The sequence below is a fragment of the Streptomyces sp. NPDC093984 genome, assembly GCF_044764595.1.
Taxonomy (GTDB): domain Bacteria; phylum Actinomycetota; class Actinomycetes; order Streptomycetales; family Streptomycetaceae; genus Streptomyces; species Streptomyces cynarae.
On the sequence record NZ_JBIWIM010000001.1, the window covers coordinates 1,419,600 to 1,531,515 of the forward strand.

The following is a 111,916-nucleotide window of genomic DNA, read 5'->3' on the forward strand; positions in this document are numbered from 1 at the left end:
CTGGGCCGGTGTCGCGATGAGCAAGGCGGTCGCGGCGAGCAGGGCGCCGCGCAGGGCCAGGATCGTCTTGTTCATTCCCTGTGCATCGGCACCGCGGGCGCCGAACCCCAGTCCTTCTCACCCGAACGGGAGCGTGGGGCCGTGTGCTGCCCGGCGAGTTCGAAGGCGGCGAGCACCACGCGCGCCTGGTACTCGGCCTGGCGCGCCACGGGGATCCAGCGTGCGCCGTAGCCGTCGTGGTAGTCGGCGCACCAGGCGTCGATCAGCCGGTCCAGTTCGGGCAGCACGTCGGCCGCCGCGCGCCCGGCGGCTCTGGCGAGCTGGTGCAGCAGTCCCGCGGTGCGCAGCGCGACCCGGCGGCCCGAGATGCCGAGGGCGGTCAGCCGTGCGGTGTCCAGCGGCGGCAGCGGCCGCTGACCGGCGCCGTACAGGTCGGGGTCCCAGGAGTCGGCGAGTCCGGGTCCGACCAGTAAATAGTCGTCCACCGGGGCGAGCAGCCGGGCCGCGTCCGGCACGGCGTCCAGGTGGGGGCGGACGCGGGCCAGCAGGCCCTCCAGGAGGCGCGTGTCGCGGCGCAGCGTGGCGCTGACGGCCCGCAGGACCGCGTCGGGGTCGGCGAGCGGTGAGGGGTCCTCCACGGCCGCCACGCCCCACATGGGCGCCTCCACCACCGCGGTGACGGTGCCGTAGCGGTGCGGGTGGAACCAGGTCGACTCGACCGCGGCCTCCGTGATCGCGGCGGCGAGGTCGCCTCGGCGCGGGGGCGGGATGCGGTACACGGCGGGCCCGAGGAGCGGCCAGTACAGGGTGTCGTACGGGCCGAGCTCGCGCGGGATGCCGAGCCGGGCCGCGGCGTGGGCGAGCCGCTGGGCCATGCCGGGCAGGTCGCGGGTCAGTTCGACGAAGCCGCCGCCGACGTCGACGCCGTGCAGGGAGCACTGGAAGAAGGGCCGCAGTTCGTCCTGGAGGTCGAGCAGGGCGCGGGTCTCGGGCAGGGCGGCGCGATCGGCGCCGTCGGGCAGCCACTCGGGCTGTTCGAGGAAGCCGGGGCGGAAGAAGTAACGGAAGTACCGGCCGAGGGTGTACGGGCCGGACAGCCAGCCCTCGTTGCGCCGGGCGCCGTCGGGGTCGAGGCACAGCAGCAGGTTCCAGGTGGCGTCGGCGTCCCGGCCGAGCCGGGGGTCGGCCAGCACCCGTTCGGCCAGGCGCAGGGCGGTGGCGCCGCCGACGGGCTCGTTGGCGTGCGGTCCGGCGACGACGAGGGCGTGGCGGCTGCCGTGGCCGACGGAGAGCAGCCAAAGGGGCGTGCCGCCGCGGGACGTGCCCACGCGGCGGAGCCGGGCGTCGCGCGGGTGGCCGGCGGCCAGCGCGGCGGCACGGGCGCCGAGTTCGTCCACGGTCGGGTAGCGGAGGAGGGGCGGCAGGGCACACCTCCCCTATGTGGTGCCGTCGATTCACCTGCTGTACATGGCGTACGCACAGTCAGTCACGGCTGAGCAGGTACGTCAACACCGTCGGAGGTACCGAAGGTTGGGTGGCCGCAGGACGGCACTCCGACGGCGTAACGCGCTCGGCGCGGCAGACCGCGCCCTCGCCCCGCTCCGTGCGTCAGACCGCGCGCCGTGGCCCCGCTCCGGCCCGGCACGCCGGTCCTCGCGAGGAGGGCGCCCCTACTCCGACGCCAGGCGGAACGTCATCCTCCCGAAGCCGACCTCGTCGCCCTCGCGGACGACCGCGGCGCCGATCACCCGGAGGCCGTTGACGGTCGTGCCGTTCGTGGAGCCGAGGTCGCGCAGTATCCACAGGCCGCCCTGGCGGCTCAGTTCGGCGTGCACACGGGAGACCGTCTCGTGGCTGAGCCTGAGGCCGCTCGCGGGGTCGCGGCCGATCCGCAGCGGATAGGGCCGGTCCGTGTGGGGCAGCAGCAGCTTGGGCAGCCGCTCGGCCTGCCAGGCCCGCCGCAGCCGTACGGTGAACCCGGAGACCGCCTCCACGGTCCCGAACACGATCCGCGACCAGCGCTTCTCGGTGGGCAGATCGGCGGTGAGCGCGGCCAGTTCGTGCGGCTGCCGGGCGACCAGGGCCAACTCCATGCGCCGGAGGAACGTGTCGTGCGACAGACGCCCCAGGGCGACGCCGTCGCGGAGCACCTTCAGCGCCCTGTCGCGTTCGGCGTCCGAGAGCCGCGCGGGGTACGTGTGGAACTCGAAAGACGACGTCACGGACGTGATTGTCGGTCAGTCGGACCGGACGTGTCCAGAAAACGCAAAGAGTGGCCCAAGCCGCCGTCAGGGTCGTTCCGTGTGACGAAAGGGTCGATCGGACGGCGAAGTGATCGTGTTTGACGCACCATGGACGGGCTACATCACGGTGGGCAGACGAGGGGGAACGTCAGTGCGGTTCGAGGTATGGGCGCCACAGGCCGGCCGGGTCACGCTCCACTGCGGCGGTGCCACGCGCGCGTTGGAGCGCGATCCGGAGCGCGCCGGGTGGTGGGCGGGCGAGGCGGAGGCCGAGGACGGCACGCGTTACGGCTTCGCGCTGGACGACGGCCCCGTGCTGCCCGATCCGCGCTCGCGCCGCCAGCCGGACGGGCCCGACGGGCAGAGCGCGGTGGTCGACCACGGACGGTACGCGTGGCGTGCCGCGTGGCCGGGACGCGGGCTGCCGGGCGCGGTGCTGTACGAGCTGCACGTGGGCACGTACACCCGTGAGGGCACGCTGGACGCGGCGGCCGAGCGGCTCGAGCACCTGGTGGAACTGGGCGTCTCACACGTCGAGTTGATGCCGCTGTGCCCGTTCCCGGGGCGGCACGGCTGGGGTTACGAGGGTGTCTCGCTGTGGGCGGTGCACGAGCCGTACGGCGGCCCCGCGGCGCTGAAACGGTTCGTCGACCGGGCGCACGAACTCGGCCTCGGCGTCGTGCTGGACGTGGTCCACAACCACCTCGGCCCCTCCGGCAACCATCTGCCCGCCTTCGGCCCGTACTTCACCGACACCCACCACACGCCCTGGGGTTCCGCCGTGAACCTGGACGCGCCCGGCTCGGACGAGGTGCGCGCGTATCTGATCGGCAGCGCGCTGGCCTGGCTGCGCGACTACCGGATCGACGGCCTGCGCCTGGACGCGGTGCACGCGCTGCACGACACGCGCGCGATCCACTTCCTGGAGGAGCTGTCGCAGGCGGTGGACGCGCTGGCCGCCGAGGTGGACCGGCCGCTGTTCCTGATCGCCGAGTCGGACCTGGCCGACCCACGGCTCATCACCCCCCGCGCGGAGAACGGCCTCGGCGTCCACGCGCAGTGGAACGACGACTTCCACCACGCGCTGCACACCGCGCTGACCGGCGAGTCGCAGGGCTACTACGAGGACTTCGCCCGCGCGCCCCTCGCGGCCCTCGCCAAGACACTGACGGCCGGTTTCTTCCACGACGGCACGTACTCGACGTTCCGGGGCCGGCGGCACGGCCGCCCGCTGGACCGCAGCCGGGTGTCCGCGCACCGCCTGCTCGGCTACTCCCAGACCCACGACCAGGTCGGCAACCGCGCCCAGGGCGACCGGCTCTCGGCGTCCCTCTCCCCCGGCCTCCTGGCGTGCGCGGCGACGCTGGTGCTCACGGCCCCGTTCACACCGATGCTGTTCATGGGCGAGGAGTGGGCCGCGGGCACGCCCTGGCAGTTCTTCACCGATCACACCGATCCCGAGCTCGCCGACGCCGTACGACGCGGCAGGCGCCGGGAGTTCGCGGCGCACGGCTGGGCGGAGGAGGACGTGCCGGACCCCCAGGACCCGGCGACCCGGGACCGCTCGTGCCTGGACTGGTCCGAGCCGGAACGCGAGCCCCACGCGCGCGTGCTGGCCTGGTACCGGGAGCTGGTCGCCCTGCGCCGCGCACAGCCCGACCTCTCGGACCCCGACCTCGGCGATGTGAAGGTCACCTACGACGAGGACGCGCGCTGGCTCGCCTTCCGCCGCGGGGACGTCCGGGTCGCCGTCAACCTCGCCAAGGAGCCGGCGCGCATCTCCCTGGGCCTCCGCGACGCGCGCGTACTGGCCGCCTGGGAGCCGGTTCAGCCGCCGGACGAGGACGGGGTGGTGACCGTGCCGGGCGAGTCGTGCGTGGTGCTGACGCAGGAGTGAGGTGCCGGCGCAAACGCTCGCGGCAGACGTGCGCGCAAGCGTTCACGCCCGCGTCGCCGTGACGGCGCACGCGCCCGGCCGCCGCAGGCGCTGGGCGCGGTGAGGCCACTGGGGGCGGTGACAGCCCACTCGACGCGGTGACGGCTACTGCCACGTAGTGACGGGCCATTGGGTGCGGTGGCGGCCATTGGACGCGGTGGCGGCCACTGGACGCGGTGGCGGCACGGGCCTCCGCGCCCGCGCGGCCGGACGCCACCGCGACGCCTAGGGCGTCTCGTCCCCCGGCAGTTCCGTGACGCGTTCCAGCAGGATCGGCTCCCAGGCGCGGCGCAGGCGGGCCCGTAGGTCCGGCAGGGGCGTGTCATCTCGGCCCTGGAGTCCGCCGGCCAGGGCGACGAGGGCGTTGCAACGGGCCAGCCACAGGCCGCGCAGGCAGGGGCGGGCGCCGTAGCCGGCGAGGGTGGCGGCGCGCACCGCGGCGGGGGCGCCGACGGCCTCGGCGAGTCCTGCGATGTCCTCGGCCGGGTCGCCGATCACCGCGTCGTTCCAGCCGAGGACGCCGCGCACCCGCCCGTCGTCGCTGACGACGAGGTGGTCGTCCCGCAGGTTGCGGTGCACCAGGACGGCCGCGCCGGGCTGGGGGGCGAGCTGGCGGGCGGCCGGGGCGGCGAACTGGGCGAGCCGGGCGGGGTCGAACTCGTCGCGCTCGGCGAGGCGCTCCGCGGCGTGCGCGGCGGCGGTGCGCACGGCCTCCAGCGAGCGGGGCGGGACGCGCGGGACGCCGAGCGACTCGGCCTGCCGTACGGGTACCTCGCGCAGCCCCGAGAGCAGCGCCGCGAGGTCCGCCTCGCCGACCGCCGAGACGCCCCGTTCCCTTCCGGTCGAGCCGGGCAGCCGGGCGTCGAGGGTGTAGCCGAGTCCGGCGGCCCACTCCCCGTGCGCCACGCTCATCGGCACCGCCGTCCCGATGTGCGGCCGCACCAGGGCCCGCAGCCGCAGTTCACGGCGCTGGCGGGCGGTGGCGTCCCGGTCGGCGGCCAGCCGCAGCACATGGCGCGTGCCGACCCACCAGGTGGCGTGCCCGCCCTCGGCGACGGGCGTCACGTCCGGTCCGTCGCCGTCGTGGAGCAGGGTGCGGACCAGTCGGCGTACGGTCTCCGCCGTCGGTGTCGGTGCCTGGGTCATGATCGCGCCGTTGTCGTCTCGGTGGGCCTGCTGCGGGTTCTGCCGCCGGGTCGGGCGGCCGTCGCGGCCTCGCAGTCGCGTCGGCCGGCGGCCACTGCCTCCTTCACTCCTTCAGTCGACCATCGCCATCTCACGGGGCGTGTTGTTCAGGCGGCGTCCGCCGTCCTCGGTCACCGTCACGATGTCCTCGATGCGGACCCCGAAGCGGCCGGGCAGATACACACCGGGCTCCACGGAGAAGCACATGCCGGGGACGAGGGGCTGCTCCTCCCCCTCGATCATGTACGGCGGCTCGTGCGTGGTGACGCCGATGCCGTGCCCGGTGCGGTGGATGAAGTACTCCCCGTACCCGGCGTCGGCGATGACCGCGCGGGCCGCCCGGTCGACGTCCTGGCAGGCCGCGCCGGGCCTGACCGCGCCGAACCCCGCCTCCTGGGCGGCGCGCACCAGGTCGTGCACCCGGCGCTCCTCCTCGGTGGGTTCGCCGACGTGGACCGTGCGGGTGGTGTCGGAGCCGTAGCCGTGCTTGAGGCCGCCGAAGTCGAGGACGACCATGTCGCCGCGCTCGATGACGCGCTCGCCGGCCTCGTGGTGCGGGTTGGCGCCGTTGGGGCCCGAGGCGACGATGGTGAAGTCGACCTGGGAGTGGCCGAAGTGCCGCAGCAGATCGGCGAGGTCGGCGGCGACCTCCCGCTCCCGGCGACCGGCGAAGGGGACCTTCCGGATCTCCTCGTACGTCGCGTCCGCGGCGGCGCCCGCGGCGGCCAGCCGGTCGAGTTCCGCGGCGTCCTTGACGGCCCGCAGCATCGGCAGGGCGCGGGTGAGCGCGACGTGGCCGGCGTCGGGCAGCCGTTCGCGCAGGCCGAGCAGGTGCAGGGCCCAGGCGTTGTCGCTGATGCCGTAGCGGCCGTCGGCGGTCAGCAGGGAGGCCGCCGCCTCGTAGGGGTCCTTGCCGTCGGTCCAGTCGCGCAGCGTCAGGGCGCTCCCGCCGGGCGCCCGGGCGGCGTCGGGCGCCTCCAGGGTGGGCACGACGAGGACGGGGGCGTGCCCGGCGCGCAGGACCAGCAGGGTGAGGCGTTCGGTCTCCACCGGGCGGTATCCCGTCAGCCACACCAGGTCGGGTCCGGGCGCGACGAGGACCCCGTCGAGCCCGGCCTCGGCGGCGGCGTCCGCGGCGCGCCGCATCCGGGCCGCGTAGTCCTCGGCGGTGAAGGGCGCGGGACCGTCCGTGTCGGGCGGTACGGGCGTGCCGGTCATCCATAACCTCCGCTGGTACGGGTCCTCCCAGGTCCTACGGGCAGCATCCTGCCCCTCCGCAGGGGCGGACGCGAGCCCATTGCGACCATGACGGCCCGGGGACGGGGGCGCCCGCCCGCGCGCCGGGTCACCCGGTGGCCTGCGGAGCGCGCAGCAGCCGCTCGGCCAGTGTCGCCGCGGCTCCGCGCAGGCCCCGGCCGTGTACGAGTTCCGTGCGGTGGACCACGCGGGGAGCCGCGAGCGGCACGGCGACCGTGCCCGGTACTCCGGTGGCCGCCGAGCGCGGCAGGAGTGCGAGGCCGTGGCCTGCGGCGGCAAGCGCCAGGAGCGTGCGCAGATCGGTGCCCTCCTGGCGCAGGGCCGGCCGGAAGCCCGTGCCACCGGCCACGGCCCGCAGTCGAGCCAGCGGCAGGCCCGCGTCGGGGGCGTCCAGCCAGCGGGCGTCCGCCAGGTCGCCGAGCCGGAGCCCGGCGCGGCCGGCGAGCGGATGGCTGCGTGGCAGCAGCACGCAGACGGGCTCCTCGCCGGCGCTCTCGGTCACGAGCGGCGCCACGTCGGGCAGCCGCAGCGGATCGCTGGGCGCGGCCAGGCCGTCCACGAGGCCGAGGTCCGCGCCGCCGGTGGCGACCGCGGCGGGTATCTCGTCCCGGGTGAGCACCCGCAGGGTGACGCCCGCGGCGGGCAGTGCGGCGAGGACGCGCGGCCCGAGCGCGGTCGACGTGGCCGCGAGCGTCACCCCGAGCGTGGGCGCGGCCGCCATCCGCGTGACATCGGCCCTGGCCGCATCGAGGCGCAGCAGCAGCGGACCGGCGTGTTCGAGGAGCCGTTCGCCGGCCGTGGTGGGTGCGACCGGACGCCGGGTCAGTAGCGGCGCGCCGAGGTCCTGTTCGAGCGCGGCGATGTGCTGCGACACGGCGGACTGGGTGTAGCCGAGTTCGCGGGCCGCCTCTGAGAAGGACGCGAGCCGGGCCACGGTGACATAGGTGCGCAGGAGGTGCGGGTCCATGCGCTCCAGCATGCCGCACGACATCAGCATCGCTTATGGAGAGTGCACCAATCATCGTTGGACGTGAACCATGGGGCGGGTCGAGCATGGTCGGCATGACATCCGACGCGACACACACCGCCCGTCTCGCCCTGGTCGGCGACCGCTCCCCCACCGTGGTCTCGCACACCCGCGTTCCCCTGCTGCTGGAGGCGCTCGCCGAGCGCGACCGGCTCGTCCTCGACGCCTACTGGATCCCGTCCGAGGAGGCCGCGGACGAGGGCGCGGTGCGCGGCTTCGACGCGGTGTGGGTGCTGCCGGGCAGCCCGTATCGGAGCGAGGCCGGGGTGCTCGCGGCGATCCGCACCGCACGGGAGGAGGGGATCCCCTTCCTCGGCACGTGCGGCGGCTTCCAGCACGCGCTGCTGGAGTACGCCCGCACCGTGTGCGGTCTGACCCGGGTCGCACACGCGGAGAACGACCCGGATGCCGACGACCTCCTCATCGAGCCGCTGGCCTGCTCCCTGGTGGGCCACGAGGCGGCGGTCCGTGTCGTCCCCGACACGCTGGCCCACCGTGTGATCGGCTCGCAGCGGACCGTCGAACGGTACTTCTGCTCCTACGGCCCCTCCCGGCACCTGGACACGCTGCGCGCGCACGGGCTGCGGTTCAGCGGACACGACGAGGACGGACAGGTGAGGATCGCGGAACTGCCCGGCCATCCCTTCTTCCTGGCCACCCTCTTCCAGCCGGAACTCGCGGGTGACGGCTCGCGCCCGCACCCCGTCGTGCGGGCGCTGGCGCGAGCCGCGGTGGAGCACGCCGGCCGTCGCGAGAAGGCCCGGCTCGCCTGACCACCGGTGAGGGAGCGGCGGGCCCGTCAGCCCAGGTGGCCGTCGTGTCCGCCGTGCCCGGCGCCGTGGCCGGGGCGGTCAGCGTGCCACCGGCGCCGCGTGCAGGGTGACGGCCGAAGCCAGGTCCGGGACGAAGCCGTGGACGCGGCGGGCCAGGTCGTCGGCGCCGTAGCGGTGGCAGTTGCGGTGCCAGTTCAGGATGGCCGCCATGTAGTTCCGCAGGTCGGCCACATAGCCGTCCATGACCTCGCGCGCCTCCCGGGAGAGTGCGAAGTCGTCGAACAGCACGGGCAGTTCGCGGGCGGCCACGTGCTGGAACTGCTCCATGCGCTGGTTCATCAGGTCGCCCACGATGCGCACCGCCGTCGGGTAGTCGCAGCCGAAGAAGTTCTGCACCACGAGGAGCGCGTTGTGGATCTCGCCCTCGTACTGGATCTCCTTCTGGTACGAGAAGACGTCGTTGACGAGCATCGCGTAGTCGATGGCCGCGTTCTCCAGTGCGCGGACCGTACCGCTGCGGTAGACCTCGGGCGGGACCGCGGGGCCGTGGCCCATGCGGCAGAGGTTCTTGGTGAGGTCGGCGCCGAAGGTGGCACGGCGCATCTCCAGGTAGTCGACGGGGTCCGGAATGCGGTTCTGGAGCTGGTTGGACAGCTCCCACAGCCAGCTCCCGGTCATGTCGTCCACGGCGGCGCGCAACGATCGCCGCTGCTCCGGGGTCATCCCGGCCGTGGTGCGTGCCCACAGGTCGATCAGGCCGCGCTCCATCCCGTTCGCGGGGACGGGGAACTCCTCGCCGTCGAGGGGCATGCAGGACGACAGCCGCTCGGTGCACAGCCTGGCCGCGGCGAGGTCGCGGCGGTGGCCGAAGACGAGAGGGTAGTAGTCGTCGCCGTAGGTGCCCCAGGACAGCCACTGGGAGCTGAGGTCCAGCGCCTCGGGGGTCGCGTCCGGGTCCAGTCCTGACGCGCACAGGGGCAGGTCGTACGCGGCCAGCTTGTCCTCGTCCCAGACGCCCTCCTGGAGCATGCCCATCCGGTGCATCCAGGGGGTGAGGCGGCTGCGGGCGCCGTCCAGGTGCGGGCTGAGCTCCACCTCGTAGGGCATGTGGAGGTCGGGGATCAGCGATGGCCCCACCTGCTGGAAGGGAAGATGGGTGTACGCACGCAGCCTCCCCCACTGCCCGACGGGCGTGGGAGGTGCCCCCATGGCCCCCGCGTCGGCGAGCAGCCCGCGCACGTCGGCGGCGGACGTGCCGAGGCCGGAGAGCCCGAAGGTGCGCTGCCGGGAGCGGGCGTTCTCGTTCATGTAGCGACTGGAGCGCATGTGCCATTCGTGGCCGCCTGACTGCCAGTCCTGCAGCCCCTTCGCGTACGCGGCGACGGCCGCGAGCTCGTCCGGGGTGAGACCCCTGGCCAGGGCCAGGGCGGGGACTTCCGTGAACGCGGTGTGCTCGAACTGGTGCAGACGTGAGGTGAGGATGTCGTTGACGGCGTCGGCCGCCTCCTGTGTGCCGCAGCCGAAGAAGGTCTCCAGGACGAGGACGCCGTTGCTGTTCTCGCCCTCCTCCTCGACCTCTCGCTGGTAGGAGAAGAGGTCGTTGCGCAGGTGGACCGCGTCGGCGAACGTCTCCATGAGCACGCGCAGCGGGCGGGACGTGGCGACACGGTCGGGTACCTCGGCGGTGGCGTACTCGACGAGTCCCGCGGACCAGGGGGCGCCGCCCACCTTGCGGCGCATCTCGATGTACTCGACGGGGTTGGCGATCCGCCCTTCGTTGATGTTGGACAGCTCCCACAGGGATTCGTTGAGCAGATGCTCGGTCGCGACGGCGAACCGCCTGCGCCAGCCGGGGGACATGGACGGCACCGTGCGTGCCCACAGATCGGCGAGGCCCGCCTCCACCGGGTTCTCCGGCGCCGGTACCGCGGTGTCGAGGTCCAGGGGCATGAACAGCGGGAGGCGGTCCAGGTAGGCCTTGCCGCCTTCGCGGTCCTGGGTGCGCTTGAAGATCTCCAGGAAGTGGTCGTCGAAGAAGAACACCCACACGTACCAGTCGGTGATCAGGGAGAGGGCCGGGGCGTCGCAGTCGGGGTGGGTGTACGCGCACAGCAGCCCGTAGTCGTGCGCGTCGAGGTCGGACTGCTCCCAGATGCCGGAGCCCTCCAGCATGCCCATGGCGCGGGCCCACTCCGTGGAGTGGGCGCGGGCCTCGTCGACATGCGGGTTCAGCCGCGCGGGGTACGGCATGTAGAAGTGCGGGAGGTCGAACGGCTGCGTCATGGCCGGGTCCTGCCCGGGGGCCGGGCGGGGCATCCGCCTGGCGTCGCGTGATCACACCATCGCGTGAATCGGGAGCGAACCACCGTTGGTTCGGCCCGGGCTGCGTCCCGCCGCCCCACGCGGCTGCCACCCACACAGTGGAATACTCGACCTGCTACTTGCCGACCCCCCTCTCCCGCGCCACCGTGGTCGCATGACCTCCTTCGTGCTGCCTCATGACGTGCAAGGTGACGGCGCCCACAAGGTGTTCGCGGTGCACGGCTGGTTCGGTGATCGGGGTGCGTACTCGGCGGTGGTGCCGGATCTCGATCGCGCCGCCTTCACCTATGCCCTGGTCGACCTGCGCGGATACGGTGCCGCCAAGGACGCCCCCGGCGCGTTCGACACCGGTCAGGCGGCCGCAGACCTCCTCGAACTCGCCGACCGGCTGGGCTGGGAGCGGTTCTCGGTGGTCGGGCACTCCATGGGCGGAGCGGTCGCCCAGCGGCTGCTGGCCCTCGCGCCCGAACGCCTGCGCAGGATCGTCGGGGTCTCCCCCGTGCCTGCCTCCGGGCTGACGATGCCCGCCGAGCAGTGGGAGCTGTTCACGGCCGCGGCGCACAAGCCGGAGAACCGGCGAGCCATCATCGACTTCACCACCGGCGGCCGGCGCCCGGCCGCCTGGCTGGACCGGATGGTCGCGCGTTCGCTGGCGCACAGCGATCCCAAGGCGTTCCGGGCATGGCTGGACTCGTGGGCCGGGGAGGACTTCCACGAGGAGATCAAGGGTTCGGCGGTGCCTGCTCTGGCCATCGCGGGAGCACTCGACCCGGCGCTGACGGCCGACCTGCTGCGCGACACCTGGCTGCGCTGGTATCCCCACGGTTCGCTCCTCGAACTGCCCTGCGCGGGCCACTACGCGATGGACGAGACACCGCTCGACCTCATCCGGGCCGTGGAGGACTTCCTGCGCGCGGACGGCGCGGAAGCGTGAGCATCGGCGGGAGCGCTCCGCCCGTCCCCGACGTCTTCGACCCCCGCCGTTACGCCGAGGGAATCCCCTACTCCGCCTACCGCACCCTCCGTGACCACCACCCGGTCGCCTGGCAGGACGAACCGGAGGTGCTCGGCTGGCCGGCGGGACCCGGTTTCTGGGCGGTGACCCGGCACGCGGACGTGGTGCGCGTGCTGAAGGACTCCGCGACGTTCTCCTCCTGGCTGGGCGCCACCCAGATCCGCGACCCGGGCCCCGCCGACCTGCCGTTCATCCGCCGCATGATGCTCAACCAGGACGGGTCGGCGCACGGGCGGTTGCGGCGGCTGGTCAGCCGTGCCTTCACGCCGCGTCGTATCGACCGTTTCACCGCCGTCGTCCGCCGACGCGCCCAGGCGCTGTGCGCGGGCGCCCTCGACCGGGCACGCAGGGGTGACGGCACCTGTGACGTCGTCTCCGCCATCACCGACGACTACGCCCTGCTCAACCTCGCCGACCTGCTCGGCGTGCCCGAGTCCGACCGGGCCCTGCTGCTGCACTGGACCCGTCGCGTGATCGGCTACCAGGATCCGGACGAGGCGGGCGAGCCGCTCCGCGACGCCGAGGGCCGGCCCGTCAACCCTCGCTCGCCGACCGCGCTGCGGGACATGTTCGCGTACGCCCGGCAGTTGGCCGCGCAGAAGCGAATCCACCCCGGCGACGACATCATGACCACCCTCGCCACCGACCGCGAACTGGGCGACCCCGAGCTGGAGATGTTCTTCTTCCTGCTGACCATCGCCGGCAACGACACGGTGCGCAGCGCGGCACCCGGCGGCCTGCTGGCGCTCGCCGAGCACCCTGGGGCGTATCAGCGGCTGCGTGCACAGCCAGGACAACTCAGCCTTGCTGTCGATGAGTTGCTTCGCTGGCACCCGCCCGTGCTCAGCTTCCGGCGCACAGCCTCCCGTGACACCGAGCTGGCCGGGCAGCACATACGGGCCGGCGACAAGGTGGTCGTCTTCCACGCGTCCGCCAACCGGGACGAGCGGGCCTTCGCCGCACCCGACCGGCTCGACCTGACACGGACGCCGAACCCGCACGTCTCCTTCGGGGACGGTCCGCACGTCTGTCTGGGCGCGCACTTCGCCCGGCTGCAATTTCGCGTGCTCTACCAGGAGGTGCTGGAGGCCCTGCCCGGTCTTCGCCTGGCCGCCCCGCCCAGAAGGCTCGTCTCGAACTTCATCAACGGCATCAAGGAGCTCACCGTCCAGCTCACTTGAAAGATCACGGCCTGACCTGGATCAGCGCGTGCCTGCCGCTGGTACGCCAGCGCTGTTCCTCCGCCGCGACCAGTGCCGCCTCGGTCGCCGCGGTGAGGCCCACGACCACGTCGGACTTCAGGGTGCGCAGCGCCGCGACCGGGCCGGGGAAGTACGCCGTGGTGTCCGCGAACGGCGTCGTCGGCGGGTGGAGGCGGTCGCCCACCAGGCGGCGGTAGTTGAGGTCGCCCTTGAGGATCGTCAGGTCCGCCTCGGCGAACTGGGCGCGCAGGTCGTCGGGCATGTCGGCGTACGGCAGCGGGGCGCAGGAGAACGGGTGCGCCCGGACCTCCAGGCGCCCCTCGGCCAGAGCGGTCCACAGGCGCTCCCCGGCGGCCGCCGCCTCGCCCTGTGCGGCGGTGAGGCGGCGTACGGCGTCCACGACGTCGGCCGTGGTGGCGTCGGAGATGTAGTAGGGATACGCCTTCACGTGCAGCAGGGCCCGCCGTACCCGGCCCCGGGTCAGCAGATGGTCCAGCAGGAGCAGGTCCGGGATCAGTTCCCGGCCCGCGTTGTCGGCGACCAGGCAGACCGTGTCGCAGGGCAGCAGGGACCACAACACGTCGCTGTCGTCGGCCACGAGCCCGGAAGCCGCCGTCGAGGCGTCGGGTGCGGACAGGCGGAAGCCGAGGTCCGCGCGGTTGCCCCACAGCGAGCCGTGCAGCAGTGCCCGTGCCCGCGCGTCGGCCGGCTCCCCGGCCAGCCGGTCCAGGGCCGCCAGTTCCTCGTCGGCCTCCGGGGAGTCGAGTTCGGCGAGTTTGAAGGGGCGGAACGGGTCGATGCCCTGCCAGGGACCCGGGCCGAAGTAGCCGACCGCCTGGAGGAGGTGGCGGTAGAAGTAGCTCTCGGACCACAGGAAGGGCACCTCGAACCAGGACCGGCCCAGGTACTCCCGGGCGCCCCACTCCGCCCACCGCACGTCGTCGTCCGTGCCGAGGGGCTCGATGACGCCCTCGGTGGCGCTGGTCAGCAGCGCCTCCAGGGCGTGCCGCCGGTCGGGTCCGTACGGGAAGGCGTCCCGCACCGCGCGGATCAGCGCGGGATGCCGTGCGGAGAGCACACCGTGCGGGAAGGAGCCCGGCTCGTCGGCGAGGATCACGGGGGCGTCAGGCATGGTCTCGGGCTCCTCAGGGGCCGGCGGGGATCCCGGGCGGCAGGTCCACGTCCGCGAACCGCTCCTCGAGCTGCTTGTCGTAGCCGGCCTCGGTCCACACGAACTTCTTGAACTGCTCCGGCGTCAGCAGACCCTGCCACGGAGTGCCGCCGGGGCAGAACACCGACGCGCACCCGGCGCAGTGGTACGCCGGTCGCCACAGCGCCTCGGCGCGGGGCTCGCCGGCGGTGACGAAGGCGCGTTCGCGGGCCTCGCGGCGGACCACGACGACCGTCCCGACCAGCAGCAGGACGGCGAGGAGCGATCCGCCGGCGGTGTAGAGCGGCTGGTGGTGGGCGACACCGCTGTAGGCCAGGGCGGCACCGACGCCGACCATCAGCATGCCCTCCAGGAAGTGCACACAGCTGTCGAACCGTGACGGCGCGCCCGGCGACCGCGCCAGCCGGTCGGCGAGTCCGTCGCGCATGGACGCCTGATCGGCGCAGACCTCGGGGACCGCCCGCACGGCGGCCGAGCCGCAGCCCGGACATTTCACGTCAACCGCCCCTGGGGCGCTCTCCGTTGCCATGCGCCTACGCTAACCGGCGCGTCCGCCCTCCCTCGCGGCGCCGGTCGGGCCGTCACGAGGCGCCGTACGTCTGAACGGGCGCCGTCGCATCCCCGTACTCCTCGATGCGCACCCCGCGCCCGCCGGACCCGACGCGCATGGAGACACCGGATGCCCGCTCACCGCACCGTCGCCGCGGCCGCCGTCGCCGTGGCGGCCACGCTGCTGCCCGCGACCCCGGCCCTCGCCCACGGCGCGCCCACGGATCCGGTCAGCCGGGTGGTGGCGTGCTCACCGGAGGGCGGCGAGCGGTCGCGGACCTCCGCGTGCCGGGCGGCGATCGCGGCGAACGGCGCTCCGTTCACGGCCTGGGACAACCTGCGGGTGGCGGACGTGAACGGCAGGGACCGGCGGCTGATCCCCGACGGCCGGCTGTGCAGCGGAGGGCTGCCCGCGTACCAGGGCCTGGACCTGGCCCGCTCCGACTGGCCGTCGACCCGGCTCACGCCCGGGGCCACGCTGACGATGACGTACAGCTCGACGATCCCGCACACGGGCACGTTCAGACTGTTCCTGACCAAACGCGGTTACGACCCCACGAAGCCGCTGACCTGGTCGGACCTTCCGGAGAAGCCGTTCGCGGAGGTCACGGACCCGCCGCTGCGGAACGGCGCCTACCGGATCAGGGCGACGCTTCCGGCGGACCGCTCGGGGCACCACGTCCTGTACACGATCTGGCAGAACTCCAGCACGACGGACACCTACTACTCGTGCTCCGACGTGGTGTTCGCCGCGTCCGGCGCTTCGGGCGCCGGCGCGGGCAAGGGCGGGTCGAGCGGCACGCCGACACCATCGCCCAGCGCCCCGGCGGCCACCGTGACCAGTGCTCCGCCGGACACCGCGTCCAGCGTCCCGGTGACGACCGTGCCCGGTACCCCGGCTGCGGCCGACGCGCCCCGTGCGGACCGTGGCCCCTCGGTGCCGCTGCTGGCGGGCGCCGCCGCGGCGGTCGCGCTGCTCCTGGGGGGCGCCGCGCTCGCCGTGCTGCGCCGCCGGCGCGGCTGAGACGGCCGCCCCGGGTCCCGCCGGAGACCGGAGGCGGCCGTGGCCGTCAGTTGACGGAGACGACCGGGCTGCCGGCCTGGCTGGTGTCGGTGACCGGGGCGTACTTCGCCGTGAAGTAGCCGTTGGCGAAGCACAGCGACGAGCCGGAGGTCTTGGTGAAGTGCTGGCTGGTGAAGGCGATGCTGTTGTCGGCGTTGCTCGCCGCGCCGGTCAGGCTCGGCGCCTGGTAGACGCAGGTGATCGTGCCGAGCAGGGTGCGCAGCTTGACCGTGGTCTGGATGGTGGAGCCGGCGGCCGGGGTGACGGTGACGGTGCCGTCGGAGGCGACCGTGGTGGTGTAGGGCAGGTTGTCGACGGTGATGCTGCTGACGCCGAGTACGCCGGTGACGTTGCTGGTGCAGCTGCTGCTGTCGAAGCTGTGGCCGGTGAGCGACTCGGTGGCGGTGCCGGGGGCGGCCGGGTTGTCGGTGACGGTGGCGGTGAACGTCGACGAGGTGCAGGAGACACCGCTGGTGCCGGTGGCGCTGGAGTAGAGCGTGGCCGTGGTACCGCTCGCGAGCGACGCGTTCAGGACGTCGCCGACGGCGACGGCGGTGCCGCCCGCGCCGCCGGTGGTGAGCACCGCGCCGTCCGCGGAGGCGGGGGACGACGTGGCCACGGCGAGGGCCGCGGCGGCGCCGGCGACGGCGAGCAGGGATCGGGTGGTACGCATGGGGTGCCTCTTTCCGAAGTGGGGGGTTGTGCGGGTGGTGGGTGCCGCTGCCGTCCCGTCACGCCTTCTCCGTACGTGACGGGACGGCAGGGGCGGCGGGCCACCGGAGGTTGGTCCGTGGACAGGGGGAAAGCGGACGTGCCGGCGACGCGGAGGGGTGACCGGATCGCTGGTGGATGTGAAGGATCCGTGCAGCGCACCGCGTGTGCGGAGGTGTCACCACACGCCCCTGAAGGCAGGGGCCGGGAGGGCGACGTGCGCCGTGCGACGGATCCGGCGCCACGGATCCGCGGAAAACACGGGATGTTGTAGACCTGATCAACCGTCAACGTCAATACGTCGCACACAAGTTGGAGTACCGGCACCCGGGTGCGCAGGTCGCGGCCACCGCACCGGAGGTGCCGGCGACGGCGCCGGTCACCGGGCTGATCACCGGCGCCACACAATCAACACGCTTCTGCCACAACTCCCTTGACCCCTGGGTGTAACCCACGGTAACTTCGGGGGTGGCCACTGCCGTACCACGGGTAAGCCCTTGCACAAGCCGGGAGGTGTGAGGAGGCGTGCGCGGCAGCCGCTGTCCGCGCCAGGACACCGTGCCAGTGAAGCCCTACCCGCATTGACCATGCCCAGGAGCAGACATGGCCTCGTCCTCGGACGCCACGGCGTCCCCCGGTTCCACCCCCGAGCCCCCGGAAAGCGGTTCCGCCGCCGAGGGGTCCCCCGCAAGACGCGGGCGAGTCCGCCTGCGCCGCGCCGCGGTGATGGCGGTGCCTGCCACCGCGATCGCCGCGGGGCTCGCGATCATGACCGCCCAGGGAGCACTGGGCGTGCAGTTCGCGATCTCCGGTATGGCCTTCACGGTCACCGCCACCGACCTGAACGGCACCGGCTTCGAGCAGTTCGGCGGCCTCGACACACTCGACAAGGACAACCCGCTGAGAGAAACCGTCGGTGACGAGGTGGCGGTCGTCACCTCCGTGATCAAGAACGCGACGCTCACCAAGCTGTGCCAGAGCGTCGACCTCGGCGGCTCATATCTGAAGATCACCGCGGGCGGCGGCAAGGACAAGGTCGTCGCCAGCGATCTGACCACCGACTCGACCCAGCTGACCGGTGACGCCGACTTCACCAACATCGAGATCGGCAACGACGCCGGCACGCTGAACAAAGCAGGGGTGAAGGGCCCCCATGGTGTCTTCAGCCAGCAGTCCGACACCGTGCACATCGCCAACCTGCGGCAGACCAACTACGCCACCACGGCGGGCACCTTCAAGCTGCCGGGGCTCAAGCTCAGCTTCAGCGACTCGGACTGCCCCTCATGACGAGCGGGCCGAGGGCAGCCTTCCGGCGGTGGCGGGCGAACCGGCCCTTCTGGGGCGGGCTGCTGCTCGCCCTGGGCGGGGCGGAGATCCTCCTCACCGAGAAGGCGTCGCTGAAGGTGGTCATGCACATCGGCATGCAGGGCGTCGCGGGGTATCTGCTGCCGACCGTGATGGTGCTGTGCGGTCTGCTGATCCTCTTCAACCCCACCCAGCGCCTGTTCTACTCGCTCATCGGCATCCTGACGTCGCTGGGCACCTGGCTCACATCCAACCTGGGCGGCTTCCTGATCGGCCTGCTGCTGGGCGCGGTGGGCAGCTGTCTGGCCTTCGGCTGGCTGCCGGACCAGGAGCCGCGCCGGGGCGTGCTGCGCCGCCGTCGCGACCGGGCCTCCACCGCCGGCCCGGCCGTGTCCTGACCCCTCGCGCCCCTCGGCGGGCGGGCGGCCGCCCCGACCCCACAAAGCGGGGCTCCCCTCCGGATCCCGCCCGCCGAGGCCGTACCACGAGCCGGCGTCCCCCGCGCGGCCGCCCGGTCAGCGTTCCCGCTGCCTCGCGGTCACCGTGAAGCGCGCGCCGTCCGGGTCGGCCAGCACCGCCTCGCCGGCGCCCTCCTCCCACTGCAGCACGGAGCCGCCGTGCGCGCGGGCCGCCAGGACGCAGGCGGTGACGTCGTCGACCGTGAAGTGGATCTGCCAGTGCGGGCGGATCGTGGGATCGGGCGCCGCCTCCACCGCCCCCGAGTGGATCCGCGCGACCACCACTCCGCTGCTGCGCAGCACGACCTCGTCGCCGTCGTAGTGCACCTCGCAGCAGCCGGGGCGCGCCGCGGCCCACTCCAGGACCTCGCCGTAGAAGATGGCGGCGTCGAAGGCGTCACGCGTGTGGAGCCTTATGAAGGTGGGCGCGGCGGCGCGCCACTCCTCCCAGTCCGTGATGAGCGGACCCTCCCAGATGCCGAACACGGCCCCGTCGCGGTCCGCGAGCAGAGCCGCCCGGCCCGGCGGGAGGGCGAGCGGCCCCACGGCCGTCGTCCCGCCGCGCTCCCGGCAGCGGGCCGCGGCGTCGTCGGCGCTGTCGACCGCGAAGTACACGGTCCAGGCCACGGCCATCTGCCACATCGAGGCCACGGCGGCGATCCCGGCGACGGGCACCCCGTCCGCGAGCGCCACCCGGAACCGGTCGCCGAGGCTGTTCGGCCGCCACTTCCAGCCGAAGACGGCCTGGTAGAACTCCTCCGCGCCCTCCAGGTCGCGGGTGGCCAGACTCACCCAGCACGGTGCGCCGACCACCGAGTGACTGGTTACTTCCCCCTTGCCACGTGTCTCGTTCTTCTCCATGACCACACCGCCCGGTACGTTTTCCACGACTCCGCCTTGGGGCGCCTGAGCCGGCGCCGGGCGGCCGACCGTGCTCAGCCCTTGGGCCTGCGCACGCTCGACCGCTCGCCTCCGGCGCGCCCCTGCGGCTCGTCCGAGGGGAGGCGCCGGGCACCTCCTGCGTCGTTCGCTGAGGGCCTCCGGGTACCCCGATCGCACCCTTGCAAGGATGCGCCACCGAACCCCGGGTTTCATCCCGAGACACGGCAGCCGGGGCGCCTGAGGCCCGGAACCACCTCAGGCGCCCACACCCAGCGACCAGTGCGGGGTGCTGCCGGCCAGACGGCAGGCGAGGAAGTACAGCGGTATCGGGGGCGTGTACGGAGAGTCACCGCCCGGTCGGTGGATCAGTCGTGGCCGGCCGGGGCGGGGGCCGCTCCAGGAGGGGTCGCGGCGGCGTGCGTCCGCCGCGCCCGGTCCCACGCGCGCGTCGACGGCGTAGCTCGTCGTCGGCGGCCAGGTGACTCCTATGTCGGAGCCCGCGGGAACGATCCACCACCAGCGCAGGTCGTCGGCGAAGACGCAGCCGACGCGGGGCAGGCATTTCATGATCCGTTCGCCGTGGCATCCGGGGATGCCCACGGCGTCGTACCCGAGGGGGGCGGTCAGCTCCCCGGGGAGGGGCAGGCGGTCGGGCGGGAGGGACGTGTGCGGGGACGGGGAGGGAGCCGGAGGGGACAGCGGGTCGAAGACGTGCGGTCGTTCCATGCGATGCGGATCCTTGTTGATCATTTGCCTCCGGGGCGCCTGAGCCGGTGCCGGGAGGCCGACCGTGCTCAGCCCTCCTTCGTCGGGCCTCCGCGCGATCGACCTCTCAGCACCGGTGCGCCCCTTCGGCTTGGGCGGCCGGGTGGGGGTCGGGCCTGAGGGTGTGCGGGAGCTGGGGCGGGTCGGTGGCGACGGTCTCGCCGGGTTCCGGTGCAAGGTCGGCCCAGACGATGCGGCCGGAGCCGTCCGGGGCCTCCCGCACGCCCCAGTCGCCGCTGAGCATGCCGACCAGCGTCAGCCCGCGGCCGTTCTGGTCGTCCGGCCCGGGCCGGCGCCGGGTCGGGAGCGTGCCGCCGCGGTTCTCGTCCTGGACCTCGATGCGCAGCCGGTGGCCGTCGGTACGGATCCGGCAGACGATCCGGTCGCTGGCCGTGTGCTTGACCGCGTTGGTGACCAGCTCCGAGGTCACCAGCACGGCGTTGTCGGTCGTGCAGTCCCCGGTGCCCCAGCGGCCGAGCAGCCGCCGGACGCTTGTGCGGGCCAGGCCGACGGCGGCGGGGACCGCCGGGAGGTCGAAGACACCGGTTCTCGGGTGTGCCGCGCCCGCGGGCAGGCGGCCCACGGACTGGGGGAGGGAGGGCGGAGCCATCGCCGTTCGCCTTTCGTCTGCCTGGGGACCTGGCCGGTACCCACCGCCTTCCGGCGGCGGCGCGATCCGCGCATCTCGCGCCGCAGACGCCGAAGCAGCCCGGTCTCCCCCAACTGAGCTGTTCAGCACCATGGTTCACCGTCTTCGGGCGGTATGAACACTGTGGCATCCGGCAACAACGCATCGCAACCAGCAAGTTGAAAATTGCAATTCGCGAGGTGCATCCTGCTCCGGTCAGCGGAAGATCGTGACAGACTGCGACCGTGCATCCCGTGTGAGGGGGTAGGCGTGACCGCGGAAACCGACTGGGGCGGCGCCCCCACCGTTCTGCGTATGATCCTCGGCCGGCAGTTGGAAGAGCTGCGCACACGGGCCGGTCTGACGTACGAGCAGGCCGCCGAGGCGATCGGCGTCAGCCACTCCACGATCCGCCGTATGGAGGCCGCCAAGGTGGCCCGGCTGCGGATCGCGGACGTCGAGAAGCTGCTGCAGACGTACGGAGTCACGGACCAGCCGGAGATCGACACGTTCCTGAAGTCGGTCCGCGAGGCCAACAAGCGCGGCTGGTGGCACACCTACCGCGATGTGCTGCCGGACTGGTTCGCCGCGTACCTCAGCCTGGAGCAGGCCGCCCTGCAGATCCGCGCGTACGAGGCCGAGTTCGTTCCCGGCCTGCTGCAGACGGAGGACTACGCGCGCGCCCTGCTGAGCGCCGGCAACCCGCACGCCCCCGCCGAGGCGACCGAGCGCCGGGTGGCGCTGCGTATGCGGCGCCAGGAGCTGCTGTCGCGGCCCTCGCCGCCGCGCGTGTGGGTGGTGATGGACGAGACGGTGCTGCGCTGGCCGGTCGGCGGCCCGAAGGTGATGCGCGCCCAGATCGACCATCTGATCGCGATGAACGCCCTCCCCCATGTCACCTTGCAGGTCATGCCGTTCAGCAACGGCCCGCACCCGGCCATGCGCGCCGGTGCGTTCCACCTCTTCCGGTTCCGGGCGCCCGAGCTGCCGGACATCGTCTACCTGAGCGGTCTCGTGGGCGCCGTCTACCTGGACAAGGCGGACGACGTCGTGGTCTATCGCGAGGCCCTGGACCGGTTGGGCGCACAGTCCGCGCCCGCGAAGAAGACCGAGGCCGTCCTCGGCGCGATCCGCAAGGAGTTGTGAGAAGTGCAGGACCCGATACGCACCTGTATGCCGTCCCACGCCCTCGGCGCCCGCGGCTGGTCCAAGCCCTGGAGCGACGACGCGGGCGGCGCCTGCGTGGAGGCGAAGAAACTGGCCGACGGAAGCGTGGCCCTGAGGCAGTCCACGGACCCCGACGGCCCGGCGCTGGTGCTCAGCCGCACCGAGATGGCGGGCTTCCTGGCGAGCGTGAAGGCGGGCGAGGCCGACTTCCTGCTCTGACGCGCGGCCGCTCGCCGCTGCCGATCCTCTTTTATCTCTGCGTCCTGTGTGTTTGTCTCTGCGTCCTCAGCAGAGCCTTCCCCTCCCACCCCCACGACCGAGACCCCACAACCGAGACCCGGAACAGGAGACGGCGTTGCCCGACAACGGATGGCCGGCCGACCGCATCGACACCGAGAGCGCGCACTCGGCGCGCATCTACGACTACATCCTGGGCGGCAAGGACTACTACCCCGCCGACAAGGAGGCGGGCGACGCCATGGCACGGGAGTGGCCCGCCCTGCCCATCCACATGCGTGCCAACCGGGACTGGATGAACCGGGCGGTGCGCTGGCTCGCCGAGGAGGCGGGCATACGCCAGTTCCTGGACATCGGCACCGGCATCCCCACCTCCCCCAACCTGCACGAGATCGCCCAGTCGGTGGCCCCCGAGTCGCGGGTGGTGTACGTCGACAACGACCCCATCGTGCTCACCCTCTCCCAGGGGCTGCTGGCCAGCGCGCCCGAGGGGAAGACGTCGTACATCGAGGCCGACTTCCGCGACCCCGAGGCCATCCTGGGTGCCCCCGAGTTCCGGGAGACCCTGGATCTCGGCAGGCCGGTCGCCCTCACGGTCATCGCGATCGTCCACTTCATCCTGGACGAGGACGACGCGGTGGGGATCGTACGGCGGTTGCTCGAACCGCTGCCGTCCGGAAGCTACCTGGCGATGACCATCGGGACCGCCGAGTTCGCGCCCGAGGAGGTGGGTCGGGTGGCACGGGAGTACGCGGCCCGCAACATGCCGATGCGGCTGCGGACGATCGACGAGGCCCATGAGTTCTTCGCGGGGCTCCAGTTGGTGGAACCGGGGATCGTCCAGGTGCACAAGTGGCACCCGGACGGCACGGGGGAACAGGGTATTCGGGACGAGGACATCGCGATGTACGGGGCGATCGCCCGTAAGCCGTAGCCTCACGGCCCCGCGCCCCCTGTCGAGGCCGTTCGGCTACGACTTCGCGAGCAAGGGCAGGAGTTCGGGCCGCCGTCACGTCCGCCGTCAGGGGGCGGTCCTCCGTGCCGTCCCGGCAGCACGGCGTCGGCCGCCGTGAAGGCCGGTACGGCGGGCGGGGCGGGGCGCAGGCACAACGCCCGTACGCCGGTGCCCAGTTCCGCGGCCAGGACCGTGCGACGACGCGGGCGCCAGCGGCCCCGAAGGGCGCGGGCACCCGCGTCGGCCGTCCGCCGTCGTGTCCAGGGCGTCGACGTCAGCCCAGGCCGGCCGACTTCAGCCAGGCCTTGGCGACGTCGAGCGGGTCCTTGTTCTGGAGCTGCACCTGGGTGTCCATATCGAGCAGCGCCGCCGTGTCGAGCTTGGCCGAGACCGCGTTGAGCGCGTCGACGCCCTTCTGGTCGAGCCCGCTCTTGTAGACGAGCGGCTGCACGTTCTCGAACCCGAAGAGGTTCTTCGGGTCCTGCAGGACGACGAACTTCTCCTTGGTGATGGTCGGGTCCGTGGTGAAGATGTCGGCCGCCTGCACGGTGTTCTTCTTCAGCGCCGCCTGGGTGAGCGGGCCGCCCGCGTCGAGCGCCTTGAAGGACTTGAACTGCAGGCCGTAGACGCTCTTCAGGCCGAGCAGGCCCTGCTGCCGGGTCTGGAACTCCGGCGAGGCGCCGATCACCAGGTCCTTGGCGATGTCCTTGAGGTCGGCGATGGAGGACTTCTCGGTGAGGTTGTACTTCTTCGCCGTGTCCTGGTTGACGGTGACGGAGTCCTTGTCCTGCGCGGGCGCCGGTTCCAGGAGCGTCAGCTTGGAGTCCAGCTTGGCGTTGATGGCGGCCGTGGTGGCGGCGACCGTCTTCGGGGCGGCGTTCTTGTCGAGGTAGGCCAGCAGCGCGCCGTTGTACTCGGGCAGGACGGTGATGGAGCCGTTCTTCAGCAGGCCGTACGTCGTCTCGCGGCTGCCGATGTTGGGCTTGTAGGTGACCTTGATGCCCTTGGCCTTCAGGGCCTCGCCGTAGACATCGGCGAGCAGGATGCTCTCGGAGAAGTTGTTGGAGCCGACGACGACCGTGTCGCCGCTCGCCTTGCCGCCCTGGAGCGGGTCGTCGGACTTGGTGTCGGAGGACGAGGAACACCCCGCGAGCAGTGCCGCCGTGGCGGCGAGGGCGACGGTGGCCGCGCCGGGGAGTCTCCTGCTGGACGTGCTGGCGTTCGCTGTAGAAGTCACGGTTCCCGTTCCGGGCCGATGGGTTGGGGCTGGACGTGCTGTGCTGTGCTGTGCTGGTGCGGCTTACCGCACTCCACTGATCCAATCCAGCTCGTTCTCGGTCAGTCAAGAGCAGCCGGGTCACCGATCGGCCTCGATGAGTGGGCAGTTGCCGCGTGCCGTTCAGGCGCTCCTGCGCACTCCCGGCGACACCGCTGCCCGCGACACCGCCCAGAACACCGTGAGCGTGGCGAGCGCCAGCACGGCCACCAGGGTGGCCCCGCCCACGACCTTCTCGTAGTCGCGCTGGTAGAGCCCGTCCACGATGTAGCGGCCGAGGCCGCCGAGGCTGACGTACGCGGCGATGGTGGCCGTCGAGACGATCTGGATGGCCGCCGAGCGCAGACCGCTGAGGATCAACGGCAGCGCCACGGGCACCTCGACCTGGAACAGGATCCTGGCCTCGCTCATGCCCATGCCCCGCGCGGCGTCCACCGGTGAGGGGTCGACGGAGCGCACGGCCTCATACGTGGTCACCAGGATCGGTGGCACGGCCAGCACCACCAGCGGGATCATGACCGGCAGCAGCCCGAGGCCGAGCAGCACGAACATCAGGACCAGCAGACCGAAGCTGGGCAGTGCGCGGGCGGCGGTGGCGACGAACGCGAGGACGTTGCCGCCGCGCCCGGTGTGGCCGGTGAGCAGACCCACCGGCAGCCCGATGGCCGCGGCGACGGCCAGGGCCATCAGGGAGTACTGGACGTGTTCGAGCAGCCGTTGCGGGATGCCGTCGTAGCCGTGCCAGTGGGCGCTGTCGCTGAAGAACGCGTTGACGAAGTTGAGGACGTTCACCGGGCAGCGTCCTTGAGGGCGAGTGCGGACGGTTCGGGCCGTGCGGCGGCCTTCCGCCTCCTGCCGGTGCCGCGTGGCATCCACGGCGTCAGCAGGACGCGTACCAGGACGAGGAGGGCGTCGACGAGGATCGCGAGGACGGCCGTGGTGACCACGGAGTTCACCGCGAGGACGGGCCGGTGGTAGAACATCGCGTCGGCGAGGAGGTTGCCGAGCGCACCCTGGTTGCCGATGAGGGCGCCGACGCTGACCAGGCTGATGCTGGAGACGGTCGCGACCCTGAGGCCGGCCAGGATGGCGGGCGCGGCGATCGGCAACTGCACCTGCAGATAGCGCCGTACGGGCCCGATGCCCATGGCGGTGGCCGCCGCCAGCGTCTCCTGCGGCACCGAGCGGACACCGTCCACGATCGCCGGGACCAGCACCACCAGGCTGTACACGGCCAGCGGGATCATCACGGTGAGCTCGCTCTGGCCGGTGTAGTCGATGAGGACGACGAAGAACGCCAGCGACGGGATGGCGTACAGGACCGTCGTCACACCGAGGACGGGCGGGTACAGCCAGCGGAACCGCACGCACAGCTGGGCGATCGGCAGGGCGGCGACCAGGCCGGCGAGGACCGGCAGCAGGGCCTCCCGCAGGTGCAGTCCGATCAGCCCCAGCCAGCTGTGCTGGAGGTCGCTCGGGATGTCGAAGAACCCGTTCATCCGGCGACCTTCGCGTCGCTGACGTCCTCGGCGTGGGCGCTGCGGATCGCCTCGGCGATGGTCGCCTGCGAGACCACGCCGGCCACCCGGCCGCTGTCGTCCACCGCGACGGCCCACCCGGTGGGCGAGAGCACGGCACCGTCGAGCGCGGCGCGCAGCGAGTCCTTGCCGTGGGCGAACGGCCGCCCGTACGGCAGCAGTCGCTCCGGCGCGATGTCACCGGCGGTCAGTTCGCCCGGCTCGCTCCAGCCGAGCGGTCTGCCGTCGAGGTCGGTGACCAGCAGGTACGGCACCTCGGGCGTGGCGCGGGAGGCGATCTGCTCGGCGGTGGAGTCGAGGGCGACGATCGGGGTCTTCTGCAGCTGAAGGGCCTCGGAGGTGAAGAACGACAGCCGCCGGATGCCGCGGTCCGTGCCGAGGAAGTCCTCCACGAAGGCGTCGGCGGGTGACGACAGCAGTTCGGCGGGCGGTGCGAACTGGGCGAGCCGGCCGCCGGTGCGCAGGACGGCGACCATGGTGCCGAGCCGGATCGCCTCGTCGATGTCATGGGTGACGAAGACGATGGTCTTGCCCAGCTCGTCCTGGATCCTGAGCAGTTCCTCCTGCAGGCCCTTGCGGACGATCGGGTCGACGGCGGAGAACGGCTCGTCCATCAGCAGCACCGGCGGGTCGGCGGCGAGCGCCCGGGCCACGCCGACGCGCTGCTGCTGTCCGCCGGAGAGCTGGTAGGGGTACCGCTTGGCGAGGGAGGCGTCGAGCCCGACCCGCTCCATCAGCTCCCGGGCCCGGTCGCGGGCGCGGTCCTTGCTCCAGCCGAGCAGCCGGGGCACGGTGGCGATGTTGTCGATGATGGTGCGGTGCGGGAAGAGCCCGGCGTTCTGGATCACGTACCCCATGGAGCGGCGCAGGACGTTGACCGGCTGCTTGCCGATATCGACGCCGTCGAGGGTGATCGTGCCCTCACTCGGCTCGACCATCCGGTTGATCATGCGCAGGGTCGTGGTCTTGCCGCAGCCCGAGGGGCCGACGAGGACGGTGATCGAGTGGTCCGGTATCTCAAGAGACAGCCTGTCGACCGCCACCGTGCCGTCCGGATACCGCTTCGTGACTGAATCTATCCGTATCAAAACGCCGAATGCCCTTCGGGTGTGGCGGAGATCGGCCTCAACTCGGCCGAGGTCGCACGGGCCGTTGCGGGGAGAGTGTAGACGGCGTGTGTTGCGGCACCGTGGCGCGTGCGACGGGACCTCGAGCAGGCCGCCGGGGCCGGGCCGAGGTGAACCCTTGACTTGCTGGTTTGCGCAAATCCGCAGGCGAGGGAGAGCATGACCGGCATGCCGCTGAACGAGATGGCCGTGACGACGGCAAGCCTGCCGGAGCTCACCACGGGACGGCTGCTGTCCTCGTGGCACCTCGACGTCCCGGCGCTCCTCCTGGTCCTCCTCCTCGGCACGCTCTACGGGTGGGGCGTCCTGAGGGTGAGGCGCCGGGGCGAGCCCTGGCCCGTTGCCCGCACCGCCACTTTCGCGCTGCTGGGCCTCGGCACGCTCGTCGTGGCGACCATGTCCGCGCTCGCGGTGTACGACCACGCGCTGTTCTGGCCCGCCGCGGTGCAGAACGTCCTGCTCGACCTGATCGCTCCCCTCGGCCTGGCGCTCGGCGACCCGCTGCATCTGGCGGTCCGCGCCCTGCCCGAGCGTGCCTCGGGGCGGGTGCGGCGGGCGATGACCGGGCGGGTGGTGCGGCTGCTCACCTTCCCCCTGGTGAGTACGGCCCTGGTGCTCGCCACCGAGCTGACGGTGTACTTCACGCCGTACTTCGCGACCGCCCTGCGCCTCGGCTGGCTGCACGAGCTGATGTATCTGCACCTGCTGCTGGCCGGGACCCTGTTCGTCGTCCCGGTCCTCACCCACGAGGGGGCGCTGCCCGCCTGGTGCACCCACCCGGTGCGCGCGGCGCTGGTGTTCGTGGACGGGATCATCGACGCGGTACCGGGGATCGTGGTGATGACCCACGGCACGCTGATCGCCGGTGCCTGGTACCTGCACCACGCCCCGCCGTGGGATCCGGACGTGCACCACGACCAGCAGCTCGGCGGCGGCGCGATGATCAGCATCGCGGAGCTGGTGGCGCTGCCCTTCCTGCTCGCGATCCTGGTGCAGTGGGCGCGCACCGACCGCGCCCAGACCGTCGCGCTGGACCGCCGCCTGGAGACGGAGCTGGTCCCAGCGGCCCCCGCCCCCGGGCAGACGGCCGACGAGGACCGCGTACGGCCCTGGTGGGAGACCGAGGACAACGAGGTGGCCCAGCGCATCCGCCGGCAGCGGAACTGACGCGCTCACCGGGAGGCTCAGGCGAGGCCGAACCAGCCGAGGACGGTCTGCACGAGCAGGATGGTGGACATGGTGGCCACGCCGACGACCACGGCGGTGGCGGCGATGCGGTAGCGGGGCCCGTTGGCGGCCGGTCCGAGCACGGTGCGGCGGTTGGTCAGCACCAGCAGGTAGACCAGGACGACCGGGCTGATCAGGCCCTGCAGGACCTGGGTGCCGATCAGCAGCCGGATGACGTCGATCGGGGTCATGGCCAGGGTGGCGCCCAGGACGATCTGGGCGGTGAACAGGCCGAGGAAGAGCGGGGCGTCGCGGAAGCTGCGCGAGACGGAGCGTTCCACACCGACGGCCTCACCGATGGCGTAGCTGGCCGACAGCGGGACGACGGCTCCGGCGAGCGCGGAGGCTCCGATCAGGCCCAGCGCGAACAGCAGTTCGGCGTTCTGTCCCGCGACGGGCTTCAGCGCCTCGGCGGCCTGGGCGGCGGAGTTCAGCGGGCCGGTGCCGCCGATCGCGGCGGCGGTGGCGATGATGATGGTCAGGCTGATGACGCAGGCGAACACCGCGCCGAGGACGGCGTCGGCGCGGATCAGCGGGTAGTCGGCCGGTTTGGCGCCGCGGTCGACGACACCGGCGGCGGCGTAGAACTGCATGTAGGGGCTGACCGTGGTGCCGATCAGGGCGACCGCGAGCAGGATGAAGTCCTTACTCGGCTCGACGTGCGGGACGACGAGGTGGCGGCCGACCGCCGCCCAGTCGGGGTGGCCGAGGACCATCGCGACCGGATAGGCGAAGAACGCCAGCGACATGATCAGGAAGATGCGTTCGGCCCAGTGGTAGGAGCCGAACAGCACCAGCGCCCACAGCAGGATCGCGGCCGGCGGGACGACCGCCCACTTGGGCACCCCCAGCAGTTCGAAGGCGGCGCCGATGCCCGCGAACTCGCTGACGACCAGACCGGTGTTGGCCAGCAGCAGGCAGAACACGGCGAGCGCGGTCAGGCGCAGGCTGAACTGTTCGCGGATCAGGGCGCCGAGGCCCTTGCCGGTGTACGCGCCGAGGCGGACGGCCATCTCCTGGACCATCACCAGGGCGACGGTCACCAAAACCATGAAGAACAGGGTGCCGTAGGCGAACTGGGAGCCGGCCGAGGCATAGGTGGCGATCCCGGCCGCGTCGTTGCCGGCGTTGGCCGCGACCAGCCCGGGGCCCGCGATCGCGGCGACCATGGTCAGGCGGCGCCATCCCGTGCGGCGGGCGGCGGGTGCGCCGGCGGTGCCCGGTGCCGTGGTCGTCGGGGTCGTCGGGGTCGTGTGAAGGTCGCGGGTCACTGGAGGAACCTCCTGAAGTGCACGCGCCCGCGTTCGGGCAGCAGGGCGTCGAGCAGGTCGTCGGCCAGGATCCGGCCGAGGGGACGGTCGGTGTCGTCGACCACCAGCAGCGAGGAGGCGCGGGCGGCGACCAGTTGGTCGGCGGCCTCGGACAGCAGTGTGTCCGCGCGCACGGTGACCGGAGGGCCGAACTGGGCCCGCCAGGCCACCAGATCGGCCACCGGGGCCGCGTCCTCGGCCACCGCCAGGTCGAACAGCGCCATGTCGCACAGCAGCCGGCCCTCGTCGTCCACGACGGCGACGGCGTCGATCTCGGTGCGGTGCTCGGCCTGCTCGGCGAGCAGGGCCCGCACCTCGGCCACGGTCGCGTCCCGGTGGACGGTGACCAGCAGGGTGGTCATGGCGCCGCCCGCGGTGCCCTCCCGGTGCGCCAGCAGCCGGCGCAGCTCCGCCGACTGGTCGTCCGGCATACGGGTGAGCAGCGACTCGCGCTCCTCCGGGGTGAGGTCGCGCAGCGCTTCGGCCGCCTCGTCCGGCTCCATCTCGTCCACCAGCCGGGCGGCGTGCTCGGGCTGCGCCTCCCGCAGCAGGTTCTCCAGCTCGGCCGGTTCCATCTCCTCCAGTGCGTCGGCGGCCTGTTCGGGCTCCAGCCAGCCCAGCAGCTGCTGCCGTTCGGCGCGGCCGAGGTCCTCGAGGATGTCGGCGAGGTCGGCCGGGCGCAGCCGGTGCAGCGCGGTCCGGGAGGCGCGCAACCGCACCTCGGGCGGCCCCTCCGTGGCCTCCTCGGCGAACGGGGCCACCGCCTGCCAGTCAAGGACCCGCTCGGGAGTCGGCCGGGCCTGCCAGCGGCGCGGGCCCAGCCGGCGCAGCAGGGTGGGCAGCGAGACGTCCACCCCGACCAGGACGACGCGGTCGACGAGCGGCGCCAGGTACAGGTCGGCGGCGCGCGTGACCTGGACCCCGTCCACGTCGACCAGTTGGTGGTCCAGGACGTCCCTGGCCAGCAGCGCCTCGCCGGGGCGGCGGGAGAAGTCCCGCAGGTCCACCCGGGCGGCGCGCAGCCGTACGTGCCCGGCGTGCACCTTGCCGATGGCGTCGGCGGCCAGGAAGGTGCGCCGCCGCCCGATGCGCAGGATCAGCCCGGTGACCGGCGGGTACGACTCCGCCCCGTAGAGCCGGGCGACCACGTCCACGAGGCGGCCGACCTCCTCGCCGGCCTGGTTGGTGACGGGTCCGCCGACCAGTCCGGCCAGGGAGACCAGGGAACCGCGGACCGCCTTGGAGGCGGTGGCGCGGCGCTCCAGACGGACCCGGCGGTCACGCAGCCGGGCGCCGGTGGACATGAGCAGAGTGTGGGCAGCCATGAGGAACACCCCCTCGCCCCGTCGGGGCGGGGCACCGGGCGGCTCGCGGCAGCGGCCTTCCCGCTCGTTGCGCACACGACAACACGCGGCCCGGCTGGGCCGCGTGCGGCACCGGCTCGAGTGCCGGGCGGTCAGCGGTGAAGGACGTGCTGCCCCGGGCCGCGGAAGGACGACCAGGACAACGCGGAACGGGGCCGACTATGGCCCGGACTACTGTCCATCTCGCCTCCTCCCGGTCCCGGCGCCGGAGCTCGGCGCTCCCGAAGCGCAACGTCTGCGCGGCCGGTCAAGGGTACGACGCCGCCATCGTGCCACCGGGCGACATGACCGGATTGTTGAGGAACCCTTACCGGTGCCTTCCCGGTCGTGGATCTTCGGCCCCGTACGGTTGCGGTGGTGCGGCGGCTTCCCGTCGCCGACCTTTCGACCAGGTGGGAGTGTGGATGAGGACCGGTCGCCGGGCCGTGCTGGCCGCCATGGCGTCCAGCGTGCTCGCCGGATGCGCGGGCCGGAAGAGCGCGACGAGCGGCGGGACGCCCACGTCCGGCCCGCCCGGGGCGCCCGCGCCGAACGCCACGGCCACCCCGACGCCCACCCCCTCGGCGACGGCACCGGCGGTGACCCGTGCCGAGATCGTGGCCCGCTACGGGCATGCCGTGCCGCACACCTGGGGCTTCCTGGCGCCCGGGGTGGTGCACGCGCTGCCGAAGGGCAAGCGTCAGATCGCGCTGACCTTCGACGCCTGCGGCGGCCCGGGCGGCAGCGGCTACGACAAGGCGCTGATCGACTTCCTGCGCAGCCGGGAGGTACCGGCGACCCTGTTCATCAACTCCCGCTGGATCGACGCCAATCCGGCCCTCTTCCGCCGGCTGGCCGCCGAGCCGCTGTTCGAGATCGCCAACCACGGCACCCGGCACCGCCCGCTGTCGGTCACCGGGCGCTCCGCCTACGGCATCCCCGGTACCCGGGACGCCGGCGAGGTGTACGACGAGATCGCCGGCAACCGGGCCGAGCTCACCCGGCTGCTGGGCGCCCCGCCGCGCTTCTTCCGGTCCGGCACCGCGTACTGCGACGACGTCGCGGCACGGATCGTCGGCGACCTGGGGGAACGCTTCGCGAGTTTCTCGGTCAACGGCGACGGCGGCGCCACCTTCACCCCCGAGCAGGTGCGCACCACCGTCGGGTCCGCGCCGGACGGCTCCATCGTCATCTGCCACATGAACCACCCCGACGGCGGCACCGCCCCGGGCATCGCCGCCGCCGTACCGCGGCTGCTGGCGAGCGGTCACACCTTCGTCCGCCTGTCGGACGCGCTGGACTGACGGAGCGTCGGGGCCCTGCCTCAGGGCCTGTGTCACACCACCGAGGCGATCAACTGGTCGATCAGGGCGATGAGGACGTCGCGGCACGACTCGCGCTCCCGGGCGTCGCACAGCAGCACCTGGACGTGCTCGGGCAGAGCCAGCGCCTCCCGGATCTCCTCGGGCGGGTACGGGTGCTGCCCGTAGAAGCCGTTGACGGCGACGACGAAGGGGATGCCGCGGCGTTCGAAGAAGTCGATGGCGGCGAAGCTGGACTCCGGGCGGCGGACGTCGATCAGGACCACGGCGCCGAGCGCGCCGATCGCCAGGTCGTTCCACATGAACCAGAACCGCTGCTGACCGGGCGTGCCGAAGAGGTACAGCACGAGGTCCCGGCCGATCGTGATGCGGCCGAAGTCCAGGGCCACGGTGGTCGCCCGCTTCTCCTCGATGCCGACGAGGTCGTCGACGTCCAGCCCGGCGGTGGTCAGCGGTTCCTCGGTGCGCAGCGGGACGATCTCGCTGACCGACCCGACCATGGTGGTCTTGCCGACGCCGAAGCCCCCGGCGATGAGGATCTTCACCGTGTCGGGGGCCGGCGCCGGAGGGGTGGCGGTGTCAGAGCCGGCCAAGGCCGTCCCTCACTTTCTGCAGCAGTTGAAGGTCCGGTGTGCGGGAGACGGGGTGCGGCGGGCGGATGGTGATCCGGCCCGCCTCCAGCAGATCGCACAGCATGATCACGACCACGCTCACCGGCAGATCGAGGTGGGCCGCGAGCTCCGCCACGGCGATCGGCTCCGCGCACCGCTTCAGGATCCGCGCGTGCTCGGGCTGGAGCCGGGGCGCCCACGCGGGCGGCGGGTCCACCGCCGTCACCGTCGTGATGAGGGTGAAGTCGGCGCGGCTGGGCCGGGTCCGCCCGCCGGTCAGCGTGAACGGCCTGACCAGCCGGCCCGCCGCGTCGCCTCCGCTCACCTCACTCGCCGCTGTCGGACGCGCCGACGCCCGCACGTGGTGCCGCACTCAGGTGCTCGCCGATCTTCTTCACCAGCATGTTCATCTGGTACGCCACCACTCCGACGTCGGCGCCCGGGCCGGTGAGGACGGCGAGATGGGCGCCGGGTCCGGCCTGGGTGAGGATCAGGTAGCTGTGGGCCATCTCGATGAGCGCCTGGCGCACCGGGCCGCCACGGAAGTCCATGCTCACGCCCTTGCTGAGGCTCATCAGGCCGGACGCGGTCGCCGCGAGCCGTTCGGCGTCGTCGCGGACGAATCCGGTGGAGTGGCTGACGACCAGTCCGTCCTCGGAGAGGACCACCGCGTGGGCGACCCCGGCGACCCGGTCCACGAGTGAGGTGAGCAACTGGTCGAGCTGGCTGTGCGTGGCAGGGGAGCGTGTCATGTCGGTGTCCTTCACGAGCGGTCGGCGAGCGGTGTGGACGTCGGTGCGGCCTCGGGTGCGTCGGCCACGGCGGGCTCCTCCTGGTCGTACTGCTCCAGGGTGCCCTCGTCACGCGCCCGGAGCGTGCCGCGCTGGAAGCCGGCGAGGGAGGAGGCGGCGCGTTCGGCGGTGAACTCGTCGAGCACGCCGTCCCCGTCGGCGGGCGCGGCCTCCTCGAGCAGCTCGGCGGCCAGACTGGTCTGCGGCACCCGGCGCGGCAGCGGGGGAAGCCCTCCCGCGCGCCCGGCTTCGTCGCTGTGCACGGCGCCTTCCCTCAGGGTGGGCTCCCGGCGCCGGGCGTCGGCCGGAGGAGCGGTCCCGGTCGGGCGGGCCGCCGGGCGGGCGGGCCGGGGTTCCCGTACGGGCTCGGCGTCGGGCGCCTGTGAGGACCCGGGGGCCTCGCGCACCACGATGTCGTGCGGGACTAGCACGATCGCCGTGGTCCCGCCGTACGGCGACGGGCGCAGCGTCACCGCGATGCCGTGCCGGGTGGCGAGGCGGGCGATGACGAACATGCCGAGCCTGAGGTCGTCGGCGAGGGCCACCACGTCGAACTGCGGGGCCACCGCCAACTGGGCGTTGAGCTGGGCGTAGTCGTCCTCGGACATGCCGAGGCCGCGGTCCTCGATCTCGATGGCGAGGCCCTTGGCGACCAGCGCGGCCCGCACCTCGACGGGGCTCGGGGCGGGCGAGTACACGGTCGCGTTGTCGATGAGTTCGGCCAGCAAATGGATCAGGTCGGCCACCGCGGGCGGGGACAGGTACACGTCCTCGTCGGTGTGCACCTCCACCCGCTGATATTCGGCGACCTCGCCGACGGCGCTGCGCACGATGTCGATCAGCGCGACCGGTTCGGTCCAGCTGCGCCGGGGCTGCTCGCCGCTGATGATGACGAGGTTCTCCTCGTAGCGGCGCAACTGGCTCGCGGTGGAGTCCAGTTCGTACAGCCCCTTGAGGACGTCCGGGTCCTGGTGCTGTCTCTCCAGCGCGTCCAGCTTGCTGAGCTGGAGGTTGACCAGGTTCTGGCTCTGCCGGGCGATGCCGAGGATCACCTTCTGGAAACCGCGCCGGGTCTCGGCGAGTTCGACGGCGGTGTGCACGGCGGTGCGCTGGGCGGTGTTGAACGCCTGCGCCACCTGGCCGAGTTCGTCCCGCCCGTAGTCGAGCGGTGGCGTCGCGGACTCCACGTCGACCTTCTCGCCCCGCTCGAGGCGGGCCACCACGTCGGGCAGCCGCTCCTCGGCCAGGGAGAGCGTGGCGAGCCTGAGCCCGCGCAGTCGCCGGGACAGGGAGCGGGTGATCCGCCAGGACATGCCGACGCACAGAAGAAGGGCGGCGAGCCCTCCCGCGCTCAGCGAGCCGGCCTTGAGGAGCAGGCCGTGCGCCGTGGCGGCGCTGCGGTCGAGCAGCTGCGCCGTCTGCTGCCGGATCAGCGCCGCGTACCGGTCGGCGAGCGTGTTCATCGCGGTGCTCCACCGCTGCCGGACGTCCGGCAGTGCGATCCCGCGCGCGCCGGACGCCGTCCGGGCCGCGAGCACCTGGTCCTCGACGCTCTGCAGGGTCGCCCACTCGGGCGACTGCAGGATCCGCTCGGCCTGTGTCTTCATGCTCCCCTGGAGCGAGGGCACGATCTGGTCCTGGACCAGCCAGCGGCGGGCGTGGACCAGCTGCATGAACCGGTCCCACGACGCCTCGTCCATGTGCCGCGACGGCCAGGCCAGGGTGAGCTCCGCGTCCTCCTGGGAGGCCAGCTCCGCGGCGTGCTCCAGCGCGACCAGCGGGCCGGCCTGCGAGGTGAGGTCGCCGTCGTCGACCTGGGAGAGCTCCTGGAAGGCCTGGATCTGCCGGCCGATGATCGCGGTGTACTGGTCCAGCGCCTGCTGGGCGGTGATGTCCGTGGGACGGTCCACCTGGTCGCGGTAGTACTCCAGGCTGCCCACCGATGCGACGACGGAGTACATCGGGTCCTTGATGCGAAAGGCAGCCCGTTTGATCGCGTCGGCCTGCCCGGTGAGCTGCGCCACCGCCGCGTCCGTCGCCCTGCGCTGCGCGTCCAGGGCGGCCCGGGAGCCGTGCGGGGAGGCCAGCCACGCCGCGGACAGCTGCCGCTCCTGCTGCAGGGCGAGCGCCGCCTCGGTGCCCATGGCGCCGGTGGACCGGCTCAGTTCCGTCTGCGCGCGCAGCCGCAGCCCCTCCGAGAACATCTGGGTGGTGGTCACACCCCAGACGGCGGCGAGCGTGACGCTGGGGACCAGGGCCAGGAGGATCAGGGAGAGGCGTATGGAGCCGAGACGGCGCCGGATGGGTGTCGGTGTCCGTCGAGACATCGTGGTCCTAGAGCGGTCCGTGGGGAACGGGGAAGGGGGACGGACGCGAGGGGTGAGCGCGTGTCCGGTGCGACACAGGGGTGCGCAGGATGTTATCCGTCCGTGTGACCTGGCGCACCGACAGGGACCGTATCGTTTCGGCGTTTCTCGGAACCGGCGCCTGCTGGGGCACCGGGTGCCCGCTCAGCGGGTGCCGCCCGCCGCGAACTTCGCCACCGAGGTGATGTTCGCCTTGGTCACGAAGGCCGGGCCGGTCAGCACCGGGGCGGTGCCGCCGCCGCTGACGTTGCCGTTGCTCTTGTAGAGCCACAGCGAGTCCACCGCGAGGTAGCCCTGGAGGTAGGGCTGTTGGTCGACGGCGAACTGCACGTCCCCGTTCTGCACGGCCTTGACCAGGTCGGTGTTGAGGTCGAAGGTGGCGACGCGCGCGTTGCTGCCCGCCTGCTGCACCGACTTGACCGCGGCGAGCGCGAACTGAGCGCCCAGCGTGACCACCTGATCGATGGTCGGGTCCTGCCGCAGCTGGGCGGCGACGGCGCCGGTCACGGCGTTCAGGTCGGTGCCGTCCACGTAGAGCAGGTCGGTCTGGCCGCCGAAGGCCTTCTTCACCCCGGCGCAGCGCGCTTCCAGGGCGACGTTGCCGCGCTCGTGGATGACGCACAGGGCGTGCTTGGCGTGGAGGTCGTCCAGCTTGTCGCCGACGGCGCGGCCCGCGACGCTCTCGTCCTGGCCGAAGTACTCGAGCACGCCCTCGGAACGCCAGGCGTCGATCCCGGAGTTGAGCCCCACGACCGGGATGCCCGCCGCCCTGGCGTCGGCGATCGCTCCCTTCATCGCGTCCGGCTTGGCCAGTGTCAGCGCGATGCCGTCGACCCGGTCCTTGACCGCGTCCCGCACCAACTCCGCCTGTCCCGCCGGGTCCGGGTCGCCCGCGTACGTCAACTCGGCGCCGTCCTTGGCCGCGGCCGCCTCGGCGCCCTTGCGCACCAGCTCCCAGAAGGCGTCGTCCTCGGCTCCGTGGGTGACCAGGGCGACCTTGAGCCGGCCGGGGCCGGAGGCCTTCGCGTCGGCGTCGGATCCGGCGCCGTCGAAGCCGGAGCAGCCGGCCAGCAGCAGGCAGGCGGCGAAGGCTGCGGTCAGGGCGGTGCCGAGCGGGATTCTGCGGGACCTGCGCGGAGGGGGAGGGGTTTTCATGGGGGTGCGGCACCTCGCTGTGCAGCCGAGCCAGAGGACGGCGGTCGTACGGGAAGAGCGGAGTGAGCCGGGGAGTATCGGCTCGGTGGCTCGCGCTGTGCCGGAGCCAATCGCGGGTGACCGCCCGTGGTCAAGTGAGCGACCCCCGGTAGTCGGCTGTTGCTGCCGCATTGTGATGATCTCCGCGACGCCGGACCCGCCCCCGGGCCCCTGAACCCGCCCCCGGGCTCCTGACCTCGAACCCCGGACGCCGGCGCCGGGCGGCCCGCGCCCGGCGGCACCCTCCGGGGCGGGCCTTTCGGGCGAGGACGACGACATGCGGCTTTTGCCGTGATATGGGTGATTCGCACCGCCGGGTCGCGCCATGTCGCCGTCCCGTTTGGTCACGGGTGCCAGGAGGCCGGTGTGTACCGTCCGCGTGAGTGGCCGCAAGGGCGTCCGTCATGACCGGACCGAGGCGGCAACCACGGCAGTCGGCCCCCCCACGACCTGCGTTTGCGGCTGCGTGACGAGCGAGAATCGCGCCGGAGGAGGCCGGGAAGACGACGAGGCCCGACCGCGAGGAGGACGGCGCCGGGGGATGACGAGCGCTCCCGGAAGCACTGCGGCACCTCGGCAGCCGACCGCGGCCCCTCCGCTACCGACCGCGGCCCCTCCGCAACCGATACGGCGGGGCGGGACCGCTGAGGCCACCGCCCCGCTTGACCACCGGCCCGGTCAGCCGGCGTCGGGGATCAGGCGCAAGGAGATCGAGTTGATGCAGTACCGCTGATCCGTCGGCGTCGGGTACCCCTCGCCCTCGAAGACGTGCCCGAGGTGCGAGCCGCAGCGGGCGCACCGCACCTCCGTGCGGATCATCCCGTGGGAGCGGTCCTCCAGGAGCTCCACCGCGTCGGTGTCCTTCGGGTCGTAGAAGGACGGCCAGCCGCAGTGGGACTCGAACTTCGTGTCCGAGGTGAAGAGTTCGGCGCCGCAGGCGCGGCAGGAGTACACACCCTTGGTCTTGGTGTCCGTGTACTCACCGGTGAAGGCGGGCTCGGTGCCGGCCTGGCGCAGGACCGCGTACTCCGCCGGGGTCAGCTCCGCGCGCCACTGCTCGTCCGGCTTGTCGACGTCGTACGACATGAAGGCCAACCCCTTAACTCTGTGCGAGACGGTCCAGGATCCGCGGGCCGAGGTCCGTGACGTCGCCCGCGCCCATGGTGAGAACGAGATCACCCGGCTTCGCCATTCCCGCGACGACCGCGGGGACCTCCGCCTTGTCGTGGACGGCCTGCACGTCCGCGCCCGCCGCCCGCGCCGCCTCGATGATCAGCTCGCTGGTCACGCCCGGGATCGGGTCCTCGCGGGCCGGGTAGATGTCGAGCACCACGGAAGCGTCCGCGAGCGCCAGCGCCTGGCCCATCTCCTTGCCCAGTTCCTGGGTGCGGGAGAACAGATGGGGCTGGAAGACCACCAGGATGCGGGACCCGCCGGCCGCCGCCCGCATCGCCTCCAGGTCCGCCGTCATCTCGGTGGGGTGGTGGGCGTAGGAGTCGACGACCTGGACGCCGGCCTGCTCGCCCTTGAGCTGCAGGCGGCGCTTCACACCCGTGTAAGCGGCGAGGGCCGGGGCCAGCTCCGCCGCCGGGATGCCGAGCGCCACGCCCGCCGCCAGGGCCGCGACCGCGTTGTGCGCGTAGTGGCGGCCGGGGACGGAGACCGTGAAGGTGAGCTCCTGGCCGTCGAGGAGGACCGTGACCTCGCTCTTCAGGCCCTGGGGGACGACCGACAGGACCCGTACGTCGGCGTCCTCGGCCTCTCCGTACGTCACCACCGTCACGTCGCACGCCGTGACGCGCCGCGTCAGCTCGCGCGCACCTTCGTGGTCCGCCGAGATCACCAGGGTGCCGCCCTCGGCGATGCGGTCCACGAACGTCTGGAAGGACTCGTAGATCTCCTCCATCGACGCGTAGTTCGCGTGGTGGTCGAGTTCGACGTTGAGGACGATGGCGACCTCGGGGGCGTATTTGTGGAAGCTGCGGTCCGATTCGTCCGCCTCCGCCACGAAGATGTCGCCCTCGCCGTGCAGGGCGTTCGAGCCGGGGGCGTCCAGGTCGCCCCCGATCGCGTACGACGGCTTCAGGCCCAGCTCGGTGAGGGACACCGCGAGCATCGACGTGGTGGTCGTCTTGCCGTGGGTGCCGGCGACCGCGATCGGGCGCAGGCCCTCCATCAGGGCCGCGAGGGCGTCGGAGCGGTGGACCACAGGGATGCCCAGCTCGGCCGCGCGGGCCAGCTCCGGGTTGTCCTCCCGGATCGCCGAGGAGACGACGACACAGCTCGCGTCGTCGGCGAGGTGCCCGGCCGCGTGCCCGATGTGCACCGTCGCGCCCAGCGCGCGCAGGGCCTCGGCGGTCGGCGAGTCCTTGGCGTCGCTGCCCGCCACCCTGGCCCCGCGCTGCGTGAGGATCTTCGCGATGCCCGACATTCCGGCGCCGCCGATGCCGATGAAGTGCGGTCGGTCCATGGCGGTGGGGAGGCCGGGTGCCATGCGTGTCTCCTGAGTGCTGGTACGGCGGACGTTCAGCGACACACCCTAGTGCGTCACGAGAAGGTCCCGGTGACGCTCACGCCTTGCTGTGCGAGAACAGCTTCAGCACCGGCACGCCCACCTTGTGCCGTGCCCTGGACGCCCAGTCGCGGTGGAAGAACTCCTCCACGTAGTGCGGGTCGGTCAGCACGATCACCTCGTCCGCGCCGACCTCGCCGACCAGATCCTTGAGCGCGTCCAGCGGGTGGTCCTCGATGAGGCGCCCCTCCGCCTCGCTGCCCGCCGCGCGCAGCGCGGCCAGGGACACGTCCAGGGCCTGCCGCCCCAGCTCGGCGGCGTCCTTGCCCTCCGGCGTCTCCCGTTCGTGCGCCGCCTCGTCGAGCTCGCCCAGGGCGATGTCGTCGATGGCCCGCAGCAGGCGGTCCGCCTGGTCGCCGCGGGGCTGCAGCAGGACGTGGAAGGAGACCGGCTCGTCACCGTGCAAAGTGGTGACGAATTCCACGTCGGCGGACGTGAGGGCCTTCTCGATCATCAGTACGCTCGTGAACACGACAGGCGCCCTTCTCCTCCATGGACCGCGGGCCTTTCCCGGTGGGCCGTCACGGCCCTTGCGGAAACCATCCTGCCCCGGCACCGGCACGGGATCCGCGAGAACTAGTGTGCCCACCGAACACTGAACGGAACGGGTGATTCCGCGCCGTCGCCGCAAATCGGTACCTTCGGCCACGAAACGCCCTGTGCGTTCCCGCCCCTCAGGTCCGGCGGTACCGGCTGAACAGGAACCCCTCCTCCTCCAGCAACGACGCCAGCGCGAAGCGCTTGGGCACCGTGAGCGAGGGACCTCCGGCGATCCGCTGCGCGTCGCCCGCCGTGAGCATCGGGGAGACGGTCAGGCACAGCTCGTCCAGCACCCCGGAGACGACCAGCTGGCCCAGCAGGCGTGGCCCGCCCTCGGTGAGCAGCCGGGTCATGCCGAGCTCCGCGAGGGCGCGTACGGCGCGCACCGGGTCCACGCCCATGCCGTCGCCGGCGATCACCACCCGGGCGCCCGCCTTCTCGGCCGCCGCCACCCGGTCCGGCGCCGCCGCGGCCCCGGTGAGCACCATCGTGGGCACCAGGGGCGAGGTGAACAGCGGCCAGGAGAAGTCCAGCTCCAGGCTGGAGCTGACCACGGCGATGGCGGGCACCGGGCCCTGTCCGGCCGCCTCCCGCATCGCCGCGAAGGCCTCACGCTCGCGTGCCGGACGGTACCCCTCCTGCCGTACCGTTTCGGCACCCACGATCACCACGTCCGCGAGCCCCCGCAGCGTGCCGAAGATCCGCATGTCGGCAGCGCTGGAGATCGGGTGGGACCGCCCTTCGTGCTGGGCGGCACCGTCCAGCGTGGAGACCATGTTGGCGCGCAGCCAGGGCTCCCGGCCGCCGGGCGGTGGCTCCGGGTAGGCGTAGGCCGCGGCGAGCTCCTCCAGCGACCACTCGCGGTCGACGGAGCCGCCCACCACCGCGCCGGCGCCCGGCACCTCCCCGGTGCCCGGGGCCGGAGCGCCCGGCCGGGCCGCTGTTTCGTCTGTTTCGTCGGTCACAGGGAACAGGCGTCGCATGTCGTGCAGTGTGGCACGACACGTACAGTGGGGAAGCGTGTCGTCCTCCACCGCCGCCTCCCGGACCGAACCGATAGCCGACGCGGCCCCGCTGTCCCTGTGCGCACGCGAGCCGCACGTCCCCGCCGACCGGCTCGTCGCCGAGATGGTGCCGCCGCCGCGCTTCGACTCGGTCCGCTTCTCGACGTACATCCCGGACCCGAACCAGCCCAGCCAGAGCGAGGCCGTCCGTGTCCTCGAGGGCTTCGCGACCGGGCTCGGCGGGACGCAGCCCACCGGCAGGCGGGGGTTCCTCGGGTTCGGCAGGAGCAAGGCCCCCAAGACGCCCGCGGGCCCCCGCGGCGTCTACCTCGACGGCGGCTACGGCGTCGGCAAGACCCACCTGCTCGCCTCCCTGTGGCACGCCACCCCGGCCGAGCCCTCGCTCAAGGCCTTCGGCACCTTCGTGGAGCTGACGAACCTGGTCGGCGCGCTCGGCTTCCAGCAGACCGTGCAGACGCTCTCCGGCCACCGCCTGCTGTGCATCGACGAGTTCGAGCTGGACGACCCCGGCGACACCGTCCTCGTCTCCACACTGCTCGGCAAGCTCGTCGAGGCGGGCGTGGCGCTCGCCGCCACCTCCAACACCCTGCCGGGCAAGCTCGGCGAGGGCCGCTTCGCCGCGGCCGACTTCCTGCGTGAGATCCAGGGCCTGTCCGCCCACTTCCGCACGTTGCGCATCGACGGCGAGGACTACCGCCACCGCGGGCTGCCCGAGGCGCCGGCGCCGTACACCGACGCGCAGGTGACGAAGGCGGCGTACGCCACCGCGGGCGCCTCGCTCGACGCCTTCCCGGAGCTGCTCGACCACCTCGCGCGCGTGCACCCCAGCCGGTACGGCGCGCTGACCGACGGGCTGAAGGCGGTGTGCCTGACGGACGTCCGTCCGGTGCCCGACCAGTCGACGGCGCTGCGGCTCGTCGTGCTCGCGGACCGGCTCTACGACCGCGAGGTGCCGGTGCTCGCCTCCGGGCTGCCGTTCGACCGGCTGTTCAGCGAGGAGATGCTGAAGGGCGGCTACCGCAAGAAGTACTTCCGTGCCATCTCCCGCCTCACCGCGCTCGCACGCGATGCCGCGAGCCTCGTTCAGGACCAGTAGCACCACAGGCCCGTTCACGCGTAGCAGACTCAAACTGGCGTGCGTCAGCGACGACTTCAGGCCACCCCCACCTCGATTTTTGGGCTTTCCTTTACCTGAAACGTAAAGTTAACCCTGCAAAGGCGGTTGCCGGGTTAACGTGTTGGCCAGACACCTTCGGCGGACGCTGGCAAGGGGAGGGAGGCGCATGGTACGCGGTGCGACGGTCCGGTTCGTGCTCACGATCCTCTCCGCCGTCCTGCTCGCCCTGCAGCTCTTCGCACCCACCGCGTCCTTCGCCGCCTCCGCGCACCAGGCCCATGTGAGGGCCGTCGAAGCCCCGGAGGCGGTCACCGTCAAGCGCGCCGACGAGACGGACGAGGTCGTCACCTGCGGCGACCACGGACACCCGGCCGGTCCCACCGGTCCGCTGCGCACCCGTGACCGGCACCGCGCGGCGGCGGACTCCGCTCCGGAGGCCCCCGCTCTCGTGGCGCTGGCACGCGACGTCACGGCCGTGCGGCCACCGGCCGCCTCTCCCGCCGCGCTGCGCATATCCAGATCCTCGACCGCTCACACCGCCGCGGCACTCCAGGTGTTCCGCTGCTGAGCCCTTCACCCGGTACGGGCTGACACGACCTCCCCTCACCACGCCACGTTGGCCGAGCGCGTCGACGTGGGTCGTGTCGCCGTACCCGCATCTGCCATGTTTCGTACACCGACGCGCCATCCAGGGCGCGCCAGGAGGAACTGACAATGCAGCCCCTCATCGACAACGCCCGTGCGCACGGTCAGCGCCCGGAGCAGTTCGCGCGGCTGGCCGAGGGCCAGTCCCCGCAGGTGTTGTTCATCACCTGCTCCGACTCCCGGGTCGTGCCCGCGCTGATCACCGGAGCCCGGCCCGGTGAACTGTTCGAACTGCGCACCGCGGGCAACATCGTGCCTCCGTACGCCTCCGAGCACCCCACCAGCGAGGCGGCCACCATCGAGTACGCCGTGGAGGTCCTCGGCGTCCAGGACGTCGTGGTCTGCGGCCACTCCCACTGCGGAGCCGTCGGCGCGCTGGTGCGCGGTGACGACCTGACCGCCGTACCGGCCGTGCGCGACTGGCTCGCGCACGCCGCGCCCGAGCCTCGGTCGTCCGCCGCGGACGATCCGACGGTCGCGGAAGCCGTGCAGAACCACGTGCTCGCGCAGCTGCTGCGCCTGCGCTCCTACCCATGCATCGAGCAGCGCCTGAAGTCGGGTCAGCTGCGCCTGCACGGCTGGTACTACGAGGTCCACACCGGATCGGTGCACGAACACCGCACCGAGACCGACACGTTCGAGGCTCTGTGAGCGGCCCGATGACCAAGTTTCCTTACCTGAGGCAGGACTTCGCCGCCTCCATAGTCGTCTTCCTGGTCGCCGTGCCGCTGTGCGTCGGTGTGGCGGTCGCCTCCGGCGTCCCGGCAGAGCTCGGACTTGTCACCGGCATCGTGGGCGGGCTCGTCACGGGGTTCATGCCCGGCAGCAGCCTGCAGGTGTCAGGGCCGGCCGCCGGCCTGACCGTGCTGGTCTTCGAGGCCGTCAGCGAGTTCGGTGTGCCGGCGCTCGGCGTGATCGTGCTGGTGACCGGACTGCTCCAGCTCGCCATGGGCTTTCTCAAGGTGGGCCGCTGGTTCCGGGCGATATCCGTCTCCGTCGTCGAGGGCATGCTCTGCGGCATCGGGCTCGTGATCATCGCCGGCCAGATATACGCGGCGGCGGGCCTGAAGGCCCCCAAGACCGGCGTCGGCAAGATCGCGGGCCTGCCGGGGGCTTTCGTCGACGCCCTGAGCAGCACGCAGGCCCTGACCTCGCTCGCGATCGGCGCGGGCACCATCGCCGTCATCCTGCTGTGGAAGAGGATGCCCAAGGCCGCGCAGGCCGTGCCCGGTGCCCTCGCGGCGGTCGTGCTGGCCACGGTTGCCACGCTCGCCTTCAGCCTGCCGGTCGCCACGGTGAAGGTGGAGGGGCTGCTCGGCGTCATCCAGCCGCCCGGGGCCGAGGCCCTGGGTGAGCTGGCCTCCCCGGCCATCTGGGGCACGATCCTCGCGTTCACGCTGATCGCCTCGGCGGAGAGTCTGTTCAGCGCGGCGGCAGTGGACCGGCTGCACGACGGTCCGCGCACCGAGTACAACAAGGAGATGATCGCCCAGGGTGCGGGCAACACGGTGTGCGGTCTGCTCGGCGCCCTGCCGATGACCGCGGTGATCGTGCGCAGCTCCGCCAATGTCAACGCGGGCGCGAAGACGAAGGCCTCCCGCGTCCTGCACGGCGTGTGGCTACTGCTGTTCGCCGCCGCGATGCCGTGGGCCCTGGCACTGATCCCCATTCCCGCCCTCGCCGGCATTCTGGTCCACGCCGGCTGGAAGCTGATCCCGTTCCGGCAGGTCGCGTCGCTGTGGCGGTCGCACCGGGGCGAGGCGCTGATCCTCGTGGTCACGGCCGTCTCCATCGTCGCGGTGAACATGTTCGAGGGCGTGCTGATCGGTCTGGCCCTGTCGGTCGTCAAGACCGCCTGGGAGGCGTCGAAGGTCAAGCTGGAGGTCATCGACAAGGGCGCCGGCCCCATTCAGGCGTACCTTTCGGGCAACGCGACGTTCCTGCGGCTGCCGAAGATCCTCGACAGTCTGGAGGCCCTCCCGCAGGACCGGCCCGTGGAGCTGGACCTCTCCGGGTTGCACCACCTGGACCACGCCTGCCGTACGGCCCTGGACAACTGGGCGGAGCGGCACAGCATGGCCGGGACCGAGCCGGTGCGGCTGACGTCCGGCACGGAGCCGCTGCAGGTGGCGTCCGGCACCTGACGACCCGGGGCCGCTCGGCCCCCGACCCCTGGGGCCCGCCGGTGGTGCATCGGCGGGCCCTCGGTTGTGCCTCGCCTGGCGGGCTTCGGCGGAACTATCGTGGCAAGTGCACACATACCGGGCCTCTCGACGAGGGGGTCGTCATGCTCCAGGAGCTGGTGGGTGCCCTTGTGGGGGCCGGCGTCGCGGGACTCGTGGGCCTCGCCTCGGCGGCACGGATCGTCAAGCAGTACGAGCGCGGGGTGGTCTTCCGCTTCGGGCGGCTCCTGGGCGCCCCCCGGCCGCCGGGCTTCACCCTGATCGTTCCGGTGATGGACCGGCTGCAGAAGGTCAACATGCAGATCGTGACGCTGCCGATCCCCGCACAGGAGGGCATCACCCGGGACAACGTGACCGTGCGCGTGGACGCCGTCGTCTACTTCAAGGTGGTCGACCCGGCGAACGCGCTGATCCAGGTCGAGGACTACCGTTTCGCGGTGTCGCAGATGGCGCAGACCTCGCTCCGCTCGATCATCGGCAAGAGCGATCTGGACGACCTGCTGTCCAACCGCGAGAAGCTCAACCAGGGCCTGGAGCTGATGATCGACAGTCCGGCCGTGGGGTGGGGCGTCCAGATCGACCGGGTCGAGATCAAGGACGTGTCGCTGCCGGACGCGATGAAGCGGTCGATGGCCCGGCAGGCCGAGGCCGACCGCGAACGCCGGGCGCGCATCATCAACGCGGACGCCGAGCTCCAGGCCTCCAAGAAGCTGGCGGAGGCCGCGGGAGTGATGTCCGACCAGCCCGCCGCGCTCCAGCTGCGGCTGCTGCAGACGGTGGTGGCGGTCGCGGCCGAGAAGAACTCGACGCTGGTACTGCCGTTCCCGGTGGAGCTGCTCAGGTTCCTGGAGCGGGCGGCACAGCAGCACGAGCCGCAGCCGGCGGCGGACGGTGCCCGCACCCCCTCGCCTACGGCCACACAGGCACCACCGGCGGTCACGGCCGGGCAGGCGCCGCCGGACGACGCCGCGCCCGCCCGGACACCGGAGGCCGAGGACGCTCCCGCTTCCCCGCCGGCGAGCGAGCTCGCGCCGGGCCTTCCGGAGGGGGCGACCCGCGACCTTCCGAAGGAGGCGACCCGCGACCTCCCCGAGGAGGCGACCCGCGCCCTGTCGTCCTCCGAGAACGCGGTGACGCCTCCGTTCTAGGGCCCGGATGCGTGTCCAGGCCCTGGATGGGTGCGGCCGTCCACCGAGGGTGCGCCATGGCGAAGAAGCGCGACGAGGCCCCGCTGCGTGACCTGCTCCGCCTCCCCGTCGGCGAGCCCGTCGACCTGGGCGCCCACGACGCCGGCGCGACGCCCGGCGGCCCCGGCGACAAGGCCGCCGGGCTCGCGGCCACCGCCCGTCTGGGCAAGGACCTGGCCGACCTGCAGGAACGCCTCTGGGCCGCGGCGACCGCCGGGGACCGCCGCCGGATCCTGCTGGTGCTCCAGGGCATGGACACCAGCGGCAAGGGCGGCACGGTCAAGCACGTCATCGGCCTGTTCGACCCGGCGGGCTGCCGCATCCACGCGTTCAAGGCGCCGACGCCCGAGGAGCGGCGGCACGACTTCCTCTGGCGTGTGGTGCAGGCGCTCCCGCGCCCCGGCGAGATCGGCATCTTCGACCGCTCGCACTACGAGGACGTGCTGATCGCCAAGGTCCGCTCGCTGGCCCCGTACGACGAGATCGAGAGCCGCTACGACCGGATCAACGGGTTCGAGACGTCCCTCACGGACGACGGGGTGACGATCATCAAGTGCTTCCTGCACATCTCCTACGAGGAACAGCGGCGCCGCCTGCTCAAACGTCTCGACAATCCGCACAAGCGGTGGAAGTTCTCCCCCGGCGACCTCGACGAACGGGCCTTGTGGCCGGCCTACCAGCGGGCGTACGAGACGGCCCTGACCCGCTGCGCCACCCTGGCCGCGCCCTGGTACCTGGTCCCGGCCGACCACAAGTGGTACCGCAACTGGGCCGTCAGCAGGCTCCTGCTGGAACACCTGCGCGAGCTCGATCCTCGGTACCCGGCGGCGGACTTCGACGTGGACGAGTACCGCGAACTGCTGGCGCGGGGCGCGGTCAGGCCGCGGTCCCGGCCGGGCGGGTGACACGACGGACCACTACGCCGCAGATCACCAGATACATCCGCTTTTCATCGCAATCGCCACCTTACGTTCGTACGGTGACCCCTCTTGTGCGACATATCGCCTGCCTTGCCGCCCTCTGTGCCCTCGGCGCCGCGCTCGCCGCCTGCGGAGCCGACGACTCCCCCCGGCGCCCCGCCGGGAGCGCCACCGACCACCCCGGCTCCCCCTCGGCGGCCCGTGGCACGCCGCCCATGCCCGCGCCGGGGCCCGGTGGACTCGCACCCGTCTTCCAGAAGGGTGCGACGCCCGAGAAGACCGTCGCCCTCACCTTCGACGCGGACATGGCCGCCGATCAGGGAGAGCGGGCGGAGAACGGCGAGGCGTTCGACAACCCCGATCTGATCGACACGCTGCGGGACCTGGAGGTTCCGGCGACCGTTTTCATGACGGGGCGCTGGGCGGACCAGTACCCCGACGAGGCGCGGGACATCGGTGAGGACCCGCTCTTCGAGGTCGGCAACCACTCCTACAGCCACTACTCCTTCACCCGGAGCTGTTACGGCCTGCCGGTCCTGCCGGAGAAGCAGCTGCGCCCGGACGTTGAGCGCGCCTTCACGGCGATCCGCAAGGCGGGCGTGCCCCATGTGATGCCGTACTTCCGCTTCCCCGGCGGCTGCTACGACGACCGGGCCCTGCGCGCGATCGGTCCCCTCGGGGTCACGGTCGTCCAGTGGGACGTGGTGAGCGGGGACGTGTTCGCCACGGACGCGAGCCGGGTCGCGCGGCAGGTGCTGGAGGGGGTGCGGCCCGGCTCCGTGGCGGTCATGCACTGCACCCGCAGCGCGGCACCGGTGACGGAGGAGGCGGTGCGGGCGGTGGTGCCCGAGCTGCGCAAGCAGGGGTACCGGTTCGTCAAGGTCTCCGAGCTGATCGAGGCCGCGGGCCGGCGCCGGTAGGGACGGCGCCGGGTGTGCCTACGCTGGGGGCATGAGCGATGACCGCGACACGACCGCCTACTGCGACACGGGCACCCCGCACCCGGACCCGGCGCCCGAGGCGGGCGGCCCGCCGTTCGCGGAGTGCGTGCTGTGCCGCCGGCCGACGGAGTACCCGGAGTCGTACAGGGGGATCACGCTGTGCCCCGTCTGCGAATGGCAGGAGGCCCAGCGCACGGCCTGCTCCGGCTGAGCCGGCAGGCCCCCGCCCGCCACCGGAATCCCCCGATCTTCCGCCTGGCAGACTGGACGCCGTGAGCAGTGACCAGACCCGCCAGGACAGCCCGTTCCGTTCCGAGCGCACCGCGCGCGACGAGGCGCCGCAGTTCGTGCTGCCGCTCGTCGTGCGCATCGAGCGCGCCGCTCCCCCGGCCCGCACGGACGCCCTTCAGACGGCGGCGCGTGCCGTGCTCGCGATCCTGAGCGACGAGCGTTCGCTGGGCGAGGGCCAGTGGGCGCGGGCGATGCGGGACTGGCAGGACGCGCGGATCCGCAAGGTGGTGCGGCGGGCGCGCGGCGCGGAGTGGCGGCGGGCCGAGGCGCTGCCGGGTATCACGGTCACCGGCAAGTCGGCGGAGGTCCGGGTCTTCCCTCCGGTCCCGCTGGACGGCTGGCCGAAGGACCTGGCCCGGCTGCAGGTCTCCGGCACGGACCTCGAGGACCCGGAGCCGCCGATGGAGGCCGACCCGACGGCGCCCGTGCTGTGGCTGAATCCGGAGCTGGAGATGTCGGCGGGCAAGGCGATGGCCCAGGCGGGCCACGGCGCCCAACTGGCCTGGTGGGCCCTGCCGGAGGAGGAGCGAGCGGCCTGGCGCGACGCCGGCTTCCCCCTCGCCGTCCGCACGGCTCCCGGGTCGCGCTGGCAGGAACTGACCACGTCGGGCCTGCCGTTGGTACGTGACGCGGGCTTCACGGAGATCGCCCCGGGCAGCTGCACGGTGGTGGCGGACCATCCGGCGCTGCGGGGCGACTGACCGGGGGGCGCCGCCGCGAGCCACCGCGCCGTGGACCGCACGGCTCCTGCCCACGAGCCGTCCCGCGCCGAGCAGCCTGGCGAACCTCCCGGTCGCCGTGCCGACCCCGCCCGCGGCGGCCGACACGCACAGGGTCCGAGATCACCGATCTCGGACCCGACCGCCCGACACGCCTCGTCGGCCATGTCACCACCTCCGAACCGGCCGGCTCCGCAGTCGTGCGCGCCTTGGTGAGGGAACTGCGGGCAACGGCCCTCCAGGGTGTGAGCGGACTCGGCCGCGAGGCTTGATCAGGTCCGGTGAGTCACTCCTGCACCTGGGCTTTCCCGTACGTGGGAGCGTCCCGGCTACCCTCTTCCGCACACCCCCACGCACGCACCCCAGGAGGTCGCCATGTCCGGCACCCGGCTCGACGGCAGGGTCGAACGCGGGTCGCGGCCGCCGCGCGGGGTGCCGGGAGCGAGAGGGCGCACTGGCGGGAGCCCGAGGACATGCGCGACCCGTCGACCACCTACCGCGGCGCCGCCATGAGCGTGCTGGCCGCCTTCGCCGAACCGGGCGTCCTCGGGCGGGAGTTCGCGCTGCCCGAGCTGGGACGCGTGGTGCCCGGACGGATGGCCCTCGGCTTCCACCTGGTCGACTACGTGGTGCACGCGTGGGACGTGGCCGCCGCGCTGGGTGTGACACCGGCGCTGCCCGCCGCCGTGCTCGAGGCCGCCCTCGGTGTCGCCCTGCTCGTGCCGACGGACCCGGTGGGACGCGGACCGGGCTTCGCCTTCGCGCCGCCGCTCGCCGTACCGCCCGGCGCGGATCCGCTCGCCGCGACCCTGCGCCTGCTCGGCCGGGACCCGGGCATGTGGGCGGCCGCGCGGCAGCCGTGGCGAGTCCGGTGGAACCTCAAATGTTGCTCTGAACGTCCCCGGTCAGGGGTTCGGAGCCGACAGCCGGGGCCATGACTCCGTCACCGCGACAGCGGGCGGTCCACGGGTACGGGCGGGCCGGGCGAGGGAGGGGACGATGGAGCGACTGGGAACGGGCATCGGATGGCGGCCGGAGATCGCCGACGTGGTGGAGCGCATGCCGGGCCTCGACTGGGTCGAGGTCGTGGCCGAGAACGTGTGCCCCGGGCACCTCCCCGAGTCACTGCTGCGGCTGCGCGAGCGCGGCGTCACCGTCGTCCCGCACGGTGTGTCCCTCGGCCTCGGCGGCGCGGACGCGCCCGACGAGGTCCGGCTGGCCGCACTGGCCGAGCGGGCCGAGGCCCTGGGCGCGCCGCTCGTCACCGAGCACATCGCGTTCGTACGGGCGGGCGGGCCGCGGACGGCGTCGCCGCTGCTGGAGGCCGGGCACCTGCTGCCGGTGCCGCGCACCCGGGACGCGCTGAAGGTCCTGAGCGAGAACGTGCGGATCGCGCAGGACGCGCTGCCCGTGCCGCTCGCCGTGGAGAACATCGCGGCGTTGATCGCGTGGCCGGACGAGGAGATGACCGAGGGGCAGTTCCTGTACGAACTGGTGGAGCGCACCGGCGTACGGCTGCTGATCGACGTCGCCAACCTCCACACCAACCACGTCAACCGGGGCGAGGACCCGGCGAAGGCGCTCGACGAACTGCCCGTCGAGGCGATCGCGTACGTCCATGTCGCGGGCGGTTACGAACGCGACGGCGTCTGGCACGACAGCCATGCCCACCCGGTCCCGCCACCGGTCCTGGACGTCCTGGCGGACCTGGCGTCCCGTACCCCGCCACCGGGCGTCCTGCTGGAACGCGACGAGAACTTCCCCGAACCAGCGGATCTGGAGCGGGAGTTGGCCGTCATCCGGGAGACGGTCGAGAAGGCCGCGCCCGGCCCGGGGACGCGTACGCCCCTGGCAACGGCAGCGAGCGGGCGTCCGGGTGCCGGCACCGAAGCGGCCCGGCAGCGGCTCGGGCTCGCCCAGGCCGCGCTGCTGTCCTGTCTCGTCGCCGGCACTCCCGTGCCCGAGGGGTTCGACCGGGTGCGGCTCGGGGTGCAGGCGCGGGCCCTCGCCGCCAAGCGGGCCGGTGTCGTGGCCAAGGTCGCGCCCGAGTTGCCCGGCGTCCTCGGGGAGGGGTACCGGTCCGCCTTCCTCGGCTACGCCCAGCGGCACCCGATGACCGGTGGCTACCGGCGCGACGCCCTCGACTTCGCCGAGCACCTACTGCTCACCGGGCGGCCGGAGGACAACGAGGCGCGGCGCCGGCTGCGCGCGTGGTGGCTGGAGCGTTCAGGCCCCACGCCGCCGTCCCGGCATCCCGCCGCCCGTGCGCTCCGCGCCACGCGCCGGGTCCTGCTGCGGAATTGACGCGCACTTCCCGCAGGGCGCTGCCCGCCTCCGCCCGCCGCGTATCACTCCGGCGGGCGTTCCGGAGGTCGTCCGCGGGGAATGTGCCGTGGTTAACACAACAGTCGCGCCCTTCGGGGAGAGCGGTTGCTTGCCGCAATTTTTCCTGCAATGCCCGGTCTTGCGACTGCGGCATTCGGTGAGCGATGCCCAATTCCCAGCCGCTTTGTCCGGTACGGCAGTTGGCGTATACGGCGCAGTAATATGCCAACTCGCACCCGAAGCGCACTAGCGTGCGGTGCCGCAAGCAGGAGGCACCATGAGATCCAGACCCGTCCGAGGCCGCGGCATCCTCAGCGGCACCGGGATCCTCATCATCTTGCTCGCGGGGACCCTCGCCGCGCTGGTCTTCCCGATCTGGTCCTACGCGGACCGCGCCGGCACCGGCGTGGACACTCTGAACGCCGAGTCCGTGTCCACCCAGTACGGTCCGCTGTCCGCGCTGGACCGCGACTTCGTCACCAAGGTCCGGCTGGCCGGGCTGTGGGAACTGCCCGCGGGACAGCAGGCCGAGCAGAAGGGCACCACCGAGGCCGTCCGCACCGCGGGCGAGCACCTGGTGCGGGGCCACACCTTCCTTGACACCCGGGTCCGCGACGTCGCCGCGCGGCTCGGCCTCGCCCTGCCCAACCAGCCGAACGCCCAGCAGCGCCAGTGGCTCGACACCCTGGACGCCGCCCAGGGCGAGGAATACGACCGCGACTTCGCCAACCTGCTCCGCCGGGCCCACGGCAAGGTCTTCACCGTCGTCGCCCAGGTCCGCGCCACGACCCGGAACTCGCTCGTGCGCGCCCTCGCCGACGACGCGAACGCGACGGTCCTGGACCACATCAAGGTCCTGGAGGCCACCGGCTACGTCGACTTCGACGCGCTGGCGCAGGACGCGGCCACCTCGAGCCCGCCCCCGCTCACCCACTCCCCCGCGCCGCCGGGGCCCACGGACGACCCCGGCGCACCGGTCCCGGTGACCCCGTCGCCGACGTACACACTGCCTCCGGCCGCGTCGAGCCCACCGCCGTGACCCACCGACGGGGGCGCGGCCGTCCGCGCCCCCGTCGGAGCGGTCTCAGGCGAGCCCGGCCACCAGCTCCGCAACCGACTTCCGGCGGCCCGTGCCGCATCATCTGGGGGACAACCCCCAGCCCCCCGGCCGGTCGGCGCGGCGCCGCCTCCTGTCAGGCGAGCCCGGCCACCAGCTCCGCAACCGACTTCCGGCGGCCTGTGAAGAAGGGCACCTCCTCGCGGACGTGCATACGTGCCTCCGAGCCGCGCAGGTGGCGCATGAGGTCGACGATCCGGTAGAGCTCGTCGGCCTCGAAGGCCAGGATCCACTCGTAGTCGCCGAGGGAGAACGACGCGACCGTGTTGGCCCGCACGTCGGGGTAGCCGCGGGCCATCTTGCCGTGGTCCGCGAGCATGCGGCGGCGGTCCTCGTCCGGCAGCAGATACCAGTCGTAGGAACGCACGAACGGGTAGACGCTGACGTAGTTGCGCGGCGTCTCGTCGGCGAGGAACGCCGGGATGTGCGAGCGGTTGAACTCGGCCGGGCGGTGCAGCGCCATGTTCGACCACACCGGGGTGAGCGCGCGGCCCAGCTTCGTGCGACGGAAGAGGTTGTACGCGTCCTGGAGCTGGTCGCTCGTCTCGGCGTGCCACCAGATCATGAGGTCGGCGTCGGCGCGCAGGCCGGACACGTCGTACGTGCCGCGGATGGTCACGTCCTTGGCGGCGAGCTGGTCGAACAGCTCCTGGACCTCGTCGGCGTACCCGGCGCGGTCCTCGGGCAGCACGTCCTTCAGCTTGAAGACGGACCACAGCGTGTAGCGGATGACCTCGTTGAGGTCCTTGGCCAGCTTGCCCTTGTTCGGGATCCTGCCGGACTCGGTGGTGGGGGCGTCGTCACTCATGCACCTATTCTCCCGCTCCGCCGTGCAGGCTCTGCACCGGGTTGGCGGTGAGCTCCTCGACACCGCGCAGGTCACCGCCCAGCTGATCAACGGCCGCGTACGCGCTCGCGATGCACGCCGGGATGCCGACCCCGTCGTAGACCGCGCCGCACACCGCGAGCGCCGGCAGCTTCGCGACGTGCGCGCGGATGCGGGCCACGCGCGCGTGGTGACCGACCGGGTACTGGGGCAGGCCGTCGGTCCAGCGGGTGACCCGCGTCTCGATCGGGGCGGCGTCCAGGCCGGTCGCCTCGCGCAGGTCGTGCCGTGAGACGGCCACGAGGTCGGCGTCCTCCCGGCGCAGGATCTCCGTCTCGCCGTACCGCCCCACGGACGTCCTCAGCACCAGCACGTCCGGGTCCTCCCCGGCGATCCAGCCCCACTTCTGGGAGGCGAACGTCGACGCCTTGATCGTGCGTCCGTCGACCGGCGGCACGAGGAAGCCGCTGCCCTCGGGGAGGGTGACGTCGGCGCGGCGGTAGGCGAGGGTGACCAGGGCCATGGAGGCGTACTCGACGGTGCGCAGTTCGGCCGCCGCGCCCGGGGACTCGGCGGCCAGCAGCCGGGCGGCCACGGCGGCGGGCGCCGCGATCACCACCGCGTCCGCCCTCTCCGCACGGTCCCCGACGACGACCTCCCACCCCTCGGACGTGCGGCGCAGTCCGTCCGCCGCGGTCCTCAGCCGGATCTCCCCGCCCCGCGAGCGCACCGACTCGGCGACCGCGAGCGGCAGTCGGCCGACGCCCCCCTCGATCCCCATGAAGACCGGTCCGGTCTGCTGCGCCGTGGCGGCCTTCGCCTGGATCTCGCGGACCGCTTCCGTCAGCGAGTCGTGCGCCTTCGCGGCCTCGAAGAGCTGCGGGACCGCGGAGCGCAGGGAGATGCGGTACGCGTCGCCCGCGTACACCCCGCCGAGGAGCGGCTCCACCAGGCGGTCGACGACCTCGCGGCCGAGTCGGGCCGCCACGTACTCCCCCACCGCCACGTCGTCGCCGATCTCCGTGCGCGGCAGCTCCGCGTCCCGCTCGATCCGGGCGAGGCCCTCGTCGGACAGGACGCCGGACAGTGCGGAGGCCGTGCCGGGGACGCCCATGACGTGCCCCTTCGGCATGGGCCGCAGGGCGCCGCGGGTCCAGATCGAGGCGGTCGCCGTGGCGGGCGGCTGGAGGCGGTCCGTGAGTCCCGCCTCCCGGGCGAGCGCCACCGCCTCGGGCCGCCGGGCCAGCATCGACTCGGCCCCGAGGTCGACCCGCACGCCCGCGATGTCTCCGGGCAGCAGTTTGCCGCCGACCCGGTCGGACGCCTCCAGGACGGTGACCCGTGCGCCCCGGTCCAGCAGCCGGTGGGCGGCGGCCAGGCCCGCGATCCCGCCCCCGATGACGACGACATGCCCCGCGCCCCCGCGGGCCTCCACTGCGCTCATGTCCCCAGCCTCTCAGACCCCGCTGACAGCCCGGCGGGCGCCCGGTGTCCCCGCCGAGTCCCGACCGTGACCGCATCGGGACCGGATCCGGCCAACGTTCTGCGGGGGCCCGGAGTCGAAGAAGCGTCCGTAACGACGACTTCCGGGGGTTCGACCGCATGCACACTCCACGCTCCCCACGCCCGGTGCGGGTACTGGCCGCGACGCTGCTCGCCGCCGTGCTCGCGCTCGCGGGCTGCAGCAGCGCCGACGACACCGGCGCGTCGAGCGACGGCAAGGCCGGGGCCGCCTCGGGCGCGCAGCGGCAGGGCGCCGCCGACAGCGGCACGGGCGGCGGCTCGACGGCGCGCGGCGGCACGCCGAAGCTCACCACGAACGCCGTCATCCGTACGGCATCGCTGACCGTGCAGGTCAAGGAGGTGCCCAAGGCCCTCGACGAGGCGCGCGCGACCGCCGAGAACGCGGGCGGGTTCGTCGGCGACGAGAGCACCACGCGCGACACCGAGGGCAACGAACGCACCCGGCTCGTGCTGCGGGTCCCCACCGAGAAGTACGACCAGGTCCTCACCGCGCTCCAGGGCGCGGGAAAGCTCATCGAGCGCACCGCCAAGGCCGAGGACGTCACCGACCAGGTCGTCGACGTCGAGAGCCGCATCAGGTCGCAGCGCGCCAGCGTGGCACGGGTGCGGGAGCTGATGGACCGGGCGACGAAGCTCAGTGACGTGGTCGCCCTGGAAGGGGAGTTGAGCTCCCGCGAGGCCGACCTGGAGGCCCTGCTCGCCCGGCAGGCGTCCCTGAAGGACCGCACCAGCCTGGCCACCATCACGCTCTCGCTATCCCAGACCCCGGTCCAGAAGGCGGCGAAGGACGACCGGCCCGGTTTCCTGGACGCCCTGGCGGGCGGCTGGCACGTCTTCGTCGCGCTCCTGCGGTGGATCGCCCTGGCGATCGGCGCCGCCCTCCCCTTCCTGGTGCTCGCGGCCGTCGCGGTGCTGCTCTGGACCCGGGTGGTACGCCCCCGGCTGCCGCGCCGTCCGGACCCGGTGCCGGCGGCGACCGCCCTCGGCCCGCTCCCCGTGGCCCGCACGGCACCCGAGCACGAAAACCGGGGCGAGCAGGACTGAGATGCCCCCTGCCCGTAGCGTGTTCGCATGAACATGAGCGGTACCAGCCGTACGAGCCGTCCGCGGGAGCGCCTGGTCGTCATCGGCGGCGATGCGGCGGGCATGTCCGCCGCATCGCAGGCGCGCCGCCTCAAGGGCCCCGACGAACTGGAGATCGTGGCGTTCGAACGCGGCCACTTCTCCTCGTTCTCGGCGTGCGGCATCCCGTACTGGGTGGGTGGAGACGTCGCCACCCGGGACGAGCTGATCGCCCGTACGCCCGAGGAGCACCGGGCGCGCGACATCGACCTGCGCATGCGGACGGAGGTCACGGAGATCGACGTGGCGGGCGGCCGGGTCCGCGCCCGGAACGTGGACTCCGGGGCCGAGGCGTGGACGTCCTACGACAAGCTGGTGATCGCGACCGGGGCCCGCCCGATCCGCCCCGACCTGCCCGGCGCCGACTCGCCCGGGGTGCACGGGGTGCAGACCCTGGACGACGGCCAGGCGCTCCTGGACGCCCTTGCCGCCACGAAGGGGCGCCGGGCGGTGGTCGTCGGCGCGGGCTACATCGGCGTGGAGATGGCCGAGGCGATGATCAACCGCGGCTACGAGGTCACCGTCGTCAACCGCGGCAGCGAACCCATGAGCACGCTCGATGCGGACATGGGCCGGCTGGTTCACCGGGCCATGGAAGGCCTCGGCATCACCATGGTGGACGACGCCGAGGTCACCAAGATCCTCACCGATGACGACGGCGGGGTCCGCGCGGTCGGCACGCAGGACGCCGAGTACCCGGCGGACGTGGTGGTCCTCGGCATCGGCGTGCGGCCCGAGACGGCCCTGGCGCGGGACGCGGGGCTGCCGCTCGGCGACCACGGCGGGCTGCTCACCGACCTCGCGATGCGGGTGCGCGGTCACGAGAACATCTGGGCCGGCGGCGACTGCGTCGAGGTCCTCGATCTGGTCTCCGGCCGCGAGCGGCACATTCCGCTGGGCACCCACGCCAACAAGCACGGGCAGGTCATCGGCACCAACGTGGGCGGCGGCTACGCCACGTTCCCGGGCGTCGTCGGCACGGCCGTGAGCAAGGTGTGCGACCTGGAGATCGCCCGCACCGGTCTGCGGGAGAAGGACGCGCGGCGGGCGGGGCTGCGGTACGAGACGGTCACGATCGAGTCGACGAGCCGCGCGGGCTACTACCCGAACGCGGCCCCCATGACGGTCAAGATGCTCGCCGAACGCCGCACGGGCCGCCTGCTGGGCGTCCAGATCGTCGGCCGGGAGGGCGCGGCCAAACGCGTGGACATCGCGGCGGTGGCGCTGACCGCGCGGATGACGGTGGAGGAGATGACGGCCCTGGACCTGGGCTACGCCCCGCCGTTCTCACCGGTGTGGGACCCGATCCTGGTGGCGGCCCGCAAGGCGACAGCGGCGGTACGGAAGAACATGGGGTGAGGGAGAGCCCCCCGTAGGGGCGCAGGTTGCGGCCCCTACGCGATGGGGGTCCCCTCAAGCCGTCTCGTGCTGACCCATCCCGTTGATCCGCTCGATCGCCTGCCGGGCCTGCTCGGTCGGCGGCCGTGACGGCAACGAGGACACGGACGCACTGGAGGCCACCGCGGGCGGCTGTGGCTGAGCCATCGGCTTCGCATGCGCGGCAGCGCCCCGCGAGGACCGCAGCCGGTGGCTGACCGCCTCGTCGAGGGTCACGGGCCGCTGCATCTGGGTCGCGAGCCGGGCGGCCTCCTGGCCGAGCCGCGCGACGTCCTCCCAGGGCAGCTGGATCACCAGCGCGAGCTCGGCCTCGCCTTCGGGCAGGGCGTGTATCGGAGGAGTAACTCGGTCGTTCATCGCCTGTTCCTCACGTCGTCCCCGCGACACGCCTTCCCCGCACCGCGGGCGGTTGAGGAGACATACGCAGCCGCGGACCGCCGCGTTCACCGATTCACCCGGCCGATCCAGGGCAGTACTTCCTTGTGGTCATCCCCGTCCATGATGTGAACCCGGTGCGCCGTACGCCCTATGTGACGTACGCGCTGATCGCGGCCAATGTCGCCGTCTTCCTGTTCACCCCCGGCCTGGCGGGCTCCGTGGCGGGGCAGAGCGACCTGTCCCAGTTCTGCCACCTCCAGGCGTTCCTGGACCACTACGCCGCGGTGCCGCGCGAGTTGATCCACGACCAGTTGCCGCGGCTCGTGCCCACGGGCGCGGTCGGGGTCGGCCCGCACGGGCCCGGCTGTGTGGTGGCCCCGCCGGACTACGACAAGTCGCCGCCGGCGTCGGTGTTCACCGCGATGTTCCTGCACGGCAGCTGGCTGCATCTGCTGGGCAACATGCTCTTCCTGCTGATCTTCGGCAACAACATCGAGGACCGCCTGGGCCACATCCGCTTCGCGCTGTTCTACGTCGCGTGCGGGTACGCGGCGGGCTACGGCTACGCGTACCTCAACGCGAGTTCGAGCGACCCGCTGATCGGCGCCTCGGGCGCCATCGCGGGCGTACTGGGCGCGTACCTGGTGCTCTTTCCCAGGGTGCGGGTGTGGATCCTCGTGCCGTTCCTGCTGTTCCTGCCGCTGCGGCTGCCCGCGTGGATCGTGCTCGGCTTCTGGTTCGTGCTGCAGGCGGTCTACTCGTCCGGGAACGGTGTCTCCTCGGCCGGGACCGTGGCCTACGCGGCCCATGTGGTCGGCTTCATCGCGGGCATGATCCTGGCCCTCCCCCTGCGCCAGGGCACCCCGCCGCCACCCGAACCGCGCGGACTGCTGTGGGGCAGGCAGGCCCGCCACACCTGGTGAGGTCGGCGGGGGCCGCCGCCAGGCGTTTCGCCCGCACACTCCACGGAACCCGATACGTCCGACAGGCACGTCATCGGGAGTCATCATGGGCGACCCACGCGAACGTGAACGCGAGCCGCAGTCGCCGCTCGAGCGGGAGACCGGCGAGCCGGACGTCCACCCCGAGGAACAGGGGCGGTCGAAGCCCGACACCTCCGGTGGTCCCCCGGCCAAGGGCACCGACGCACGGAAGGAAACCGATGAGGGTTCCGTTTGAGCCGCGGTCGTCACGGCCGCCCGCGCGACTGGAGGAGGTCTGATGTCCGACCGGCGGACGGAGCGCGCAGCCCCGGCCCCGGGCATGCGCAGCGATGCCGGAGACACGGGCGACACGGGAGCACCCGGCTGGCCCGAGCGCACGGAGACCACCGAGTCCGAAGAGGACCGGGCCCCTGGTGCGACCTCGTTCGAAGAGACAGCGGACGCCCGTCACGCCGCCGACGAGGACACCTCCGCGGAGGCGTTCACCACGCGGCACGAGGACGACCGCGGCCCTCTCGCACCGGAGTTCCAGGAGCCCGATGGGACCGGGGACGAGTCCTTGGGCGACTGAGGGAGCCCGCGCCGGTGCCGCCGTGGGCGGCGCCCTCGGCGCGGGTCACCGTTCGTTCGCCGGCCCCGGTCAGCGGGCCGTCTGCGTGTGGACGTACTCCACGAGCCGGGTGAGGCTGTCCGGGTCGGTGGACGGCAGGACACCGTGGCCGAGGTTGAAGACATGGCCCTCGAGGCCGGCGGCGGCGTCCAGGACCTCGCGGGTCTTGGCCTCGACGGCCTCGCGCGGGGCGAAGAGCACCGCCGGGTCCAGGTTGCCCTGGAGTGCCTTGCCGGGGCCGACGCGACGGGCCGCCTCGTCCAGCGGCACGCGCCAGTCGACGCCGACGACGTCCGCGCCGGCCTCGCCCATCAGCCCCAGCAGCTCACCGGTGCCGACACCGAAGTGGATGCGGGGGACGCCGTAGCCCTCGACGGCCCGGAAGACCTTGGCCGAGGCGGGCAGGACCGAGCGGCGGTAGTCGGCGGGGGCCAGGGCACCGGCCCAGGAGTCGAAGAGCTGGACGGCCGAGGCGCCGGCCTCGATCTGGACCTTCAGGAAGGCGGCCGTGATGTCCGCGAGCCGGTCCACCAGGTCGGACCACAGCTGCGGGTCGCCGTGCATGAGCGCCTTGGTGTGCTCGTACGTACGGGACGGACCGCCCTCGATGAGGTAGCTCGCGAGGGTGAAGGGCGCGCCCGCGAAACCGATCAGGGGGGTCTCGCCCAGCTCCGCGGTGAGCAGCTTGATCGCCTCGGTGACGTAGGAGACGTCCTCGGAGGTCAGGTCGCGCAGCCGGGCGAGGTCGGCGCGGGTGCGGATCGGGTGCTCGACGACCGGGCCGACACCTGGCTTGATGTCGAGGTCGACGCCGATCGCCTTCAGGGGCACGACGATGTCGCTGAAGTAGATCGCCGCGTCCACGCCGTGCCGGCGGACCGGCTGCAGGGTGATCTCGGTGACCAGCTCGGGCCGCATGCAGGACTCGAGCATGGGGATGCCCTCACGCACCTTGCGGTACTCGGGCAGCGAGCGCCCGGCCTGCCGCATGAACCACACCGGCGTGTGCGGCACGGGCTCGCGCCGGCACGCCCTGAGAAAGGCGGAGTCGTACGTCGCTGTCGGCTGGCCCGGGGCGGGGCGGTCATTGACACTCACGCAAAAAGTCTCGCACGCCACCGGAGCGATTCGGCCTCGGGGCGGCAGCGCCCCCGGAGGGGCGCGGGGCTGTGTCCGCGCGCGGCTGAGCCGCCTCGGCGCACCACACTCCGAAGGACCCGCCCGCCCTACGACAGGAACCAGCCACGACGAACCCGCGCACGGCAGCCGAACCCCCGGCGGCAAGGGGTGTCTCTCCAAGCGGACGCGCTTTCTTCCCCTTAATCTTCCCCGCATGGCTGCGGCTCAGGAACGACTGACGGACGGCGACGGCGGAATGGACGACGCGGAGGGGGAGGGCGATGCGATGGACACGGCTCCCCTGCCCTTCCGCGCCGCGGTCGACGCCCTGAAGGCCGCACGCCTGCGGCCGGAGATCGAGATCGAGCCGTCGCGCCCGCCGCAGCGGCTCGCCCCGCACACGTACGCGCTGGAGGCCGCCGTGGTCGCCGACGAGGAGGACCTTGCCGACGGGCGCCTCGTCCTGCTGCACGACCCGGCCGGACACGAGGCCTGGCAGGGCACCTTCCGCCTGGTGACGCTGGTGCGCGCGGAACTGGAGCCGGAGATGGCGGCGGACCCGCTGCTGCCCGACGTGTGCTGGTCCTGGCTGACCGGCGCGCTCCAGGCCCGCGGGCTGGCGTACGGCGAGCCGAGCGGGACCGTCACGCGCGCGAGCTCGCACTACTTCGGCGGTCTCGCCACCCGTCCGGCCGCCTCCCAGATCGAGATCCGGGCCTCGTGGACGCCCCGGGAGGGGATCGGAGGCGTCCCGGACACCGCGGCGCACCTGGCCTCCTGGTGCGACCTGCTGTGCCAGGTGGCGGGCCTGCCCCCGGCGGGGCCGGGCGACGCCTCGGTGGTGACGCTGCCGCAGCGTCGCGGGCCACAGCCCCGCTGACCCCGGCGCGCCCACCGGCGCTGTCAATGTCGCCTTTACCTTCCTTGCCATCTCTTTGTCGATACGGCCACTTTCGGCCTCGTATTGACCATGGACCGAACCGACTCGATCCTCAGATGATCGCTCGTGCGTCCGAATTGCACGGATTGTTACTCACCAAATCGTGATCATTCTCTAAAGGAGCACGAGTTTGGTGCCGAAGACGACTGTGACCTTGAAACACGGTTCGTCCCGGCCGCTTCCCCGAGCCGGCCCCGTCCCCGCACCCATCCAGGAGGCCTGGTGTCCGTTCTCCTCGAGCAGCCCGCAAGCCTGGTCGCCTACCGCCCGAACAAGCCGACCGCCATGGTCGTCGTGGCCGACCCGCGCGTTCGTTCCACCGTCACCCGCCATCTCTGGGCACTCGGAGTGCGCGACGTCATCGAGGCGTCGTCCATCGCAGAGGCCCGTCCTCGTATCGGCAACCCGCGCGACATCTGCGTCGCCGACGTCCACCTCCCCGACGGCTCCGGTCTCACCCTCCTGTCGGAGACCCGGGCGGCGGGCTGGCCCAACGGTCTGGCCCTGTCCGCCGCCGACGACATCGGAGCGGTCCGCAACGCCCTCGCGGGCGGAGTCAAGGGCTATGTCGTCACCGGCACCCGCACCAACATCGGGCTCCCCACCCGACCCGGTGCCGCCCCCATCGGCGCCGCCGCCGCGCGCCTGCACCGCCGCCCCCCGGGTGCCCCGAGCCACCCGGGCGGCTACCGCGAGCTGTCCGGCCGCGAGGTGGAGGTGCTGCGACTGGTCGCCGAAGGGCAGTCGAACAAGGCGATCGGCGTCTCGATGGGCCTGTCCGCACTGACCGTGAAGAGCCACCTGGCCCGCATCGCCCGCAAGCTCGGCACCGGCGACCGTGCCGGGATGGTGGCGGTGGCCCTGCGGACCGGCATCATCCACTGACCTTCTCCCCTTGACCACCAGCCCCTGACTCCCCGACCCCCTGACCACCAGCCCCCCGGCTCCCCGGCCCCCTGACTCCCTGACTTCCGCGACCCCTCCTGCGCCCGCCCCGGTCCGCGTCCGCACCGAGCCGCCGCCGAGCCGCGTCCGGGGAGCTGGAGGCACACCCTGGACGCCCGCCGTCCCGCGCCGCACAACCGGCGGCGCGCCCTTGTGCGGACACGAACGACCCATGTGACACATGACTGATTTACGACCCCCCATCGCCCGTCGACGGAACGTTCCGTCGGCGGGCGTAGTCGACACACAGATACCCTTGACAGGTGACCGACGCCCAAGAGACCGCAGCAGACAGCCCACTGCGAACCACCGGAGGCGCCCCTCCGGACGACGTCGAAACGGCGCCGATCCCGTTGCTCGAGCCGCGAGACGGCATTCCGCCCGTGATCGTCGACGAGGCCTCCCTCGCCGAGGTGATCGCCGCCTTCGCCGCCGGCACCGGCCCCGTCGCGGTCGATGCCGAGCGCGCGTCCGGGTACCGGTACGGCCAGCGCGCCTACCTCGTGCAGCTGCGCCGCGAGGGCGCGGGCACCGCGCTGATCGACCCGGTGGCCTGCCCCGACCTGTCGGCCCTGGGGGAGGCGATCTCCGACGCTGAGTGGGTGCTGCACGCCGCCACCCAGGACCTGCCCTGCCTGCGCGAGATAGGCATGGTGCCCACCCGTCTGTTCGACACCGAGCTGGCCGGACGCCTCGCCGGGTTCCCGCGGGTGGGACTCGGCGCCATGGTGGAGAGCGTCCTCAGCTTCATCCTGGAGAAGGGCCACTCCGCAGTCGACTGGTCGACGCGGCCCCTGCCCGAGCCCTGGCTTCGCTATGCCGCCCTCGACGTCGAACTGCTCGTGGACCTGCGGGACGCCCTGGAGAAGGAACTCGAGCGGCAGGGGAAGCTGGAGTGGGCCCGTCAGGAGTTCGACGCCATCGCCTCCGCGCCGCCGCCCGAGCCGCGCAAGGACCCCTGGCGCCGTACGTCCGGGATGCACAAGGTGCGCCGCCGCCGGCAGATGGCGGCCGTCCGGGAGCTGTGGCAGACCCGGGACCGGATCGCGCAGCGCCGGGACGTCTCGCCGGGCAAGGTGCTCGGGGACGCCGCGATCGTCGAGGCGGCCCTCGCCCTGCCGCCGAACGTGCACGCCCTGGCCGCGCTGAACGGCTTCGGGCACCGCATGGGGCGGCGCCAGCTGGAGCAGTGGCAGGCCGCGATCGATCGCGCCAAGGCGCTGCCGGAGGCGGAGCTGCCGCAGCCGGGGCAGCCGGTGACGGGTCCGCCGCCGCCGCGGGCCTGGGCCGACAAGGATCCGGCGGCGGCCGCCCGGCTGTCCGCCGCGCGCGCCGCGGTGTCGGCCTTGGCCGAGCAGCTCACCATGCCCCAGGAGAATCTGATCTCCCCGGACATCGTGCGGCGCCTGTGCTGGGAGCCGCCGAAGCCGGTGGACGCGGAGTCCGTGGCCGCCGCGCTGGCCGGGTACGGCGCGAGGGCATGGCAGATCGAACAGGTCACCCCGGTCCTGGTGAAGGCGCTGTCGGTAAAGGGCGCCTAGTCGCCGTAGCGGCTTTGTCGTACGGCGGGTGCGGGGGCCTTCGGTGGCTGACGCCTGCGGGGCGGGGCCGCATGCCGACATGGCGGGGTCGCATGGCGACCCCCGCAGCCCGTGCCGACGCGGCGCAGCCGCATGGCAACCGGCGGGGTCCCATGTCGACGCGGCGAAGCCGCATGCGGAGTCCCATGCCGAGCCAGGCAGCCATCGACGCGGCGAAGCCGCATGGCGACCCCCCGCAGCCCGCGCCGACACGGCGCCAGCGGCGCCAGCCGCATGCCGACACGGCAGGGGCGCATGCCGACGCGGCTCCCCGCCCCCTTGCGGGGACAGCCCCTCGCAAGGATGCGGACTGCCGCACCGATGCTGACGCCGCGCAGCCGCATCCCGACACGGCGGAGACCCATGCCGAGCTGGGCAGCCGCATGGCGACAAGGCGCAGCCGCATGCCGACACGGCAGGGCCGCATGCCGAGGCGGCCCCCGTCCCCTTGCCGGGATGGCCCCTTACAGGGATGCGGCCTGCCGCCTCCCGTTCCGAGCCCTTGCCGGCCCCGCGGGGGCTCCGCGGCTCCGCCGAAGGTGTGACCTTCGCCGCTTGGGCGTGCGGGACTGGGCAGCTTGGTTACCCACAAGTAGCATGGTGCTGAGCGCGCGCTCAGCGTGTCGCAGCAGTGCCATCCCGCACCCTGGAGGAGAGCCATCGTGCCTCGTACCGTCAGGGACGTCGTCTTCGTCGACGGCGTCCGCACCCCGTTCGGCAAGGCGGGCCCGAAGGGCATCTACCACGAGACCCGCGCCGACGACCTCGTCGTGAAGGCGATCCGGGAGCTGCTGCGCCGCAACCCGGGTCTCGACCCGAAGAAGATCGACGAGGTCGCCATCGCCGCGACCACGCAGATCGGTGACCAGGGCCTGACCCTCGGCCGCACCGCGGGCATCCTCGCCGGACTCCCGCAGTCGGTCCCCGGCTACTCCATCGACCGTATGTGCGCGGGTGCGATGACGGCCGTGACGACCACGGCCGGCTCGATCGCGTTCGGCGCTTACGACGCCGTCATCGCGGGCGGTGTGGAGCACATGGGCCGCCACCCGATGGGCGAGGGCGTCGACCCGAACCCGCGGTTCGTGAGCGAGAAGCTGGTCGACGAGTCCGCGCTGTTCATGGGCATGACCGCGGAGAACCTCCACGACCGCTACCCGCACATCACCAAGCTGCGCGCCGACGAATACGCCGTGCGCTCCCAGGAGAAGGCCGCGAAGGCGTACGCCAACGGCAAGATCCAGCAGGACCTGGTGCCGATCTCCGTACGCCGCACGAACCCCGAGAGCGGCGAGACCGGCTGGGGCCTGGTCACCGCCGACGAGCCGATGCGCCCGGGCACCACGCTGGAGAACCTGGCGGGCCTGAAGACGCCGTTCCGCGTCCACGGCCGGGTCACCGCGGGCAACGCGGCCGGTCTGAACGACGGCGCCACCGCCTCGATCATCGCGAGCGAGGACTTCGCGCGCGAGAACGGCCTGCCGGTCAAGATGCGTCTCGTCTCCTACGCCTTCGCGGGCGTCGAGCCGGAGGTCATGGGCTACGGCCCGATCCCGGCCACGGAGAAGGCCCTCGCCAAGGCGGGCCTGTCCATCTCCGACATCGGCCTGTTCGAGATCAACGAGGCCTTCGCCGTCCAGGTCCTGGCCTTCCTCGACCACTACGGCATCGCGGACGACGACGAGCGCGTCAACCAGTACGGCGGCGCGATCGCCTTCGGCCACCCGCTGGCCTCCTCCGGCGTCCGGCTGATGACGCAGCTCGCCCGCCAGTTCGAGGAGCAGCCGGAGGTCCGCTACGGCCTCACCACCATGTGCGTCGGCTTCGGCATGGGCGCGACGGTCATCTGGGAGAACCCGCACTTCGACGGAGGCGACAAGTGAGCACCACCGCTGAGCTGTTGAAGGGCGCGGCCGAGCTGTTCCCGGACGAGGTCGTCACGCAGGCGCACGTACGCCACTTCGACCTGCCGTTCGGTGTGGGCCGGTTCGCCCTGATCACCCTCGACAACGGCCACGACCACACCAAGCCGACCACCTTCGGCCCGGCCTCGCTCGCGAACCTCAACACCGCGATCGACCAGGTCGAGAAGGAGGCCGCGGACGGCGAGATCGTCGGCGTCGGCATCACCGGCAAGCCGTTCATCTTCGCGGTCGGCGCCGACCTCAAGGGTGTCGAGCTGCTGAAGCGGCACGAGGACGCGCTGGCCATCGGCAAGGGCGGCCACGAGGTCTTCAAGCGCCTGTCCAAGCTGGCCGTGCCCACCTTCGCGTACTACAACGGCGCGGCGATGGGCGGCGGCGTCGAGGTCGGCCTGCACTGCACCTACCGCACGGTGTCCGCGGCCCTCCCCGCCTTCTCCCTCCCCGAGGTCTTCCTGGGCCTCGTCCCCGGCTGGGGCGGCTGCACGCTGCTGCCGAACCTGATCGGCGCCGACAAGGCCGTCTCGGTCATCATCGAGAACAGCCTCAACCAGAACAAGCAGCTCAAGGGCCGGCAGGTCTACGAGCTCGGGATCGCCGACGCCCTCTTCGAGGGCGCCGACTTCCTGGAGCAGTCGCTGACCTGGACGGCGGCCGTCCTCAAGGGCGAGATCGTCATCGAGCGCCCGGTCATCGATCGCGGCGAGGCCTGGGACCAGGCCGTCGCCAAGGGCCGCTTCATCGCGGACAGCAAGGTGCACGGCGCGGCCCCGGCCGCCTACCGCGCCCTCGACATCATCGCCGCCGCGAAGAACGGCGACCTGCAGCAGGGCTACGACGCCGAGGACCAGGCCCTCGCGGACCTGATCATGGGCGGTGAACTGCGCGCCGGCATCTACGCGTTCAACCTCGTCCAGAAGCGCGGCAAGCGCCCGGCGGGCGCCCCCGACAAGAGCCTGGCGCGCCCGGTCACCAAGGTCGGTGTCGTCGGCGCCGGTCTGATGGCGTCGCAGCTCGCCCTGCTCTTCCTGCGCCGCCTCGAGGTCCCGGTCGTCCTGACGGACATCGACCAGGAGCGCATCGACAAGGGCGTGGGCTACGTCCACGCCGAGATCGACAAGCTGCTCGGCAAGGGCCGGATCAACCAGGACAAGGCCAACCGCCTCAAGGCGCTGGTCTCCGGTGTCCTGGACAAGGCGGAGGGCTTCTCGGACGCGGACTTCGTCATCGAGGCCGTGTTCGAGGAGATGGGCGTCAAGCAGCAGGTGTTCGCGGAGGTCGAGGCGGTCGCGCCCGAGCACGCGATCCTGGCGACCAACACCTCCTCCCTCTCCGTGTCGGAGATGGCGTCGAAGCTGAAGCACCCGGAGCGGGTCGTCGGCTTCCACTTCTTCAACCCGGTCGCGGTCCTGCCGCTGCTCGAGATCGTCCGCGGCGAGAAGACGGACGACGCCTCGCTGGCGACCGCCTTCGCGGTGGCCAAGAAGCTGAAGAAGACGGCGGTTCTGGTCAAGGACGCCCCGGCGTTCGTCGTGAACCGCATCCTGACCCGCTTCATGGGCGAGATCCAGAACGTCATCGACGAGGGCACCCCGGTCGAGGTGGCGGAGAAGGCGGTGGAGCCGCTGGGTCTGCCGATGTCCCCGCTGGTCCTGCTGGAGCTGGTCGGCCCGGCGATCGGCCTGCACGTCTCGGAGACCCTCAACAAGGTGTTCCCGGACCGCTTCACGGTCTCCCCGAACCTCAAGGCGGTCGTCGAGGCGGGCAAGCGCGGCTTCTACGTCTACGACAGCGGCAAGCCCGAGTTGGACCCGGAGGTCGCCGCGCTGCTGAAGCAGGGCGACACGGTCCTGACGGAGGAGCAGGTCCGCGCCCGCGTCCTGGACGCGGTGGCGCAGGAGATCGGCCTGATGCTGGACGAGGGCGTCGTCGCCGAGGCCCAGGACATCGACCTGTGCCTGATCACGGGCGCCGGCTGGCCCTTCCACCTGGGCGGCATCACGCCGTACCTGGACCGCGAGGGTGTCTCGGAGCGCGTGAACGGCAGGACGTTCATCGAGCCGGGCGTGGCGTCGGTTCCGGCGTAACGGCCGCAGCACGGTGAAAGGGCCTCCGCGCAAGGCGGAGGCCCTTTCTCGTCGTGTGCGCAAGGCCGGTCGCGTCGGGACCGGTCAAAGCCGCCGTCCCGGCACCCGCAGCCAGGAGCCGTTCAGCGGGGGCCGTTGGCACTCCCCCGATTTCAATGAGGCTTCCCCAGCGCGGGCCGGACAGGCTCGTGGGACGCTGGGTGGCATGAGTGTCCCGCTCCTGGTGATCGTCGATGGCGCGAACGTCGTCGGGTCGGTGCCCGACGGCTGGTGGCGGGACCGGCGGGGCGCCGCCGACCGGCTGCGGGACCGTCTCGTGCCGTTGGCCGCCGACGGGCTGCCCGGCTTTCCCGGGCCGCTGGAGCTGGTGCTGGTCGTGGAGGGTGCGGCGCGCGGCGTGGAGGCCGTGCCCGGCATCCGGGTGGACGCGGCCCCCGGCAGCGGGGACGACCGTATCGTCGAACTGGTCGCCGAGGCCGGGGACCGCCAGGTCCTGGTCGTCACGGCGGACCGGGAGCTACGGCGCCGGGTGACGGATCTCGGCGCGGAGGTGACGGGCCCGCGTACGGTGCGCTGAATCCCCACGCGGAACGCCGCGGTCACCGCGTGCCGCCTCCGGACGGCCCGCTCCCCCCGCCCGCCGCGGACTCCCCGGCACGTCCCACACGGCTGTGCGAACGGCCGTAGAGGAAGTACACGACGAACCCGACCACCAGCCAGATCGCGAACCGCAGCCAGGTCTCGGCGGGCAGGTTCAGCATCAGCCACAGCGAGGCGCACACCGACAGGATCGGCACCACCGGGACGAGCGGGGTGCGGAAGGCGCGTGGCAGGTCGGGGCGGGTGCGGCGGAGAATGACCACGCCGATCGCGACGACGATGAACGCGAACAGCGTGCCGATGTTCACCAGTTCGGCCAGTTCGCTGAGGCTGGTGAAGCCCGCGACGACGGCGATGACCACGCCGAGCAGGATGGTCGGCCGGTGCGGGGTCTTGAAACGCGGGTGGACGCGGGAGAAGAAGCGGGGCAGCAGCCCGTCGCGGCTCATCGCGAAGAAGACCCGGGTCTGGCCGAGCAGCAGGATCAGACAGACGGTGGTCAGGCCGACGGCGGCACCGAAGCTGATCACACCCGCGAACCACGGGTGCCCGATGGCCTTGAACGCGTCGGCGAGCGGGGCGTCCACGGACAGCCTGCTGTAGTGCTCCATGCCGGTCACGACGATCGACACCGCCACGTACAGCGCCGTGCAGATGAACAGGGAGCCGAGGATGCCGCGCGGCATGTCGCGCTGCGGGTTGCGGGTCTCCTCGGCGGTGGTCGCCACGATGTCGAAGCCGATGAAGGCGAAGAAGACGACGGACGCGGCGGTGAAGATGCCCATCACACCGAAGTTGGACGGTGCCCAGCCGGCCATCAGCTGGATGAGCGGCGCCTTGAGGCTGCCGCCCGCCGGCACCGCCTGCGGCTCGGGGACGAACGGCTTGTAGTTGGCGCTGTTGACGAAGAAGGCGCCCCCGATGATCACGATCAGCACCACGGTCACCTTGATGGCGACGACGAGCTGGGTGACCCGGGCCGACAGCTTCATCCCGAGGACGAGGATCGCGGTGAGGAGGAGGACGAGCGCGGCGGCGAGGATGTCGAAGCCGAATCCGTGCGCGCCCTCCCGTCCGCCGAGATAGGCGGGCAGGTGCCAGCCCGCGTTGTCCATCAGGGAGCGGATGTACCCGGACCAGCCGACGGCGACCACCGCCGTGCCCAGCGCGAACTCCAGGACCAGGTCCCAGCCGATGATCCAGGCGGGCAGCTCGCCCAGCGTGGCGTAGGAGAACGTGTACGCGGACCCCGCGACCGGCACCGTGGAGGCGAACTCCGCGTAGCAGAGCGCGGCGAGCGCGCAGACGACGCCGGCCACGACGAAGGACAGGGAGACGGCGGGACCCGCGTTCTGCTTGGCGACCTTGCCGGTGAGCACGAAGATGCCGGTGCCGATGATGACCCCGACGCCGAACACGGTCAGGTCCAGGGCCGACAGGGTCTTTCTGAGCGCGTGCTCCGGCTCCTCGGTGTCCTGGATCGACTGCTCGACGTTCTTCGTCCGGAAGAGGGTGCTCCTCATGGCGTACCTCCCGCGCTCACCGTCCCCGACATGATCGAGAGGGGGCGTGCTCCGTGTGCCCCGGCACGGGCAGATTCACGCAAACGGGCCGGTTTCGCCACCGTAAAGGATGGAGAAACCGGCCCGGGCGCGTGCGGCGGGTCGTATCAGTCGCGGGCGGGTTCCACGGAGTCCACGGTCTGGGCGGAGCCCGTACGGTCGTAGCGGCTGCCGTCGAGCTTGGAGACCAGCCCGGTGACCTGGCGGGCGATGTCCGGCGCGGTCAGGCCGATCTCCGCGAGGACCTCCTTGCGGGAGGCGTGGTCGAGGAAGCGCGGCGGGACGCCGAAGTCGCGCAGCGGCACGTCCACACCCGCGTCGCGCAGCGCCTGCGCGATCGCCGAACCCACACCACCGACGCGGGAGTTGTCCTCGACGGTGACGACCACTCGGTGCCGCTCGGCGAGCGGGGCCAGCGCCTCGTCGACGGGCTTGACCCAGCGGGGGTCGACGACGGTGGTGGAGATGCCCTGCTTGTCGAGGAGGTCGGCGATCTCCAGGCACATGGGGGCGAGCGCGCCGACGGAGACCAGCAGGACGTCCGGCACGGGGGCCTCCGCCTTGCGCAGCACGTCCATGCCGCCGACCTTGCCGACGGCGGGGACGGCCGGGCCGACGACGCCCTTGGAGTAGCGCAGCACGGTCGGCGCGTCGTCCACGTCGACGGCCTCACGCAGCTGGGCCCGCAGCTGCTCGGCGTCGCGCGGGGCGGCGATCCTCAGGCCCGGCACCACCTGGAGCATCGACATGTCCCACATGCCGTTGTGGGAGGCGCCGTCGTCGCCCGTGATGCCCGCCCGGTCGAGCACGAACGTCACACCGCACTTGTGCAGGGCGACGTCCATGAGCACCTGGTCGAAGGCGCGGTTGAGGAAGGTCGCGTACACCGCGAAGACGGGGTGCAGACCGCCGGTGGCGAGGCCGGCGGCGGAGACCGCGCCGTGCTGCTCGGCGATGCCGACGTCGTAGATCCGGTTCGGGAAGGCGTCCGCGAACTTCTTCAGGCCCACCGGCTGGAGCATCGCGGCCGTGATGGCGACGATGTCGTCGCGCTCCCGGCCGAGCCTGACCATCTCGTCGCCGAAGACGGAGGTCCAGCTGGCGGCGGCCGCCTTGATGGGCAGGCCGGTGTCGGGGTGGATGGGGCCGATGCCGTGGAAGCGGTCGGCCTCGTCCTGCTCGGCGGGCCTGTAGCCGCGGCCCTTCTCGGTGAGGCAGTGCACGATGACCGGGCCGCCGAACCGCTTGGCGCGGGCCAGGGCGGACTCCAGTGCCTCGATGTCGTGCCCGTCGATCGGGCCGACGTACTTCAGGCCCAGGTCCTCGAACATGCCCTGCGGGGCGATGAAGTCCTTCAGGCCCTTCTTGGCGCCGTGCAGGGTCTCGTAGAGCGGCTTGCCGACGACGGGCGTGCGCTCCAGGACCTCCTTGGTACGGGCCAGGAACTTCTCGTAGCCGTCGGTGGTGCGCAGGGTGGCCAGGTGGTTGGCGAGGCCGCCGATCGTGGGCGCGTAGGAGCGCTCGTTGTCGTTGACGACGATGACCAGCGGGCGGTCCTTGGCGTCGGCGATGTTGTTCAGCGCCTCCCAGGCCATACCGCCGGTGAGGGCGCCGTCACCGATGACGGCCACGACGTGGCTGTCGCGCTTGAGCAGCTGGTTGGCCTTGGCCAGGCCGTCGGCCCAGCCGAGGACGGTGGAGGCGTGCGAGTTCTCGATGACGTCGTGGTCGGACTCGGCGCGCGAGGGGTAGCCGGACAGACCGCCCTTGCTACGCAGCTTGGAGAAGTCCTGACGGCCGGTGAGCAGCTTGTGGACGTAGGCCTGGTGGCCGGTGTCCCACAGCACCTTGTCCTTCGGGGAGTCGAAGACGCGGTGCAGGGCGATGGTGAGCTCGACCACACCGAGGTTCGGACCGAGGTGGCCGCCGGTCTTGGAGACGGCGTCGACGAGGAAGGTCCGGATCTCCTCTGCCAGCTGGTCCAGCTCCTCCAGGCTGAGCCGGTCCAGATCGCGCGGTCCCCTGATGCGGGTCAGCAGCGGCACCCGTGCCTCCTTGCAGTAGAGCTGTGTCGAGCGTTCGCCGGGCCTGTCGAGTCTAATGTTCCGCCTGTGAGGGATCACCGATGGCCCCATGGATCCCCCCGACGTGTCCGCCGAAACACGGTGCCGGACACAGGACTGTGCCCGGCACCGCCGTTGGCGCCGGGCACAGTGACCTGGAGGTTCGGCTGCGGCTACGCGCGGCCGGCCGTCTTCTGGGTCTTGCGGGTCACGGCGTCGATGACGACCGTGGCGAGCAGCACACCACCGGTGATCATGTACTGCACCGGCGAGGCGATGCCCTCCAGGGCGAGGCCGTACTGGATCGAGACGATCACCAGCACACCGAGCAGCGCGTTCCACGTGCGGCCACGCCCACCGAACAGCGACGTACCACCGATCACCGCGGCGGCGATGGCGTTCATCAGCAGGTCACCGCCACCGGCGCCCTGGTTGGCGGACGCGATCTTCGACGCGATGAACAGACCGCCGATCGCGGCGAACGTGCCGGAGATGGCGAAGACCGAGATGCGGACCGCGGCCACGTTGATACCGGCGCGGCGGGACGCCTCCACGCTGCCGCCGAGCGCGAACACCTTCCGGCCGTACGCGGTGCGGCGCAGCACGAAGTCCGTGACGAGCAGCACAGCGATGAAGATGACGACGGCGAGCGGCAGGCCCTTGTACTGGTTGTAGACGACGGCCACGGCGAACGCGAGGACCGCCAGCAGCGCCGTGCGCAGGATCGTCTCGCTCAGCGGCCGGGACGGCACACCCGCTGCCTCGCGCCGCTTGTTGCCGAAGTACGAGCTGAGGAAGTACAGCACGGTCACCGCGAGCGCGAGCCCGTAGGCGGCGGCCACGTCGGAGAAGTAGTACGTCGTCAGCTTGGCGACGAGGCCGTCGCTGTTCAGGTTGATCGTGCCGCTGTCGCCGAGGATCTGGAGCATGAAGCCGTTCCAGAACAGCAGACCTGCCAGGGTGACCGCGAACGCGGGCACACCGATCTTCGCGAAGACGAAGCCGTGAATCGCGCCGGCGACCGTACCGGTGAGGATGGCCAGCACGAAGGCGAGCCACTCGCTCATGCCGTGGGTGATGTTCAGGACGGCGAACGTGGCGCCCGCGACACCGGAGACCGAGCCGACCGACAGGTCGATCTCACCGAGCAGCAGCACGAAGACGATGCCGACGGCGATCATGCCCGTGCCGACCATGGCGACGGAGATGTCGGAGAGGTTGCCGGCGGTGAGGAAGTTCGAGTTCAGGCTCTGGAAGATGATCCAGATGATCGCCAGACCGATGACGACCGGGATCGCGCCCAGGTCACCGGCCTTCATCTTCCGCTTGAACTCGGTGATGTAGCCCGCGAAGCCCTGCTCGCGCACCAGCAGACGGGGGTCGACGGCGGTGACCGCCTTCGCCGCCGCCTCGGGGTTCTCCACGACGGTGTCTTCGGGGGGCGTGGAGGTGTTGTCGATGCTCACTTCTTGATCTCCCCATTGCTGCGCGCCGCACGACGGGTCACGGCGTTGTCCGTGGCGCCGGTGATGGCGGAGATGATCTCTTCCTGGGAGGTCGTCTTGACCTCGAAGACGCCGTTGTTGCGCCCCAGACGCAGCACCGCCACCTTGTCGGCGACGGCCTTCACGTCGGCCATGTTGTGGCTGATGAGGATCACGGCGTGACCGCGCTCCCGCAGCCGCTCCACCAGGTCGAGGACCTGCGCGGTCTGCTCGACGCCGAGGGCGGCGGTGGGCTCGTCGAGGATCACCAGCTTGGGCTCACCGAGCATGGAACGGGCGATGGCCACGACCTGGCGCTGACCGCCGGAGAGCGAGGCGATCGGGATGCGGACGCTGGGGATGCGGATGGACAGCTGGTCCAGCAGCTCGCGCGAGCGCCGCTCCATCTCCACCTCGTCCAGGACACCGCGGCGGCGGATCTCCCGGCCCAGGTAGAGGTTGCCGACGACGTCGATGTTGTCGCACAGCGCGAGGTCCTGGTAGACCGTCGCGATGCCCAGGTTCTGGGCGTCGTTCGGCTTGCCGATGTGGACGGTCTTGCCTTCCCACTCGATGACGCCCTCATCGATGGGGTGCACGCCGGCGATCGTCTTGACCAGCGTGGATTTTCCGGCGCCGTTGTCGCCGACCAGGGCGACCACCTCACCGGCGTGGACCTCAAGCTCTACGTCGGTGAGCGCCTGAACGGCACCGAACCGCTTGGAGACCCCGCGCAACGCCAGCACGGGCGTAGCGGACACGTGAACCATCTCCTTCGCCGCCTGACCCGGCGGGAGGTTGTGCAGAAGTTTGGGGGGTGTTCCGTCCGGCGCCCCGCGACGAGCTTGCGGGGCTGGTGAAGGCAGGGCGCCGGAGGAGCTTCAGTGCGCCAGTCCCTCACGGGAATTCAAGGGCGAATCCCCGTGGAGGGAAAGGGGCTTGAGGCCGGTTACTTCAGGCCGATCTTGTCGCAGGCCGACTTGAACTGCGGAGTGCAGATGTCCGCGACGGTGTAGATGCCGTCCTTGATGACGGTGTCCTTGATGTTGTCCTTCGTCAGAGCGACGACCGGGACCAGGACGGAGGGCACCTGCTTGGTGGTCGGGCTGTCGACCTTGTCCTTCGCTATCGAGTCGAGCGACTTGCCCTGGGCAATGGCGACGGCCATCTCCGCGGCGACGTCCGCCTCCTGCGGGTACGGCTTGTAGACGCTCATGTACTGGTCGCCGGTGACGATGCGCTGCACACCCGCGAGCTCCGCGTCCTGGCCGGTGACCGGGATGCCCTTGATGCCGGCGGCCTTCAGGGCGGTGATGATACCGCCGGCCATGCCGTCGTTGGCGGAGTAGACGCCGATGATGTTCTGCTTGCCGAGGGCGGAGATGGCGCCCTCCATGTTGGTGTTGGCGTTCTCCGGCTTCCAGTCCTTGGTGTCGTACTCCTTGCTGATGTTCACCTTGCCGTCGAGCACCTCGTGGGCGCCCTTCTTGAACTGCGCGGCGTTCGGGTCGGTGACGGAGCCGTTCATCATGACGATCTTGCCGGACTTCGCCTTGGAGCCGAGGGCCGTGAGGAGGGCCTGGCCCTGGGTCTTGCCGACGGTCTCGTTGTCGAACGAGGTGTAGCCGCTGATCGGGCCCTGCGCCAGACGGTCGTAGGCGATGACCGGGATGCCCGCGTCCTTGGCCTTCTGCACGGAGTTCTTGATGGCCGCGGAGTCCACCGCGTCCAGGATCAGCACGTCGACCTTGTTGGTGATCATGGTCTCGACCTGCTGGCTCTGCAGGGTGGCGTCCTGCTTGGCGTTGGCGTAGACGACCTCGCCCTTGCCGCTGGTGAGCTCCTTGACCTTCTTCTCGATCAAGGGCCGGTCGAACTTCTCGTAGCGCGCCGTCTGGTTCTCGGGGAGAAGCAGACCCACCTTGATGGCGTCGCCCTTCTTGGCGCTCGAGGACGAGGACGAGCTCTTGCCGGACTCCTTGGCGCTGCCACAGGCGGCGAGCGAAACGGCCATGGCACCAGCAGCAACGGCGAAGGCCGCACGACGCATACGCGTGTTCACTTCTAGAAACCTCCCTGACGAGGCCGCGTCGTTGCGGCCGAGGTGGCTGGAAGTCAACTCGGCCACACGTGCGACGTCAAGAAGTAAATCCTTAACGAGATGGCAACGGTGCCATCCGTTATCTAAGTGAAGACAGGCGTCGCAGCAGGCAGGCTGCCGTCCAAAAGGGTTGAATCACCCATTTCGCTGAGTGCGAGAGCGAGCGCGCCGAGGACCTCCGCGCGGCCGCCGAGCGCCCCTGGCAGCACCGAGAGCTGGCGTGCGGCACTGGGGATCGCGTACCGGCCCACCGACTCCCTGATGGGCCCGAGGACCAGCTCGCCGGCCTCGGCGAGGTCACCGCCCAGGACCACGCGGCTCGGGTTGAGCAGATTGCACAGGTTGGCAACGCCACTGCCGATGTGGCGGCCGACGTCGGCGATCACCCGACGACACCCCGGATCACCGTCCCGCGCCAGCCTCACCACGCCTTCCATGGTCAGGTCGGCGCCGTGGCTGGGCTGCAGCAGCGGCAGCACGTACCGCGCCGACGCGAACGTCTCAAGACAGCCACGGTTGCCGCAGCGGCAGACGGGACCGGATTCATCGAGAGTAATATGCCCGATTTCTCCGGCTGTGCCGCCAGGCCCGCGGTAGATCTTGCCGTCAATCACCAGTCCGGCGCCGACACCGCTCGCCACCTTGATGTACGCCAGGTCCTTGACCCCTCGGCCGCTGCCCCAGACCAGCTCGCCGAGGGCGCCGAGGTTGGCGTCGTTGTCGACGTGCACCGGCACGCCGAGCCGCCCCCGCAGCTCCTCGGCGGGTTTGGTGCCGGTCCAGCCCGGCAGGATGGCGGTGGAGCCGAGCGTGCCCGACTCGACGTCGATGGGTCCGGGCACGCCGAGCCCCACGCCCGCGATCTTGGACCGGCTCACTCCGGTGGCCTCGATCAGCCTGCTGACCAGCTCTTCCGCCCGGTCGAAACCCTGTGCGGCGGAGGCGTCCACGTCCAGGGGCTCGGACTCCTCGGCGAGTACCTGATGGGCGAGGTTCCCGATCGCGACGCGCAAATGGGTGTGCCCGAAGTCGACGCCGATCACGATGCCGGCGTCACCACTGAGAGAGACGCTGCGGGCCCTGCGGCCACCCGCCGATGTGGGCGTGACCTCGACGGTTCCGCCGTCCTTCAGCTCCCGCACGATATTGGAGACGGTCGCCGCGGACAGACCCGTCGTCCTCGCGATCTCGGCCTGCGTCAGCGACCCGGCCAGGCGCACCGCACGGACGACACGCTCCAGATTTGCCCGATGCAGCGACGACTGCGATCCCGGAGTCTCCATCGACTCATTCACTCCTGCCCTCAGCGCGGCGGCCACGGCGCCGCCCATGTGACCCGAGTCACAGCAATGGAATCCGGGTCACGTACAAGTTGTGAACTCCAAGCTCCGCTGAACGGGTTACCGCAGTCAAGTCCTTGACGGAAATCGGGAGAGATCAAAAAAGGGCGGACCGACACACCGGCGCCGTCCCCGGTTCACGGGGAAGACGCCGGCAGGCCGGGGCAATGGAAGTCGATCACTACTTCAGGGCGCCCGCCGTCAGGCCCTGGACCACCTGCCTCTGGAAGACGATGTACGCCGCGAGGACCGGCAGCATCGCCATCACGAGGCCGGCGAAGAGTCCGGACCAGTCGCCCTTGTATCCCTGGCTGGCCGCGAGCTGGACCAGGCCCTGGGTGAGGACGCGCTTGTCGGGGTCGGTGTTCAGGACCGTCGGGAGCATGTACTGGTTCCACTGGCCCAGGAAGTTGAAGATCCCCACGCTGATCAGGCCCGGCTTGGCCATCGGCAGCATGATCTGGAAGAACGTACGGGAGTGCGAGGCCCCGTCCACGAACGCGGCCTCGGCCACCGAGGTGGGCAGCGAGCGGAAGAACGCGGTCAGGAAGAACACCGTGAAGGGCAGCGAGTAGGCGATGTAGACGAGGATCAGGCCGTGGATCGTGTTCAGCAGCCCCATGTTGTTCACGACGTAGAACAGCGGGACCAGCGCCAGCATGATCGGGAAGCTCATGCCGCCGATGAACAGGTAGTAGATGAACCGGTTGCCCGGGAAGTCGAAGCGGGCGAGGACGTACGCCGCCATCGAGCCGAGCACCAGGGTCCCGACGAGCGAACCACCCACCACCAGGACGGTGTTGAGGAAGTAGTCGCTCATGTTGGCGTCGGTCCAGGCCCGCGCCCAGTTCTCGAAGTGCAGCTTGTCCGGCAGCGACCAGGGCGAGTCGAAGATCGAGCGGTCGTCCTTGAAGGAGGTCATCACCGCCCACAGCAGCGGCATGACGACCATGAACGCCCACAGGATCAGCATGCCGTGCGAGAAGACGTTGAGGACGGTGCCTTCCCGCCTCCCCCGGGGCGGCCCGCCGACCGCGGTGTCCGCCTTTCCGACGGTGACGTGCGGCTCGGCGGGGATCGGGGCGGGGGTCTCGGTGGTCTCCATGGTCAGTACTCCAGCCGCTCGCGCCGGCCCAGCCGCATCACGACCGCCGCGAACAGCAGCGTGACGACGAGCAGGGCGACACCGGTCGTGGTTGCGTAGGCGGCCTGACCGTCACGGAAGGCCTTCTGGTAGACGTACAGCACCATGACGGTGGTCGAGTAGTCCGGCCCGCCCGGCCCGGTCGTCATGATCTGCACGACCGCGAACGACTCGGCGCCCAGGGCGAGGATGCCCATGTACACCCAGCCGGACTGCACGGTGTCCCACAGCAGCGGCAGGGTGATCCGGAAGAAGGTGGTGGTGCGGTTCGCCCCGTCCAGGAGCGCCGCCTCGTACAGGTCCGCCGGGATGGAGGCCATGCCCGCGGAGAACAGGACCACGAAGAAGCCGACCGTGGACCAGACGAGGACCGCCATCACACACCACAGGGCCAGGCCCGGATCGCCCAGCCACAGCGGCTGGACGCTCCCGAGCCCGATGCCGCGCAGCAGCGAGTTGATGGCGCCGCTGTCCGGGTTGTACGCGAAAGCGAAGAGCAGGGCGACGATCGCGATGGAGAGCACCTGCGGGAAGAAGTAGACGATCTTGTAGAAGGACGAGCCGCGGACCCCGGAGATCACCGGCCCGCCCTTCCGCCGCCGCCCGCCCACATTGATCATGAAGGCGAGGAACAGCGCGAGACCGATCGTCACCGGCGGCAGCACCAGCGCGAACAGCAGGCTGTGCCACAGCGACTTCCAGAAGATGTCGTCATGGACCAGCCGCGTGTAGTTGTCGAAGCCCACCATCTTGAACTCGGGGCTCAGGCCGGTCCAGTCCGTGAACGAGTAGTAGATGGACTGGATGAACGGCCAGACGACGAAGAGCGCGTACAGGCCGAGGGGAACCGCCAGGAACCCCACGATGAACCGGTACTTGCCGTGATGCATGGCTACCGACCCCGATCCGGCCGTGCGTGCGGCCGCCTGCGCTGCCGCTGACGGACCTGCCGCTGACAGGCCTGCCACAGGCGGACCTGTCCCTGACGGACCCTCACTGGTGCTTGTAGTGCTTGATCGACGTGTCCTTGCCGGTCTCGTCGGCGAAACCCTGGATCCGCTTGATGGCCTCGGCCGGGGTGATACGGCCCGCCATCATCTCGCCGAGACCGGACACACCGATCTTCTCCTTCTGCAGCTGCACGTACCAGTCCTGCAGCCGCGGGTTCAGGACGTTGCTGCCGGCCTTCTCCAGCGCGGCCACACCCGACTTCAGGCCCGGGGTGAGGCTGATGCCCGTGGTGCCGCCGTTGAAGGCGGTCAGCGACTTGACCTTGGTGGTGAAGTTCTTCGAGGACGCCTCGCTGAGCATGATGCGCAGCTGCTCCATGCCCCCCTCGGGGTTCTGCGCCTTGGCGGGGACGATGAAGGGCTCACCGCCGGAGGCCCAGATGGTGCCGAAGGGCATCTTGTCGGAGGAGTCGATGCCGGAGGGCGCGGAGACGGCGAGGTCGAAGTCGGCCGGGATGACGTTGGCGGACTCGTTCTCCACCCAGGAGCCGTTCGGGATGAACAGCGCCTTGCCCTGGGCCCAGGCGGTCTGCGACTGGATGTGGTCGAGGCCCGGCGTGCCCTTGAGGATGTAGCCCTTCCTGTAGAGCTCGTAGTACGCCTCGAAGCAGGCCTTGACGGCCGGGTGCTTCCAGGCGTTCGGCTCCAGGTTGTCGATGGCGTCGAGGACCTCGCGGCCACCGACCTTGCCGATCATCGGGTACAGGGAGAAGGGGATGTAGTACGGGTACTTGCCGGCGTAGGTCCAGCCCGCGATGCCCTTCTTCTTGGCCTTCTCGCAGACCTTGAGCATCTCGTCCCAGGTCTCGGGGTACTTCTCGTCGAGCGAGCCGAGGAGCTTCTGCGAGTACCAGACGCCGTAGACCGTGTAGGCGTAGTATATGATCCACACGGGCTTGCCGTCGAACTGGCCCATCTCGACGATGCCGGGACGCAGTGTGTCGCGGACCTTCTTCGACGGGTCGTCGTAGGAGGGGGCGTCGAGGAGCGGGGTGAGGTCGGCGAGCTGGTTGCGGCTGACGAGGACGCCCATGTCCATCTGCTCGGCGCCGGAGTTGTCGATGAGGTCCGGCGGGTTGCCCTGGTTGAAGCGCGGCTGCAGGGTGGACTGGATCTTCTGGGTGGCGGAGAACTTCACCTTCGCCTTCGGGAAGTCCTTCTGGTAGATCTTGACCGCGTCCTGGGCGTACTCCTTGCCGAAGCCGCCGTCGAAGAGCACGAACTCCATCTGCGCCGTGTCGTTGACGCCGAGCGGGTTCTGCTTGGTCTTCTTGCCCGCCTTGGCCTTCTCCTGGCCGCCGCCTCCGCTGCTGGCGCAGGCGGACAGGAAGCTCATCGTGGGGACGGAGACCAGGCCCAGGGCGACGGAACGCTTGATCAGGCTGCGGCGCCCGACGCCTTCGCGGGTGGTGGTGCCGATGCCTTCGGGGGTGGTGGTGCCGATGCCTTCGGGGGTGGTCGTGTGCTCGCCGGAAGTGGATCCCATGCTCAAGTCCTCGCCTTCTCCAGGACTCAGGCGGTGCACCGGCTCCTCCCCGGCACCGCGGTGATGGTGAAGCTGGGGTCGTGCATGAGCGATTCGGGGGGACGGTGCGGCGGTGGTTCCTTCTCGAGACGGTCCGCCGCCTCCCGCTTGTCCCCGGTCGTGCCTGTCCACAGCCGTCGTACGGCAAGGTGACGGCTGCCCGGACGCCGACAGGTATAGTCCACTCTCCGTCGCGGGAGCAATATCGCAAGCAAGGTTGCCGCCGTGCGTTTCCGAGTTGAGACCTCGTGGAAATACGCGATGCTCGCACACCTCTCGAACGCGATACCCATTGCATTGAGCCCGAATGCCACAGCCAACGCCCTTGACATCACTGACCACTTGACCACCTACTGGTCCTTGCGCAGGCGAAGTGACAACGTTGTCCATTCTCAACAGGCGCAGGGAGGGTGCTCGCGCATGCAGCACAGATCTCGGCACAGATGGGCTCCTACGGCGGTCGTGGCAACGGCCGCCTTCGCATTGCTGGTGGCGGCCCCGGGCGCGGCGGAGGCCCGGCCCGGCGAAGCGGCGGCCGCGGACCGCGAGTTCGCTTCCTCCTTCGAGCCGGGGGACCCGGCGCCCACGTGGCTGAACACCGTGGACACGACGGCGGACGGCACCAAGCGGGCGTCCGGCGTGGACGGAGGGTACACCACCGGCATTCCGGGCAATGTGACCGACGAGGTGACCGATGTCCGGGCCGGCGCCGAGAACACGGACGGCGGGGAGGTCGCGGACAACCTGATCGACGGCGAACCGAGCACCAAGTGGCTGACGTTCGCGCCGACGGGCTGGGTCGAGTTCGACCTGGACGAGCCGGTCAAAGTCGTGACATACGCCCTGACCTCGGCCAACGACCACGCCGAGCGGGACCCGGCCGACTGGACCCTTCAGGGGTCCACCGACGGCAAGGACTGGAAGACGCTGGACACCCGAACCGGCGACTCGTTCGACCAGCGCTTCCAGACCAAGTCCTACGATCTCGCCGAACCGGCCGAGTTCGCGCACTTCCGGCTGGACATCACCAGGAACCACAGCGGCGGCATACTGCAACTCGCCGATGTGCAGTTCTCCACGGGCAGCAGCACCGACCCCACGCCGAAAGACATGCGCACGCTGGTGGACCGCGGTCCGCTCGGCGCCCCCACCGCCAAGGCGGGCGCGGGGTTCACGGGCAGGCGGGCGCTGCGCTACGCCGGGACGCACACGGCCGACGGGCGGGCGTACTCGTACAACAAGGTCTTCGACGTGAACGTACGCGTCGAGCGGGACACGCAGTTGTCGTACCGGATCTTCCCGGCGATGGCGGACGGCGACCGGGACTACGACGCCACCAACGTCTCGGTCGACCTGGCCTTCACCGACGGCACCCACCTCAGTGACCTGGGCGCGCTCGACCAGCACGGCTTCCCGCTGAGCCCCACCGGACAGGGCGCGGCCAAGTCGCTGTACGTCAACCAGTGGAACAACGTGGTCTCGCGGATCGGGTCGGTGGCGGCCGGCAAGACCGTGGACCGGGTCCTGGTGGCGTACGACTCCCCGAAGGGGCCGGCCAAGTTCCGGGGCTGGCTGGACGACCTGGCGCTGAAGCCCGCACCGCCGGACAAGCCCAAGTCCCACCTGTCCGACTACGCGGTGACCACGCGCGGCACCAACTCCAGCGGCTCCTTCTCCCGGGGCAACGACTTCCCGGCGACCGCACTGCCGCACGGCTTCAACTTCTGGACGCCGGTGACCAACGCGGGCTCGCTGAGCTGGTTGTACGACTACGCACGGGGCAACAACTCCGACAATCTGCCCACGATCCAAGCGTTCAGCGCGAGCCATGAGCCGAGCCCGTGGATGGGTGACCGGCAGACGTTCCAAGTGATGCCGTCGGCCGCGGCCGGCACTCCGGACACCGGGCGCACCGCGCGGGCCCTGCCGTTCCGGCACGAGAACGAGATCGCTCGCCCCTACTACTACGGCGTGACCTTCGAGGGCGGCCTCAAGGCGGAGATGACGCCGACGGACCACGCGGCGGTGCTGCGGTTCACCTACCCCGGCGACGACGCGAGCGTGGTCTTCGACAATGTGACCGAGCAGGCCGGTCTCACCCTCGACAAGGCGGGCGGCGTCGTGACCGGCTTCTCGGACGTGAAGTCCGGGCTGTCGACGGGCGCCACGCGCCTGTTCGTGTACGGCGTGTTCGACGCTCCGGTGACGGACGGGGCGGCCTCGGGCGTGAAGGGCTATCTCCGCTTCAAGCCGGGCGCCGACCACACGGTCACGCTCCGCCTCGCCACCTCCCTCATCGGCATCGACCAGGCGAAGGACAATCTGCGCCAGGAGATCCCGGACGGCACCTCGTTCGACGACGTCAGGGCACGCGCCCAGGGGACGTGGGACAAGCTGCTCGGCACCATCGAGGTCGAGGGCGCGACCACCGACCAGCTCACGACGCTGTACTCGTCGATGTACCGGCTGTACCTCTACCCCAACTCGGGCTTCGAGAAGGTGGGCTCGGCCTACCGGTACGCGTCCCCGTTCTCCCCGATGACCGGACCGGACACGGCCACGCACACCGGGGCGAAGATCGTCGACGGCAAGGTGTACGTCAACAACGGCTTCTGGGACACCTACCGGACGACCTGGCCCGCGTACTCCCTCCTGACGCCGACTCAGGCGGGCGAGTTGGTCGACGGCTTCGTGCAGCAGTACAAGGACGGCGGCTGGACCTCCCGCTGGTCCTCCCCCGGCTACGCGGACCTGATGACGGGCACCTCGTCGGACGTGGCGTTCGCGGACGCCTATGTGAAGGGCGTGAAGTTCGACGCCAAGGCCGCCTACGACGCGGCGGTGAAAAATGCGACGGTCCTGCCGCCGTCGTCCGGCGTGGGCCGCAAGGGCATGGCCACCTCACCGTTCCTCGGCTACACCAGCACCGCCACCCGCGAGGGCCTGTCGTGGGCGATGGACGGTTACATCAACGACTACGGCATCGCCAGGATGGGCCAGGCGCTGTACAAGAAGACCGGCGAACAGCGCTACAAGGAGGAGTCGGCCTACTTCCTCAACCGCGCCCGGGACTACGTCGGCCTCTTCGACTCGAGGGTGGGCTTCTTCCAGGGCCGGGACGCGCAGGGCGACTGGCGGCTGGACCCGTCGAAGTACGACCCGCGCGTGTGGGGCTACGACTACACGGAGACCAACGGCTGGGGCTTCGCCTTCACGGTCCCGCAGGACAGCCGGGGCCTTGCCAATCTGTACGGCGGCCGGGCGAAGCTGGCCGACAAGCTCGACGAGTACTTCGCGACACCGGAGACGGCCTCGCCCCAGTTCGTGGGCTCCTACGGCAGCGTCATCCACGAGATGACGGAGGCCCGTGACGTCCGGATGGGCATGTACGGGCACTCCAACCAGCCCGCGCACCACGTGATCTACATGTACGACGCGGCGGGTCAGCCCTGGAAGGCGCAGGCGAAGGTCCGTGAAGTGCTCTCCCGCCTGTACACCGGCAGCGAGATCGGGCAGGGCTACCACGGCGACGAGGACAACGGCGAGCAGTCCGGCTGGTACGTCTTCTCGGCGCTGGGCTTCTACCCGCTGGTGATGGGCAGCGGCGAGTACGCCATCGGATCCCCGCTGTTCACCAAGGCGACCGTGCACCTGGAGAACGGCAAGGACCTGGTCGTCAAGGCCCCCAGGAACAGCGCGCGGAACGTGTACGTCCAGGGTCTGAGGGTCGACGGCAAGGAGTGGACGTCGACTTCGCTGCCGCACGCGCTGCTCTCCCGGGGCGGTGTGCTGGAGTTCGACATGGGTCCGCGGCCGTCGGCCTGGGGCACCGGGAAGAACGCGGCACCGGCGTCCATCACGCGGGACGACAAGGTGCCCTCGCCGCGGGCGGACGTGCTCAAGGGTGACGGTCCGCTCTTCGACAACACCTCGGCGACGGAGGCGGCCGTGACGAGCGTGGACCTGCCGGTCACGGACGGCACCAAGGCGGTGCAGTACACGCTGACGTCCCCGGCGGACCGCGCGTCGGCCCCCACGGGCTGGACCCTGGAGGCCTCCGAGGACGGCACGCGGTGGACGACCCTGGACCAGCGGTCGAGCGAGTCCTTCACCTGGGGCCGGCAGACGAGGGTGTTCTCCGTCCGGCATCCCGGCACGTACGCGCACTACCGCCTGACCTTCACGACGGAGTCGACGCTGGCGGAGGTGGAGCTGCTGGCCTGACGCACGTCGGCACGCAGGAGGGGCGGGCCCGCCGGGGCCCGCCCCTTCGTGCTGGACAGGAAGCCGTCGTTCGGCCGGAGCGCCGACATGTCCCCCTGAAGGGTGAACGCCATGGGAGAGCCTTGACATCGTTGTCCACGACCGAGGTACAGTCATGTACAGACCAGTCCGACAACGTTGTCGCCTCACCGGTCGACACAAGCCATCAGACCCCGGTCCGGCCTACTCCCCCCGGGCCGGGCCGGCTCGCGGACCGGGTGGCCGCTGTGCGTGCCACCCGGTCCGCCCAGCGGCCCGGACAATCCCCCACCCACCCCCAACCGTCACTCGTAGGGGCGGTGTTCGCCGCTCCGGGGCGCGCGCGGGGCAACCCCAGTGCTCTCGTGGTCATCTACCTGTACGAACGCGATGACCGGGGAGAAGGGCGGGTTGTGCACGGTTCCGGTGCGGACGGTGGCCGCGAGAAGGCCGCCGCCGGCTCCTGGTGGGCGGCCGCGGTGGCGAACCTCCTGATCGGCGTGCTGGCGATCGTCCCCGGCGTGTGCGTCCGGTGGCTGCTGAACAGGTACGCGCTGCTTCACTGCGTCACCGGCTTCGGCTGCGGCGGCACGTCACCGGACCAGACCGTCGGCATGACGCTCGGCGCGGTGCTGGGCGGTGGGTTCATCCTAGGGATCGTGCTGGTGGTGGACGTTCTCATGCCGTGGCAGGAGGGCCGACCGCTGCACCTGTGGCTCGGCATGACGACCCTGGTGCCGGCGCCGTTCGCGGTGGCGCAGCTGGCGGGATGGATCTAGGGCTCCCCGTCAACGACGGCTCCTTCAGGGGCAGTTCGATCGTGAACTCCGTACGGCCCGGAACACTCTCCGCCCGGACGCTGCCGCCGTGCGCCGCCGTGATCGCCGCGGCGATCGCGAGGCCGAGGCCCGAACCGCCCGCTGTGCCGTGCGTGCGGGAGCGGGAGGCGTCGGCGCGGGTGAAGCGTTCGAACACCGTCGGCAGCAGTGCGGTCAGTATGCCGGGCCCGTCGTCCCGTACACGGATCACGCACCGCTCGCCGCTCGCCTCGACGGAGGCGGTGACGGTGGTGCCGGCCGGTGTGTGGACGCGGGCGTTGGCCAGGAGGTGCGCCACCGCCTGGCGCAGCCGTGCCTCGTCCCCGGCGACCAGCGCGGGGGTGTCGAGATGCAGGGCGAGCTGCCAGTCGTGGTCGCCGCCCGCCGCGCGCGCCTCCCACACCGCCTCGGCGACCAGGGACGCGAGGTCCACCTCGGCGCGGTGCAGGGGGCGGCCCTCGTCGAGCCGGGCGAGCAGCAGCAGGTCCTCCACCAGGTGCGTCATGCGGGCCGACTCGGCGGTGACGCGGCGCCAGGCCAGTTCCGGCTCGATCGGGCCGGTGCCCCGGTTCATGAGTTCCGCGTAGCCGGCGATGGAGGCGAGCGGCGTCCGCAGTTCGTGGCTGGCGTCGGCGAGGAAGCGGCGCATGCGTTCCTCGCTGCGACGCACCCGCTCCTCACTGCGCCGGTGCTGGGCGAGCGAGGACTCGACGTGCTCGATCATTCGGTTCAGCGCGGCGCCGACCTGTCCGGCCTTGGTGCCGGGGTCGGTGTCGCGTTCGGGCACGCGGGCGAGGCGGGTGACCTCAGCCTTGCCCAGCGGCGCTCGGGAGACCTCCACGGCGGTGGCGGCGACCCGGCCGAGCGGGCGCAGCTGGCGTCGTATCACCACCGCGCAGACGCAGCCCGCGGCGGCGAGTCCGACGGCCGCCACGGCGACCTCGACCACGACCAGGGCCCCGATCAGGTCCCGGACGTCGTCCATCGGGAGCCCGGTGAGGACACGGACCCCGTCGCCGCCGAGAGCGGTGACCCGGTAGGTGCCGAGGCCCGGCACGGTCCGGGTGTGCATCGAGCCGTCGGGCCTGAGGCCGTCCAGGGCGGCACGCTGGGCGTCGCTGAGGGGCCGCGGCGCCGCACCCCGGGTGACGACCTCGGCCACGGTGACCTTCCCGTGCTCGTCGAGCCGGGCGGCGAGCAGGCCGGCGGGTTGCCCGCGCTCCCCGAGGAAGGCGAGATCGGTATCGCGGTCCGGAAGGAGGGTGGCCTCGGCGCGGCTGCGCTGCGCGGCGTCGCCGACGCGCCGGTCGAGGTCGCCGAGCAGATAGGCGCGCTGGGCGTAGACGGAGGTGAGTGCCATGGCCGCGCAGACCGCGACGAGAACCGCGCCGGTGAACAGGAGCAGCCGCGCGCACAGCGAACGCCCCACCGGCCGTCCCGGGAGCCCGGACCTCATCTCCGCGCCTCAGGGTCTTTCGTTCGGATCAGGCCGGGCTCGTCGTCGACGATCAGCACACGGACCGGGCCGCCGGGGGAAATAGTGGTGCCAGACATGTCGCGATCCTGCACCCGTCCGCTGAGGAAACCCTGTGTCCGCACTGAGCGCCGGCGATGTCCCCGTGTGTCCCCGTGCAGGCGGCGGTCCGAAAGACGGCAAAAGGCCGCACCCCCGGGCGGGGATGCGGCCCTCGACTGCCGTGCCGGATCGCCTACTTGCGGATCAGGCTGCGCAGCACGTACTGCATGATGCCGCCGTTGCGGTAGTAGTCGGCCTCACCGGGGGTGTCGATGCGGACGACCGCGTCGAACTCGACACCGGTGTCGGTGGTGACCTTGACCGTGCGCGGCGTGGTGCCCTCGTTGAGCTCGGTGACGCCGGTGATGGAGAAGGTCTCCTCGCCCGTCAGGCCGAGGCTCGCGGCGGACTGGCCCTCCGGGAACTGGAGCGGCAGGACGCCCATGCCGATGAGGTTCGAGCGGTGGATGCGCTCGTAGGACTCGGCGATGACGGCCTTGACGCCGAGGAGCGCGGTGCCCTTGGCCGCCCAGTCGCGGGACGAGCCGGAACCGTACTCCTTGCCGGCCAGGACGACCAGCGGGATGCCGGCGGCCTGGTAGTTCTGCGAGGCGTCGTAGATGAAGGAGACCGGGCCGCCCTCCTGCGTGAAGTCGCGGGTGTAGCCGCCCTCGGTGCCCGGCGCGATCTGGTTGCGCAGGCGGATGTTGGCGAACGTACCGCGGATCATCACCTCGTGGTTGCCGCGGCGGGAACCGTAGGAGTTGAAGTCGCGGCGCTCGACACCGTGCTCGGTGAGGTACTTGCCGGCCGGGGTGTCGGCCTTGATCGCGCCGGCCGGGGAGATGTGGTCGGTGGTGACCGAGTCGCCGAGCTTGGCGAGGACACGGGCGCCGGTGATGTCCTCGACCGGGGCCGGCTCCATGCCCATGCCCTCGAAGTACGGGGGCTTGCGGACGTAGGTGGACTCCGGGTCCCACTCGAAGGTGTTGCCGGTCGGGACCGGGAGGGACTGCCACTGGGCGTCGCCGGCGAAGACGTCGCTGTAGGACTTGGAGAACATGTCCTCGCCGATGGCGTTGGCGACGACCTCGTTGACCTCGGCCTCGGAGGGCCAGATGTCCTTCAGGTAGACCGGGTTGCCGTCCTGGTCGGTGCCGAGCGCTTCCTTGGTGATGTCCACCTTCATGGAGCCCGCGATGGCGTAGGCCACGACCAGCGGCGGGGACGCCAGGTAGTTCATCTTGACGTCGGGGTTGATACGGCCCTCGAAGTTCCGGTTTCCGGAGAGGACCGAGGTGACCGCGAGGTCGTGGTCGTTGACGGCCTTGGAGACCTCCTCCGGCAGCGGGCCGGAGTTGCCGATGCAGGTGGTGCAGCCGTAACCGACCAGGTTGAAGCCGACCTTGTCCAGGTACGGGGTCAGGCCCGCCTTGTCGAAGTAGTCGGTGACGACCTTGGAACCCGGGGCGAGGGTGGTCTTGACCCACGGCTTGCGGGTCAGGCCCTTCTCGACCGCCTTCTTGGCCACCAGGGCGGCGGCGACCATGACGTAGGGGTTCGAGGTGTTGGTGCAGGAGGTGATGGCGGCGACGGTGACGGCGCCGTGGTCCAGCTCGTAGGTGGTGCCGTCGGGGGCGGTCACCGGAACCGGGTTGGACGGTACGGCACCCGTGCCCTGGCCGTGCTGCGGGGCGCCGGCACCGTTCTCCTGGTGGCCGTAGGCCGGGGCGTCGGAGGCCGGGAAGGACTCGGCGCCGGCCTCGTCGACCGGTGAGGCGGCGGCGTCCGGCGTCTGCGCGATGGGCGCCTCGACGTAGTTGAGGACGTCCTTGGCGAACTGCTGGGCGGCCTCGGCCAGGACGATGCGGTCCTGCGGGCGCTTGGGGCCGGCGATCGAGGGGACGACCGTGGACAGGTCCAGCTCGAGCTTCTCGGAGAAGTCCGGCTCGGCCTTCGGGTCCAGCCAGAGGCCCTGCTGCTTGGCGTAGGCCTCGACGAGGGCGACCTGCTGGTCGGAGCGGCCGGTCAGGCGCAGGTAGTTCAGGGTCTCGTCGTCGATCGGGAAGATCGCTGCGGTGGAGCCGAACTCCGGCGACATGTTGCCGATGGTGGCGCGGTTGGCGAGCGAGGTGGCGGCGACGCCCTCGCCGTAGAACTCGACGAACTTGCCGACCACACCGTGCTTGCGGAGCATCTCGGTGATGGTGAGCACGAGGTCGGTGGCGGTGGTGCCCGGCTGCAGCTCACCGGTGAGCTTGAAGCCGACGACGCGCGGGATGAGCATGGAGACCGGCTGGCCGAGCATCGCGGCCTCGGCCTCGATGCCGCCGACGCCCCAGCCGAGGACGCCGAGGCCGTTGACCATCGTGGTGTGGGAGTCGGTGCCGACCAGGGTGTCCGGGTAGGCCTTGCCGTCACGGACCATCACCACGCGGGCGAGGTGCTCGATGTTGACCTGGTGGACGATGCCGGTGCCCGGGGGGACGACCTTGAACTCGTCGAAGGCGGTCTGGCCCCAGCGCAGGAACTGGTAACGCTCCTTGTTGCGGCCGTACTCCAGCTCGACGTTGACCTTGAAGGCGTCGTTCGTGCCGAACTTGTCGGCGATGACGGAGTGGTCGATGACCAGCTCGGCCGGCGCCAGCGGGTTGATCTTCGCCGGGTCGCCGCCCAGCTCCTTGACGGCCTCGCGCATGGTGGCGAGGTCCACGACACAGGGCACGCCGGTGAAGTCCTGCATGATCACGCGGGCCGGCGTGAACTGGATCTCCTGCGACGGCTGGGCCTGGGAGTCCCAGTTGCCGAGGGCGCGGATGTGGTCGGCGGTGATGTTCGCGCCGTCCTCGGTGCGGAGCAGGTTCTCCAGCAGGACCTTGAGGCTGTAGGGCAGGCGGGCCGAGCCCTCCACCTTGTCCAGCCGGAAGATCTCGTACGACTCGTCGCCCACCTGCAGCGTGCTGCGGGCGTCGAAGCTGTTCGCCGACACGACAGTCTCCTTCATTGATGTGCGCGTACCACCACGATCCTGCCGCCACGGCATCTCGGCCGATCCGCTGAGGGCAGGCTAAGTTAGGTAACCCTTACCAGAGCGGCTGCTGCGGTACGCCTCGGCAGATATCTCGATGTCGAGATAACTCTAGTACATGGGGGCCGGTAGGTCATGCGCGGCCGGAGTGTCCGCTGTCATCCAATCGAGGCGTTTGACAGCGAACCCAGTCGTTTCAGCTTCCTTGCCAGCGAACCTAGTCGCACGAGGTGACGTGCTGGGGGTGCTGGGTGGCCGTGCCGGTCGGGGCGGATCTTGCGGGACCGTACGTCGAGCTGTCGTACGTGGATGCTGTACGCGAGTCTCGGCGGCGTCCGCTGCTGGACTGCGCGACGGCGCGGTTCGAGGACGTGCCTGCGGTGCGGCCCTTTCGCTGGTCGCGTGGTGAGCGTCACTTCCCGGGGTGGTATTGGACGGCGACGACCGGGCGGCACGTCGGTTTCGAGTCGTGGCTGGAGCGGGACCGTCTCGTGCTGATGGACTTCGATCCCAGGGTGGTGGGGATCGCCTCGCAGCCGTTCTGGCTGCACTGGCACGACGAGGAGCGCGAGCGTCGTCACGCGCCGGACTATTTCGTGCGCCGTGCGGACGGCTCGGCGGTGGTCGTCGATGTCCGCGCGGACGAGCGGGTCGAGCCGAGGGACACGGAGGCGTTCGAGGTGACGCGCATGGCCTGCGGCCAGGCCGGTTGGGGCTTCGAGCGGGTCGGGGTTCCTGAGGAAACGCTGCTGGCGAATGTGCGGTGGCTGTCGCGCTACCGGCACCCGCGGTGCCTGCGCGGCCCGGTCGGCGGTCGTCGGCGTCTGCACGGACACCCGCACCGGCCTGGTTCTGGTCGACGAAATCCACAACGTCTCGCAGGTCACACGGGCCGGTGCCGAGGTCTCCGACACCCTGAAGTACTTCTCCGAACGCCTCCCCGCGACGTTCGCCTACGCGGGCATCAACCTCGAAACCAGCGAACTCCTGGCCGGCACCCGGGGCGCCCAGATCGCGAGCCGCTTCACCCTCGTCCCCACCCGCCCGTTCCCCTACGGTGGCGAGTGGAAGGGCCTGGTCGCGACCATGGAGCAGACCCTCCTCCTGCGCGACCATCCGCCAGGCAGTCTGATCAAGCTGGACCGCTACCTCCACAACCGAACCGACGGCATGATCGGCGCGCTCTCCCACGCGATCCGAGGCGCCGCGATCGACGCGATCCTCACGGGCACCGAGCGCATCACCAAGGCATCGCTCGATGCCATCGAACTCGACCACGCTGCCCAGACCTCCGCATCGCCGCTCAAGAACACGACACGGCAATGACCGACACCTTCGGCGCTTCTCTCCAACAGCTCCCCGTCCCAGTCGCACCACGACTGGGTGAGAACACCGACTCCTACATCCGACGCCTAGCCCGCGCCAATCACCTCAAGCCCAGCTACCTGCACACCTTCCTCAGCGGGCCACCCTTCTGGTTCGGGAAGCCTCGCCTCGACCGACTCTCAACTGTCTCCGGACGCACACCGGAAGTACTGCACCGAGCCCTTGTCGATGCGAGTTCACCCCGCTTGCGCTACAAACCGATGCCAGGCCGCTTCGAACGCAAGTGCAGAGATCAGCTGCCTCGGTACGTTGAGCACCAGATCCAGCAACAGGCGATGGAAGGCGCAGTCCCTCTGCGAACGCTCGCTCACCGTCATGGAGTCTCGAAGCGGCTCGTCCACTACTTCCTCGACAACCCGCCCCAACCGTTCGAAGAACGCCCCGTGCGCGGGCCAGCAGTGATCACGCGTTTCCAGCATCTGATCGACCCGCTGATCGCATCCGGACTCAACACACGAGAGATTTGGTGCGAGCTCATGGACACGCACAACACGTCCATCTCCTACGGCACCTTGAACGGCGACATGGGCAAGAAGCGCAAAGAAGACCGCCGACGCGAAGCCCGAAATGCCAGAATCACCGCAGCTCGGTCTCGCTAGATGATCAATTCCAAGGGATGCCTGCGGAGGGTGTGGGGTGGGCGGCGGCACCGAGTACGGCGAACCCGCGTAGTCACTCGTCGTCGGCGGCGACTGACGCGGGTCTCGGTCACCGGGCGGTTGTGGCCGCCACCGAGTGGGCGATGTCGCGATGAGCCTCGTGTTCGGCGAGCCGGCCGGTGAGGGCAGCGTGGACGTCTTCGTAGGTGTCGGGGCCGAGCGGGAGGCGGAGCGGGGTCGCGCCGGAGTCGATGAGGTCGATCATCGCGTCAGTGAGCTTCTCCGCGCTGTTGGGCACCGGGAAGTGGCCGCCGAGGAACGCCTGCCGGGTCTGGGCCGCGGGGGTGTTCTCGTACTCGGGCAGGGGCGGTGCGATGTCGAGCGACGTGCCGAAGTTGGTGGGGGTCGCGCCCGGCTCGATGATGGTCAGGGCCAGGCCGAACGGCGCGATCTCGTGGGCGACGGTCTCGCAGAACCCCTCGATGCCCCACTTGGAGGCGTGGTAGTAGCTGAGGCTGGGGTAGGTGGTCTGACCGCCCGCGGTGGATACCTGCAGGATGCGGCCTCGGCCCTGGGTGCGCAGGTGCGGGAGGGCGGCACGGATGACCTGGATCGAGCCGAGCAGGTTGGTGTCGATGACGCGTCGGATCTGTTCGTCGGATGCCTCCTCGACGGAGGCGAGGACGCCGTAGCCGGCGTTGTTGACGACGACGTCGATCGTGCCGAGGGTCTTGAACGCCTCGGTGACGACGCGACGCACTTGCTCGGTGTCGGTGACATCGAGCTGGGCGGTCCAGAGCCGGTCGCCGTGCTCGGCGCGGAGGTCGTCGAGAGCCTCGGGCCGGCGGAGCGTGGCGGCGACGCGGTCGCCACGGGCCAGGAGGCGTTCGGTGAGCAGTCGCCCGAAGCCTGAGGAGGTGCCGGTGATGAACCAGGTGGTGGTCATGGTGTGTCCTTCGCTGTGTGGTGCGCGTGTCGCGGTGTCGCTGATGCGGGCAGGGGTCATCGATGCGACGGCCTGGGCTGGGCATGAGTCGGCCGAGCTGCTCGCGCTGCCGTGAGGCAACTCGGCCGGACTCGTGAAGGGGTGCCGTCGTCAGCGGGTGCCCGCCTCGGCGCGCGCGTAGAACGCGGCGAGCTCGTGGGGGTTCTTGGTGTAGACGTCGATCTTGCGCACCGTGCCGTCCTCGACCCGGTGGATCTCGACCATGGTCAGCGGGAACTCCTCACCGGTGGTGTGGGCCGTGAGAGTTCCGGTGAGCATTCCGATGACGCCGGCCGGGCCTTCGAACACCTCGGCATCAGTGATGGCGACGTTGGCGTAGCCCATCATCGCGCCCAGGATCGACTGCACGAACACCTCGCGGCCCTGGTGCACGCCGCCGTAGGGGAGCTGGGTCGGCTCGTCGACGATCACCTCAGGGCCGAGCTTGGCCAGGACACCCGGCACGTCGCCCTTGCTCAGCGCGTCATACAGCCCTCGCACGACATCCGCGGGGCTCTCCGTCACAGTCTCGATCTGGTTGCTCATCTCGCGTGCCCTTCAGGTTTGTTCCGGTACGGGAAAGGTCGGCCGGCGGGAGCGCCTACGTCCTCGCACCGGTCGGGCCCCGGGGATCGGGGCACGCACCATGCAACGGGAGACGGCCGTGACCGGGGAGTCTCTGCTGCGAGGGGTACTGGCAGGGACCCCCCACCCCTCGCGCGGCCTGCCTACCCTGGTCGGCATGGACAACCGGGACGCAGTCAGCGCATTCCTCCGCTCCCGACGCGAGAGGATCACCCCCGAGCAGGCGGGTCTGCCGACCTACGGTCGGCGGCAGGTGCCCGGACTGCGCAGGGGCGAGGTCGCCACGCTCGCCGGGGTAAGCGTCGAGTACTACACGCGCCTGGAGCGCGGCAACCTGCGGGGTGTCTCCGACAGCGTGCTGGACGCCCTCGCCCAGGCACTGCGGCTGGATGCCACCGAGCGCATGTACCTGTACGACCTCGCCCGCGCCGCCGGACCGGCGCCCGGGGCGCGAGCACGGAAGCGGGAGGTGCGGCCGGCGGTGCGGCCGAGCGTGGCCCGGATCGTCGAGGGCATGTCGGGGATGGCGGCGTTCGTGATGAACAACCGCCTCGATGCGCTGGCCGCCAACCCGCTGGGCCGGGCCCTGTACTCGGAGATGTACGCCGATGCGACATGCGGGGCGAACGTCGCCCGGTTCGCGTTCTTCAGTCCGGCGGCCAGGCGGTTCTACACCGACTGGGAGCGCATGGCCCGCTTCGCCGTGGGTGCGCTGCGCGTCGAGGCGGGGAAGAGCCCTTACGACCGGGAACTGTCGAATCTGATCGGTGAACTGTCCACCCGCAGCGACGCCTTCCGCGTGATGTGGGGATCCCACGACGTGCATGTCTTCCGCGACAGCACCAAACGCCTCAACCACCCGCTCGTCGGCGACCTGGAACTCGACCAGGAGACCATGAGCCTGCCGGACGAAAGCGGCCTGAGCGTGGTCGTCTACAGCGCGCCCCCCGAAACCGCCGCCGAGGACGGCCTGAAACTGCTCGCCAGCTGGTCCGCCACGACCGGACAGCAGAACGCGCAATCCACGAGCAAACCGTCGACCCGGCAGCCCTGACCGGCGACACCTGCCCAAAGAACCACTCCAACCACCTGCGGCCACTTGCGAAGTCCCATGTCGCCCAGCCCCGGTGACCGGGGCTGGGGAATTCCAGGCTCTGTCGGAGATCTCGTTATGCGCACCGCCGGACGTACCTCCTGGCCATAGCTCCAGGGTCCTCCCATTCGGCGGCGCGGGACCGGGTCATTCCTCGTCGGTGGCATCCGGATCGCGCAGCGGACGCAGGCCTCCGGGCAGGTCGGGAAGCTGGAAGGAGTACCGGCCGAGCATGTTGACGTGATGCCGCACGAACGGCGAGAGGCGGGTCACGTCCTCGTCACGGACGTCGAAGCCGTCCGCACGCAGCTGGTTCACCGCGGCGTCCATGTACCGCGTGTTGAACAGCACCAAGGCGTTGAGGACCAGGCCCAGGGCGCTACCGCGGCGTACAACGGGGCGCCGTCCCTTACACGTATCTCCTCCGCCGACCTTCTGCGGCCTGAGCCTGCACCTGGCCTACGATCACTGACCCCTTGGACTAGATCATCTAGCTCGCTTGATCACCTTTGCCATCGAACTTAGTCGCCGCTGGCCAGAAGCTCCTCGCCGACTAAGTTCGATGGCAAGGGACACGGAGCTCGCTGCGACACACCCCTCTCACCAGGCATCACTCCGCCCTCTTCACTCGAACGGACCCCACAAGATGCCCCATCTCATATCTGAGATAACCTCAGTCTCATGTCAGACGACTACCTCGTACGCATCGGCAAGCTCATCCGTGTCTCACGCCAGCACCGGGGCCTGACCCAGGCGCAGCTCGCCGAGGCACTCGGTACCAGTCAGAGCGCCGTCAACCGCATCGAGCGGGGCAACCAGAACCTCAGCCTTGAGATGATCGCCCGCATCGGGGACGCCCTGGAGAGCGAGATCGTGTCCCTGGGCTACGCGGGCCCCATGCATCTGCGCGTGGTCGGCGGCCGCCGGCTCTCCGGCGCGATCGACGTCAAGACGAGCAAGAACGCCTGCGTGGCGCTGCTGTGCGCCTCGCTGCTCAACAAGGGCCGCACGGTGCTGCGCCGCGTCGCCCGCATCGAGGAGGTGTACCGCCTGCTGGAGGTGCTCACCTCGATCGGGGTGCGGACCCGGTGGATCAACGAAGGGGTCGATCTGGAGATCGTCCCGCCCGCGGACCTCGACCTGGACGCCGTCGACGCCGAGGCCGCCCGCCGTACGCGGTCCATCATCATGTTCCTCGGTCCGCTGCTGCACCGCCTCGACCGCTTCAAGCTGCCGTACGCGGGCGGCTGCGACCTCGGGACGCGCACCATCGAGCCGCACATGATCGCGCTGCGCCGCTTCGGGCTCGAGGTCACCGCCACGGAGGGGCTGTACCACGCGGTGGTGGACCGGTCCGTCTCCCCCGGCCGGGCGATCGTGCTGACCGAGCGCGGCGACACCGTGACCGAGAACGCGCTGCTGGCCGCCGCGCGGCACAACGGCGTCACGGTCATCCGCAACGCCTCCTCCAACTACATGGTCCAGGACCTGTGCTTCTTCCTCGAGGCGCTCGGCGTCGAGGTCGAGGGCATCGGCACCACCACGCTCACCGTCCACGGCGTGCCGAACATCGACGTCGACGTCGACTACTCCCCCTCCGAGGACCCGGTCGAGGCGATGAGCCTGGTGGCCGCCGCGGTGGTCACCGAGTCGGAACTGACCGTGCGCCGGGTGCCGATCGAGTTCCTGGAGATCGAGCTCGCGGTGCTGGAGGAGATGGGGCTCGACCACGACCGCACGCCCGAGTACTCCGCCGACAACGGCCGTACGCGGCTGGTGGACCTGACCGTGCGGCCCTCCAAGCTGGAGGCGCCGATCGACAAGATCCACCCGATGCCGTTCCCCGGCCTCAACATCGACAACGTCCCGTTCTTCGCGGCCATCGCGGCCTCCGCGCAGGGCAAGACGCTGATCCACGACTGGGTCTACGACAACCGGGCCATCTACCTGACCGACCTCAACCGCCTGGGCGGGCGCCTGCAGTTGCTCGACCCGCACCGGGTTCTGGTCGAGGGCCCGACCCGCTGGCGCGCCGCCGAGATGATGTGCCCGCCCGCGCTGCGCCCCGCCGTGGTCGTCCTGCTGGCGATGATGGCGGCCGAGGGCACGTCCGTACTGCGCAACGTGTACGTCATCAACCGCGGCTACGAGGACCTGGCCGAGCGGCTGAACTCGGTGGGGGCTCAGATCGAGATCTTCCGGGACATTTGATGAGCGGATGCCGCCGCACGCCTTCCTGACCTGCGACGAAGCGGGTCAAGAAGGGGTGCGGCGGCATCCGTGGGACTTCTCTGGGACTTTGCGCCTGCGGCGGACTCCTATGGGCCGCGCTCCACGAGTGCCGACGTCCGGTCGTGGCTACGCGAAGATCGCGTCGATTGCGGCGCTGCCCCGTGCGCCCGCGCGGGGCAGGAACTGGGAGTGGCGACCTGGTCCACGTCGACGCCGAGAAGCTCGGACGCATCCCGACCGACGGCGGCCGGCACATGCGGCCGGCGCAGCGATGGAGAACTTGCAGATGGTCTGCTCGATCCCGGCGGCCTGCAGCACGTCGGTGACCTTGGGCAGTTCGTCCTCGGTGACGACCGGGTCGCCCATCATTTGGCGTGAGAGTGAAGCGCAGGGGACCGTACCGGTCGCGCCCCCGGTACACGCCCCCACGTCAACGTCGGTCAAACCGCTGTGGGTACTCCCGACGCCGCGGCCCGGGCCTCATCGGCGGTCCGCGGGCGCAGCGCCCGATCGGCCAGGAATCCGAAGATCACCCCGAACGACGCCCACAGCAGCGCCTGGATGCCGAGCGAAGCCATACGGAACTGCCACAGCACGCTCGCCGGGAAGTCCTTCGGTACTTCGTCGACCGTCGGCAGCAATGCGATAGCCACCGCGATGACCGCGATGAAGGCGACCGCCCCAGCGAGGGTTGCGTTCCAGTTGCCGTACCGTCCGGCGAGACGCCGGCCGAGGATCACCACCCCGACGCCGACGAGCACGGCAAGGGCGATCATGCCGAAGTACAGCGTGGTGCGCTTGCCGATGGTGTCCGGATCGTTGGCGCCCGGCGGGTTGGCCGGGTACTTCAGGAACGGCACCATATAGACGGTGACGAACGCACCCCCGGCGACGAAAGCGGCGGTGGCCCGTGCCCCGAAGCGGCCGATCCGCCCGAGGGCGAAGCAGAACACCAGCGCGGCGATGCCGCCCACGGCGGTACCGAACACCAGCACCGCCGTGGCCAGACCAGCAGTCGACTGCATGGCCCGGCTGACGATCTCGACCTCGTGCTCGTGGCTGTGGGCCTTCTCGTAGGCGATGCCCGCATTCACGCCCGGCTCGCCGATCAGGCGGCCCAGGCCAAAGGCGAGCAGGCCGGCGGAGAGGCCCGAGAGCATGCCGCGCACGAGCAGCGTCCGCACGATTGCGGAGTTCATGCGGCTCCCCCCGTGCCGGTCAGTGGCAGGGGAAGCCGAGCAGGTGCCGGCCGTCGTGCACCCACTCGTGCACGCCCGCGCCGGACAGCAGTGAGGTTGCGCCCTCCTCGGCGCCGACGAAGTACAGCAGGACCAGCATCAGCAGGCCGAAGAACGCCGCCCACGGCGCGATGGCGCGGATCGGCAGTTTGGCCACGGTGGGTGGGGAGAGCGGGGCAGGGGTGATGGCGGACTGCGCCATGGCGGGCCTCCTTCGGGAACACGCGTCCCGTGGTCGGTGGAGCACGCGACGACGGCATGGGGGTCTGACTCGCCGACAAACCCCTTCCTAGGAAGGGAGTTGTGCGGCACACAGTGGCGCGACCGTGCCGGACTTTCACCGGTCTTCCGGACACACCGTCGTCCTAACGCCCATGACGGTACCGATCCTTTACTCACCGGCCAAGATGGCCTGCCTCACTCAGCGTCCGGAACGCCCGTGATCTCGGCTAGCCTCACCGCCATGACAATCCGGCTGACGCTGGTCGCTCCTGCGATGGGACCGGCTGCCCGGCAGGTGCGCATCGACGGAGACCTTCCACTCGACGCACGCGGACGGGAACAGGCCCGTGCCACGCGTGAGGTTCTGCCGCCCGCCGACCGTCACCTGTGCGGGCCCTCCCGGCGGTGCCGCGAGACCGCCGAAGCCCTCGGTCTGGAAGCATCGGTGGAAGCGGCGCTGCGCGATCTGGAACTGGGCACCTGGCACGGCCGTACGCTCGACGACCTCGCCACCGCCGAACCGGAAGCGCTCGCCGCGTGGACCTCCGACCCCGCCGCCGCCCCGCACGGCGGCGAATCCGTCCTCCACCTGTGCGGACGCATCAGCGAGTGGCTGGACCACCTCGCCGAGGACAGCGGTCGGCTGCTCATCGTCGCCGACCCGGCGGTCGCGCGTGCTGCCGTACTGCATGCGTTGACCGCGCCCGCGCACGCCTTTTGGCGCGTCGACATCCCGCCCTTGGCGTGTGTACAGCTCACAGGCAGAGCCGGGCGCTGGAACCTCCGGATGGGGTGACGGACGGACGTCCCGGGGGCTCGGTGATGCGCAGCCGGGCAATCGATCATCGACCGCCGCATCCCAGGGCCGCGTTCCAACGGGGGCCCGGTGCCCTGTCCGGGAGCCGTACCGTCGGCGGGGACGGGAGGGCGGCGGAGGCCGTGGAACGTCAGTCACAATGCGCGAAGCTGGGTGAGCAGTTGGAGGGTGTCCGAGTTGAGCCAGTACTCCACGAACCTGCCGTCCTGTATCCGCAGGGTGTCCGTGCCGGTGAAGGTGACGACGGTACCCGGCTGTGCCTTCGCCCCGGGGAAGCCCCCGGCGTAGGTGCCGGTGGCCGTCCAGCGCACGGAGGCACGGTGCCCGGCGACCAGAGGATCGATCTGCAGCGAGAAGCGCAGGTCGGGGAAGGCGGCACGGGTCTGGGCGATCCAGGCCGCCAGGCCGTCCGCGCCGCGGATGCTGCTGCCGTCACCTCCGTCCAGGAGGGCGGCGTGAACCTTGAAGTCCGGCGAGATGATGCCGGACGCCTGGGTGAAGTCGCCGTTCCAGAGGCGGAGCCAGGAGTCGAGCATCGCCTTCGGGCTCTTGACGGCGCTCGGGTGGCCCTGTGATGTGACCGTGTGTCCGGCGGCGGACGAGGTGGGTGCGGCGGCCGTCGTCGCGCTGACAGCCAGGGCGGCCATGGCCGCGGGGGCGAGCAGGCGCATCCGGTTGCGTGCGGTGGTGGTCATGGTGCTTCCTCACATATCGGTGGGACGAAACAGGGAGTGTCAGTCGGTGCAGGTGGTGCCGGGTGCGGGCAGGGTGCGGACGGTCAGGTAGCGGTTGGTGGCGTCGCGCACGCACGGCGAGAGCAGGAACATGCTGTAGTCGTCGCCTCGCGGCTGAGGACGACGCTGCCGGGCAACTGGGCCGCCGTGGCTAAGCCGGCGCGGTGTGGAGCGAGAGTGGAGCGAGAGCCTGGGAGCAGGCGCTCCAGCTGATCCGGCTCGCGGGGATGGCCAGTTGGGGCGGGGCAGGGGCGGCGATCGCCGGGGTGGCGACGACGGCCGTGGCCATGAGGGCGGCGGTGAGGGTCCGCCGGACATACGTGCGGAGTCTGGGCACGACGGGGCTCTCCTGTACGTCTTCGCGCCGTGACGGCGCAGGGGATGAGGGGAGGGTGTGGCCAGGTGTGACTCGCGTGTTCGCCGGCTTCCGCGGGCATCGTCAGGCGTGGAGGACGACCTTTCCGGCGACGGTGCCGGACTCGGCCAGCCGCATGGCCTCGGCGACCCTGGTGAGGGGGAGCTCGGCGGCGATCTGGGCGGTGATATCACCGCGCCTGAGGGCTTCGAAGACCTCTGTGAGGTCGGCGCGGAGCCGGGCCTGGAAACGGCTGCGGCTGAGGGCGCGGCCGGCCCAGACGTTGAAGAAGTAGGCGTGGCGGTGGTTGGGCAGGGCGTTCCACAGCCAGACCCGGCCCAGCAGCTTGAGCACGGGCCACTGCTTGGAGCCCTCGTCGTCGCGGGTGGAGGCGCTGCCGTAGGAGACGAGGGTGCCGCCGGGCGCGAGGAGGCGCCAGGAGTCGACGATGCCGCGGCCGCCGACGTGGTCGAAGACGGCGTCCACACCGCGCGGGGCGAGCTCACGGATGCGGGCGGGGATGTCCTCGGTGCGGTAGTCGATCGGGGTCACCCCTCGTTCCCGCAGGGCGGCGTGGTGGCGCGCGGAAGCGGTGCCGATGACCTTCGCGCCCGCGGCTTGGGCGAGCTGGACCAGGACCGAGCCGACTCCCCCGTTGGCACCGTGCACCAGAACGGTCTGCCCGGCGCGGATGCGGGCCTTGCGGTGCAGCATCTGCCAGGCCGTGATGCCGTTGATCACCACGGTCTCCGCCTCCGCCGCGCCGATCCCGTCCGGGACCGGCACCACGTCGGCGGCGTCGACGACCACGTGGCTGGCCCAGCCGCCGACCTTCAGCAGCGCGGCCACCCGGATGCCGACGAGGTCGGCACCGACACCGTCCCCGGTCGCCGCCACGGTGCCGACCATGTCGTAACCGGGGACGAACGGGAAGGGCGGCTGGTCGTAGTAGCGGCCCCGGCGCATCTGCTGCTCGGCGAAGGAGACACCGGTCGCCTCCATGCGGATCACGACCTCGCCCGGTCCGGGGGCGGGCACGGCCCTCACCTGCCGCACCTCCAGCCCCTCCGGCTCGACCCTGCCCGGCAGCACGACCTCGACCATTGCTCCAGCGTTCATGACGACCTCCATCAACCTCACCAGCACAGTTAGTAGCTGGCGCTTTCGTTAGAAGTTATAACCGACGCTTGGAGTGACGGTCAAGAGCATTCGTAATAGGGTCTAACTCAGAGGGGTCCGGGAGCTCTAATCGCTTCCACCAGGACCGGAGACCAGATGGAGGAGGGGACGCCCACGTGACCGTTGCGGGCAAGGAGACACCACGCGAGCGCTACCGGGCCCAGCTGCGGGCCGAGATCAAGGAGCGCGCCTGGGAGCAGATCGCCGCCGCGGGGGCGTCAGGGCTGTCCCTGAACGCCATCGCCAAGCAGATGGGCATGAGCGGCCCCGCGCTCTACCGGTACTTCGCCAGCCGGGACGAGCTGATCAGCGAGCTGATCCGGGACGCCTACCGCAGCCTCGCCGACACCGTCCGCACCGCCGCCGCGTCGGGTGCGGATCTGGCGGGGCTGGGACACGCGCTGCGCGCCTGGGCACTGGACGACCCCCAGCGCTACTTCCTCGTCTACGGCACACCGGTCCCCGGCTACCACGCACCCGACGACGTCACCGAGATCGCATCCGAGATCATGGAAAGCCTCCTGGACGCCGCCCAGTCGGGCGGCACTGCGGCGGACACCCCGGACGATGCCCGTCTCGAAGCCCACCTCGCCGAGCACCGGCGGTGGGCGGCCGACCATCCCGCATCCCCGGCCGCCCTGCGTCGCGCATTGCTCTTCTGGACCCGCCTGCACGGCATCCTCTCCCTGGAGCTTGCGGGCCAGTTCACCGGCATGGGCCTCGACCCGGCGGAGCTCTACGAGAACGAACTGCGGCACCTGACGCGGTAGGCGGCCACTCCAGGTCACCGAGGCCGCAGTGATCCGCCGCGCATGTGATCCGATCCGGCGTTCCGGCCGTTGCACAAGAGGAGTTGCAGGGCGTCGTGGTCGGGTGTGCCGTGGAACGGTGCCCGTCGAAGAGAGCGGCGGGCCGGATGACGGCTGCCCCGCCCAGAGTTTGACGGGCGGGAGGAGTCAATCGGCCGAACGCGGTGGTGGTGCCGGGCTCGCTTCGTGCGTGGCGGCCCAGGAGGCGAGCAGGCGCAGAGCCTCGCGTGTCCACCGGTGTCGCTGCCCGTGCCGGGCGTCGCAGCGGTCAGAGGCTGGTGAGCAGGCCGTCTAGCGGAGCGGGGATGCGGTCGGTGTCGAGGGCCTCGCCGAGGACGCGGCCGTAGTGGATCTTGCGCCCCTTCTTCGTGCCGAGGAAGCGCCGCAACTGCTGCTGCGAGGTGCGGCCCCGCTGTGCGGGCTGGCGCAGGAAGGTCTCCCAGGCGCGCAGGTCGCCCTGCGCCCGGACGAGCTCCTCCACCCGTGTCACGCCCAGCGCACGGATGAGCTCGTCCTCCAGATCCGCCGCGCAGACGAAGAACCCTTGGTGTGCTGCACCGGCCCGCTCCCAAGCGCGGACGTAGTAGCGGCGCTCCGCCTGGTCGCACAGTCCCGTGAGGCGGAGGCCCAGGCCGGGTGGCCCGAGGAGGCTGGCGAAGCGCCCGACGCTCATGGCACCGCCCATCGGCAGGACGCAGACTCCCTCGGCCGCCAGGTCCCTGCCGCGGCCGACGGCCAGCGCGTCGACCGCTGCCGCATCGCTCAGCCCCTCGAGCAGGACGGCCGCCCGGACGGGCAGCCGCGCGGCGAGTTCGCGCGCGGCGTCGCCGGGGCCGCCGGCCGCCCACGCGGTCACCGCCTCCCGGAACGACCGCATGTCAGCCATGAGGCCGAGTCTCCGCCCTTGCCCGCCAGGGCGCCAGGGGATTTCCGCCGGCACGTCGATCGGCGGTGAGCAGCCGGGCCCGGCGGCCCGACCGCGCCCGCGCGGTTCGGGGGTCTCCTGGGACTCCTCCTCCGGGACTTCCGGCCGCCGTCCCCCGCCGCCCGGTCGGGCTCTCCGAGTTCGTCCCCTTAGACCGGCCGACGCCCCGGCGCAGATCAGCCCTTCGCCGTCAAGGTGACGTCCTGCTGCTGGACCACGCGGAAGCGGGGCAGCGGCAGCCCGGAGCCGTTCAGTTGCATCAGCGTGGCCTCGGCGTGCGCGGGGCCCGGGGTGTACGCGCCCGGGTGGGGCCCGGAGTTGGTCCAGCGGTGCTCGGCGCCGTCGCACACGGCCACGGTGCCGCCGACACCGTGCTGGACGCGGTGGTCGCCCTGGGAGACCGAGGAGGACACGAGGACCGGCCCCCCGGTGCCGCCGGCACAGCGGTAGGTGCCGGAGAGGGTGAGGGTGCCGTCGGGCGCCAGGTACCCGGTCGGGTCGACGGTCACCTCGTCGGGCGACGCGGAGAGGGCACCCGCGGCGGGGGCGGCGGACAGGAGCAGAGCGGCACCGACGACCGGCCCGGCGACCTGGCGCAGAGACATGGAAGCACCTCCTGGATTCGGGGGTTCCACAGCTACCGGGAGGCCGCGGTGCGTTCCGTGATCCTCACCCCTTCGGTGGCGAGTCCGCGGCGGGCGGTGTGTGGCTGCACACGTCGTGCCCATGGGCGTGGCTACGGCAGCACCGCGAAGCCGTCCAGTTCCACGAGCGCCCGCTCGTCCCACAGGCGCGTGATCCCCACGACGGCCATCGCGGGGTAGTCACGGCCCGCCAGCCGGCGCCAGATGCGGCCCAGTTCGGGGGCGTGCGCGCGGTAGTCGGTCACGTCGGTGGCGTAGACGGTGACGCGCGCGAGGTCGGCGGGTGTGCCGCCGGCGGCGCGCAGGGCGGTGAGCAGGTTGGCGAGGGCGCGCTCGAACTGCTCGGGCAGCGAGTCGCCGACCACCTCGCCGTCGCCGTCGAGGGCGGTCTGGCCCGCCAGGAAGACCACGCGGGTGCCGGTGGCGACGACCGCGTGCGAGAACCCCTTGGCCGGGGAGAGGCCGGGCGGGTTGACACGCTCACTGGTCACGGGGCCTCCACGGCGGCGTACGACTCCTTGGCGATGATGCCGCGTTGCACCTCGCTCGCGCCCTCGTAGATCCGGGGTGCGCGCACCTCGCGGTAGAGGTGTTCGAGGAGGTGGCCGCGGCGCAGTGCGCGGGCGCCGTGCAGTTGGACGGCGGCGTCGACGACGTACTGCGCGGTCTCGGTGGCGAGCAGCTTCGCCATGGCGGCCCGCTTCGGGACGTCCGGGGCGCCTTCGTCGTACGCCGTCGCCGCCGAGTAGACCATGAGACGGGCCGCCTCGGTGCGCAGGGCCATCTCCGCGACCTGGTGGGAGACCGCCTGGAGGTCCTTCAGCCGACCGCCGAAGGCGTCCCTCGCGGCGGTGTGGGCGAGGGTCGCGTCGAGGGCGGCCTGTGCCATGCCGACCGCGAACGCGCCGACGCTGGGCCGGAAGAGGTTGAGGGTGCCCATGGCGACCCGGAAGCCGCGGTCGGTCTCACCGAGCAGGTCGTCCTCGGTCACGGGCACCGCGTCGAAGGCGAGCGTGCCGATGGGGTGCGGCGAGAGCATGTCGAGAGGGGCACCGGTCAGGCCGGGGCGGTCGGCGGGGACGAGGAACGCGGTCACACCGCGGGCGCCCGCGCCGGGGGTGGTGCGGACGAAGACGGTGTAGAAGTCGGCCTCCGGGGCGTTGGAGATCCAGCACTTCTCGCCGGTGAGCCGCCACCCGGAGGGGCCGTCGGGCTCGGCCGCGAGGGAGAGCGCCGCCGCGTCCGACCCCGCGTCCGGCTCGGTCAGCGCGAAGGCGGCGACCGTGGTGCCGGCCCGGACGCCGGGCAGCCAGCGGGCGCGCTGGGCCGGTGTCCCGTAGGCGTGCACGGGGTGGGCGCCCAGCCCTTGCAGGGCGAGGGCCGTCTCCGCCTCGGTGCAGGCGTACGCCAGGGACTCCCGCATCAGGCACAGTTCCAGCGCCCCGGAGGTGAACAGCCGGTCCAGAAGGGCGAGTTGGCCGAGTTCGGCGACGAGGGCGCGGTTGACACGGCCGGGCTCGCCCTTCTCGGCGAGCGGACGCAGCCGTTGCTCGGCCAGGGTGCGCAGCTCCGCACGCCAGGCCAGCTGCGCGGGGTCGAGCGAGAATGCGGTCATGGCCGGTCCCCTCTCCCTGACGGCCCCTCGGGGCCGGATGGGCTGCTCACCCGAACGTATCGCGGACCGTTGACTGTCGTCACCAACACGATACGCTCGATGCGCGAGCCCACCACGACAAGGGGGCGAGACGCCATGGACCCGAGGGACGCCACCAGCGCCACGGAGACCGCGAGCGCCACGGACACCACCAGCGCCACGGACACGGCGAGCGCCACGGACACCGCGAGCCGCGCGTCGGCCGAGGCTCCGCCACCGGTCCCCACCGCCCACCGCGACACCTTCGCCCGTGACCATCTCCCGCCCCGCGAGCAGTGGCCCGAGCTCACCTTCGACCTGCCGGAGCTGCGCTACCCCGAACGGCTGAACGCCGCGGTCGAGCTGCTCGACCGCACCGCCCCCGACCGCCCGGCGTTCCGCACGGCGGACGGCGACGTGTGGACATACGGACGGCTCCGCGCCCGTGTCGACCGCGTCGCGCACGCGCTCACCTCCCGTCTCGGTGTCGTCCCCGGCAACCGTGTCCTGCTCCGCGGCCCCGCCACCCCCTGGCTCGCCGCCTGCTGGCTCGCGGTCCTGAAGGCGGGCGCGATCGCGGTCACCGTGCTCGCCCAGCAGCGCCCGCACGAGCTGCGCACGATGTGCGACATCGCCCGGGTCGGCCACGCCCTGTGCGACGTCCGCGTGGTGGACGACCTGGTGAAGGCCGACGTTCCCGGGCTGCGCATCACCCCGTTCGGCGGTGACGCCCCCGACGACCTGCTGCGTCTGCCGGTGCCCGAGGAGCCGTACGCGCCGGTGGACACGGCGGCCGACGACGTGGCGCTGATCGCCTTCACCTCCGGCACCACGGGCCGCCCGAAGGGGTGCGTGCACTTCCACCGCGACCTGCTCGCCATCGCGGACACCTTCTCGAGGCACATCCTGCGCCCGCGTCCCGACGACGTCTTCGCGGGCAGTCCCCCGCTCGGCTTCACCTTCGGGCTCGGCGGACTCGTCGTCTTCCCGCTGCGGGCCGGCGCCAGCGCCTTACTGCTCGAACAGGCGGGCCCCAGGCAGCTGTTGCCCGCGATCGCCGAGCACCGGGTCTCGGTGCTGTTCACCGCGCCGACCGCCTACCGGGCGATGCTCGACGAGCTGGACGCGTACGACACGACCTCGCTGCGGCGCTGTGTGTCGGCCGGCGAGAACCTTCCCGAGGCCACCTGGCGGGCCTGGCACGAGCGCACCGGTCTGCGCATCGTCAACGGCATCGGCGCCACCGAACTGCTGCACATCTTCATCTCGGCCGCGGACGACCGGATCCGGCCGGGAACCACGGGGGTTCCGGTCCCGGGGTGGCACGCGCGCGTGCAGGACGCCGACGGCGTGCCCGTACCGGACGGCGAGCCCGGACTGCTCGCGGTGCGCGGGCCGGTCGGCTGCCGCTATCTCGCCGATCCACGGCAGCGGGAGTACGTCCGAGGCGGCTGGAACATCACCGGCGACACCTACGTCCGCGAGCCCGACGGCTACTTCCGCTATGTGGCCCGCGCCGACGACATGATCATCTCCGCCGGGTACAACATCGCCGGGCCCGAGGTCGAGGACGCCCTGCTGCGCCATCCGGACGTGGTCGAGACGGCGGTCGTCGGGCGGCCCGACGAGGTGCGCGGGCAGGTCGTGGTGGCGTATGCGGTCCTCAGGCAGGGCGCGCGGCGCGACCCGGAGGCGCTGCGCGCCTTCCTGACGTCGGAGCTGGCGCCGTACAAGTGCCCGCGCGAGTTCGTCTTCCTGGACGCGCTGCCGCGCACGGCGACGGGCAAGCTCCAGCGGTTCCGGCTGCGCGCGGGCGCCGACCCTTTGCCCGTGCGAGGTGATCATGGTGACGCCGACGATCTAAAGTGATCAACGTGTCCGATCAGCACGCTCAGCACGCGCCGAGGTCCCTCATCGTCACGTTCTACGGCGCCTACGGCCGCTTCACCCCCGGCCCGGTCCCGGTGGCCGAGCTGATCCGGCTGCTCGCCGCGGTCGGCGTGGACGCGCCCTCCGTACGGTCGTCGGTGTCACGTCTGAAGCGGCGCGGACTGCTCGTGCCGGAGCGCACGGCGACCGGCGCGGCCGGGTACGCGCTGTCCCCTGACGCACGGCAGCTGCTGGAGGACGGCGACCGCCGGGTGTACGCGACGGCGCCCCCGAAGGACGAGGGCTGGGTGCTTGCCGTGTTCTCCGTGCCGGAGTCGGAGCGGCAGAAGCGGCACCTGCTGCGCTCCCGGCTGGCGGGGCTCGGCTTCGGCACCGCGGCCCCCGGCGTGTGGATCGCCCCCGCACGCCTGTACGAGGAGACCCGGCACACCCTGGAGCGGCTGCACCTGGACGCCTACGTGGACTTCTTCCGCGGGGACCACCTCGGCTTCGCGCCGACCGCTGAGGCGGTGGGGCGCTGGTGGGACCTGGCCTCGATCGCCAAGCAGCACGAGGCGTTCCTCGACCGCCACGCGCGCGTGCTGCGCGACTGGGAGTTGCGCGAGGACACTCCGCCCGAGGAGGCGTACCGCGACTATCTGCTCGCCCTGGACTCCTGGCGCCATCTGCCCTATGCCGACCCGGGGCTGCCGGCCGGCCTGCTGCCCGCGAACTGGCCGGGCGCCCGCTCGGCAGCGGTCTTCCGGGCGCTGCACGAGCGGCTGCGGGAGGCGGGGGCGGTGTTCGCGGGCGTGGCGGATCTGCCGTAGGTCTTTCAACTCCCCAGTGTCAGGCGGGGCTTGGGGGCGTCGGTGCGGCCGGTGTTGGGGCGCCTGCTACCCGCCCGGTAGGGCGCGGGCCATACCGCGCCCTGCCCGCTGTAGCCCTGTTCGGCCGCCGCGTGCAGGGTCCAGTGCGGGTCGTACAGGTGCGGCCGGGCGAGGGCGCACAGGTCGGTGCGCCCGGCCAGGATCAGCGAGTTGACGTCGTCCCAGGAGGAGATGGCGCCCACCGCGATCACCGGTATGCCCGTCTCGTGGCGGATCCGGTCGGCGTACGGCGTCTGGTACGAGCGCCCGAACGCCGGCTTCTCCTCGGCCACCACCTGCCCGGTCGACACGTCGATCGCGTCGGCGCCGTGCGCGGCGAACGCGCGGGCGATCTCGACGGCCTCCTCGGCCGTGGTGCCGCCCTCGGCCCAGTCGGTCGCGGAGATCCGTACGGTCATGGGCCGCTCCTCGGGCCACACCGCGCGCACGGCGTCGAAGACCTCGAGCGGGAAGCGGAGCCGCCCGGCGAGCGAGCCGCCATAGGCGTCGGTGCGGTGGTTGGTGAGCGGTGAGAGGAAGCCGGAGAGCAGGTAGCCGTGGGCGCAGTGGAGTTCGAGGAGGTCGAAGCCGGCGCGGGCGGCGCGGGCGCCGGCGGAGGTGAACTGCTCGCGGATGTCGGTGAGCTGGGCGCGGGAGAGCTCGCGGGGCGTCTGGCCGCCCGGCTTGTACGGGATCGGCGAGGCGGCCACGAGCGGCCAGTTGCCCTCCTCCAGCGGCTCGTCCATGCCCTCCCACATCAGCTTGGTGGAGCCCTTGCGGCCGCTGTGCCCGAGCTGCACCCCGATCGCGGTGCCCGGCGCCTGGCCGTGCACGAAGTCGGTGACGCGCCGCCACGCCTCGGCCTGCCGTCCGGTGTAGAGACCGGCGCAGCCCGGGGTGATGCGGCCCTCGGGGCTCACGCACACCATCTCGGTCATCACCAGCCCGGCGCCGCCGAGCGCCCGTGCGCCCAGGTGGACGAGGTGGAAGTCGCCGGGGACGCCGTCCACCGCCGAGTACATGTCCATCGGCGAGACCACGACCCGGTTGCGCAGGGTCAGGCCGCGCAGCCGGAAGGGGGTGAACATCGGGGGTGTGCCGGGCGGGCAGCCGAACTCGCGCTCCACCGCCTCGGTGAAGCGGGGGTCGCGCAGCCGCAGGTTGTCGTGGGTGACGCGGCGGCTGCGGGTGAGCAGGTTGAAGGCGAACTGGCGGGGCGGCTGGTCGAGGTACAGCCTCAGGTTCTCGAACCACTCCAGGCTGGCGCGGGCCGCGCGCTGGGTGGAGGCGACCACCGGGCGCCGCTCCTCCTCGTAGGCGGCCAGGGCCTCGGGCAGCGAGGCGTGCTCCTCCAGGCAGGCGACCAGGGCGAGCGCGTCCTCGACCGCGAGTTTCGTACCGGAGCCGATGGAGAAGTGCGCGGTGTGCGCGGCGTCGCCGAGCAGCACCAGGTTGCCGTGGGACCAGTGCTCGGTGACGACCGTGCGGAAGGTGGTCCAGGTGGAGTTGTTGGAGCGCAGGGGCCGGCCGCGCAGGGCGTCCGCGAAGATCTTGGCGCAGCGCTCGATGGTCTCGGCGGTGTCCAGCTCGGCGAACCCGGCCGCGTGCCACACCTCCTCGCGCATCTCCACGATGACCGTCGAGGCACCGAATCGACTCTGCGGCCCGGAGGGCCTCGTTGAGGGGTGGTGGTCGGGCGACGGGCGGGCATACGGGTAGCCGTGGAGCTGCATGACGCCGTGCTCGGTCTCGGCGATCTCGAAGCGGAAGGCGTCGAAGGGGAAGTCGGCGGCGAGCCAGATGTACCGGCAGCGGTGCTCCTCGATCGAGGGACGGAACACCTCGGCGTACGCCTCGCGTGTGCCGCTGTGCACTCCGTCGGCGGCGATGACGAGGTCGTACGCCTCCGAGAGCCGGGCCGGGTACGGGGCCTCGGTGCAAAAGCGCAGGTCGACGCCGAGGGAGCGGCAGCGCTCGTGCAGGATCCGAAGGAGCCGCCGCCTGCCGAGCGCGGCGAAGCCGTGGCCGCCGGAGGTGTGGCGCACGCCCCGGTGCACGATGTCGATGTCGTCCCACCGCACGAACTCGTCCTTCAGCGCGGCGTACACGACGGGGTCGGCGTGCTCGATGCCGCCGAGGGTCTCGTCGGACAGGACGACACCGAACCCGAACGTGTCGTCGGGGGCGTTCCGCTCCCAGACGGTGACCTCGCGGGCCGGGTCGAGCCGCTTGAGCAGGGCGGCGGCGTAGAGGCCACCGGGGCCGCCGCCGATGACGGCGACGCGCAGCGGCCGCCCTCCGGTGCCGGTCATGGTCACCTCCCCCGCCACTTCGGTGCCCGTTTCTCCGAGAAGGCCGCGTGGAACTCCGCGTAGTCCTCGCTGTTCATCAGCAGTGCCTGGGTCGCCGCGTCGAGTTCCACCGATGCCGCGAGCGGCATGTCCAGTTCGGCCGTGAGGAGGGCTTTGGTCTGGGCGTACGCCAGCGCCGGGCCGTCGGCCAGGCGGCGGGCCAGCGCCTCGGCCGCCGCGTCGGCGCCGCCCTCCTCCGTCAGCTCGCTGATCAGCCCGATCCGCTCGGCCTCCGCCGCCCGCACCGGCTCGCCCAGCATGAGCAGCCGGGTCGCGTGGCCGAGCCCGACCACCCGGGGCAGCAGATACGCGGCCCCCATGTCGCCGCCGGAGAGCCCGACCCTGGTGAAGAGGAACTGGAAGCGCGCGGTGGGGTCCGCCACGCGGAAGTCGGCGGCCAGGGCGAGGACGGCACCCGCGCCGGCGGCCACCCCGTGCACCGCCGCGACCACCGGGAACGGGCACTCCCGCAGGGCCCGTACGACCTGCCCGGTCATCCGGTTGAAGTCCAGCAACTGGGCGGTGTCCATGGACAGCGTGGCGCCGATGATCTCGTCCACGTCTCCGCCCGAGCAGAAGCCGCGCCCCTCGCCGCCCAGGACCAGGGCGCGTACGGACTTCTCCCGGGACAGTTCGGCGAGCAGGTCGCGCAGATCGGCGTAGGCGCCGAAGGTGAGCGCGTTGAGTTTTCCGGGGCGGGCCAGGGTGACCGTGGCCACCCCGTTGTCGTGGACGCACCGCACATGGCGCCAGTCGGAGGTGCGGGCGGCGGAGCCGGTGAAGGGACTCATGACGTGCGGCCTCCTCGGACGGGGGCGGCGGTCCTGGCTGCTGCTCTGTCATGAAGTTATCACCGATCCGTGACTGTCGTCATGAGTACGCGATACGACGACAGACACGCCGGGATGACGACCGGGTATACGACCTGGGCTGTCACGCCTTCTCGACAGGCCGGTAACGGCGGGCACCGGCATGCGCGACGGGCCGTCGGTACGGGTAGGCAGCCCGGTACCGGGGCCGACGCC

At 71.5% G+C, this 111,916-nt stretch carries 101 protein-coding genes, 4 pseudogenes and 1 riboswitch (1 of these 106 running past the window's edge); of the genes and pseudogenes, 48 read left to right on the plus strand and 57 right to left on the minus strand.

What is annotated here, in order from left to right; translation table 11 throughout:
- From ACIRC0_RS06350 to ACIRC0_RS06360, 3 genes are all read right to left on the minus strand, one after another.
- Positions 1-75, minus strand: partial view of an SSI family serine proteinase inhibitor gene (locus ACIRC0_RS06350; RefSeq protein WP_403611966.1) — the beginning only. Its footprint begins 414 nt before the window's first position; only the first 75 of its 489 coding nucleotides appear in the window; it begins with the start codon at positions 73-75; its stop codon lies off the left edge, out of view.
- Positions 72-1,397, minus strand: coding sequence for a M14 family zinc carboxypeptidase (locus ACIRC0_RS06355; RefSeq protein ID WP_403611968.1), 1,326 nt, complete (start codon positions 1,395-1,397; stop codon positions 72-74). Before ACIRC0_RS06355 ends, ACIRC0_RS06350 begins: the two co-directional genes overlap by 4 nt.
- Before the next feature lie 273 nt (positions 1,398-1,670).
- Complete coding sequence (locus tag ACIRC0_RS06360) at positions 1,671-2,222, minus strand: FHA domain-containing protein (protein ID WP_403611971.1); 552 nt, start codon at positions 2,220-2,222, stop codon at positions 1,671-1,673.
- A 172-nt stretch (positions 2,223-2,394) separates the two neighbouring features.
- Here ACIRC0_RS06360 and treZ point away from each other — a divergent pair, with 172 nt between their 5' ends.
- Positions 2,395-4,140, plus strand: coding sequence for a malto-oligosyltrehalose trehalohydrolase (treZ, locus tag ACIRC0_RS06365; protein ID WP_403611973.1), 1,746 nt, complete (start codon positions 2,395-2,397; stop codon positions 4,138-4,140).
- 264 nt (positions 4,141-4,404) lie between these two features.
- On the opposite strand, the gene ACIRC0_RS06370 is transcribed toward treZ, so the two are convergent.
- The 3 genes from ACIRC0_RS06370 to ACIRC0_RS06380 form a co-directional block, all read right to left on the minus strand.
- On the minus strand, positions 4,405-5,325 hold the full coding sequence (locus ACIRC0_RS06370) for an aminoglycoside phosphotransferase family protein (protein WP_403611976.1): 921 nt from the start codon (positions 5,323-5,325) through the stop codon (positions 4,405-4,407).
- Positions 5,326-5,436: 111 nt separating this feature from the next.
- A complete protein-coding gene (locus ACIRC0_RS06375) occupies positions 5,437-6,582 on the minus strand; it encodes an aminopeptidase P family protein (RefSeq protein ID WP_403611979.1) in 1,146 nt (381 codons plus the stop codon).
- Between the two features lie 127 nt (positions 6,583-6,709).
- Complete coding sequence (locus ACIRC0_RS06380; protein ID WP_403611981.1) at positions 6,710-7,588, minus strand: LysR family transcriptional regulator; 879 nt, start codon at positions 7,586-7,588, stop codon at positions 6,710-6,712.
- Positions 7,589-7,683: 95 nt separating this feature from the next.
- Here ACIRC0_RS06380 and ACIRC0_RS06385 point away from each other — a divergent pair, with 95 nt between their 5' ends.
- On the plus strand, positions 7,684-8,421 hold the full coding sequence (locus ACIRC0_RS06385; RefSeq protein WP_403611984.1) for a hypothetical protein: 738 nt from the start codon (positions 7,684-7,686) through the stop codon (positions 8,419-8,421).
- A 78-nt stretch (positions 8,422-8,499) separates the two neighbouring features.
- Here ACIRC0_RS06385 and cyc2 read toward each other — a convergent pair whose 3' ends face one another.
- Entirely contained in the window at positions 8,500-10,704 is a 2,205-nt protein-coding gene (gene cyc2, locus ACIRC0_RS06390; protein ID WP_403611987.1) for a germacradienol/geosmin synthase Cyc2, read from the minus strand.
- Positions 10,705-10,897: 193 nt separating this feature from the next.
- Between cyc2 and ACIRC0_RS06395 the strand changes: the two genes are divergently transcribed.
- Complete coding sequence (locus ACIRC0_RS06395; protein WP_403611989.1) at positions 10,898-11,677, plus strand: alpha/beta fold hydrolase; 780 nt, start codon at positions 10,898-10,900, stop codon at positions 11,675-11,677.
- The gene (locus tag ACIRC0_RS06400; RefSeq protein WP_403611992.1) at positions 11,674-12,939 is read left to right on the plus strand and encodes a cytochrome P450; all 1,266 of its coding nucleotides are present in this window, start codon (positions 11,674-11,676) and stop codon (positions 12,937-12,939) included. Before ACIRC0_RS06395 ends, ACIRC0_RS06400 begins: the two co-directional genes overlap by 4 nt.
- Positions 12,940-12,943: 4 nt before the next feature.
- Here the strand turns inward: ACIRC0_RS06400 and ACIRC0_RS06405 are convergent, their stop codons facing one another.
- Positions 12,944-14,092, minus strand: coding sequence for a damage-control phosphatase ARMT1 family protein (locus tag ACIRC0_RS06405; protein ID WP_403611995.1), 1,149 nt, complete (start codon positions 14,090-14,092; stop codon positions 12,944-12,946).
- A gap of 13 nt (positions 14,093-14,105) precedes the next feature.
- Positions 14,106-14,660, minus strand: a complete 555-nt coding sequence (locus ACIRC0_RS06410; RefSeq protein WP_403611998.1) for a hypothetical protein — start codon at positions 14,658-14,660, stop codon at positions 14,106-14,108.
- A 150-nt stretch (positions 14,661-14,810) separates the two neighbouring features.
- Between ACIRC0_RS06410 and ACIRC0_RS06415 the strand changes: the two genes are divergently transcribed.
- Entirely contained in the window at positions 14,811-15,704 is an 894-nt protein-coding gene (locus ACIRC0_RS06415; protein ID WP_403612000.1) for a lytic polysaccharide monooxygenase, read from the plus strand.
- A gap of 46 nt (positions 15,705-15,750) precedes the next feature.
- On the opposite strand, the gene ACIRC0_RS06420 is transcribed toward ACIRC0_RS06415, so the two are convergent.
- Complete coding sequence (locus ACIRC0_RS06420; RefSeq protein WP_403612002.1) at positions 15,751-16,416, minus strand: Tat pathway signal sequence domain protein; 666 nt, start codon at positions 16,414-16,416, stop codon at positions 15,751-15,753.
- 641 nt (positions 16,417-17,057) lie between these two features.
- On the opposite strand from ACIRC0_RS06420, the gene ACIRC0_RS06425 reads away from it, so the two are divergent.
- Both ACIRC0_RS06425 and ACIRC0_RS06430 read left to right on the plus strand, forming a co-directional pair.
- Complete coding sequence (locus ACIRC0_RS06425; protein WP_403612004.1) at positions 17,058-17,741, plus strand: DUF6230 family protein; 684 nt, start codon at positions 17,058-17,060, stop codon at positions 17,739-17,741.
- Positions 17,738-18,157 (plus strand): DUF6114 domain-containing protein, encoded by a 420-nt coding sequence (locus ACIRC0_RS06430; RefSeq protein ID WP_403612007.1) that lies wholly within the window; start codon positions 17,738-17,740, stop codon positions 18,155-18,157. Before ACIRC0_RS06425 ends, ACIRC0_RS06430 begins: the two co-directional genes overlap by 4 nt.
- A gap of 117 nt (positions 18,158-18,274) precedes the next feature.
- Here ACIRC0_RS06430 and ACIRC0_RS06435 read toward each other — a convergent pair whose 3' ends face one another.
- The 3 genes from ACIRC0_RS06435 to ACIRC0_RS06445 all read right to left on the minus strand — a co-directional run bounded on the left by ACIRC0_RS06435 (position 18,275) and on the right by ACIRC0_RS06445 (position 20,474).
- A complete protein-coding gene (locus ACIRC0_RS06435) occupies positions 18,275-19,078 on the minus strand; it encodes a VOC family protein (RefSeq protein WP_403612759.1) in 804 nt (267 codons plus the stop codon).
- A gap of 276 nt (positions 19,079-19,354) precedes the next feature.
- The gene (locus ACIRC0_RS06440) at positions 19,355-19,825 is read right to left on the minus strand and encodes a hypothetical protein (protein ID WP_403612010.1); all 471 of its coding nucleotides are present in this window, start codon (positions 19,823-19,825) and stop codon (positions 19,355-19,357) included.
- 106 nt (positions 19,826-19,931) lie between these two features.
- The gene (locus ACIRC0_RS06445) at positions 19,932-20,474 is read right to left on the minus strand and encodes an ATP-binding protein (protein ID WP_403612013.1); all 543 of its coding nucleotides are present in this window, start codon (positions 20,472-20,474) and stop codon (positions 19,932-19,934) included.
- 288 nt (positions 20,475-20,762) lie between these two features.
- On the opposite strand from ACIRC0_RS06445, the gene ACIRC0_RS06450 reads away from it, so the two are divergent.
- The 3 genes from ACIRC0_RS06450 to ACIRC0_RS06460 all read left to right on the plus strand — a co-directional run bounded on the left by ACIRC0_RS06450 (position 20,763) and on the right by ACIRC0_RS06460 (position 22,830).
- On the plus strand, positions 20,763-21,638 hold the full coding sequence (locus ACIRC0_RS06450) for a helix-turn-helix domain-containing protein (RefSeq protein WP_403612015.1): 876 nt from the start codon (positions 20,763-20,765) through the stop codon (positions 21,636-21,638).
- Positions 21,639-21,665: 27 nt separating this feature from the next.
- Complete coding sequence (locus ACIRC0_RS06455) at positions 21,666-21,878, plus strand: DUF397 domain-containing protein (protein WP_200418639.1); 213 nt, start codon at positions 21,666-21,668, stop codon at positions 21,876-21,878.
- A gap of 136 nt (positions 21,879-22,014) precedes the next feature.
- On the plus strand, positions 22,015-22,830 hold the full coding sequence (locus ACIRC0_RS06460; RefSeq protein ID WP_403612017.1) for an SAM-dependent methyltransferase: 816 nt from the start codon (positions 22,015-22,017) through the stop codon (positions 22,828-22,830).
- A 295-nt stretch (positions 22,831-23,125) separates the two neighbouring features.
- Here the strand turns inward: ACIRC0_RS06460 and ACIRC0_RS06465 are convergent, their stop codons facing one another.
- From ACIRC0_RS06465 to ACIRC0_RS06480, 4 genes are all read right to left on the minus strand, one after another.
- Positions 23,126-24,088, minus strand: coding sequence for an ABC transporter substrate-binding protein (locus ACIRC0_RS06465; RefSeq protein WP_403612020.1), 963 nt, complete (start codon positions 24,086-24,088; stop codon positions 23,126-23,128).
- 162 nt (positions 24,089-24,250) lie between these two features.
- The gene (locus tag ACIRC0_RS06470) at positions 24,251-24,919 is read right to left on the minus strand and encodes an ABC transporter permease (RefSeq protein WP_403612023.1); all 669 of its coding nucleotides are present in this window, start codon (positions 24,917-24,919) and stop codon (positions 24,251-24,253) included.
- The gene (locus ACIRC0_RS06475; protein WP_403612026.1) at positions 24,916-25,626 is read right to left on the minus strand and encodes an ABC transporter permease; all 711 of its coding nucleotides are present in this window, start codon (positions 25,624-25,626) and stop codon (positions 24,916-24,918) included. Before ACIRC0_RS06475 ends, ACIRC0_RS06470 begins: the two co-directional genes overlap by 4 nt.
- Entirely contained in the window at positions 25,623-26,753 is a 1,131-nt protein-coding gene (locus tag ACIRC0_RS06480; protein WP_403612028.1) for an ABC transporter ATP-binding protein, read from the minus strand. Before ACIRC0_RS06480 ends, ACIRC0_RS06475 begins: the two co-directional genes overlap by 4 nt.
- A gap of 198 nt (positions 26,754-26,951) precedes the next feature.
- On the opposite strand from ACIRC0_RS06480, the gene ACIRC0_RS06485 reads away from it, so the two are divergent.
- A complete protein-coding gene (locus tag ACIRC0_RS06485; protein ID WP_403612031.1) occupies positions 26,952-27,959 on the plus strand; it encodes a cytochrome c oxidase assembly protein in 1,008 nt (335 codons plus the stop codon).
- Between the two features lie 17 nt (positions 27,960-27,976).
- Here ACIRC0_RS06485 and ACIRC0_RS06490 read toward each other — a convergent pair whose 3' ends face one another.
- Together ACIRC0_RS06490 and ACIRC0_RS06495 are read right to left on the minus strand one after the other, a co-directional pair.
- Positions 27,977-29,290, minus strand: a complete 1,314-nt coding sequence (locus tag ACIRC0_RS06490; protein ID WP_403612034.1) for an NRAMP family divalent metal transporter — start codon at positions 29,288-29,290, stop codon at positions 27,977-27,979.
- Positions 29,287-30,654, minus strand: coding sequence for a magnesium transporter MgtE N-terminal domain-containing protein (locus ACIRC0_RS06495; protein WP_403612036.1), 1,368 nt, complete (start codon positions 30,652-30,654; stop codon positions 29,287-29,289). Before ACIRC0_RS06495 ends, ACIRC0_RS06490 begins: the two co-directional genes overlap by 4 nt.
- A 443-nt stretch (positions 30,655-31,097) precedes the next feature.
- On the opposite strand from ACIRC0_RS06495, the gene ACIRC0_RS06500 reads away from it, so the two are divergent.
- Positions 31,098-31,976 (plus strand): polysaccharide deacetylase family protein, encoded by an 879-nt coding sequence (locus ACIRC0_RS06500; RefSeq protein ID WP_403612038.1) that lies wholly within the window; start codon positions 31,098-31,100, stop codon positions 31,974-31,976.
- A 32-nt stretch (positions 31,977-32,008) separates the two neighbouring features.
- On the opposite strand, the gene ACIRC0_RS06505 is transcribed toward ACIRC0_RS06500, so the two are convergent.
- The 9 genes from ACIRC0_RS06505 to ACIRC0_RS06545 all read right to left on the minus strand — a co-directional run bounded on the left by ACIRC0_RS06505 (position 32,009) and on the right by ACIRC0_RS06545 (position 41,051).
- Positions 32,009-32,587 carry an ATP/GTP-binding protein gene (locus ACIRC0_RS06505; protein WP_263232612.1) on the minus strand — a complete coding sequence of 193 codons (579 nt, stop codon included), beginning with the start codon at positions 32,585-32,587 and terminating at the stop codon, positions 32,009-32,011.
- Entirely contained in the window at positions 32,574-32,930 is a 357-nt protein-coding gene (locus ACIRC0_RS06510; RefSeq protein WP_200418350.1) for a DUF742 domain-containing protein, read from the minus strand. Before ACIRC0_RS06510 ends, ACIRC0_RS06505 begins: the two co-directional genes overlap by 14 nt.
- A gap of 1 nt (position 32,931) precedes the next feature.
- The gene (locus ACIRC0_RS06515) at positions 32,932-33,357 is read right to left on the minus strand and encodes a roadblock/LC7 domain-containing protein (RefSeq protein ID WP_103838841.1); all 426 of its coding nucleotides are present in this window, start codon (positions 33,355-33,357) and stop codon (positions 32,932-32,934) included.
- An 11-nt stretch (positions 33,358-33,368) separates the two neighbouring features.
- Positions 33,369-35,723, minus strand: a complete 2,355-nt coding sequence (locus ACIRC0_RS06520; protein ID WP_403612041.1) for a nitrate- and nitrite sensing domain-containing protein — start codon at positions 35,721-35,723, stop codon at positions 33,369-33,371.
- A 183-nt stretch (positions 35,724-35,906) separates the two neighbouring features.
- Positions 35,907-36,917, minus strand: a complete 1,011-nt coding sequence (locus ACIRC0_RS06525) for a substrate-binding domain-containing protein (protein WP_403612044.1) — start codon at positions 36,915-36,917, stop codon at positions 35,907-35,909.
- Between the two features lie 717 nt (positions 36,918-37,634).
- Positions 37,635-38,042 (minus strand): peptide-methionine (R)-S-oxide reductase MsrB, encoded by a 408-nt coding sequence (msrB, locus tag ACIRC0_RS06530; protein WP_403612047.1) that lies wholly within the window; start codon positions 38,040-38,042, stop codon positions 37,635-37,637.
- Positions 38,043-38,055: 13 nt separating this feature from the next.
- Positions 38,056-39,450 (minus strand): UDP-N-acetylmuramate--L-alanine ligase, encoded by a 1,395-nt coding sequence (gene murC / locus ACIRC0_RS06535; protein ID WP_403612050.1) that lies wholly within the window; start codon positions 39,448-39,450, stop codon positions 38,056-38,058.
- A gap of 76 nt (positions 39,451-39,526) precedes the next feature.
- Positions 39,527-40,000 carry an indole-3-glycerol phosphate synthase gene (locus ACIRC0_RS06540; protein ID WP_403612054.1) on the minus strand — a complete coding sequence of 158 codons (474 nt, stop codon included), beginning with the start codon at positions 39,998-40,000 and terminating at the stop codon, positions 39,527-39,529.
- 202 nt (positions 40,001-40,202) lie between these two features.
- On the minus strand, positions 40,203-41,051 hold the full coding sequence (locus ACIRC0_RS06545; RefSeq protein WP_403612057.1) for a pyrimidine reductase family protein: 849 nt from the start codon (positions 41,049-41,051) through the stop codon (positions 40,203-40,205).
- A 37-nt stretch (positions 41,052-41,088) separates the two neighbouring features.
- On the opposite strand from ACIRC0_RS06545, the gene zapE reads away from it, so the two are divergent.
- The 13 genes and pseudogenes from zapE (at position 41,089) to ACIRC0_RS06610 (ending at position 52,460) form a co-directional block, all read left to right on the plus strand.
- A complete protein-coding gene (gene zapE / locus ACIRC0_RS06550; protein WP_403612061.1) occupies positions 41,089-42,189 on the plus strand; it encodes a cell division protein ZapE in 1,101 nt (366 codons plus the stop codon).
- A gap of 214 nt (positions 42,190-42,403) precedes the next feature.
- On the plus strand, positions 42,404-42,778 hold the full coding sequence (locus ACIRC0_RS06555) for a hypothetical protein (RefSeq protein ID WP_403612064.1): 375 nt from the start codon (positions 42,404-42,406) through the stop codon (positions 42,776-42,778).
- A 146-nt stretch (positions 42,779-42,924) separates the two neighbouring features.
- Positions 42,925-43,506 (plus strand): carbonic anhydrase, encoded by a 582-nt coding sequence (locus tag ACIRC0_RS06560; protein ID WP_403612067.1) that lies wholly within the window; start codon positions 42,925-42,927, stop codon positions 43,504-43,506.
- Between the two features lie 8 nt (positions 43,507-43,514).
- Complete coding sequence (locus ACIRC0_RS06565) at positions 43,515-44,999, plus strand: SulP family inorganic anion transporter (protein WP_403612070.1); 1,485 nt, start codon at positions 43,515-43,517, stop codon at positions 44,997-44,999.
- 143 nt (positions 45,000-45,142) lie between these two features.
- Entirely contained in the window at positions 45,143-46,186 is a 1,044-nt protein-coding gene (locus tag ACIRC0_RS06570) for an SPFH domain-containing protein (RefSeq protein WP_403612073.1), read from the plus strand.
- Between the two features lie 56 nt (positions 46,187-46,242).
- The gene (locus tag ACIRC0_RS06575; protein WP_403612076.1) at positions 46,243-47,130 is read left to right on the plus strand and encodes a PPK2 family polyphosphate kinase; all 888 of its coding nucleotides are present in this window, start codon (positions 46,243-46,245) and stop codon (positions 47,128-47,130) included.
- A gap of 74 nt (positions 47,131-47,204) precedes the next feature.
- Positions 47,205-48,065, plus strand: coding sequence for a polysaccharide deacetylase family protein (locus tag ACIRC0_RS06580; RefSeq protein ID WP_403612079.1), 861 nt, complete (start codon positions 47,205-47,207; stop codon positions 48,063-48,065).
- 31 nt (positions 48,066-48,096) lie between these two features.
- Positions 48,097-48,297, plus strand: coding sequence for a hypothetical protein (locus ACIRC0_RS06585; protein WP_403612082.1), 201 nt, complete (start codon positions 48,097-48,099; stop codon positions 48,295-48,297).
- A gap of 61 nt (positions 48,298-48,358) precedes the next feature.
- Positions 48,359-49,078, plus strand: a complete 720-nt coding sequence (locus tag ACIRC0_RS06590) for a peptidyl-tRNA hydrolase (RefSeq protein ID WP_403612085.1) — start codon at positions 48,359-48,361, stop codon at positions 49,076-49,078.
- Between the two features lie 137 nt (positions 49,079-49,215).
- Positions 49,216-49,368 (plus strand): annotated as a pseudogene (locus ACIRC0_RS06595) (LysR family transcriptional regulator); the annotation flags it as partial.
- Positions 49,369-49,410: 42 nt separating this feature from the next.
- On the plus strand, positions 49,411-50,034 hold the full coding sequence (locus tag ACIRC0_RS06600) for a TIGR03086 family metal-binding protein (RefSeq protein ID WP_403612762.1): 624 nt from the start codon (positions 49,411-49,413) through the stop codon (positions 50,032-50,034).
- 61 nt (positions 50,035-50,095) lie between these two features.
- Complete coding sequence (locus ACIRC0_RS06605; RefSeq protein ID WP_403612088.1) at positions 50,096-51,400, plus strand: DUF692 domain-containing protein; 1,305 nt, start codon at positions 50,096-50,098, stop codon at positions 51,398-51,400.
- A 298-nt stretch (positions 51,401-51,698) separates the two neighbouring features.
- Positions 51,699-52,460: a DUF4142 domain-containing protein gene (locus ACIRC0_RS06610; protein ID WP_403612091.1), complete on the plus strand. Its 762-nt coding sequence runs from the start codon at positions 51,699-51,701 to the stop codon at positions 52,458-52,460.
- Positions 52,461-52,614: 154 nt separating this feature from the next.
- On the opposite strand, the gene hemQ is transcribed toward ACIRC0_RS06610, so the two are convergent.
- A complete protein-coding gene (gene hemQ / locus ACIRC0_RS06615) occupies positions 52,615-53,346 on the minus strand; it encodes a hydrogen peroxide-dependent heme synthase (RefSeq protein WP_403612094.1) in 732 nt (243 codons plus the stop codon).
- Positions 53,347-53,350: 4 nt separating this feature from the next.
- Positions 53,351-54,808, minus strand: coding sequence for a protoporphyrinogen oxidase (hemG, locus tag ACIRC0_RS06620; protein ID WP_403612097.1), 1,458 nt, complete (start codon positions 54,806-54,808; stop codon positions 53,351-53,353).
- Positions 54,809-54,966: 158 nt separating this feature from the next.
- Between hemG and ACIRC0_RS06625 the strand changes: the two genes are divergently transcribed.
- Together ACIRC0_RS06625 and ACIRC0_RS06630 are read left to right on the plus strand one after the other, a co-directional pair.
- Complete coding sequence (locus ACIRC0_RS06625) at positions 54,967-55,932, plus strand: DUF4349 domain-containing protein (protein ID WP_403612099.1); 966 nt, start codon at positions 54,967-54,969, stop codon at positions 55,930-55,932.
- Between the two features lie 27 nt (positions 55,933-55,959).
- On the plus strand, positions 55,960-57,369 hold the full coding sequence (locus ACIRC0_RS06630; protein ID WP_403612102.1) for an FAD-dependent oxidoreductase: 1,410 nt from the start codon (positions 55,960-55,962) through the stop codon (positions 57,367-57,369).
- 54 nt (positions 57,370-57,423) lie between these two features.
- Here the strand turns inward: ACIRC0_RS06630 and ACIRC0_RS06635 are convergent, their stop codons facing one another.
- Positions 57,424-57,765 carry a hypothetical protein gene (locus tag ACIRC0_RS06635; RefSeq protein ID WP_403612105.1) on the minus strand — a complete coding sequence of 114 codons (342 nt, stop codon included), beginning with the start codon at positions 57,763-57,765 and terminating at the stop codon, positions 57,424-57,426.
- 125 nt (positions 57,766-57,890) lie between these two features.
- Here ACIRC0_RS06635 and ACIRC0_RS06640 point away from each other — a divergent pair, with 125 nt between their 5' ends.
- From ACIRC0_RS06640 to ACIRC0_RS06650, 3 genes are all read left to right on the plus strand, one after another.
- A complete protein-coding gene (locus tag ACIRC0_RS06640; RefSeq protein ID WP_403612107.1) occupies positions 57,891-58,709 on the plus strand; it encodes a rhomboid family intramembrane serine protease in 819 nt (272 codons plus the stop codon).
- A gap of 85 nt (positions 58,710-58,794) precedes the next feature.
- Positions 58,795-58,965 carry a hypothetical protein gene (locus ACIRC0_RS06645; RefSeq protein WP_403612109.1) on the plus strand — a complete coding sequence of 57 codons (171 nt, stop codon included), beginning with the start codon at positions 58,795-58,797 and terminating at the stop codon, positions 58,963-58,965.
- Between the two features lie 42 nt (positions 58,966-59,007).
- Complete coding sequence (locus ACIRC0_RS06650) at positions 59,008-59,301, plus strand: hypothetical protein (protein ID WP_403612112.1); 294 nt, start codon at positions 59,008-59,010, stop codon at positions 59,299-59,301.
- Between the two features lie 69 nt (positions 59,302-59,370).
- Here ACIRC0_RS06650 and hemE read toward each other — a convergent pair whose 3' ends face one another.
- On the minus strand, positions 59,371-60,438 hold the full coding sequence (gene hemE, locus ACIRC0_RS06655) for a uroporphyrinogen decarboxylase (RefSeq protein ID WP_403612115.1): 1,068 nt from the start codon (positions 60,436-60,438) through the stop codon (positions 59,371-59,373).
- Between the two features lie 235 nt (positions 60,439-60,673).
- On the opposite strand from hemE, the gene ACIRC0_RS06660 reads away from it, so the two are divergent.
- The 6 genes from ACIRC0_RS06660 to ACIRC0_RS06685 all read left to right on the plus strand — a co-directional run bounded on the left by ACIRC0_RS06660 (position 60,674) and on the right by ACIRC0_RS06685 (position 68,510).
- The gene (locus ACIRC0_RS06660; protein WP_403612117.1) at positions 60,674-61,339 is read left to right on the plus strand and encodes a DUF3000 domain-containing protein; all 666 of its coding nucleotides are present in this window, start codon (positions 60,674-60,676) and stop codon (positions 61,337-61,339) included.
- A gap of 282 nt (positions 61,340-61,621) precedes the next feature.
- Positions 61,622-62,284 (plus strand): response regulator transcription factor, encoded by a 663-nt coding sequence (locus ACIRC0_RS06665; RefSeq protein ID WP_043444816.1) that lies wholly within the window; start codon positions 61,622-61,624, stop codon positions 62,282-62,284.
- 323 nt (positions 62,285-62,607) lie between these two features.
- The gene (locus ACIRC0_RS06670) at positions 62,608-63,885 is read left to right on the plus strand and encodes an HRDC domain-containing protein (protein WP_403612120.1); all 1,278 of its coding nucleotides are present in this window, start codon (positions 62,608-62,610) and stop codon (positions 63,883-63,885) included.
- Between the two features lie 701 nt (positions 63,886-64,586).
- The gene (locus ACIRC0_RS06675; protein WP_403612122.1) at positions 64,587-65,807 is read left to right on the plus strand and encodes a thiolase family protein; all 1,221 of its coding nucleotides are present in this window, start codon (positions 64,587-64,589) and stop codon (positions 65,805-65,807) included.
- The gene (locus tag ACIRC0_RS06680; protein ID WP_403612125.1) at positions 65,804-67,933 is read left to right on the plus strand and encodes a 3-hydroxyacyl-CoA dehydrogenase NAD-binding domain-containing protein; all 2,130 of its coding nucleotides are present in this window, start codon (positions 65,804-65,806) and stop codon (positions 67,931-67,933) included. The genes ACIRC0_RS06675 and ACIRC0_RS06680 overlap by 4 nt, the downstream gene beginning before the upstream one ends.
- A 205-nt stretch (positions 67,934-68,138) precedes the next feature.
- Entirely contained in the window at positions 68,139-68,510 is a 372-nt protein-coding gene (locus tag ACIRC0_RS06685) for an NTP pyrophosphohydrolase (protein WP_403612128.1), read from the plus strand.
- Positions 68,511-68,532: 22 nt separating this feature from the next.
- Here the strand turns inward: ACIRC0_RS06685 and ACIRC0_RS06690 are convergent, their stop codons facing one another.
- From ACIRC0_RS06690 to ngcE, 9 genes are all read right to left on the minus strand, one after another.
- Positions 68,533-70,056 carry an amino acid permease gene (locus tag ACIRC0_RS06690; protein ID WP_403612130.1) on the minus strand — a complete coding sequence of 508 codons (1,524 nt, stop codon included), beginning with the start codon at positions 70,054-70,056 and terminating at the stop codon, positions 68,533-68,535.
- Between the two features lie 146 nt (positions 70,057-70,202).
- Positions 70,203-72,140 carry a 1-deoxy-D-xylulose-5-phosphate synthase gene (dxs, locus tag ACIRC0_RS06695; RefSeq protein WP_403612133.1) on the minus strand — a complete coding sequence of 646 codons (1,938 nt, stop codon included), beginning with the start codon at positions 72,138-72,140 and terminating at the stop codon, positions 70,203-70,205.
- 191 nt (positions 72,141-72,331) lie between these two features.
- On the minus strand, positions 72,332-73,624 hold the full coding sequence (locus tag ACIRC0_RS06700; RefSeq protein WP_403612135.1) for a sugar ABC transporter permease: 1,293 nt from the start codon (positions 73,622-73,624) through the stop codon (positions 72,332-72,334).
- Positions 73,621-74,412, minus strand: a complete 792-nt coding sequence (locus ACIRC0_RS06705) for an ATP-binding cassette domain-containing protein (protein ID WP_200418385.1) — start codon at positions 74,410-74,412, stop codon at positions 73,621-73,623. The genes ACIRC0_RS06700 and ACIRC0_RS06705 overlap by 4 nt, the downstream gene beginning before the upstream one ends.
- Before the next feature lie 179 nt (positions 74,413-74,591).
- Positions 74,592-75,692, minus strand: a complete 1,101-nt coding sequence (locus ACIRC0_RS06710) for a sugar ABC transporter substrate-binding protein (RefSeq protein WP_403612765.1) — start codon at positions 75,690-75,692, stop codon at positions 74,592-74,594.
- A 134-nt stretch (positions 75,693-75,826) separates the two neighbouring features.
- On the minus strand, positions 75,827-77,026 hold the full coding sequence (locus ACIRC0_RS06715) for an ROK family transcriptional regulator (RefSeq protein WP_403612138.1): 1,200 nt from the start codon (positions 77,024-77,026) through the stop codon (positions 75,827-75,829).
- 238 nt (positions 77,027-77,264) lie between these two features.
- The gene (locus ACIRC0_RS06720; protein ID WP_403612141.1) at positions 77,265-78,188 is read right to left on the minus strand and encodes a carbohydrate ABC transporter permease; all 924 of its coding nucleotides are present in this window, start codon (positions 78,186-78,188) and stop codon (positions 77,265-77,267) included.
- Positions 78,189-78,190: 2 nt separating this feature from the next.
- Positions 78,191-79,117 (minus strand): carbohydrate ABC transporter permease, encoded by a 927-nt coding sequence (locus tag ACIRC0_RS06725; RefSeq protein WP_403612143.1) that lies wholly within the window; start codon positions 79,115-79,117, stop codon positions 78,191-78,193.
- A 103-nt stretch (positions 79,118-79,220) separates the two neighbouring features.
- On the minus strand, positions 79,221-80,723 hold the full coding sequence (ngcE, locus tag ACIRC0_RS06730) for an N-acetylglucosamine/diacetylchitobiose ABC transporter substrate-binding protein (RefSeq protein ID WP_403612145.1): 1,503 nt from the start codon (positions 80,721-80,723) through the stop codon (positions 79,221-79,223).
- Between the two features lie 459 nt (positions 80,724-81,182).
- On the opposite strand from ngcE, the gene ACIRC0_RS06735 reads away from it, so the two are divergent.
- On the plus strand, positions 81,183-84,986 hold the full coding sequence (locus ACIRC0_RS06735; RefSeq protein ID WP_403612148.1) for a GH92 family glycosyl hydrolase: 3,804 nt from the start codon (positions 81,183-81,185) through the stop codon (positions 84,984-84,986).
- A gap of 383 nt (positions 84,987-85,369) precedes the next feature.
- Positions 85,370-85,783: a hypothetical protein gene (locus ACIRC0_RS06740; protein ID WP_403612151.1), complete on the plus strand. Its 414-nt coding sequence runs from the start codon at positions 85,370-85,372 to the stop codon at positions 85,781-85,783.
- On the opposite strand, the gene ACIRC0_RS06745 is transcribed toward ACIRC0_RS06740, so the two are convergent.
- Together ACIRC0_RS06745 and ACIRC0_RS06750 are read right to left on the minus strand one after the other, a co-directional pair.
- The gene (locus tag ACIRC0_RS06745) at positions 85,683-87,278 is read right to left on the minus strand and encodes a sensor histidine kinase (RefSeq protein ID WP_403612153.1); all 1,596 of its coding nucleotides are present in this window, start codon (positions 87,276-87,278) and stop codon (positions 85,683-85,685) included. The two genes, ACIRC0_RS06740 and ACIRC0_RS06745, sit on opposite strands and share 101 nt — an antisense overlap.
- A gap of 253 nt (positions 87,279-87,531) precedes the next feature.
- Positions 87,532-90,327, minus strand: a complete 2,796-nt coding sequence (locus ACIRC0_RS06750; RefSeq protein WP_403612157.1) for an aconitate hydratase — start codon at positions 90,325-90,327, stop codon at positions 87,532-87,534.
- A gap of 419 nt (positions 90,328-90,746) precedes the next feature.
- On the opposite strand from ACIRC0_RS06750, the pseudogene ACIRC0_RS06755 reads away from it, so the two are divergent.
- The 3 genes and pseudogenes from ACIRC0_RS06755 to ACIRC0_RS06765 form a co-directional block, all read left to right on the plus strand.
- A pseudogene (locus ACIRC0_RS06755) lies at positions 90,747-91,112 on the plus strand (TnsA-like heteromeric transposase endonuclease subunit); the annotation flags it as partial.
- A gap of 64 nt (positions 91,113-91,176) precedes the next feature.
- Positions 91,177-91,692, plus strand: a pseudogene (locus ACIRC0_RS06760) (ATP/GTP-binding protein); the annotation flags it as partial.
- On the plus strand, positions 91,689-92,351 hold the full coding sequence (locus tag ACIRC0_RS06765; RefSeq protein WP_403612803.1) for a hypothetical protein: 663 nt from the start codon (positions 91,689-91,691) through the stop codon (positions 92,349-92,351). The pseudogene ACIRC0_RS06760 and the gene ACIRC0_RS06765, both read left to right, overlap by 4 nt.
- Positions 92,352-92,460: 109 nt before the next feature.
- On the opposite strand, the gene ACIRC0_RS06770 is transcribed toward ACIRC0_RS06765, so the two are convergent.
- Positions 92,461-93,297 carry an SDR family oxidoreductase gene (locus ACIRC0_RS06770; RefSeq protein WP_403612160.1) on the minus strand — a complete coding sequence of 279 codons (837 nt, stop codon included), beginning with the start codon at positions 93,295-93,297 and terminating at the stop codon, positions 92,461-92,463.
- Here ACIRC0_RS06770 and ACIRC0_RS06775 point away from each other — a divergent pair.
- Entirely contained in the window at positions 93,278-93,412 is a 135-nt protein-coding gene (locus ACIRC0_RS06775; RefSeq protein ID WP_403612163.1) for a hypothetical protein, read from the plus strand. The two genes, ACIRC0_RS06770 and ACIRC0_RS06775, sit on opposite strands and share 20 nt — an antisense overlap.
- A gap of 35 nt (positions 93,413-93,447) precedes the next feature.
- On the opposite strand, the gene ACIRC0_RS06780 is transcribed toward ACIRC0_RS06775, so the two are convergent.
- Positions 93,448-93,882 (minus strand): nuclear transport factor 2 family protein, encoded by a 435-nt coding sequence (locus ACIRC0_RS06780; RefSeq protein ID WP_403612166.1) that lies wholly within the window; start codon positions 93,880-93,882, stop codon positions 93,448-93,450.
- Between the two features lie 196 nt (positions 93,883-94,078).
- Between ACIRC0_RS06780 and ACIRC0_RS06785 the strand changes: the two genes are divergently transcribed.
- Complete coding sequence (locus ACIRC0_RS06785; RefSeq protein WP_403612169.1) at positions 94,079-94,975, plus strand: helix-turn-helix domain-containing protein; 897 nt, start codon at positions 94,079-94,081, stop codon at positions 94,973-94,975.
- 186 nt (positions 94,976-95,161) lie between these two features.
- On the opposite strand, the pseudogene ACIRC0_RS06790 reads toward ACIRC0_RS06785, so the two are convergent.
- A pseudogene (locus ACIRC0_RS06790) lies at positions 95,162-95,392 on the minus strand (Tn3 family transposase); the annotation flags it as partial.
- A gap of 303 nt (positions 95,393-95,695) precedes the next feature.
- Here ACIRC0_RS06790 and ACIRC0_RS06795 point away from each other — a divergent pair.
- Positions 95,696-97,225, plus strand: coding sequence for a helix-turn-helix domain-containing protein (locus ACIRC0_RS06795; protein WP_403612171.1), 1,530 nt, complete (start codon positions 95,696-95,698; stop codon positions 97,223-97,225).
- A 461-nt stretch (positions 97,226-97,686) separates the two neighbouring features.
- Here ACIRC0_RS06795 and ACIRC0_RS06800 read toward each other — a convergent pair whose 3' ends face one another.
- On the minus strand, positions 97,687-98,445 hold the full coding sequence (locus tag ACIRC0_RS06800) for a CbtA family protein (protein WP_403612174.1): 759 nt from the start codon (positions 98,443-98,445) through the stop codon (positions 97,687-97,689).
- Positions 98,446-98,464: 19 nt separating this feature from the next.
- On the minus strand, positions 98,465-98,686 hold the full coding sequence (locus ACIRC0_RS06805; protein WP_403612177.1) for a CbtB-domain containing protein: 222 nt from the start codon (positions 98,684-98,686) through the stop codon (positions 98,465-98,467).
- 40 nt (positions 98,687-98,726) lie between these two features.
- Positions 98,727-98,876: riboswitch (cobalamin riboswitch) on the minus strand.
- Between the two features lie 71 nt (positions 98,877-98,947).
- On the opposite strand from ACIRC0_RS06805, the gene ACIRC0_RS06810 reads away from it, so the two are divergent.
- A complete protein-coding gene (locus tag ACIRC0_RS06810) occupies positions 98,948-99,502 on the plus strand; it encodes a histidine phosphatase family protein (protein ID WP_403612179.1) in 555 nt (184 codons plus the stop codon).
- A gap of 155 nt (positions 99,503-99,657) precedes the next feature.
- On the opposite strand, the gene ACIRC0_RS06815 is transcribed toward ACIRC0_RS06810, so the two are convergent.
- The 3 genes from ACIRC0_RS06815 to ACIRC0_RS06825 form a co-directional block, all read right to left on the minus strand.
- The gene (locus ACIRC0_RS06815; RefSeq protein WP_403612182.1) at positions 99,658-100,218 is read right to left on the minus strand and encodes an ester cyclase; all 561 of its coding nucleotides are present in this window, start codon (positions 100,216-100,218) and stop codon (positions 99,658-99,660) included.
- Positions 100,219-100,408: 190 nt separating this feature from the next.
- On the minus strand, positions 100,409-100,594 hold the full coding sequence (locus ACIRC0_RS06820) for a hypothetical protein (RefSeq protein WP_403612185.1): 186 nt from the start codon (positions 100,592-100,594) through the stop codon (positions 100,409-100,411).
- A 102-nt stretch (positions 100,595-100,696) separates the two neighbouring features.
- Positions 100,697-101,731 carry a medium chain dehydrogenase/reductase family protein gene (locus ACIRC0_RS06825; protein WP_403612188.1) on the minus strand — a complete coding sequence of 345 codons (1,035 nt, stop codon included), beginning with the start codon at positions 101,729-101,731 and terminating at the stop codon, positions 100,697-100,699.
- A 176-nt stretch (positions 101,732-101,907) separates the two neighbouring features.
- Between ACIRC0_RS06825 and ACIRC0_RS06830 the strand changes: the two genes are divergently transcribed.
- Positions 101,908-102,561, plus strand: a complete 654-nt coding sequence (locus ACIRC0_RS06830) for a TetR/AcrR family transcriptional regulator (protein WP_403612191.1) — start codon at positions 101,908-101,910, stop codon at positions 102,559-102,561.
- Between the two features lie 307 nt (positions 102,562-102,868).
- On the opposite strand, the gene ACIRC0_RS06835 is transcribed toward ACIRC0_RS06830, so the two are convergent.
- The 4 genes from ACIRC0_RS06835 to ACIRC0_RS06850 all read right to left on the minus strand — a co-directional run bounded on the left by ACIRC0_RS06835 (position 102,869) and on the right by ACIRC0_RS06850 (position 105,784).
- Positions 102,869-103,486 (minus strand): TOPRIM nucleotidyl transferase/hydrolase domain-containing protein, encoded by a 618-nt coding sequence (locus ACIRC0_RS06835; protein ID WP_403612194.1) that lies wholly within the window; start codon positions 103,484-103,486, stop codon positions 102,869-102,871.
- Positions 103,487-103,701: 215 nt separating this feature from the next.
- A complete protein-coding gene (locus ACIRC0_RS06840) occupies positions 103,702-104,130 on the minus strand; it encodes a DUF6299 family protein (RefSeq protein ID WP_403612197.1) in 429 nt (142 codons plus the stop codon).
- A 131-nt stretch (positions 104,131-104,261) separates the two neighbouring features.
- Positions 104,262-104,660 (minus strand): RidA family protein, encoded by a 399-nt coding sequence (locus ACIRC0_RS06845; RefSeq protein WP_403612199.1) that lies wholly within the window; start codon positions 104,658-104,660, stop codon positions 104,262-104,264.
- Positions 104,657-105,784 (minus strand): acyl-CoA dehydrogenase family protein, encoded by a 1,128-nt coding sequence (locus tag ACIRC0_RS06850; protein ID WP_403612201.1) that lies wholly within the window; start codon positions 105,782-105,784, stop codon positions 104,657-104,659. Before ACIRC0_RS06850 ends, ACIRC0_RS06845 begins: the two co-directional genes overlap by 4 nt.
- A 135-nt stretch (positions 105,785-105,919) precedes the next feature.
- On the opposite strand from ACIRC0_RS06850, the gene ACIRC0_RS06855 reads away from it, so the two are divergent.
- Both ACIRC0_RS06855 and ACIRC0_RS06860 read left to right on the plus strand, forming a co-directional pair.
- On the plus strand, positions 105,920-107,671 hold the full coding sequence (locus ACIRC0_RS06855) for an AMP-binding protein (RefSeq protein WP_403612204.1): 1,752 nt from the start codon (positions 105,920-105,922) through the stop codon (positions 107,669-107,671).
- Complete coding sequence (locus tag ACIRC0_RS06860) at positions 107,668-108,501, plus strand: PaaX family transcriptional regulator C-terminal domain-containing protein (RefSeq protein WP_403612206.1); 834 nt, start codon at positions 107,668-107,670, stop codon at positions 108,499-108,501. The genes ACIRC0_RS06855 and ACIRC0_RS06860 overlap by 4 nt, the downstream gene beginning before the upstream one ends.
- A gap of 5 nt (positions 108,502-108,506) precedes the next feature.
- On the opposite strand, the gene ACIRC0_RS06865 is transcribed toward ACIRC0_RS06860, so the two are convergent.
- Positions 108,507-110,852 (minus strand): bifunctional salicylyl-CoA 5-hydroxylase/oxidoreductase, encoded by a 2,346-nt coding sequence (locus ACIRC0_RS06865; protein ID WP_403612209.1) that lies wholly within the window; start codon positions 110,850-110,852, stop codon positions 108,507-108,509.
- Between the two features lie 2 nt (positions 110,853-110,854).
- Positions 110,855-111,682, minus strand: a complete 828-nt coding sequence (locus ACIRC0_RS06870; RefSeq protein WP_403612211.1) for an enoyl-CoA hydratase family protein — start codon at positions 111,680-111,682, stop codon at positions 110,855-110,857.
- Between the last annotated feature and the right edge of the window lie 234 nt (positions 111,683-111,916).

What these genes read in the sequence shown, in the direction of transcription:
- ACIRC0_RS06795 (WP_403612171.1), top strand. Translation starts at nt 95,696, where the DNA reads ATGTCAGACGACTACCTCGTACGCATCGGCAAGCTCATCCGTGTCTCA.
- ACIRC0_RS06435 (WP_403612759.1), bottom strand. Translation starts at nt 19,078, where the DNA reads ATGGAGAAGAACGAGACACGTGGCAAGGGGGAAGTAACCAGTCACTCG.
- ACIRC0_RS06770 (WP_403612160.1), bottom strand. Translation starts at nt 93,297, where the DNA reads ATGACCACCACCTGGTTCATCACCGGCACCTCCTCAGGCTTCGGGCGA.
- ACIRC0_RS06850 (WP_403612201.1), bottom strand. Translation starts at nt 105,784, where the DNA reads ATGACCGCATTCTCGCTCGACCCCGCGCAGCTGGCCTGGCGTGCGGAG.
- ACIRC0_RS06455 (WP_200418639.1), top strand. Translation starts at nt 21,666, where the DNA reads ATGCCGTCCCACGCCCTCGGCGCCCGCGGCTGGTCCAAGCCCTGGAGC.
- ACIRC0_RS06525 (WP_403612044.1), bottom strand. Translation starts at nt 36,917, where the DNA reads ATGAAAACCCCTCCCCCTCCGCGCAGGTCCCGCAGAATCCCGCTCGGC.
- ACIRC0_RS06605 (WP_403612088.1), top strand. Translation starts at nt 50,096, where the DNA reads ATGGAGCGACTGGGAACGGGCATCGGATGGCGGCCGGAGATCGCCGAC.
- ACIRC0_RS06560 (WP_403612067.1), top strand. Translation starts at nt 42,925, where the DNA reads ATGCAGCCCCTCATCGACAACGCCCGTGCGCACGGTCAGCGCCCGGAG.
- ACIRC0_RS06825 (WP_403612188.1), bottom strand. Translation starts at nt 101,731, where the DNA reads ATGAACGCTGGAGCAATGGTCGAGGTCGTGCTGCCGGGCAGGGTCGAG.
- ACIRC0_RS06815 (WP_403612182.1), bottom strand. Translation starts at nt 100,218, where the DNA reads ATGACCACCACCGCACGCAACCGGATGCGCCTGCTCGCCCCCGCGGCC.
- ACIRC0_RS06485 (WP_403612031.1), top strand. Translation starts at nt 26,952, where the DNA reads ATGACCGGCATGCCGCTGAACGAGATGGCCGTGACGACGGCAAGCCTG.
- ACIRC0_RS06545 (WP_403612057.1), bottom strand. Translation starts at nt 41,051, where the DNA reads ATGCGACGCCTGTTCCCTGTGACCGACGAAACAGACGAAACAGCGGCC.
- ngcE (WP_403612145.1), bottom strand. Translation starts at nt 80,723, where the DNA reads ATGGGATCCACTTCCGGCGAGCACACGACCACCCCCGAAGGCATCGGC.
- ACIRC0_RS06810 (WP_403612179.1), top strand. Translation starts at nt 98,948, where the DNA reads ATGACAATCCGGCTGACGCTGGTCGCTCCTGCGATGGGACCGGCTGCC.
- ACIRC0_RS06565 (WP_403612070.1), top strand. Translation starts at nt 43,515, where the DNA reads ATGACCAAGTTTCCTTACCTGAGGCAGGACTTCGCCGCCTCCATAGTC.
- ACIRC0_RS06835 (WP_403612194.1), bottom strand. Translation starts at nt 103,486, where the DNA reads ATGGCTGACATGCGGTCGTTCCGGGAGGCGGTGACCGCGTGGGCGGCC.
- ACIRC0_RS06805 (WP_403612177.1), bottom strand. Translation starts at nt 98,686, where the DNA reads ATGGCGCAGTCCGCCATCACCCCTGCCCCGCTCTCCCCACCCACCGTG.
- ACIRC0_RS06735 (WP_403612148.1), top strand. Translation starts at nt 81,183, where the DNA reads ATGCAGCACAGATCTCGGCACAGATGGGCTCCTACGGCGGTCGTGGCA.
- msrB (WP_403612047.1), bottom strand. Translation starts at nt 38,042, where the DNA reads ATGTCGTACGACGTCGACAAGCCGGACGAGCAGTGGCGCGCGGAGCTG.
- ACIRC0_RS06495 (WP_403612036.1), bottom strand. Translation starts at nt 30,654, where the DNA reads ATGGCTGCCCACACTCTGCTCATGTCCACCGGCGCCCGGCTGCGTGAC.
- ACIRC0_RS06685 (WP_403612128.1), top strand. Translation starts at nt 68,139, where the DNA reads ATGAGTGTCCCGCTCCTGGTGATCGTCGATGGCGCGAACGTCGTCGGG.
- ACIRC0_RS06375 (WP_403611979.1), bottom strand. Translation starts at nt 6,582, where the DNA reads ATGACCGGCACGCCCGTACCGCCCGACACGGACGGTCCCGCGCCCTTC.
- ACIRC0_RS06720 (WP_403612141.1), bottom strand. Translation starts at nt 78,188, where the DNA reads ATGGAGACCACCGAGACCCCCGCCCCGATCCCCGCCGAGCCGCACGTC.
- ACIRC0_RS06870 (WP_403612211.1), bottom strand. Translation starts at nt 111,682, where the DNA reads ATGAGTCCCTTCACCGGCTCCGCCGCCCGCACCTCCGACTGGCGCCAT.
- ACIRC0_RS06650 (WP_403612112.1), top strand. Translation starts at nt 59,008, where the DNA reads ATGTCCGACCGGCGGACGGAGCGCGCAGCCCCGGCCCCGGGCATGCGC.
- ACIRC0_RS06610 (WP_403612091.1), top strand. Translation starts at nt 51,699, where the DNA reads ATGAGATCCAGACCCGTCCGAGGCCGCGGCATCCTCAGCGGCACCGGG.
- ACIRC0_RS06515 (WP_103838841.1), bottom strand. Translation starts at nt 33,357, where the DNA reads ATGACACGCTCCCCTGCCACGCACAGCCAGCTCGACCAGTTGCTCACC.
- ACIRC0_RS06785 (WP_403612169.1), top strand. Translation starts at nt 94,079, where the DNA reads ATGGACAACCGGGACGCAGTCAGCGCATTCCTCCGCTCCCGACGCGAG.
- ACIRC0_RS06585 (WP_403612082.1), top strand. Translation starts at nt 48,097, where the DNA reads ATGAGCGATGACCGCGACACGACCGCCTACTGCGACACGGGCACCCCG.
- ACIRC0_RS06385 (WP_403611984.1), top strand. Translation starts at nt 7,684, where the DNA reads ATGACATCCGACGCGACACACACCGCCCGTCTCGCCCTGGTCGGCGAC.
- ACIRC0_RS06780 (WP_403612166.1), bottom strand. Translation starts at nt 93,882, where the DNA reads ATGAGCAACCAGATCGAGACTGTGACGGAGAGCCCCGCGGATGTCGTG.
- ACIRC0_RS06380 (WP_403611981.1), bottom strand. Translation starts at nt 7,588, where the DNA reads ATGGACCCGCACCTCCTGCGCACCTATGTCACCGTGGCCCGGCTCGCG.
- murC (WP_403612050.1), bottom strand. Translation starts at nt 39,450, where the DNA reads ATGGCACCCGGCCTCCCCACCGCCATGGACCGACCGCACTTCATCGGC.
- ACIRC0_RS06775 (WP_403612163.1), top strand. Translation starts at nt 93,278, where the DNA reads ATGAACCAGGTGGTGGTCATGGTGTGTCCTTCGCTGTGTGGTGCGCGT.
- ACIRC0_RS06475 (WP_403612026.1), bottom strand. Translation starts at nt 25,626, where the DNA reads ATGAACGGGTTCTTCGACATCCCGAGCGACCTCCAGCACAGCTGGCTG.
- ACIRC0_RS06630 (WP_403612102.1), top strand. Translation starts at nt 55,960, where the DNA reads ATGAACATGAGCGGTACCAGCCGTACGAGCCGTCCGCGGGAGCGCCTG.
- ACIRC0_RS06705 (WP_200418385.1), bottom strand. Translation starts at nt 74,412, where the DNA reads ATGGTTCACGTGTCCGCTACGCCCGTGCTGGCGTTGCGCGGGGTCTCC.
- ACIRC0_RS06415 (WP_403612000.1), top strand. Translation starts at nt 14,811, where the DNA reads ATGCCCGCTCACCGCACCGTCGCCGCGGCCGCCGTCGCCGTGGCGGCC.
- ACIRC0_RS06725 (WP_403612143.1), bottom strand. Translation starts at nt 79,117, where the DNA reads ATGCATCACGGCAAGTACCGGTTCATCGTGGGGTTCCTGGCGGTTCCC.
- hemG (WP_403612097.1), bottom strand. Translation starts at nt 54,808, where the DNA reads ATGAGCGCAGTGGAGGCCCGCGGGGGCGCGGGGCATGTCGTCGTCATC.
- ACIRC0_RS06395 (WP_403611989.1), top strand. Translation starts at nt 10,898, where the DNA reads ATGACCTCCTTCGTGCTGCCTCATGACGTGCAAGGTGACGGCGCCCAC.
- ACIRC0_RS06855 (WP_403612204.1), top strand. Translation starts at nt 105,920, where the DNA reads ATGGACCCGAGGGACGCCACCAGCGCCACGGAGACCGCGAGCGCCACG.
- ACIRC0_RS06430 (WP_403612007.1), top strand. Translation starts at nt 17,738, where the DNA reads ATGACGAGCGGGCCGAGGGCAGCCTTCCGGCGGTGGCGGGCGAACCGG.
- ACIRC0_RS06745 (WP_403612153.1), bottom strand. Translation starts at nt 87,278, where the DNA reads ATGAGGTCCGGGCTCCCGGGACGGCCGGTGGGGCGTTCGCTGTGCGCG.
- ACIRC0_RS06840 (WP_403612197.1), bottom strand. Translation starts at nt 104,130, where the DNA reads ATGTCTCTGCGCCAGGTCGCCGGGCCGGTCGTCGGTGCCGCTCTGCTC.
- ACIRC0_RS06625 (WP_403612099.1), top strand. Translation starts at nt 54,967, where the DNA reads ATGCACACTCCACGCTCCCCACGCCCGGTGCGGGTACTGGCCGCGACG.
- ACIRC0_RS06405 (WP_403611995.1), bottom strand. Translation starts at nt 14,092, where the DNA reads ATGCCTGACGCCCCCGTGATCCTCGCCGACGAGCCGGGCTCCTTCCCG.
- ACIRC0_RS06420 (WP_403612002.1), bottom strand. Translation starts at nt 16,416, where the DNA reads ATGCGTACCACCCGATCCCTGCTCGCCGTCGCCGGCGCCGCCGCGGCC.
- ACIRC0_RS06645 (WP_403612109.1), top strand. Translation starts at nt 58,795, where the DNA reads ATGGGCGACCCACGCGAACGTGAACGCGAGCCGCAGTCGCCGCTCGAG.
- ACIRC0_RS06570 (WP_403612073.1), top strand. Translation starts at nt 45,143, where the DNA reads ATGCTCCAGGAGCTGGTGGGTGCCCTTGTGGGGGCCGGCGTCGCGGGA.
- ACIRC0_RS06865 (WP_403612209.1), bottom strand. Translation starts at nt 110,852, where the DNA reads ATGACCGGCACCGGAGGGCGGCCGCTGCGCGTCGCCGTCATCGGCGGC.
- ACIRC0_RS06500 (WP_403612038.1), top strand. Translation starts at nt 31,098, where the DNA reads ATGAGGACCGGTCGCCGGGCCGTGCTGGCCGCCATGGCGTCCAGCGTG.
- ACIRC0_RS06715 (WP_403612138.1), bottom strand. Translation starts at nt 77,026, where the DNA reads ATGGAGACTCCGGGATCGCAGTCGTCGCTGCATCGGGCAAATCTGGAG.
- ACIRC0_RS06370 (WP_403611976.1), bottom strand. Translation starts at nt 5,325, where the DNA reads ATGACCCAGGCACCGACACCGACGGCGGAGACCGTACGCCGACTGGTC.
- ACIRC0_RS06410 (WP_403611998.1), bottom strand. Translation starts at nt 14,660, where the DNA reads ATGGCAACGGAGAGCGCCCCAGGGGCGGTTGACGTGAAATGTCCGGGC.
- ACIRC0_RS06660 (WP_403612117.1), top strand. Translation starts at nt 60,674, where the DNA reads ATGGCTGCGGCTCAGGAACGACTGACGGACGGCGACGGCGGAATGGAC.
- ACIRC0_RS06445 (WP_403612013.1), bottom strand. Translation starts at nt 20,474, where the DNA reads ATGGCTCCGCCCTCCCTCCCCCAGTCCGTGGGCCGCCTGCCCGCGGGC.
- hemQ (WP_403612094.1), bottom strand. Translation starts at nt 53,346, where the DNA reads ATGAGTGACGACGCCCCCACCACCGAGTCCGGCAGGATCCCGAACAAG.
- ACIRC0_RS06575 (WP_403612076.1), top strand. Translation starts at nt 46,243, where the DNA reads ATGGCGAAGAAGCGCGACGAGGCCCCGCTGCGTGACCTGCTCCGCCTC.
- ACIRC0_RS06635 (WP_403612105.1), bottom strand. Translation starts at nt 57,765, where the DNA reads ATGAACGACCGAGTTACTCCTCCGATACACGCCCTGCCCGAAGGCGAG.
- ACIRC0_RS06520 (WP_403612041.1), bottom strand. Translation starts at nt 35,723, where the DNA reads ATGTCTCGACGGACACCGACACCCATCCGGCGCCGTCTCGGCTCCATA.
- cyc2 (WP_403611987.1), bottom strand. Translation starts at nt 10,704, where the DNA reads ATGACGCAGCCGTTCGACCTCCCGCACTTCTACATGCCGTACCCCGCG.
- ACIRC0_RS06800 (WP_403612174.1), bottom strand. Translation starts at nt 98,445, where the DNA reads ATGAACTCCGCAATCGTGCGGACGCTGCTCGTGCGCGGCATGCTCTCG.
- ACIRC0_RS06765 (WP_403612803.1), top strand. Translation starts at nt 91,689, where the DNA reads ATGACCGACACCTTCGGCGCTTCTCTCCAACAGCTCCCCGTCCCAGTC.
- ACIRC0_RS06690 (WP_403612130.1), bottom strand. Translation starts at nt 70,056, where the DNA reads ATGAGGAGCACCCTCTTCCGGACGAAGAACGTCGAGCAGTCGATCCAG.
- ACIRC0_RS06440 (WP_403612010.1), bottom strand. Translation starts at nt 19,825, where the DNA reads ATGGAACGACCGCACGTCTTCGACCCGCTGTCCCCTCCGGCTCCCTCC.
- ACIRC0_RS06710 (WP_403612765.1), bottom strand. Translation starts at nt 75,692, where the DNA reads ATGCGTCGTGCGGCCTTCGCCGTTGCTGCTGGTGCCATGGCCGTTTCG.
- ACIRC0_RS06425 (WP_403612004.1), top strand. Translation starts at nt 17,058, where the DNA reads ATGGCCTCGTCCTCGGACGCCACGGCGTCCCCCGGTTCCACCCCCGAG.